The organism is Hungatella sp. SL.1.14 (genome assembly GCF_024460495.1).
Taxonomy (GTDB): domain Bacteria; phylum Bacillota; class Clostridia; order Lachnospirales; family Lachnospiraceae; genus Hungatella; species Hungatella hathewayi.
Genome location: NZ_JANFYJ010000006.1, coordinates 173,015 through 270,637, shown reverse-complemented (window position 1 = coordinate 270,637; position 97,623 = coordinate 173,015). Strand labels below are relative to the sequence as shown.

Below are 97,623 nucleotides of genomic sequence, written 5' to 3'. Positions count from 1 at the left end.
AAAAGGCTCCGAAAAAGCCAGGTCTTATGGTTATAAAGCTGTATTATTATCAGATAGTAAGGCTGGCTTATACCAATACATTCTTGTGTGGATAAAGCCAGCCTTTTTCAGCAGCCTCGTCTGAGCGCAGCGAGTTTGGGGATTTTCACTGGCTTTTAGAAAAATACTGCACATTTAGAACTGCTTATGCCCGAAACCGGAACTGGAAAGGTCCGGGAAACGAAAGCTCGGGCCGGACAGCGGCAGCCGGAAGTGAAGGCTGAACTGTTACGTACACAGCCTCATGTCCTGCGGTTCCAGTTGAAAAAAAATCCAACCTATATTATACTATTCGTGTTATTCTACATTTATTCGATCCATACAAGGGGAGGAACTACCATGATTTTGTCATGCAGCAACATAAGCAAGGCCTTTGGAAGCACGGAGATCATCCGCCATGCTTCCTTTCATATAGAGGATCATGAAAAGGCAGCCATCGTCGGCATCAACGGTGCCGGCAAATCCACACTGCTGAAAATTATCATCGGGGAACTGGCAGCCGATGAAGGTGACATCGTTATTTCCAGAGGAAAGACCCTGGGGTATCTGGCACAGCACCAGGAACTGAGCGGCGAAAGAACTGTCTTTGACGAGGTATTGGAGGTAAAGCGTCCGCTGATCGAGATGGAGGCCAGAATCCGTAAGCTGGAGCTGGACATGAAGCACGCTTCCGGGGAAGAGCTGGAGAACATGCTTTCCACCTACAGCCGCTTAAACCACGAATTTGAACTTCAGAACGGTTACGCCTATCAGAGCGAGGTAACCGGAGTATTAAAAGGCCTGGGCTTTACCGAAGAAGAATTTACGAAGCCGGTATCGGCTCTTTCCGGCGGACAGAAGACCCGGGTATCCTTAGGGAAGCTTCTCCTGACGAAGCCCGATATTATTCTGCTGGACGAGCCTACCAACCACCTGGACATGAACTCCATCGCCTGGCTGGAAGGCTATCTGACCAATTACGACGGAAGCGTCATCATCGTCGCCCATGACCGGTATTTCCTCGACCGTGTTGTCACAAAGATCATCGAAATCGACAATGGAACACTCGCCGTATACCAGGGCAATTACACCGCCTACAGCGAAAAACGCGCCATGATCCGGGACGCAAAGATGAAAGCCTATTTAAATCAGCAGCAGGAAATCCGCCACCAGGAAGAGGTCATCGCGAAGTTAAAGTCCTTCAACAGGGAAAAATCCATCAAACGGGCGGAGAGCCGGGAAAAGATGCTGGATAAGATTGAGATTCTGGAAAAGCCGGCGGAAGTAAATGATGAGATGCGGATCCGCCTGGAGCCCAATATCATCAGCGGAAACGACGTACTGACCGTCCGCGGGCTAAGCAAGGCCTTTGGTCCCAACCATTTGTTTGACCACGTTGATTTTGAGATCAAACGCGGAGAACGGGTTGCCATCATCGGAGGCAACGGAACCGGAAAAACCACAATTTTAAAGATATTAAACAATCTGCTGCCGGCGGATACCGGAGAGATCAGGCTCGGTTCCAAGGTGCACATCGGCTATTACGACCAGGAGCACCAGGTTCTGCACATGGAAAAGACTCTCTTTGATGAGCTTCAGGATACGTATCCCACCATGAACAACACACAGATCCGGAACATTCTTGCCGCATTTCTGTTCACCGGGGACGATGTGTTTAAGCGTGTCAGGGACTTAAGCGGCGGGGAGCGAGGGCGCGTCTCACTGGCGAAGCTAATGCTGTCCGAGGCCAATTTCCTGATTCTCGATGAGCCGACGAACCATTTAGACATCACCTCCAAGGAGATTCTGGAGGACGCGCTGAACAGCTATACCGGCACCGTTCTCTACGTGTCTCACGACCGTTACTTTATCAACAAAACGGCCACCCGCATTCTCGATCTGACAGGTCATACGCTGGTCAACTACATTGGTAATTACGACTACTATCTGGAAAAGAAAGAGCTGATGACAGAGCTCTATGCCTCAGAACCAGCGGGCAGTCAGACTTCGGGGACAGAGGGAGGCGCGTCACAGACCAGCGAGTCTTCCGAGGTCAAGCAGGACTGGAAGGCGTTCAAAGAAGAACAGGCCAGAATCCGCAAACGGCAGAATGATTTGAAGAAAACCGAGGATGAGATTCACCGGCTGGAGACAAGGGACAGCGACATCGACGGGCTTCTCACTCAGGAGGAAGTCTTCACCGATGTTTCCCGCCTCCTGGAACTGAATAAGGAAAAGGAAGAGATTCAGACAAGGCTGGAAGAGCTCTATGAGATATGGGAAACACTGGCTGAATAGTGCTGAATCCGGGCAGGGCCGCACTGCGGCAGTAAGGAATCATGACGTTAAAAAGTGCAGCCGCAGGCGAATCCCGCCTGCGACTGCTTTCTTATGGTCTCAATCCGCTTCCTCCCTGAAGCGTAATCGTTTCTCCCGTTACATAACCTGCATCATCCGATGCCAGGAATACGCAGACACGTCCGATATCCTTCTCCGGGTCTGCAAACCGTTTAAGAGGAATACTCTGAATCGTCTGATCATACAGTTTGGGATATTCGTCTTTCCATTTCTCCAGACCTGGTGTCATGGCCAGCGGGCATACTACATTCACATTGATGCCATATTCGCCCCATTCTGCAGCAGCTACACGGGACATTCCCCGAATCCCCTCTTTGGCAGCCGCGTAGGAAGACTGGCCCAGTTTTCCGAACAGACCGGCTCCGGATGCGAAGTTGATGACGCTTCCCTTCGTCTCCTTCAGATACGGGAAGGCCTCCCTCATATAGAAAAACGTCGCATACAGACCGGAGTACACCGCAAGGTCGAAATCCTCCTTGGTGTGATCCACCAGCATCGTACCGGACTTGGAAACCTGTGCGTTGTTAATCAGACAATCCAGCTTTCCAAAACGGTCAATCGCCTGCTTTACCACGTTCTTTACAGCCGTCTCGTCACCGCCATCCGCAACGACAAACAGGGCCTCAATGCCATAATCTGCTTCCAGATTCTCTCTTGCTTCAATCAGGGTACTCGCCGTACGCCCGGTGATAACAATATTGGCGCCCTCTTCTGCAAATGCTTTTGCAATCCCGTAACCAATTCCTCTCGCACCTCCGGTAATCAGTACAACTTTACCTTCCATCTTCTTCATGGATGCCGCCTCCTCATAGAATGAAATAATTAAAAATAAGCTTTGAACTGATGATATTTTCTTTTTGTTAAATTATTAACGTTCTATGTTCAGTATATACCTCTTATCCCATGGAGTCAAGAGTAAATAAGTATTTTTTTATCGATTACTTCACTGCCGCCGCAGTGCGGCTCTCACCGGAAACTTTTTTGTATCAGGAGAGGTCTCCCGTGATACAAAAAAAACAGGATTGCTCCTGTTTTTTCAGCACTTACCGTGCATACAAAACCTTTCTCAATATCTCACAGACCTGAGGTGAATCCGCCTCCATGGCTGTTCTCGTATCGCTGTCGCTTAAGTATGCTTCTACCAGCTTCCCGAAATAGAACTGCATGTTATTCGTGTAATAGTCGGGAACATCAACGAATTCATCCACATTTCCCTTATTCATGGCCAGATCCACAGCAAACTGACTGTCGCTGTCAAAGCAGTCGGCCGCGTATCCAATGTATTCTCCAAAGGCCTGGGTCAGTCCCTCCGGCCTGCAGAACTTAATCTTCCGGTAGCTCGTATCCAGCTTATGGTATACGTAATACGTTCCTCCGTCAGACTCGGGAGCTGAAAAATATTCCTTATCCGGATAGTAGAGAATCTCCCAGCCATGCTCCGCAAAATACTTGATCCACCCTCTCGGAATACGTTCGAGGGCGGCGGTTATCTCATCCTTAGTCTCGGATGCCACAGAGGATTCTTTGCTCTTTCCTTCTATCACAATATCATAGCGCTTATCCCGCTGGCCGTTCTCATCCATATAAAACAGCCCTACGTACTGATTGGCCGCCATCTGGCCGTCCTCGAAGAAATAATACCGTTTGCCGTCGATTGATTTGTATCCGGAAGAGGCCATCTCTCCTCTCGCGGAAAACCAGTACCAGCTCCCGTCTTCATCCTGAAACCAGCCCTTCTTCGCAGTGCCGTCTTTGTCGAAATAATACCATTTTTCTTCTTCATCGTTATAGCACCAGCCGATTGCCAGATCTCCCGTCTCCCGGAAGCAGTAGTAATATCCGCCAATCTTCTGCCAGCCTGCGGCCATAAGGCCATCCCTGCCAAAATGGTACCAGTAACCGCCAATCTGTTCCCAGCTGTTTTTTTTATAAGTCCCGTCTTCCCCGTAATATCTCCAGCCGCCGTCTTCCTGCTTCCATGTTCCCGTCTCTTCATTCCCGGGATCTGCCTCCGGCGTCTCTTTCGTCTGGCCGGCGGTGTTATCCGCAGTTCCATTCTCCGCGGTTTCTCTCTCTGAAGTTGTGTTCTCTGTTTGAACGGCCTCCGTCTCATCTGCCGCGGCTGCCATGACGCTTCCGAGGCTTAAGAGCATGCTCACCGCAACTGCCGCTGCCCATCTTTTCTTCAAGAATACACACTCCCTTCTCTGTCTTTTCACACGTGATCTCCCTCTGATTGTACTATAATCCGGTAAAAAAGTACAGGTTGCAAATCTGAAGTTTTTGTGAACAAATCCCAAATCGTTACAGGCCATTCCTGAATCCCTGTCTTGAGTTTCCGGAGTTTTCTGTTATAATATATTATGATATCGGAAACTGTCATCCCAAAGAAAGCGAGGTGTCCCCATGAAATGGAAACGCCCTCTGGCCATGGCCGGAGTCATTCTCATACTGGCCATGTACGTGATCGCCATCGTTTCGGCTTTCTCCAAAAGTCCGTCCGCCAAAAGCTGGCTGATGGCGGCTCTCTTCTCGACTGTCGTCATACCGGTTATTTTATATGCTTTTCAGCTGGTATACAGGCTCTTAAATCCTGAAGGAAAAGACAGAGAACAATGAATAGAAACAGGGCGGCCGCCTTCGGATAATCCGGATGCGGCCGCCCTGTTTTCCTGTAATCGGATACGGACAGTCTTATCTGTAAATAATCTCATCTCTTCCCGGTCCATTAGAAACCATGGTGATCGGAGTTTCAATCTCTTTTTCAATAAATTCAATATAATTCCGGCAATTTTCCGGCAGATCCTCATATTTCCGAATCCCGCGGATTTCACATTTCCAACCCGGAAGTACCTTGTAGACCGGTTTTGCCCGCTCCAGACGAACCGTGGTCGGGAAATCCTTTGTCACTTCGCCGTCAATCTCATAACCGACGCAGACAGGAAGCTCATCTAAATACCCCAGAACATCGAGAACGGTAAGAGCCACCTCTGTGGAACCCTGAATCCGGCATCCGTACCGGCTCGCAACCGCATCAAACCATCCCATACGTCTCGGGCGTCCTGTCGTAGCGCCGTACTCTCCGCCGTCGCCGCCGCGCCTTCTCAATTCGTCCGCTTCCTCACCGAAGATCTCACTGACGAATGCTCCTGCTCCAACCGCACTGGAATAGGCCTTCACAACGGTCGTAATATTCTTAATCTCATACGGTGCGATTCCGGCACCGATCGCACCGTACGCCGCAAGTGTGGAGGAGGAGGTAACCATCGGATAAATGCCGTGGTCCGGATCTTTTAAGGAACCAAGCTGACCTTCCAGCAGAATATTCTTTCCTTCTTTGATGGCATCATATAAGTATTTCGATACGTCGCAGACGTAAGGGGCTACCATGTCACGGTACTGAAGCAGCGTCTGATACAGCTCCTCCTGATCGAGAACCGGCTTGTGATACAGATACTCCAGCATGACATTCTTCGTCTCACATACACGCGTGACTTTTTCCTTTAAGGATTCACTGTCAAACAGTTCGCTGACCTGGAATCCGATCTTTGCATATTTATCTGAATAAAACGGGGCAATTCCCGACTTTGTCGAGCCAAAGGACTTCTTTCCGAGACGCTCCTCCTCATACTGATCAAACAGAATGTGGTACGGCATTAAAATCTGCGCACGGTCTGAAACGAGTATATGCGGCTTCGGAACACCCTTGCTTACCAGTTCTTCCACTTCTTTTATCAGGAACGGGATGTTTAACGCTACGCCGTTTCCTATCACGCTCGTCGTATGGCTGTAGAATACACCGGACGGCAGAAGGTGGAGTGCGAACTTGCCATAGTTGTTAATGATCGTATGTCCTGCGTTGCTGCCTCCCTGAAAGCGGATGATGATGTCGGATTCTTTCGCCAGCATATCCGTAATTTTTCCTTTTCCCTCGTCGCCCCAGTTGGCGCCTACTATTGCTCTTACCATTTGCTTATTTCCTCCTTTAACTCGTTGCGGTACAATCGCGGGGGTGCTTGTATTGGGCTGCTGCGGACCTCGATTTGGCTTCGGGTGAGTCCGCAGTGGACCTCGATTCCGCTCCGCTTCATCTCGGTCACGGGCTTCGCCCTATGGAATCCGGTAAGAGGCAATCCGCTTTCGTGCCAGCACGACGCGGATTGCCGCTTACCGGATTCCACACTGCTCATTGCCACCGCGTATATCATAGCTCAAAGCATTCCATAAGTAAAGTCAATATTAATTATATTTGTCATAAGTTTCAATTATATCACTCCCTGTTTTCCAGCATAAGTTCCAGAAGACGTCCCCCCGCAGGCGAAATGGGATTTTTTCGGTCTGTAATAATGCAGAAGCTTCGCTCCGGCATTCCGGCTTTAAAATTCAGTTCGAACAGGCGGCCGGACTCAATTTCCTTCTTTGCAAACTCCGACATGACACAGCCAATCCCAAGATTCCTCATGGCAAACTGGACAATCATATCGCTGGTGGCCAGTTCAAATTCCGGTTCCACGACAATTCCCAGCTGCTCCAGATAGTCGTCCATAAAACGACGGGTACTCGTATTCTTTTCCAGAAAAATACAGGGAAGTTCCTTTAATATCCCGTATTCCAGCGGTTTTCCCTTTAAATACCCGAACTGTTCGCCCGCCACAAAAACATTTCGGATCTTTTTCACCTCAGTGACGGAAATCTCCGGCCTTGCATCGACCGGGGAGCTGACCACACCGAAATCGATGGTTCCACGGCTTAAAAATCCCACCGTCTCCGGCGTGGGTCCGTTGGACACAGTGACCTTCACCTTCGGATATTTTTCATGAAAACGTTCCAGAAACGGCAGCAGATAGAACTGGAGTGTCATATCGCTGGCTCCGATTCTGACCTCCCCCGTATCCAGATCCTGCATACGCTTTAACATATTCTCTCCATACCAGATGTGATCTAAACCTGATTTCACATAAGAGTACAGAAGCTCGCCCTCTCTCGTCAGCCTGACGCCCTTGGAGGTTCTGATAAACAGCTTCGCATCGACGGAAAGTTCCAGCTGACGGATCGCCTGGCTGACAGCCGGCTGGGAAATGCACAGTTTTTCCGCCGCCAGCGTGATGCTGCCCAGCTCTCCCGCATAATAAAACACCTTGTAATACTCCAGATTGCTGCTCATATCGTGTCCTCCTGAAAAGAGCAGAGACTGACAACCGCCTCTGCTCTCCATTACATATATTATTTTCTTATACGTTAATCTCAGCCGTCATCCCAAGGTCGTCCCTGTTTGCCAAAAGCAGCGGCCGAATCACTTCTTCTAAATAAATCTCCACCTGGGCAGGCGCACATCCGACATACTTCTTCGGATCCATGTTCTTTTTAAGCTCTTCCAGGCTTAAGTTGAACGCAGGATCGGCGGCGATCAGCTCCAGAAGGTTATTGTCCATACCGTTTTCCTTCACGTTTTTGCCGGCCTCCATGGAGAGCTCGCGGATTCTCTCGTGAAGCTCCTGCCTGTCGCCTCCCGCTTTCACGGCGTCCATCATAATATTTTCAGTAGCCATGAACGGAAGCTCCGCCATCATGTGCTTCTCGATCACTTTAGGATAAACGACGAGGCCATCCACCACATTTAAATAAAGGTCCAGAATACCGTCGATCGCCAGAAATCCCTCCGGAATGCTGAGACGTTTGTTTGCAGAGTCATCCAGCGTCCGCTCGAACCACTGAGTCGATGCCACCATCATGGGGTTCATCACGTCAGACATGACGTAATTGGACAGGGAGGCAATTCTCTCGCTTCTCATCGGATTGCGCTTATAGGCCATGGCGGAAGAACCGATCTGGCTCTTTTCAAATGGCTCCTCGATCTCCTTCAAATGCTGGAGCAGACGGATATCGTTCGAGAACTTGTGCGCGCTCTGAGCGATTCCAGCCAGGATATTCAAGACGCGGCTGTCCACTTTTCTGGAATACGTCTGACCGGAAACCGGATAGCAGCCCGGATATCCCAGCTTCTCAGCAATCATCGGATCCAGCTTTCTCACCTTGTCCATATCTCCGTCAAACAGCTCTAAAAAGCTGGCCTGAGTGCCGGTGGTTCCCTTGGAGCCCAGCAAACGGATCGAACCTGCCACATAGTCTAAATCCTCCAGATCCATGGTCAGCTCGTGCATCCACAGCGTGGCCCGTTTTCCAACTGTCGTCGGCTGTGCAGGCTGAAAATGTGTAAAGGCCAGCGTCGGCTGATCTTTGTATTTGTCTGCAAACTTCGCCAGTTCTGCAATCACATTGACCAGTTTCTTTCTGACTAACGCCAGTGCCTCTGTCATCACAATAATATCCGTGTTGTCGCCTACATAGCAGGAGGTCGCTCCCAAATGGATGATTCCCCTGGCCTTCGGGCACTGTACACCGTAAGCGTAAACATGGGACATCACATCGTGCCGCACTTCTTTCTCCCGCTGCTTTGCCACATCGTAATTGATCTCGTCCTGATGGGCCTTCAGCTCATCGATCTGTTCCTTCGTAACCGGCAGTCCCAGTTCCATCTCTGTCTCAGCGAGAGCGATCCAGAGTTTTCTCCATGTACGGAATTTCTTGTCCGGTGAAAATATATACTGCATTTCCTTGCTGGCATAGCGCTCTGACAAGGGACTCTGATAACGGTCGTTCATAAAAATATACCAAGGAGACTGATGACCTGCGTCATGCACAGGAAGCGGCACAGGATCGATGCCGTTTCCGGGTCTCCACCCTTTCTTTTAATTTGTTTCAATCCACGCTCGGTATATTGTCGAAGTGCGACTGCATCCTACGTAGATGCGTGGTTGACCTCATGGCAGTAGGGGATACCGATTACTCTCCGCCCACCACTGCCGTTAAGTTTGTTTTTGGCAATTCATCTCACCACCTTAGAGGATGGGAGAATTCTTGCTAATATTTGTTGAAATGTATAGACTCCTGCTCATTATCATATCATAATCTGCCTGCGGTTAAAAGAAAAAAATACAAAAGGTGCCGAACCGGATATTCCTTCAATCCGGTGCAGCACCCATTTCGTCCGCAAACCGTCCGGATTACTGCACGTATTCTCCCCGGATATCCTCTTTTGGCGGCTGGATCGGATACTTTCCGGTAAAACATGCGGTACAGATCGGCAGTCCCTGCGCCATTTCCGTCAGCCGCTCCTGTCTTAAGAAGGAGAGGGAATCCGCCCCTATCATATCGCAGATTTCCTGTACCGTCCGGCCGTGAGCGATCAGCTGATCCTCGGATGGAATATCCGTTCCGAAATAACACGGATGGAGAAACGGCGGTGCGCTGATCCGGACATGGACTTCCTTCGCCCCTGCTTCCCTGAGCATCCCGACGATCAGAGCACTGGTGGTTCCCCGGACAATGGAGTCATCAATCATAATGACGCGTTTCCCCGCCACCGCCTCCTTTAAGACGTTCAGCTTAATCCGCACGGCTGATTCCCGGCTGCTCTGTTTCGGCTTGATAAAGGTTCTGCCCACATAGGAGTTTTTTACGAATGCGGTACCGTAAGGGATCTTTGATTCCATGGAATATCCAAGAGCCGCACCATTTCCGGATTCCGGAACACCGACCACAAGATCTGCCTCCACAGGCGAATCCATGGCCAGGGCGCGGCCGGCAAGAAGCCTGGCATGATAGACGCTCACTCCGTCAAACACACTGTCCGGTCTGGCAAAATAGATATATTCAAATACGCATCTGGCTTCTTCCGCCGGGTCTTTTAAGCAGAGTCTCGTATCCGATGCGATTCCGTCCTTCGTGATGGTAACGATCTCGCCCGGCCTGACATCCCGGACAAATTCCGCACCGATCGTATCGAGGGCGCAGCTTTCTGACACCAGAATATAGGCGTTGTCCCGTTTTCCGATGCAGAGGGGCTTGAATCCAAAGGGATCCCTGGCTCCTATCATTTTTCTGGGACTCATGACAACAAGGGAATATGCTCCCACAATCTTCTTCATGGCTCCGGCTACCGCCTCCTCCACAGAAGATGTCTTCACACGCTCCCTTGCGATGTGGTAGGCAATGACTTCAGAATCGATCGTAGTCTGAAAAATTGCCCCCGAATATTCCAGCTCCCGGCGGAGCTCCGGCGCATTGACAAGATTGCCGTTGTGCGCCAGAGCCAGGGTGCCTTTGATATAGTTTAAAACAAGCGGCTGGGCATTTTCCCTGGTGCTGCTGCCTGCCGTCGAATAACGAACATGACCGACTCCGATATTGCCGTGAAGACCTTCTAAGATCTCAGGAGTGAAAACTTCGTTACATAACCCCATCCCCTTATACGCGTTTACTTTCCCCTTGGGACCGGCCGTATCGCTGACTGCGATGCCGCAGCTCTCCTGTCCCCTGTGCTGCAATGCGAATAATCCATAATAAATGGTTGACGCCACGTCCCCGTGATCGAAATCATACATTCCGAAGACGCCGCACTCTTCATGTAACTCATCCCCCGCAGTAATAGTTAAGTCATGTCTCATGTAAGTACTGCCTTTCTGTGCTGTTTACTGGATACCAAGACGACGGAATACTTCCTCGTAAGCATCTTCTACATTGCCCAGATCGCGGCGGAAACGGTCCTTATCCAGTTTTTCATGTGTTTCCTTATCCCACAGTCTGCAGGTATCAGGAGAAACCTCATCGGCCAGAATAATCTGTCCATGATAACGGCCAAACTCGATCTTAAAGTCGATCAGCTCGATGCCGAGGCTGTCAAAATACTCTCTCATCACATCATTTACCTTAAAGGTATACTTTGTGATCGCATCGATCTCCTCCTGCGTCGCCAGGTTCAGTGCCAGTGCATAGTAGCTGTTGATGAACGGATCGCCCAGATCATCATTTTTATAGCTGAACTCCAGGGTAGGACATGCAAACTTGATTCCCTCTTCCATTCCCATCTTCTTTGCGAAGCTGCCTGCGGAGAAATTTCTTACAATTACTTCTAACGGAACGATCTCTACTTTCTTAACAGCGGTCTCACGGTCGCTTAACTCCTCAATGAAGTGAGTCGGTACGCCTTCTGCTTCCAGCTTCTTAAAAATATGGTTCGTCATACGGTTGTTGATCGCGCCTTTTCCTACGATGGTACCCTTCTTTAAACCGTTGAATGCCGTAGCGTCATCTTTATAATCTACAATTAATACGTCCGGATCCTCTGTCGTATAAACCTTTTTCGCTTTTCCTTCATACAGTAATTCTTTTTTCTCCATGGTATCCACCAGTCCTTTTCCTGATTTAATTTATAAGTTTTATGAATATAACCAAGGTGTTTCAGTAGAAATTATAATACAGTGAAAATGCGATTGCAACATTTTTATATATTATAAATTCTTATGGGCGATGGTAATTAACTCATATAAATGTTTTCATGCACTTATCCCGCAGCAAAAGTATTTCATCTTTTACGGGCCGGTGCTTTCCCCGCCTTCCCGCCGGACCTTTTCCTCCGTGCGCCAGAATTCCACCTTTCCCTCCTTTACATCAATCGTAACGCCGCTGTCTGTTCTGTCAGACGGATACGGAGAAACTTCCTCCTCGAAGCCGTTCTGCTCCACGGACCGTTCCGTCGACCAGTTTATATCAAACAGGTGTTTTGCCTCTGCAAAGATGGCTGGATCCGTGATGCCTATCACGATCAGTTCCGCCAGCGTCATGCAGCATAAGCAGCTTCTGAGCAGGCATCGCTTTCTCTCGGCAGATGTGCTGACGGGTAATCCGACATATCGTCTGACAGCCGCTCTCAGAAAACGGCGGCTTCTCCATGGTCTCTTGGTTCGGTTATATCGTTTGATCCGCCATTTTGGCATCAATGGAGTACTCTTCAAAAATCCATCCCCTTTTTCCTCTTTCCGTTTCGCTAATCATTGGTCACATTTCCATCACCATTAACCGGAATTGCCTCTCCAAGGTACGTTGGCTCCGGCTGGAAGATTCCTGTCATAAAATCCTTTCCCCGTGCCAGCAGCTCTCTCACATCACGCCGTTTCTGACCGGCGTACGTCCTCTGATCAGAGGCCACGCCGTACGCGTCAAGTCCCAGCTGTTTGGCGGCGTACAGCGCCCTGTAGAGATGGTACTGCTGTGTCACGATGATAATTTTCTCCGCCTCGAACACATCGCGGGCCCGATACATACTTTCATAAGTAGAAAAACCGGCGTGATCCATAAACACATCCTCCGAAGGCACGCCGCGGTCCACAGCAAACTGCTTCATCGCATTGACCTCATCATAATTTTTCCTCCCGTGATCGCCGCTCATAAGCAGCTTTTCAGAAGCTCCTGCTTCATACAGTTCAATGCCGCGAAGCAGACGGTCCTCCAGCATATTGCTGGGTTTTCCATCCGGGTGGACGCCTGCCCCAAGAACAAGGATACAGTCCGCCCCCAGCGAACTGGCCTCCTTCCACGTCAGAATCCGTTTTTCCGTGGATTTGATCATATATGTATTGACAGCCGCCAGGCAGACAATACCGGCAACTCCGAGAATGACCAGCACAACGAAAGCTCTTTTTATCAGTTTTTTCATCGGTTTGTCCTCATTTCTGTTATACGATTCATTATATAACATGGAAAAAATGGCTTCAAGCCTTTCCGGGCCTAAAGCCATTTTATTTTTCTGCTCTGTTTTTTATTATTCTGCTGCGGAGCTCATGTCAGCACTGTTTGTCGGATGGCCGTTGCTCTCGCCGGTGATATCATCCACGCCTTTTTCTACATCATTGATCATGCCGTCAATCACTCCGGTACTCTCTTCTGCATCTTCATCAGCGTTTCTCGTGTTCCCCATATCTGTAGAGGAAGACTCCGCCGCTGAGGAGGACTCCATCGCTGATGTCTGTGTAGCAGCTGCGCTGCTGCCTCCGGTGGTCTCATTCGTTGCGTTCTTATTGCTGCCGCATGCGGACAGACACATCACTGTCATAATGACAAGTACTGCAAATACATTGGGTTTTATTCTTTTCATAATACATTCTCCTTTCATTTTCTATGCTTAGTATGTGTTAGAGGAGAATAAATTATGGTGGGAAATTTTTCTAATTTTTTATGGCCTGTATAGCTAAATCAGACGGCAAAAAGCGGCAACTTGCCACTATTTAAGAACGGCTAACGTTCTGATTTTAGTAAAGCATAATAACAGGCATCACAAATTCCTTGATTGTTCCAATCAGAACTGCGCATAGTTCCCTCATACTTCATTCCACATTTAATCATAACCCTGCCTGAATTAGGATTGCGCGGATCATGTCTTGCTTCAATTCGGTTTACGTCCACTATATCAAAAAGGAAGTCCATAACAGCGCTTAATGCTTCTGAGGTAATCCCTTTGTGCCACCATGCCCTGCCGATACAATAACCAATGTGCGCCATTGAAATGTCTTCTTTCATATCTGCTACGGCAATATCGCCAATCGGCTCGTCTCCATTGTCTTTTAATATGACAGCCCAATGATAATAATTTTCGTTAGAATATTGACTAATCCACTCTTCTATTATGCTTTGACTAATTTCCTGGCTTGTGTGCGTGGGCCACATTAGATATTTTGTAACCTCAGCATCTGACGCCCAATTTTTATACATTGCCGCAGCATCTGCTCTTGTATATCTTCTTAAAACCAATCTGTCTGTTTCCAACCTTTGAGTGCCGCTATGCTTCATATGCAATATCCCTTCTTTTCAAAGTAGAAGTTATAGATTACATTGTAAAATCTATTTCATACTTTGTTCCATGAGAAAACACGAAACCCTGCGTAAGATTGATGCATAAAATTATTGAGACAATATCATCAAAATCATTATGCCTATTATCAATCTACTCCGCAAAAACCGTTTTCATTTTTAAAACAAAAAATTAAATTCTGTTAATCTATGTATTTTAAAATTTCATCAAAGCTGTTAATATGATAATCCGCATATTTATTAATCTTTTCTTTTTGGTTTACTGTTTTACAATCTAAATATTCGGTAAAAATTGTTTTCATACCAGCATTTTGAGCACCACACAACTCGTTTGATCCACCGTCACCTACAAATATACTTTCTTCCGGCTTAACATTTAACGTCTTCATAGCCAATTGATAAATTCCTGTTTCAGGCTTCAGCATTCCTACATCACATGAAAATATGACTGAATCGAAAAGTTCACACAGCGGGGATTCATTCCAATATTTTATATCAATTATATCAGCATTACTTATAAGACCTGTCTTGACACCCTTTACATGAATTCTTCCAAGAATCTCAATAATCTTATTATCCACTGTCAGTAATGCTCTCTTCATACGCTCTTCGCGTTTCTGTAATATACTCTGTTTTTGTTCATCCGTCAATATATATGGCATACTATTAACAATTTTATCTATTATCTCTCTTTCGGTTTTTATCTTTCCTTTCGCTCTCTCATTATATAGCATCCTGTTTTCAGCATATTTTTCCCATTCAGAGGATGATATGCCAATGATATTATATTCATTTTCATCTAAATAACAGGGATAAACTAAAGTAAAAAATAAATCGAAAAAGATTGCTTTTATCACGCTTAAACCTCCTATTGTAATTCCAGACCACAGAGAAGGTGTCTTCTCCACAAATACCAGACCGCCAAACAGTTCCTGAACGGTTGGTCTTTCTGAAGCGAGGTTAAATACGCCTCATCCATAAGCCCCCGGTAGGCTGCGCAGTAACTGGCCGTCTTCATCCATCCCCTCGCTTATCCAATCACATCCGCCATGGTATAAAGTCCCGGTTCCTTTCCCGCCAGGAACTTTGCTGCCGATACCGCGCCCTTTGCAAAAATCGCCTTGGAATAAGCGGTATGCTGGAAAGTAATCACCTCATCCTGACCGGCGAAGATTACGTCGTGTTCACCGACGATGGAGCCTCCGCGAACAGCCTGGATTCCGATCTCATCCTTCTGACGCTTCTCCCTCGTCTGGGAGCGGTCGTATTTATAGTGGTAGTGGTTGTCCATCGCCTCATTGATGGAGTCAGCCAGCGCCAGAGCAGTCCCACTGGGCGCGTCCACCTTTTTATTGTGGTGTTTTTCCAGAATCTCAATGTCGAAACCGGCTGCCGCCAGAACCTCAGCGGCCTCTTTCACCAGCTTTAACAGCAGATTGATCCCCAGCGACATATTAGCGGAACGAAGTACCGCAGTCTGGCGGGCTGTCTCTTCCACATGCTGAATCTGCTCTTCGGAAAGCCCTGTCGTACACACTACCACCGGCATCTTCTTCTCAGAACAGTACGTTAACAGCCCGTCCACCGCCTTTGCAGAGGCAAAGTCCACTATGACATCCGCGTCCACCGTACACGCCTCCAGAGAAGGAAATACCGGATATGAATGTTGTACTGTATCATTTAAATCAATTCCTGCAACAATTTTAATATTCTCATCTTCTTCAACAATTTTAGAAATAACCTGTCCCATGGCGCCATTGCAGCCGTGCATCACCATTTTTATCATTATGTTTTCCTCCATTTTATAATGGGCCGGACGCCCTGATACCGATGCGTCCGGCCCTGCATTCATTTGTTATATAAGTTTTTATAAGATTCCGTATTCTTCCATGGCCTTCTTTAAACGCTCCTGATTCGCAGGCTCCATCTCGGTAAGCGGCAGACGAAGCGGGCCAGCCTTCTTCCCCATTAAGTTCATGGCCGCCTTGACCGGAATCGGGTTTACTTCGCAGAACAGGGCGTTGATCAGCGGAATCGCCTCCAGCTGAAGTCTCGCGCTCTCTTTCACATCGCCGCGGAAATAGGACGCGCAGATCTCATGGGTCTGTGTCGGAGCTACGTTCGACAGCACCGAAATAACACCCTTTCCGCCGAGCGAAAGCAGCGGCACGATCTGATCATCATTGCCGGAATACACATCCACACAGCCGTCTGCCATCGCAAGCATGGTGGCGATATTGGATATATTTCCACTGGCCTCCTTGACACCGACAATATTCGGCACGTTCTTACAGAGTGTTACAATCGTCTGAGGAGCGATCGTCACGCCTGTACGTCCCGGTATATTGTAAAGAATAATCGGAATCTTCACAGCATCGGCTACCGCGGTAAAATGTGCAATCAGGCCGTTCTGAGTCGCTTTGTTATAATACGGGGATACGAGAAGCAATCCGTCCGCCCCGTATTTCTCCGCCTCCTTTGAAAGATAGACAGCGGTTTCCGTACAGTTGGAACCTGTTCCGGCCACAACGGGAATCCTCTTATTTACCACTTCACACGTATATTTGATTACATTTAAATGTTCCTCATGAGTCATGGTGGAGGCTTCACCTGTAGTTCCACAGATGACGATGCTGTCCGTACCGCCGGCGATCTGCTCCTCCAGCAGCTCTTCCAGCTTCTCGTAATTCACCTCTCCATTGTCCTTAAATGGTGTAATCAGCGCTACACCTGCTCCTTCAAAAAGTGCCATAGTCTTATCCTCCTGATTCAATCTGTTCCTGTTGACAACGTTTCTGCTACATAAAATCATGCGCCCGCCCCGCGCCATTCATGCTCTTACCATATGGTCCGCAGAGCGGCCATTCTTTACAGAGAAAAAGAGCTGACAGCGGGGTCAGCTCTTAAAGTTCAGAATCCGGTAAATACTTCTTATCTTCAAGCAGCGCCCCATCCATGCAGGATGACAGTCATATGATTCTTCATCATATGCCCAGAACAGATACGTCCCGGGCCGTACCGTCCTTCGGCGTCTCATCCTTTCCCCCACCCTCACCTGCACCCCGATGCATCAGGCAGAATACTCATAATCAACGCAACCTCTACTTTATTATGTATGTTACCATACTACCATTATTGCTTTGTATTGTCAACTTTAAGATGATCAATTTCTCTGATACCATCCACGAAGGGATCCAGCTCCTTCGGGAATACCTTTCCAGTCAGAATCAGGTCGATCTCCTCAACCCTGGACTGAAGCAGTGTCTTCATCTCATCCATCTCAATAATTCCCTGGTCCAACAGCCCCAGAACCTCATCGAGAATAACCAGGTCACATTCACCGGTCGAAAGTACTTTCCTTGCAAAATTCATGCCGTTGCGTATGTTCATACGCTCTTCCTTCTGCTGCTCTTCCGATAATGTCTCGAAGAACGCATCCGACTTCTCAAACCGGAATATCTTCAGTTCCGGTTCCAGCCGCTCTAAAATCTCACAGGAGGCCAGTTCCTGACAGCCCTTTAAAAACTGTATCATGATTACCGTCTGCCCATTCAGCAGAGCAGAGATTCCCATGCCAAGCGCCGCCGTCGTCTTTCCTTTTCCTTCGCCGCATATAACCTGTATTGTACCTTTACTCATCCTTTTGCACCTCATACCAGCAAAAAAGCAATATATTGATATACTACGTTAGAACCCGCTTATCGTATCACAAAATTTAAATTTTTGCAAGTTTTCTTACCGTTTTCTTAATATTGCCTTCTCTTCCGCTATTCCGCGCATTCCAGCTTGCTGACGGAAACCTCGTAAGCGATCCGCTTCTCACACTCGGTTTCGCTGAGTTTTTTCGTATACTCTCTGCTCTGCACGCGGCCCCAGACCTTTACCCGCGCACCGACTTCGAAGCCGGAGGCGTATCTGGCGTTTCTTCCCCACGCGATACATGGAATGTAGTCCGACTTTCCATAAGGCCGGTTTACGGCAAGCAGCAGATCCGCGATCTCTCTGCCGAGAGGAGTCTTCCTGTAAATAGGGGCCTTACATATATATCCATCCAGAAAAATCTGATTTGTTTTCGTATAATCCGTAAATTCCTCCAGGAAATGGATCTCACGCACGAAGATGGACAGAACCAGACGGTTTTTCGTCCCTTCATGGCGGTTATAGGACCGGAATTGTCCCAGGGCTTCAATAGTACAGCCTATGTAATTCGCTTCTACGTCGATGAGCCGCTCCGATATCATAAGAGGTATGATATCCGCCTGCTCGCTGAGGCGGTTTACCGCAACGTCCACCATATAGAATCCTTCTCCGAATACCTCATGGCTGAAGGTGAAGCCGGAGATGATCTCCCCGATTACGCTTACTTTGTTGTTCTCAATCATTTTTTCCGACATTGTATTTCTCCTCTTCTTTCACTAATTTGAAGTAACGGTTCAGCCGTGCTTATAAAAACCGGAACGATGCACGGATGAATGGTTACAATTTGCTTTGCAGCTAATATTAAGTGTATGATCAGCTGTTCCGTGAAATGATAAGAAGACATCCAAAAATATCGACAGAAAATCCCCGTCTGATCTCATAAAAAATCAGTTACCCCCTTATTTGCCCGAAAAACCGGAGAAAGGAGAACAGCCACCGCCCTTTTTCCGCATAGATCGACAGTTTCGGCATTAGAAAGCCAGCCTGAGAAAGAAGGAACGATCACGAAAACGGATTGGGATATGCTTCTATCATGCAAAAAATGCCCTGCAGGAGTATTCTCCCGCAGAGCACAGCTTCGTCGGTATGGCTGTTGTTGATCGTATCTTTCTACCTTCAATTAACCCAAAGATTTTTTATTCAGCGAGGATCTCTTTCTCATCGTCGGATCCAGGATCTTCTTTCTGATTCTTAAGGATACCGGTGTGATTTCAAGAAGCTCGTCGGTATCGATAAAGTCCAGGCACTGCTCCAGGCTCATCTCCTTCGGCGTCGTCAGTTTCAGGGCCTCGTCGGCGCTGGAGGAACGGGTGTTGGTCAGCTTCTTCGTCTTGCAGACGTTGATCTCGATATCCTCCGCCTTCGGGTTCTGTCCGATTACCATACCGGAGTAAACCTTCACGCCGGCTCCGATGAACAGGATGCCTCGCTCCTGCGCATTGAACAGACCGTAGGTAATGGATTCACCGGACTCATAAGCAATCAGGGAACCGGTCTTACGGTAGGATAAGTCTCCCTTGTAAGGAGCATAGCCGTCAAACGCCGTGTTCATGATACCGTTTCCCTTTGTGTCGGTCATGAACTCACCACGGTAGCCGATCAGGCCTCTGGACGGAATGGAGAATTCCAGTCTTGTATAGCCCCCGTTAGCCGGGCTCATTCCCTGCAGTTCTCCTTTTCTGCTGGTCAGCTTCTGGATAACCGCACCGGTAAATTCCTCCGGCACATCGATATAGGCGATCTCCATCGGCTCCAGTTTGCGGTTTCTTTCATCGTACTGGTAAAGGACCTCAGCCTTGCTGACTGCGAACTCAAAGTTCTCTCTTCTCATGTTTTCAATCAGAACGGAAAGGTGCAGCTCGCCGCGGCCGGATACCTTAAAACAGTCAGGAGAATCGGTCTCCTCCACGCGAAGGCTGACATCGGTGTTCAGTTCGCGGAACAGACGCTCTCTGATATGGCGGGAAGTGATAAATTTACCTTCCTGTCCTGCCAGCGGGCTGTCATTCACCATGAAATTCATGGCGATGGTCGGCTCGGATATCTTCTGGAACGGAATGGCTTCCGGATTATCCGGGGAGCAGAGCGTATCACCGATATGAATATCCGCGATACCGGAGATCGCAACGATGGCGCCGATTCCCGCTTCCGTCACTTCCACCTTGTTCAGTCCCTCGTACTCATATAACTTGCCGACCTTGACCTTGCGCATCTTCTCCGGGTCGTGGTGGTTTACGATGACACATTCCTGATTGACGCGGATCGAGCCGTTGTCCACCTTACCTACGCCGATACGGCCTACATACTCATTGTAATCGATGGTGCTGATCAGAAGCTGAGTCGGTGCTTCCGGGTCTCCCTCCGGAGCCGGGATATGATCGATGATCGTCTGGAATAAGGCGCTCATGTTCTCTTCCGGATCGTCTAAATTCTTCTTGGCAAAGCCGCCCTTGGCAGATGCATAAAGGAACGGGCAGTCTAACTGCTCTTCTGTCGCATCAAGATCCATGAGAAGCTCTAATACTTCCTCTTCCACCTCATCCGGTCTCGCCTCCGGACGGTCAATCTTATTGATACAGGCTACAACGGAGAGGCCCAGTTCCAGCGCCTTGCGCAGAACAAACTTCGTCTGCGGCATAACGCCCTCGTAGGCATCCACCACCAGAATAACTCCGTTTACCATCTTTAAGACACGCTCAACCTCGCCGCCAAAATCCGCATGGCCTGGCGTATCGATAATGTTGATCTTCGTACCGTTGTAGTTGACAGCGGTATTCTTGGAAAGGATGGTAATACCACGCTCTCTCTCGATATCATTGGAGTCCATAACCCGGTCAACAACTTCCTGATTCTCGCGGAAAATCCCGCTCTGTCTGAGCAGGGCATCCACCAGGGTGGTTTTACCGTGGTCAACGTGGGCGATGATGGCTACATTTCTGACGTCTTCTCGTTTCATCTTCATAATATGTGTACTCTTCTTTCCTTTGGATAAAAACTCAATAAAAAACTAAGGACTCTATACTGTCCTTAGTTTCATTTACACTCTTCACAATAAATTAGTATAGCACCCTATATACCAGATTGCAAGGTGTTTTTCAGTTTTTTGCCTTCTCCGCCCTTTCGGTCTACGATTCCGAATTTCTCCGCAGTCACTGTAATCGTTGTAAGCGGCAGGGGAATTTTATAGTGGTCCCATCGTTTTTTATGGAGAAGGCTCTGGAATAACCGGCCCGGTCCATTTCCGCCGGAAATTCGGTCTTCAGGCGCACCGTTTTGTCAAGCAATCGTAAATAGCCGTAGGAAAGTCGGCATAAACCGGCTTTGACCACTGGATTCCTCATCCGGACAGCCCCTCCTCCCGATCATTTTCCGGTACTGTTTTTCCGCTTCCTTCGCCACCGCCTCCTCTTTATATAAGGAAGCAGTTTCCACGGCTCCCGCCGATAATTTCCGGTACAGCTGCGGATCTGTCATAAGCCGTGCGGCGGCAGATGCCCACGCTTCTTCGTTCTCTTCTGTCATGAAGCCGTTCTTTTCCTGTCTGACAACGTCGACGACTCCGCTGGCGCGCACTGCGACTACGGGACAGCCCGCTGCCATGGCTTCCAAAAGGACAATTCCCTGTGTCTCCGATTTTGAGGCAAATAAAAAACCGTCGGCCGCATGGAGATAATGGGATACTTCGGTATTGGGAACCCGGCCGGCAAATACGATCTGACGTCCGATCCCCAGCTCCTCCGCCATATTTTTAAGCGACTCTTTCCTGGTTCCCTCCCCGATTACAAGAATTCGGAAGCTGTCCCCCACCATGTTCCTGAGACAGGCGGCTCCCCGCAGCAGGAAATCGAGATTTTTCTCCTTTTCCAGGCGTGCAGTCGTAGCAAACAGCCATTTTTCTCCGTCCAGATACCGGGAACGGATCTCTTTCTCGCGGTCAGGATCTCGTTTAAAAGCAGCTGTGCTGATTCCTGTGGGAAGGACTTCCATCGGAGCCGCGACTCCCTGCTCCACCAGACATTCCTTCATGGACGCGGTCGGTACAAATACCGTATCACACTGATCCGCAAATGCGGTCAGATACTTCGGTACGAGCACTTCCCTGCTAAAGCGCGCTGCGTTTCTCACAGGCTCCCGCCCCGCTGTCATCCGTTCATACAGTTTAAAATAATGAAGATATTCTTCGTAACGGGTATGATACGTATATGCCAGCGGAATTCCGTATTTTTTACTTAAATAGACGGCGGTAAATCCTATCACGACCGGGTGATGCACATGGATTACGTCAAACTGTCCGTCGCGGAACTCTTTCTCAATCCGCTTATCGATAAAGTTTCCGATCACCAGCCCTTTATCCCGCTGTTCATAGAGAACCCGGTATCTCACAACACCCGGTTCCTCCTTACAGCCTGCCCCTTCCGGTGCAAACACCGTCACCTGGTGCCCCAGATTCCGCAGCCCTTCTGCCAGGCGCTCGATGGAAATCGGAACGCCGCCGATGAATGGTTTGTAGTTATTCGTTAACATTGCAATCTTCATTTGTTCCTCCTTTTAAGAAAACAGACTGATGGCCCTGTCACCGAGCCAGTAACCGGCCCCTATCAGGAAAAAGTTCCATACAAAAATGCCAAGTGCCGAGCTTACGCTGTATTTGATAAAATTCATGCGGATCACACCAGCCGGAATAGATATTACAGTTCTGACCATGGGAATCAGCTTGCTGACAAAGATTCCGACAGCTCCGCGCCGTTCCAGCATGGCAAAATTCTTCTCTATGACCGGGCGCTGGGCGGGAAACTTCTTTAAATACTTCTCCAGCAGCATATGGCCGCCCAGCCTTCCCAGCCCGTACAAAATCCAGCTTCCCAGCATTCCCGCAGCCAGCGCTAAGAGCAGGGCCATGCCCAGTCCGATCTGCCCTTTTGCCGCCCAGATCCCTGCTAACGGCATGATAACCCCGGCCGGGAATCCCGGCAGATTCAAATATTCCAGCAAAACAATTACAAATATAAAAACTGCTCCATACTGCAGAAAATACTGTGTCAGTGCCTGTATATCCATAAAAAAGACCTCCTTGATGAGAGAATCATAAAGGAGGAATCTTAATGCCGGACGCAGATTTTGTCTAAAAAACAGGGAAGAAAAATAAATATTTTCTTAACCGGCTCACGCTCCGGTAAATAAAAAGCAGAGATTTCCAGCAATTCGGAAATCTCTGCGTGTAAAAATGGTAATGCTTACTTCCTTGCTCCGTTCTCATCAACGGAATATCCATCCGGCGTTGTGCAGCCGCTGTACATGGCACCGTGAGGACGGGAAACCGTCTCCGGTTTTTCATAAACCCAGCGGTTATTTATCTGCTTCCAGCCCGGACTCCCCTCCGTCTGAGGCGCAAAATAATACCAGTTGTCGTGAATCAGATTCCAGCCTTCTGCCATGGAACCATCCGCATTCAGATAGTACCAGAAGCCGTCAGTCTCGTTAAAGAGCCAGCCTGTCTTCATAGCGCCGTCGGCGGCCAGCCAGTACCATTTTCCATTGTCCAGAAGCCAGCCTGTCACCATGCTTCCGCCGGCATCATAATAGTACCACACCTCACCGGATTTCTTCCAGCCACTGCGGACCGCAGAAGACGATCCTGTACCGGAACCGGTGCTTCCGCCGCCGCTGATCCGTTTAAATACGCCTGTCAGATGTGTATCTTCCCGGAGCACAAAGGAACTGCGGCCTTCCCCGTCGGCGGTAAGTGTTTTTCCGTTGGCCGACAGGCTGACCAGCCGGAAGCCGCTGTCAGGAACTGCCTTCACGGTTACTCTTGTTCCCTTTTTACCGCTTAGGGGTGATGCGGTAATCACGCCGCCTGTTAATCCTTCCTCGATTGACACATGGAAAATTTCTTCTGCATCGGGAGTCTTATTACCGGTCAGATATACATCTGCACTTTCCGGGAGAATAAAAGATATCACGCCTTCGTCCCGGCTGAGCGGCAGCGGCTTAAGTTCTCCGCTTCCCGTTTTTAACAGTGCACGAATCGTATCGGTCTGCACCTGGTCTCCGCCAAATTTCATCCCTGCCTTCAAAGGCGCTCTCCAGACGGCCGGGCCGCTTCTCACTCCGTTTTCATCTTCCAGATAAAGCTGGAACTTACAGGACCGCTTCCAGTCTCCCTCCAGCCTTTCCGGATCTCCGCTTTCTGTTACCTTTATAATGACAGAGCGTATTTCGGCATGCTTTGCTGCCTCCGGACTCTCAGTCACCTGGTTCACATTTTCCCGTTTTGCCGTCTCCCGTTTCGCAGAAGATGGTGTCGCCGTGGAAGGGCTCGCCACAGAAGGCTTCACGGTTCCCGGCGCTTCGTAACCGGCATTGGAAGACGTTGCCTTCACCGCCTGGGACGGTGTAGCTGGAATCAGACTCTCCGGCCACGGGATATTGAGCAGAGCACCTGCCGCCGTCACCTCTGCATCCATCTGTCCCGGAGTTTCGATCCGGACTTCTGCGTGAATCCCGCCGGCAGACATAACGCCTCTGTACAGTTCTTCCAGAACCAGCAGTTCATCCATGCAGTACTCTGCCAGCTCTTCATTCGATACCTCCCAGACCGCGGCAAGCGCTTCCTTCACCGCTTTGATCACTTCTTCCTCTCCGTAATCACCTGCGGCTTCTGCAGCTTCTGCGGCCAGAGTAATCAGCTTCACCACCCGTTCTGCCGTGGGAGGCGTTACCGGAGAAGTCACTCTCACAGACGCACAGGAGCTGCCTCCATTGGTTCCCTTTGTATGAACCACCAGTCTCACTCCATTGTCCGTCAGCAGCACATCCACGTTCTCGTCGTGACTCACAACCTCTTCCGCCGGCCGTTCTATATCCACCGTTATGGATCCTGTATTCTTCATGGTCGGATCGGAAACAGCCACTGTCAGAATACCGTCATCACTCTCTTCTGTCATGACAGACGCCGCCCTGTTTACAGACAGCGCTCCCAGCTGTGCAGGTTGATCCGTCCAGAAGTTGGCCCCGGTCAAAAGGCCATCCGCCGTGGATACCGCCTGAACGAAAGGCGTGTTAGCCAGAACTGTGATCCCCGGCTCCTTTGAATAGCTTTCTGTCTCCCCGGCGCTAAGCCCCGGTAAAAGCACGTATTCATACGTATCATTTTTCGGGTTTGCCCCATGGTCAAACCACATCTCCAGGTAAGTTTCCGAAGCGGCGCCCTCCGACGTGCCGATCAGCGACCAGTCTCCCGCATTTTTTCCTTTTCTGACAGAAATGGTCTGATCTCCTCCCGGGAAATAGTAACCGATGTCACTGCCTTCCACGTTGCCTTCCAGGTGGGCCCAGGACACATTGGGAATGCTGGTTCCGGATACATCGGCGCTGCCTGATACGATGTCCTCCAGACCGGCCTCCTGAACCGGCAGTGCTTCTGCCTCACCGTTTACAGTCAGCACATTGTCCGCCTCCGCTCTGAGCCTGCGGTTTTCGATAATACTCTCCACCGGGCTGGACTCTCCGGAATTGGTGATTCCGGCACCCAGACACACGATCTGTCCGTCAAACATAAACCAGGACTTCCTGGCCGAAAATTCAGGGGAATACGGTACCGAAGGCGATCCCTCCCCTTCCTTGACCCGTACCTCGCCGGTCATGGACATGCCGTTGATTCCGTTATTGCCGATGACACTTCCGCCTACCCAGGATTCTCTCGACCGGAAATCTCCTCCCTGGGCAAATCCTGAGCTGTCAGGCTGTCCCGTGCCGATATCCTTGGAAACGACCGTCGTACCTGCCAGCCGCAGCGGATTCACCGTATTCCAGAAATTCTCCGTATACTGCAGGATGTCGCTGTTATACAAATAGGTCATACCGCTTCCCTGATGCCAGCCGTAACGGTTCTCGTGATTCATGATCTCCGTATTCTGAATACGCTCGGAGTACATGGACAGCGCCAGCTGGAAGTCTTCCGTTCTGTGAATCGCACGGTCCATAAGCGGAAAATTCTTATGAACCGGCTGTACGCCGCCTGCGATAGAATCATCGTCCCTGATTTCCATGGCCTTCTCTTTTACCGCCATATTTTCTGCACCGGTAAGAGAGTCCAGAAAGCCCGGATCAAGTTCAATCCATGCCTTTAAAGCACTCTTCAGCTCCTCTTCCACATCAGAAGAAACGGAATTCATAAGCTGTATCATCAGGGTCATGGCCTCCCTGCCTGAAGCCCGGTTGCCTGCTCCCGGTCTGGATACGGAACGTCCCTTCAGTCCGTCTAACATCAGCCCGTTATACATCCCGTTTAGAAAGCCTTCCTTCAGGTAAAACTCCAGATTTTCCTGTACCTCCCGCGGATAATCCCACGGTGTTTTCGCAAGCAGAGGCGGCAGTCCCACACCGCCCTTCAGGAACTCGATCCCGTAGGAACCGAGATACGGCACATGGGAATGATCGAGGTAGGAGCCGTCTGCGTAGAATCCGCTGGTGTAGCCCTGATCCGCAATCTTTGTGCTGTCTTCCACCGACTGGATAACAAACGTTTCCGCAGAGGCTTTTGACGCCAGGTAAACCAGTTCATTGTCCTCCCTTAATATCCCCAGTCCCAGAGCGGTCCTGGAGCAGTCGATGATATTGGCTCCCTGCGCCGTCCTGTATCCCTGTGCATGGGTGCTTCCGGTTCCGATGATCCCCTCGTGATAAGGATCCGGCTGAAAGAAATAGAGTGCCTCCGTATAGAGCGCAGTCTCTTCCGGCGTGAGATCGTCATATAAAAGCACCAGGGCCGGGATTAAGTCCTTCGGCAGACCAATTTCCCAGGTCCACCAGTTATCTGTCTGTGTCTTTGGCGTATAGCAGGTGGAACAGAGCCAGTCCAGAATATTCTTCATATCGCTCAGCATCACAGGATCCTGGTAATACCGGCTTCCCTTTGCCGCGTAAGCGCTGGCCATCGCCAGGAGCTTTTTAAATGCCGGCCGGAACTCCACTGCATCATCCTCATACGGTATCTCTGCATTTCCAGCCGCGCCTTCATCCGCCGGCCATGGAATGCCCGGGCAGGACTCCTGCCCCTTGTACGCATACGCTTCCCAGGCAGTTTCCGCCTGCTCATCAATCTTTTGAAGAATCTCCCTGCCGCCTTCCAGGACCGTTAAGTCGTCTCCAATCATAGATTCCTTCCAGCGCCTGCGGATTGCCGCAAAATCAGAAGCGTCCGCGGCAGGCAGCTGATCCGGGTCTTCATAGAGAACGGTAACAAGCCATGTCGCAGTCGTCCCGCTTTCATCTGCAGCTACGATGCTTACGGTTCCCTTTTCCCGCGCGGTTATGATCCCGTATCCATCTGCGGTTCCTTTTATCGATGCGATATGGCTGCCGTCGGTGTCACCGGCTTTTCTGGTTCCATCCGTTTCTCCGTCCTTTAATTCCCGCTTGATTTTACTGCTCCCCGCATTGCGGACGAAGCTCCCGTCAGGCTTTGGTATCTTCACTTCCCACCGAATCGGGCCGTGTAAGGAATCCGGCGCCTGAATCCGGCCATCCTGTCCCCGTACAAGAGTAATCTCGTCCCCGGTCAGAGCGTCCGGAACTTTTCCCTCAATCGCCACAGTAACCGGAGCACCTCCCATGGCGGCCGTATCAAACGTAAGGGCTACGCTCTCCCCCATGACTGCTTCCTGCAGTGCTTTCGGGTTTGAAACCGACAGAACCTGTTTGCCTGCCGCTTCAAGAACGAGTTTTACAGATCCCACGGTCTGAGACGGAATCTTGGCCACAGTAAGCTCGATATTTCCTGTAGAGGGATCTTTTTTCAATTCCAGAGCCCCCGGTGAATCCATGGTAACGGGAACCACCTGATTATCCAGCCGGAGAGTTCCCGGTTCCCACTTGGTGACAGCCAGTACCCCTTCTCCCACATCGGCTGCTGCCTGGACTGCAGTCGTATTTACAAGGAGTCTGGCATCTGTCTGGTACAGGCTGGTATTGGAATAATCATCCGTAGTCTTTCCGGCCACCATCGCGTACTGGTACGTCTCCTGCGGCGCCAGAAACAGCTCGGCAAGCTGAGCCGTATCTGTTCCTTTCGTATTCAGCCTGTAATAAACCGATTCTTTCGTAAGATAAGATCCGCTTTCTCCGTCGCCGAATATGTAGGACCAGTCCAGGTCCTTAGCCCCTCCGTTTCCTGAGGCGGCACTGAGCCAGTTTCTCTGGGTATGAACCCCCTGGGTCGCCGTATTGACCAGCGGCGCCCACACTCCGCCTTCCCCGCTGGCATTGCGCACATTCCTGAATCCGTTGCTGGGATTTGTCAGCGCCAGCTTTGTCTTTCCGGTAACCGGGATGGTATCCACAACGGTCACGAGTCTCTTGTTTTCTGAATCGTGCGCCTTTACCCCGGCTCCGGCACAGATGATCTCATCCTCAAACAGGAACCAGGATTTTACACCTTCCGCCTCATTGCCCAGCCGGATTCCCATTGCCGCACCGGTACTTAACCCTGTGCTCAGCACGGTCTCCGGTGTAATCTGCAGTTTCTCAAATCCGCTGCTGCCATCCCACAACATCGTTGTACCAGGAATCAGCGCTTCATCCATGGTGTTCCACGCCTGATCCGGGCTGCTGCCCTGAAACAGCGCAAGGCTTCCGCCGCCTGACGCCGGATCAAATACCGCCGCATACCGTCCCGTGTTGATCTTTGACCCCTGATCTCCCACAGGCAGTGTCACTCCTGCGGCCGGCGTTGTAACTGTCATCTGAAATGCCAGACACATGCTGAACGTCCGCTTCCATCTGTTTTTACTTTTTTGTTTCACACAAGCCCCTCCTTTATTTATCAGATAAGAAAATTATAGAAAGATCCTGTGCAAAACGAAATGTAACATTTTTATGTTTCTTATAACTTTTATGGATTACCCCTCTGAAATTCTATTATTATCTTCATATTTTTATATTATTTACTGAAAATACATATTTATATGGTAACTTATAATAGCATTTCTTGTGTTATCGAATTATTCCTATTTTTATTAGTCAATTAGTATGACCCGCTTATCCAGAATGCCGTAAGCCACCTCATCCTGTACCTCGATGCCGGCCCTTCCATTCGTTAAATCAGTTAATTCCTTAAGAAGCCGTTCTTTTCCCTCTTCCGGTATCAGCACGGTGAGAACCACCTGGTCTGAATACTGGCTGTCCAGGATGGTAATATTTCTCTGCCCCAGCAGATACTGGATCTTTCCGACTCCGTTATAATCCGTAGTCACCGCAGTCCGTACCGCAGGCATCACGGCCAGCACCGTACTGCTCTTAATCCCGGCCTGGACGGCGCCGGAATAAGCCCGGACCAGTCCTCCTGTGCCAAGCAGGGTCCCTCCGAAATAGCGTGTGACGATGGCACAGGCGTTACAGATGCCTTCTCCTTCCAGCACATCCAGCATGGGACGGCCCGCTGTCTGGGATGGCTCGCCGTCATCACTGCACCGTTTCTGCTCCCCGTTTTCCCCAATGATCCAGGCATAGCAGTTATGGCGCGCATCCCAGTATTTCTTTCTCGTCTCTTCCAGAAATAAAAGAGCCTCCTCCTCCGATTGAACCGGCCGCAGGGAGGCGATGAATCTGGACTTCTTCTCTGTGATCTCGGCGGTCCCGCCCTGGTATAATATCTTGTAAGGCTTTCTCATATGGTTCCTCGTTTCCTTTGCTGTTTCGCATGTTTATTAAGCATAATTATAGAAAAAATCCTTCACTTAATCAAGCATGTTTTCTCTGCTCTTTTTTCGCTTCCACGTATAATCTTTGCAATTTCTTCCAAAACTGGTAAGTGTTGAATCGATTTTCATTCTCTGGTACACTATGAACACTTAATGAGGTCTTTCACGAATTTAGTGTTTGTGGTATAATGATTCGGTAAAGGAGGTTTCCTATGAACTATGGCAAACATGAGACGGAAAAAAAGATCAAATCCGTCAATTCAAAAGCGAAGAAATACACCAGCCGGGTTTTTCTTGCCTTTTTAAAGAGTCTGTTCGTGCTGTGCCTGTTCTGCCTGGTAGTTGCCGGGAGTATCGGATTTGGCATGGTTAAAGGAATCATAGACAATGCTCCTGACGTCGATATCGCAACCATTGTTCCAAACGAATACGCCACTACGGTGTATGACAGTGCCGGCAATGTGACCGAGACTCTCGTCACCGCCGGTTCCAACCGTGAGGAGGCAAGCTACGACGAACTGCCGGGGAACTTAATCAATGCGTTCGTGGCCTACGAAGACGCAAGATTCTGGGAGCACAACGGTATCGATCTGCGCTCCATCATGCGTGCGGTAAAAGGCGTACTGACAGGCGACTCTTCTGCCGGCGGCGGAAGCACCATCACCCAGCAGCTGATTAAAAACAGCGTTTTTGGCGGAGGTATGGAAAAAAGCTTCGGGGAGCGGCTGGAACGAAAGATGCAGGAATGGTATCTGGCCGTCAAACTGGACAGTGCCATGTCAAAAGAGCAGATCATAACAAACTACTTAAACACAATCAACCTGGGAAAGAACTCCCTGGGCGTCAAGGTAGCGGCGAGACGATATTTTAATAAAGAGGTCTCCGACTTAACGCTGTCAGAATGCGCCGTACTTGCAGGCATCACCCAGAACCCGTCAAAGTTCAATCCGGTAACCGGACAGAAGGCCAACTCTGACAAGCAGAAGGTCATCCTGCAGTACATGGTCGATCAGGGGTACATCTCCAAGGACGAACAGGAGGAAGCGCTGGCGGACGACGTCTATTCCAGAATTCAGGACGTGGAGATCGTCACCAAGGAGACTTCCACCCCTTACAGCTATTTTACGGACGAGCTGGTAGAACAGGTACAGGATGCCATGAAGGAAAAGCTTGGCTACACCAATACCCAGGCTCACAACATGCTGTACTCCGGCGGACTCTCTATCTACACGACGCAGGATCCCACGATCCAGTCCATCGTAGACGAGGAGATCAACAATCCCGACAACTATTCGGCGGCCCGCTATTCCATCGAATACAGGCTCTCCGTCACCGGGGCAGACGGCTCTACCACCCACTACTCCGAAGAGAATTTAAAACGCTACCACCGAGACAACGGGGACAGCAGCTATGACGGTCTGTACGACAGTGAGGAAGAGATACAGGCCGACATCGAAAACTATAAGAACAGTCTTCTAAAGGAAGGCGACACCATCATCGGTGAATCCCTTCACAAGACGCTGCAGCCACAGGCCTCCTTCGTCATCATGGATCAGAAGACGGGACAGGTAAAGGCCATCGCCGGAGGGCGCGGAGAAAAGACCGCGAGTCTCACTCTAAACCGTGCCAGCAACACCCTGCGCCAGCCGGGTTCCACCTTCAAGGTGCTGACTGCGTTTGCTCCAGCCATGGATACGTGCGGAGCGACGCTTGGAACCGTCTATTACGACTCGGTTTACACGGTTGGCAAGAAGACCTTCTCCAACTGGTACAGCTCCGGCTACCAGGGTTATTCCAGTATCCGTGACGGTATTATCTATTCCATGAACATCGTTGCGGTCCGCTGTCTGATGGAGACCGTCACACCGCAGCTCGGTGTGGAATACGCGAAGAACTTCGGCATCACATCGCTGACCGATACAGACTACAACGCGGCTCTCGCCCTGGGCGGAATCACCGACGGTGTGTCCAACTTGGAGATGACGGCGGCCTACGCCACCATCGCCAACGGCGGCGTCTATACGAAGCCGGTCTTCTTTACAAAGATCATTGATCACAACGGCAAGGTGCTGATCGACAATACGCCGGAGACCCACCGCGTGCTCAAAGATTCCACGGCGTTCTTATTGACGGATGCCATGGCCGATTCCATGGAAAGCAGCCGGAAGTTTGCACGTCCGGGCGCCGGCCCCAGCTCCACCAGCTCGTCGGCCAATATTCCCGGCATGTCCAATGCCGGCAAGAGCGGAACGACGACCTCCAACAACGATATCTGGTTCGTCGGATACACTCCGTACTATACCGCAGGCATCTGGGGCGGCTGTGACAACAATCAGAAGCTGACCAAGAAAAACGGCGGAACCTCCTTCCACAAGGCTATCTGGAAAAAAATTATGACCCGTGTGCACGAGGGCATGTCCGATCCGGGCTTTACCGTGCCGGACAGTGTGGAGACCGCGCAGATCTGCCGGAAGTCCGGCAAACTCCCCGTCGCCGGTGTCTGCACCAACGACCCGAGAGGCAACGCCGTATATACGGAATATTTCGCCAAAGGAACCGTCCCCACGGATGTGTGCAACAACCACGTACGCGCCACGGTATGTGCGGAATCCCATTGTCTGCCAACCCCATTCTGTCCGGAACGGACGACCGCCGTATTCATGGCGCTGCCGGCCGGCGAAGAAGGGACCACGGATGATTCCGTATTTGCAATGCCGGGCTACTGCCCGATCCACACCGAGGCGTCTGTCATTATACCGCCTTCGGATGATACCGGAATGCCCGAGACAGTGGCTCCGGGAACACTGCCCTACGGCCCCGGCTATGTGTCGCCTAACACGCAGACCAGTCCGGCACCGACAGCCGGATCTCCGGTTCAGATGAGCCCGGGAGGACAGTAATCCGTTTTACCCCATAAAAAAGCACTGGAGATGATCAGTCCGGATACCGGCTGTTCTCCAGTGTTTTCTTTTTTCTGTCATTTCCTGCCGCTTATTTCATCTTCGGTTTAAAAATCACCGACCCCAGATATCCAAAGATCAGCGCTCCCGAGATCCCGACTGCACTGGCGGTAAATCCGCCTTCAAAGACACCCAGAAGTCCGTCCTCTCCCATGCTCTTCCACACGCCCTTCCAGAGCGTGTTTCCGAAGCCGAGCAGAGGTACTGTGGCTCCGGCGCCTGCCCAGTCTGCAAACGGCTGATAGAGGCCCAGAGCGCCGAGAATCGTGCCGCTCACTACGAGAAGTACCATAATGCGGCCCGGCATCAGCTTCGTGTTGTCCATGAGGATCTGAACCAGGGCGCAGATCACTCCGCCTACGATAAATGCTTTTACAAATTCCATTGTCATTCTCCTTTCTTTCCGGAAACAGCTTCCCAGAACCTGGCCCGGGGCCAAATACAGATTATCCGATATGCTCCAGCATCACCGCGTGCGCAATACCGGGAATCGGCTGTCCCTCGTTAAAGCTGACCGTGGAAAGCAGCGCTCCCGTGGGTACAAACAGCACCCGCTTCCAGGTTCCATCTTTAATCTTTGGAAGAATGTAGGAACACAGGGTAGCCGCCGAACAGCCGCAGCCGCTTCCGCCCGCATGGGTGTCCTGTGTCTCCTGGTCATAGATCTCGATCCCGCAGTCCGTATGGATTTCCTCCAGCTTGTGATCCTTGTTCTTCATGAAATCAAGGAGAATGGTGCGTCCGATCTCTCCTAAATCACCTGTGATGATCTTGTCATAGTACGATTCATCCACTCCAAAGTCTTCAAAGTTCTGCTCGATGGTATGGAACGCCGCCGGCGCCATGGCTGCCCCCATGTTCATGGAGTCCTTACTTCCCATATCTACCATACGGCCCGTGGTGATGCCTGTAATGGCTGCTATGCCCTCGTTCTTGTGCTTCGATACCACAACGGCTCCGCAGCCTGTCACCGTCCATGTAGCTGAAAACGGCCGCTGGTTCCCATAGGCCAGAGGAAAACGGAACTGCTTTTCCGCCGTCGCAAAGTGGCTGGAGGCCATTGCGATGATCTTGTCCGCATATCCGGCGGCCACAGTCATTGCGCCTAAGTTTAGGGCCTCCCCCATGGTAGAACACGCTCCGTAAAGCCCGAACAGGGGAATCTCCAAATCCACCGTTCCGAAGGAGGTGGCGATCAGCTGTCCCAGCAAATCCCCTGCAAACAGATACCGGATATCCTTTTTCCGGATATCCCCCTTTTCAATGGCCAAGTCTGCCGTCTGCTTCTGCAGCGCGCTCTCCGCCTGCTCCCAGGTGTCCGCGCCAAACATGTCGTCCTGCTCCACCACGTCGAACAGCTTTCCGAGGGGGCCTTCCCCCTCCTTCTTGCCGACGATGGAAGCCATACTTTCTATCACCGGCGGTTCCTCAAATTTAATACTCGCTTTTCCTACCTGCATTCTGTCACTCACTCCATTTCTCTGAACACCGTATTTTTCTCTCTACTATGCTACTTTCTCCATTTTCCGTTTTTTCTATTCATCTGCCTGCCATCCCTCCTGAATAAAAATGCCCCGGCGGGACCGCCGGGACAGAGAGTGCTGATCACGAATCATTATCGCTTCCTTACTTAAAATATACCGGCCCACCGGCCGATCCAATAGAGAATTCCGAGAATCCAGCTGCTCAGTATTCCGTACAGGATCACAGGGCCTGCAATGGTGAATATCTTGCAGCCAATACCGAATACCTGGCCTTCCGCTTTGAATTCCACAGCGGGAGCCACCACCGAGTTGGCAAATCCCGTGATCGGGACGAGGGCGCCGGCGCCGCCGAATTTTACGATCTTCGGGTAAATGTTCAGTCCTGTCAGTATAACGCTTCCTGCGATCAGGACCAGCAGCGTCCAGGAGGCCGCCGTATCCTTGTCCATCCCGCCGTTCATAAACCAGGTGCTCACCAGCTGCCCGATGGTGCAGATTACGCCTCCCACCAAAAATGCTTTCACGAGGCTCAGCCATTTGTTATGGGTCGGTGTCACCTCTTTTACATAGGCATCGTATGCCTGCTTGTTAATCTCCATATTTTACCTCCGATTCCTGTTTTCTGCTCTGTGACGGTTCTTATCCTATTTTCCAAAATTTCCGGAGAAATATACGAGGGAGCCGATCAGCTTCCCAAGGCCAATAGAAAGGATTAAGTACTGCAGACCTACGGCCAGATGAATCCGCCGGCTGATAACCGGCAGCGCTTTCAGTGTCTCCGCCAGGGACATGACGAGACAGCCAACGAAGATTCCCACCGCCAGACCGTATATCCCCAGCACCATATTTCCCCCCATCAGCAGCGGAAACTCATAGAGATCGGATACATTTCCCAGTACACCGCCTATAATAATCACTGTCTCATACAGAAAAATATGCCTGTTGGTGCGGGTCTTCCCGATCAGCCTCGGAAAGACGCCGATGATAGCCAAAAATGCAAATACGCCGGCCGCTATGATGCCGCCGGCACTGAGACCGAGAAACATGAGGAACAGTCCTTTAAGTAATGTCAATGTCCTGCTCCTTTCTTCCATCGTTCTGGATCAGAGTCTTGCTGATGCTGTCTTCGTAAAGGCGCATCTCCACCTCCAGCGGTGTCGGATCCGTATTAATTTTAATTTTAGCGAAATGATTGAAGAAACCGATGATCCCCAGCGCCAGTCCTGCGGAATAGCTCACCTCAAGGATCGTGAAGCCGCTTGATTCCTTCCCCATGACGATCTGGTAAATCTCGCCGAATACATCCTTCACCCCTCCATCATTGTTAAAGGTCATGATGGCAAAGGACGCACCGCAGAAACAGATAATACAGACAAATATGGTCTTGATCCATTCCCACACCCAGTTTGGAGACTTCGGCCGGTGGTAATCGATGATAAAATCCACCTCACCCACATTGTTGACGGTGATTGACGGATCCATCTCCGTGATCTTCTTAATCACATCCAGCGTGCTCTCCACATACCGTTTATTTCTGTCCAGATGAATCGTTTTAATGCGCAGGGCATTGCATTTGTTTGTTACGGCGGAATCATCGCAGTAGACCGTCGCCACATCCTTTAACTGAACCTCCTTGTGATGGACCTCAGTTATCTGGCTGATGTTTAAATAGACAGTCTTACTCATATTCTTATCTGCCCCGCTTTCCGGATGAGTTCTACCAGCGTTCCATCCATTTCGCCGCCATCCGGCACCGCGGCAATGAAGTACCATACAAAGGCAGCCACCGCGATCAGGCATACGACAAGGAGTGCAATTCCCAGCTTATGTTTCATGGATTCCATACGTGCTCACATCCTTTTCTTTCACTTTTCATGAGTAGTATGAGCCGTATGAAGTATTTTATTCTATAATTTTTCGCGCATCTGCTTTAAAATCTTTTTTTCGAGCCTGGAAACCTGGACCTGCGAAATTCCCAGATGGGAAGCGATCTGGCTCTGGGTTTCATTATAATAGTATCTTCGGATTATGATTTCCCGGTCTTTATCAGAGAGTCCGGTCAGCAGTTCCCGCAGCACCATCCGGTTTAGCAGTTCCTCCTGGGCGGAGCTTTCCTCCTCAATCTTGTCGATGAGCAGAATGCTGTTTTCATCATTTTTGTTGACCGTCCGGTAGAGGGATTCCACCTCCGCTCCGGCCTCGATGGAAGCCGCCACTTCCTCCTTGCTGGCTCCGAGCTCCCCGGCGATCTCCTCGATGGTCGGTTCCCGGCCAAGGGTGAAGCCGAGCGCCTCTCTGACACATTTTACACGCGTGCCCATCTCCTTGATCGAACGGCTGACCTTGATCATGCCGTCATCCCTCAGAAAGCGCTTGATTTCTCCTGTTATCATGGGGACCGCATAGGTGGAGAACTTGACGTCGAAAGACATGTCGAACTTGTCGATGGCTTTCATGAGGCCGATGCTTCCAATCTGAAATAAGTCCTCCGGGTCATATCCCCGGCCTGTAAATCTTCGCACAATGCTCCAGATCAGTCCCATATTCTCGGTAACCAGACGGTCGCGTGCTTCTTTATCTCCTTCGTGAGCCATTTCTATCAGTCTCATGGTCTCATCCATAGGACTCACCTGTTAATCTTCTTTTTCATGGTCACAACGGTACCCTTATCCGGTTCTGACTCCACGCTCACCTCATCCATAAACGCCTCCATGAAGGAGAATCCCATGCCGGACCTCTCTCCCTCCGGGTCGGTGGTGAACATCGGTTCCATCGCCTGCGGGATGTTGGGAATTCCGATACCCGTATCCTTCACGGTCACGGTCAGCTCCTGTCCCAGAATCTTCACCTCCAGATAGATGATTCCTCCATTTCCCTGATATCCGTGTATCACCGCATTGGTCACGGCCTCCGATACAGCGGTCTTTACATCGTCCAGTTCTTCCAGCGTCGGGTTCATCCGAGCCATGAACACGGATACCACAACCCTTGCAAACTCCTCGTTCCGGGACAGGCTCTCAATTTCCATTCTCAAAACTTCTGGTCTGTTTTCTTCTAACATGCTTTCCTCCTCAACCTGTGACTGCGTCTTCCTTTGAGTCATATAATTTCATTAATTTTAATATGCCGCCCATTTTCAGTATCCTGAGCACCTGGGCTCCCGCTCCGTAGATTGTTACCTTTCCTCCGCTCCGGGCCATCTGCTTGTATCGGTTCAACAGAACTCCAATCCCCGAGGAATCCATAAACCGTGTCCCCGAAAAATCAAACACAATGCGGTTGATATAATTTTCCGAAAGGATTAAATCCGTTTCATATTTTAAGCCGGTGCAGTTGTGGTGGTCCAGCTCCTCCGGCAGGTGGACGATCAGCACGTGACCATCCGCCTCATAAGTAAATAGTGGCTTGTTCATAGTTCTCCTTTCCAAAAAGAATCCCTCTCGCGGGACAAAAAAAGACACGGCAAAAGAGCTCTTTTCTCTTCTGTCGTGTCTTCCTTTTCTGCCCGCCTAGAATCCCCGTTCCGTTCTGGCCTGTGCAGTTAATGTTTCATCTTTGCTGTTATTTATGATGTCCGTAAACATCTCGTTTGCCTGTTCCTTCTGATTCATTCCCTTGTAAATGACGGCCGCCTTATACTTGGCTGCCCAGTAATCCGGTTTCACAGCCAGGCTCTTTAAGTAGTAATCCAGAGCCGTCTGACTGTCTCCCGCGCCCGAAGCCTCGTCTCCAAGGCTTTCCAGCACCTGATATCCCCGCTCCTCCATATCGGTCTTCACCTCTCCGACAATGGCCAGTACATCCGGCGACGCGATGAGTTCCGTTTTCAAATCGGCGTAAAGCTTGACCGCCGTGGTGAAATCATCCTTCTTATAGGCCTGCAGAATTCCGATCACGTTCTGGTATTGGGCCAGTACGCTGTCCGAGTCGTTGGTAAATGCAGACAGGGACTCTTCCGCCGTTTTTTTATCTTCCTCCAGGCCGGCGATCTGCGCGCTTAAGCTGTCCGCCTTCTGATTCGCCTGGCTTAAGCTCTCACTGTACTTAAGCATCTCCTGGTTGTGTTTTTCATTGATCGCCCTTGTATTCGCGGGCATGACCAGGAAAAAGATGACGGCCGCCCCGAGAAGCAGGCCCGCAAGAATATTAATGACCGCCATATCCTTCGTGTTCTCTCTGTAGCTGGGTGGTATGATGACATCGTCATCCTCCATCTGGCGGTGGGACAGGACGTTTTTCAGCTTTCTCTTTTCAGGCTCCCGTTCGCTGCGGCTGCCTGTGTTTGCCTTGACGATCGACTTATACCAGAGCGCCTTCGGGTGATTCCTGTCTATCTGCAGCACCTTATAGACTGCCTTTCCCGCTTTCTGGTAATCCTCCCTCGCAATACAGAGAATGGCCAGAAGCAGCTGCGCCTTCACATAATTCGGCTTCGCCTCCACCACCTTAACCAGCTGAAGGATCGCTAAGTCCTCACTGCCGTTCTGGGCGTAGACCAGAGCCTGGTTAAACCGCCGGATCATGTGGCGTTCCGTATCCAGACTTCCCTTTTTTCTCTGGATCTCACCCAGATAGTAGTCCGCCCGGTTCTCCTGGGGCTGCAAGTTCATGCTGATGACCCACTGAACCAGCGCATCCCCCACCTCCCCGACCTCATAATAAATGAGGCCCAGAAGGTTCCTGGCATCCGTCTGGTACTTGTTAAAATGAAGGCTCTTTTTTAAACATTCGGCCGCGCCGGACAAGTCCCGAAGCCGCGCCCGCTCCAATCCCATGTTATAATAGCTGTTGGCAATGACACGGGTTTTTCTTACATAATCCATATCTTACCTGCCTATTCCTTACCGACTTCCTTTATCAGTTCCATCATCAGATCGTTCATATCCGTCAGATCGCTTCTCACGATCGCGTCCTCTATGGCATCTACTTCCAGACTTGGTCTGTAATCGTTTATCTCGGTTTCAAAATCAATCATCGCTCATTCCTCCAAGAATTGTCTTTATCTCTCCCATCAGGTACAGGGATCCCACACAAAACAGCAGATGATCCTCATCCTGCCATGCGAGCAGTGCCATAAGCGCCTCTTTTGTCGTACCAAATCCATATATTCTGCATCCGGAAACGGCCTTAAATTCCGCCTCCAGCACTTCCGCCTCCAGCCCTCTGTCCGACTGGATATGAGCCACGGCGACTGCATCCAGCGGCAGGCCTGCCGCAATCTCACGGATCATGGTATCGTGCGCTTTGTCCGATACCGAGGAAAACAGAAGAAAGGCCCGCTTTCTGCCCGTTTCGCAGAGACGTGCGGCTGTCTTGATAAATGCTTCCATCCCGCCCGGATTATGTGCTCCATCCAGGTAAAGCCCCGGCGCTGCCTCTTCCATGCGCGCCGGCCATCTCATGGTCTCCAGTCCGCGCTTAAGCGTTTCCTCCGATAACTGGATATCACCATTCTGCTGCGCAAGGACTTCCACTGTCCTCAATGCAGCCAGCGCATTCATCACCTGATATTCCGCCTGGGATGGAATCAGCACAGGAAGGTAACTGCCGTCAAGCCGCTCAAGCCGCGCCCGGATTCCGTGTTCCTCCCAGCCATCTATCACATAGCCCTGCCTGTCCACCGGATAAACCGCGCTGTGGCTGGCAGCGGCTTCCTTTTCTATCACAGCGGCTGTCCGCGGGTCCTCTCTCTCATATATGACCGGAACGCCCGGCTTAATGATTCCTGCCTTCTGGTAAGCGATTTTTTCCACGGTATCGCCTAAATACTGCGTATGATCCAGACTGATGGAAGTGATAACCACGGCCAGCGGGTGCCGGATCACATTGGTCGTGTCCAGTCTTCCTCCAAGCCCCGTCTCCAAAACCGTAAAGCCGCTCTCCGCCTGGTCAAACAGCTTTATCCCCATATAAAACAGGAATTCAAAATAGGACGGATGGCAGTATCCCTCTCCCATCATACGCTCCGATAAATCCCGGATCTCACGGAAGCTGTTCTCGAACAGTTCCTTCCCGACCGGTTCGCCGTCGAACAGGAACCGTTCCCGCACATCGGTCAGATGAGGCGAGATAAATGCCCCCGTGTGGTATCCCCCTGCCATCAGCATGGAGGTTATATATGCACAGACCGAACCCTTTCCATTGGTCCCGGCCACATGAATGATCTTTCTCTTCTCGTCGGGGTTGTCCATCCGCTCCAGAAAAGCCCTGATATCCTCCAGGGAATTCTTTTTTCTGGTCCACATGGGGATATCGGCCAGATATTCATCTGCAGTTTTTTCCAAACTCATCATACTCCCCGGCTTTCGTTTTCTATGTAATCTTGCTGCTGATGCCATCTTCCCCGCGCGGCAGCCGCCGCCCGGCAATTCCGGCTTTCCTATTTATTATAATATAACTCGGCCATTATGCAACCTCTTTCTTTCGCAAATACAGACGGATTTCTACATTTTTGTTCCGCTGCCTGCGCAGAAACGGACCGCTTCCGCGACATGATTCCTTGCCGCCGGAGCGCGGTTGCTTAAACAGCCATGCTTCCTCAGTGCGGAGTGCGCCTCCTGCCCGGAGGGCTAAAAAACAGGAGCATTCCGAATCGTAAGTCCGGAACACCCCTGTTATCATCTGTCACTTATTCTCCGCAGTATGCGATCGCTTCGATCTCAACAAGCGCAGCCTTTGGAAGAGCGGCTACTTCAAATGCAGCTCTGGCCGGGCATGCGCCCTCAAAAAAGGTTGCATAGACATCATTCATAGCGCCAAAATCACCGATATTCTGCAGTAAAACAGTTGTTTTTACTACGTTCGCCATGGATAAGCCTTCGCTCTCTAAGATCGCCTTGATATTGCTTAAGGACTGCTTCGTCTGGGAAGCGATGTCCTCGCCTGCAAAAGCTCCTGTTGCCGGATCGATCGGAAGCTGGCCGGATACGTATACGTAATCTCCGCCTCTCACTGCCTGGGAATACGGTCCGATTGCTGCCGGTGCTTTTTCTGTAGCCAATACTTTTTTCATTCTATGTATCTCCTTTCGTTCTTCATGTTATATAACTAGATTATCACACATTCTGCAAAAGTCAAGAAAGTTTTTTAGGTTATCTCAAAAAAATTTAGCAAACCTGTTTTTCTTTTCGCTTATTTACCTCTTGTCATCTAGTATTGAATACTATATAATAGGATATGAGGTGAAACTATGAAGACGAATGACGAAAGAATACAGGATATCCTAAACCATCTGGATACCTTAAGCTATATCAGGCCGGAAGCGATTCCGGGCATTGATCTTTACATGGACCAGGTTACGACATTTATGGATGAACATCTGAAGGATACGAAACGCTATCCCGAAGATAAGGTGCTGACGAAAACCATGATCAACAACTATGCCAAGAACAACCTGCTGCCTGCGCCCAATAAAAAGAAGTATTCCAAAGAGCATATCCTGCTTCTGATTTTTATCTATTATTTTAAGAATATTCTTTCCATCAACGATATCGAGGAATTGTTCCGTCCCATTACCACGGGACATTTCGCCCGAAAGGATGACCTTCCGCTGGAGGACATCTACAGAGAGATCTTCTCCCTGGAATCGAAAGAGATGGAACATCTGCGGGAAGACGTGAAAGCAAAGTACGAGCGTGCAGGCGGCACCTTTACGGATGACAGCCTGGCTGAAGAAGACAGGGAATACTTACAGCTATTCTCCTTTATCTGCGAATTGTCCTTTGACGTCTATCTAAAAAAGCAGATGGTGGAACAGATGATTGATGAACTCAGAGAAACGAATCCGGCCAGAAAGAAAAAGTAACCCGTTCTTCCCGGCAGATAAAACGCTCCCTTTCGGGAAACAGTACCTTACGGAATCTGTTCCCACAAAAGGGAGCGTTTCTTTATTTCTCTTCTGTCTCTTCCAGACGTTTAAATACCATATCATATCCGTCGTTACCATAATTCAGCGAACGGTTCACCCGGCTGATCGTAGCTGTGGAAGCCCCGGTCTTCTCCGCAATCTCCAGATACGTGCGTCCCTCCCGAAGCATCTTTGCCACCTCATACCGCTGGGATAAGCTGAGCAGTTCATTAACCGTGCATACATCCTCAAAAAAGGTATAGCACTCTTCCGGTGTCTTCAGTGTCAGTATCGCCTGAAACAGATGGTCTACCGCATCTGTCTTGATTTTTTTGTTCATGGTTTCAATCAGTCCCCTTCATTTTTGCTGTATCTTCATCTATGGAGTATTTTAACATATTAAAGTCATAAAGTCCACCCCCGGACACTCATGACAGCATAAATTTTTCGATGACGTGAGCGACGCCGTCGTCGTTGTTGGAAAGAGTCACGTAATCCGCCGCATTTTTCACAGGCAGAACGGCATTTTCCATGGCCACACCCAGTCCGGCATACTGGATCATGGAGAGATCGTTATATCCGTCACCGCAGGCAATCATCTCATCCTTCGTCATATCGAGGCGTGTCAGCAGCCGCTCCAGCGATGCCGCCTTATCGATCCCTTTGGGCAGAACCTCCAGGAAATAGGGTTCTGAACGGTATACACTGTAATCACGGCCCAGCGCGGCTTTCACCTTCGGTTCCACCAGAGCCAGATAATCTCCGTCGTCGAGAAGCAGAAACTTCACCACCGGGAAATCCACATATTCGGCAAAATTCTCTACCTTGCGAACCTCCAGCTTATTGATATCGGATTCTTTTTTTACGTAGATATCCCCGGAGTCCGGTGTAATGATGCAGTCGCCTTCATAGGTAAGAATATTCACGCCGTGTTCCTTCGCCAGCGCAATGATCTTTTTATTAGAGGCCACAGGGAGTTCCTTAGCAAACACAGTCTCCCCCGATCTGCATTCTATAATCCTTCCCCCGTTAAAGGACAAAATATAACCGCCATCCTCTGTAAGCCCCAGCTCTCTTGCCAGCGGCATAATCCCGTAGGTAGGCCGTCCGGAGGCAAGCACGATGGTTCCTCCCTGGCTTTTCAGCTTCATCAGAGCTTCCTTCGTCCTCGGTGTGATCACCTTATCCCGGTTTGTCAGCGTGCCATCCAGATCCAGCACAATCATTCGATATGCCATAATTCCCTCTCCTGCTTTCGTAAAATTCTCCGTGAAAAGTATATCATACTTCGCTGTAAAATGCAAAAGTTTGGAACTGCAGCCTGTCACATTTCATACAATGTCACTATGAGAAACAACAAAAAGGAGAATACTATGAAAAAAATCGTGAGCATCGTTCTCGCCGTATCCATGCTTGCCGTCTGTGTGACCGGCTGTAAAACGACCACAAGGAAACAGCTTAAGCCGGTGGTCCTGAATGAAGTCGCTCATTCTATCTTCTACGCTCCCCAGTATGCCGCCATTGAACTGGGGTATTTTGAGGATGAAGGACTCGACCTTAAGCTGGTCAACGGGGCAGGCGCCGACAAGGTTATGACTGCCCTGATCTCCGGAGACGCCGATATCGGCTTTATGGGCTCCGAGGCCAGCATCTACGTCTACCAGCAGGGCTCCGACGATTACGCCGTCAACTTCGCCCAGCTGACCCAGCGGGCCGGCAACTTCCTGGTTGGCAGGGAAGCCGACAGCGATTTTACCTGGGCTGATTTGAAGGGTAAAAAAGTGCTTGGCGGAAGGGCTGGAGGCATGCCCGAAATGGTATTTGAATACATCCTGAAGAAGAACGGGATCGATCCTTCCACAGATTTAACCATCGACCAGAGCATCAACTTCGGTTTGACCGCCGCCGCCTTCACCAGCAGCGATGCCGATTACACGGTCGAGTTTGAACCGTTTGCCACAGGTCTGGAAAAAGAAGGAAACGGCCATGTCATCGCCTCCCTCGGCGTCGATTCCGGATATGTCCCCTATACCGCCTACAGCGTCAAAAAAAGCTATTTGGAAAAGAATCCCGACACCATTCAGAAATTCACCAACGCGATTCAGAAAGGCCTGGAATACGTCAACACCCACTCCGCCGAAGAAATCGCCAAAGTGATCCAGCCCCAGTTCAAGGAGACCGATGAGGATACCATCGCCACCATCGTCGGCCGCTACAAAGATCAGGATACCTGGAAGGACGACACCGTCTTCGAGCAGGACAGCTTCGAGCTTCTGGAAAACATCCTGGAGGAAGCCGGCGAACTTAACGAACGCGTTCCTTACGACAAACTGGTAACAACAGAGTTTTCGCAGGAAGCGGCAAAGTAAACAGGAATACCCACACATAACAGAGAGATCCCGTTTCCGCTTTTTACAGCAGAAACCGGGATCTCTTTTCTTTCACGCTTCTTCTGATCAGTCCGGGTCAGTCAAATACCACCATGCACTTTAAAGTCTCCTCTGTATCTATCACATAAACTACTTCCTGATCCCCTGCATACGCAGCTTTTATCTTCAGAATCTCACCTATCCGTTCCGGTGTATCCCCGCTAAGCCGCGCCTCTGCCGGCACTCTTAAAATCTCAGGTTCCTCCTGTACGAGGAAACCGCACTGCAGAGTCCCCGCCTCCGCGATGACAATCACCGGCTGATCACCGGCTGCGCTCTCTTCTTCCCCTGTCATTCGATTTAAGGAAGCCGCGGGAATAATCGTACCTTTCCAGTTGCACAGTCCTTCATAGTACTCCGGCACACACGGTACCGGAGTAATGCGGCTGTTCCATATGATCTCCCGGATACAGGCAAGTTCGAATCCATAGACTGCGTCAGGCATGCGGACACACAGAAACTCCAGTTCCTCTCCGCATTCCTTCTCTGCCGCCATCCTCAAGTCATTCATGGGTCTTTCCACCTCCCGTATTCCGCGCCAGGTCCTCTATATCCAGCTGAAGGCAGATGCTTCCATCCCCCAACAGGCTGCACCCGGAGATTCCCGTATACTTTTTAAAATGCTTTCCTAAAATGGCAGGGAGCGATTTCTCCACCAGACTGCCCTGATCCGCCACCCGGTCAGCCACGATACAGAGTTCTCTCGTGCTCCCTCTGACATACGCCATAATTTCCGTGCCGGTCCTGGGTGTCCCCGGAATATGATAGAACCTGCGCAGGGAAATGACGGGAATATACCGCCCCTCTCTGATCCAGAACTCTCTGCCCTCCTGGATCACCAGTCCCTGCCCCTGCGGCTGGTAATTGACAAACTGAACAACCTGGTGTGCCGGAACTGCAAAGAACCGGTCCCCCGTCTGAAAACGGATGCTCTCGATGATGGTAAGGGTCAAAGGCAGATGCATGATAAACCTGCTTCCTTCCCCTCTCGTGCTCTCCAGATGAAGGTGGCCGCCGAACGTCTCCACCATCTGACGCACCACGTCGAGCCCCACGCCTCTTCCCGAGTACTCGTTGGCTGCATCCCGCGTCGAAAAACCAGGCAGAAGACAGAATTCCAGAATCTCCGAATCGGAATAGGTGGACTCCGGACGCACGAACAGGTTCTTTTCCCTGCCCTTTTTACGTACCTGTTCCAGATCGATTCCGCATCCGTCGTCGCTGACGCTGACTACAATCTCTCCTCCAACATTTGCAAACAGAAGTGTAACTGTACCGGTCCGCGGTTTTCCTGCCTTCTCACGTTCTTCCGGCCGCTCGATTCCATGGTCAATCGCGTTGCGGATCAGATGGAGAAGCGGATCCAGTATGCCATCCGCGATCTTTTTATCCACCTCCACATTCTGCCCCTGGACGCAGAAAGAAACCTCTTTCTTTTCCTTCCTGCAGATATCGCGGACAATCCTTCCCAGCTGCGGAACCACATTGGAAAACGGCACCATCCGAATGGATATAACCAGTTCCTCCAGCTCCTTCAGGAAACGGCTTACCTGATAGTTTTTTCCATCCTCTGTATTTCCTTTCGAAGCTTCCATCCAGGAAGACGCCGCAATAATCAGTTCGCCCGTCAGATTCTGCAGCTCATCCAGCTTTTCCACCCGGACGTTGATGAAATCGGTGCCGTTCTGCGCAGGTGCCTCGGCTTCGTTCTCCGGCTCCTTGACAGTCTGCCCTTCCGTCAGCTGGCCTTCCGGCACCTTCGGCAGTCCCGCCGCCTCTGTGCAGGATTCCACGAACAGCGCGCTCTGAAGCGTCTTTAAGACAGCGGCCGGGTCATCCGATGCAAAGCTGATATAGAAACCATTATCATGGATATATTCCGCTGTAGACGGGTCTGTCTCCACATGTTCGGGATACGTCTTCACATCCGTACACAAATCATGGATCTGGCGGAGCGCCATGTAGGCCCGCACATGTTCCATCCGGCAGTCCTTCTCAAACTTCAGGCGGACCGTAATCTTCTTTTCCTTTACCTTCCGGACGAGAGCCTCTATCTTATCCCAGAACCGGTCCACCGGCTCCGGCTCGAAGCTTTCAGATTTCATTCGTTTCAGTTCTTCCCGGATAAAATCAGTGGCTTCAAAGATCAGGTCAAACGTCTCCTGCTCATAGCCGGTAAGCCTGGAAGGTTCTTCCCGAAACACCACAAATAAGTCTTCCAGGCGGTGGGCCAAAACTGACAGTCCGGTCAGCCCCATCATGGCGGAAGAGCTCTTTATGGTGTGCATCACACGAAAGATGCCGTTGATGCTCTCTCTGGAAAATACCATCTCCTGCTCTGCCGAGAGCAGAATGGCATCCGACTGGTCCAGAAGCTGATTGGTTTCCAGTAAATAGATCTCAAGCATCTCGCCCGTGTCCTCGTCAAAAAATCCCATACCAATCACACTCCCGACTCTTCCTCATAACCATACCAGATCGTACGGTTTTTTCCCGTTTTCTTTCCGCGGTACAGCGCCATATCCGCGTGCGTCATATTCATCTTAAAGCTCTGTTCTTTATCGTAAAGGGAGATTCCCAGCGTTACAGTACAGTAAAACGTGGTACTTCCATGAAGGAAAGGAAATCCCTGGATCTCTTTTCTGATCTCCTCACAGACATCGTAGCATTCCTGCTTCGTTACCGCCATCAGGATAATCAGGAACTCCTCACCGCCCCAGCGGATCACCTTATGCCTGCGGCAGACGCTCTCCATGATATTGGAAATACAGACAAGAACCATATCTCCGGCATCGTGTCCGTAACAGTCATTCACATGTTTAAAATCGTCCACATCGATCATGACCAGCGCGTCCTGACGATCCGGCTCCATTAAATCCTGAGACAGCTTCTCCACGACGAACCGCCGGTTGTAAAGCCCGGTCAGTTCGTCCCGGTAGGCGACGCGGTTTAAAATCTGCATGTTAGCCTTCAGCGTCTCATTTAAAGTCTTCAGTTCATCCCGTTCCCGCTTATCCTCAAGGTGCGCTTTCACCCTCGATTTCAGTTCTTCCGGCCGGAATGGTTTCTTAATATAGTCGCAGGCTCCCAGTTCGAACCCCCTGATTACATCCTGTTCACTGTCCTTGGAGGTGATAAAGATCACCGGAGCGTGATTTTCGTCTTTTTCTTTTATCTTTTCAAACAGTTCATACCCTTCCATATCAGGTAAAACCACATCAAGAAGGATCAGATCGGGATTCACCTTCTCCAGTAATTCCAGTGTCTCCTTCGCTGAGTGAGATTGATAAACCGTATACTCCTCATTTTTTAAAACCTTTTCAATCTGCTGGCATATCAGCAGGCTGTCATCGACCGCCAATATCTTCTGTCCGCCTGTCATGCTTTTTCTCCTTCCAACCTCCATGTTCTGCTTAAATAACCTTTATGCCTGCGCTCATAGACTTGACTGTCAGGCTTCCATCCGCCGAATCAAATGTGATCGTTCTGCCGTAGTTCTTCCCGGTATCCTCCGCCGTCATCCTCACATTCAACTCCCTTAAGACGGCTTTGACCGCTTTTACGTTGCGTTCCCCTATACTTCCAAGAGCTTCATACCTGGAAAACATCGCTGCTCCTCCGGCCAGCTTCGCCGTGATAAAACAGCGGCTGGCTCCCAGACGCTCCATCTCCTTCAGAAGCTGTCGGCAGCCTTTATCTGCGAATTTATACGGGTTTTCCTGTGACAGGCTGAGACCTGCATCGGGAAGCATAATATGTGCCATTCCCGCAATCTTGTACTTTTCATCGTATAAACATACTCCTACACAGGAACCAAGTGCATAAGTAATGAGTTTTTCAGGCAGGGTGACTGCTTTTCCCTGCGCAATGCCCACCACCACAGGATTATCCCTCATATTCCTCACCCAGAGCCTCAAAAATCCGCTCCAGAGACTGTATCTCCGGAAGGAACAGGATGTGGCTGACCACCTCCTGATCGTCAAAATGGTATTTGTCCTCAATCAAAAGCAGTTCATCACTCAGCCTCGCAAAATGAATCATCGGAACACTCAATATGGCTCCTGTCATATCGATACAGAGGTCAGGGACGGAAACGTGAACCCTCAAATCCATCATCACAGTCATGGCATTAATATAAGAGCAGCACATGATATTGCCGATCTCACATACCGCGGAAAGGCTCATATCATCCAGATTTTTGATATCTTCGATCTCCGTCCCCAGCAGTTTTTCAAGCATGGTCTGTGCGAATTTGGTACTGATCAGAAACATGAACATACCATTTAAATCTCCTGAGAGTTCTAAAAGCACACCCAGCTTGATTTCCTCCGGACCGCCCAGCATGGCCGGGACTTCTTCGAATTTCATAATTTTAACATTGGGACGCTCGATTTCGATTCTGTGGTTAATCATGCTGGAGAGCGCAGTGACCGCGTTTCCTGTTCCAATATTGCCGATTTCCATTAAAACGTCTTTTGCATTCTCACTGATATCCGAATATTTATTCATCTCATACCTCCGCAGACGATGGAAATGCCCGGTTAAGAGCCTGAACGATCTGCTCTGCTTTAAACGGTTTCACAATAAAATCCCTGGCTCCGCAGTCTACGGCTTCCTTCATCATGGAATCCTGGCCTATCGCTGAACACATAATTACAAAGGCGTTCTCATCGATCTCTCTCATCCGTTTTAATGCCTCTATCCCGTTCATTCCCGGCATGGAAATATCCAGGAGCACCAGGCCCGGCCTTATTTTTTCATACAGCACAACCGCCTCTTCACCGTCGCCCGCCTCATATACCTCGTAATCTCCGGATCCGGATATAATACGTTTCTGCATGGAACGCATAAACACGGCATCATCTACAATCAGCACTTTCTTCTCACTCATGACAGTTCAAATTCCTCCACTAATTTTTTCAATACCTGTGCCTGCGCCGACAGTTCTTCGCTGGAAGCGGCGCTTTCCTCCGCCGTAGCGGAATTCCCCTGTACAATCTCAGACACCATCTCCATACTCTGTCTGATCTGGATAATGGATTCGGCCTGACGCACGGAAGACCTGGAGATCCGATCTACCATAGCGCCGATCTCTTCCGTACCTTTAACCACTTTATCCAGCGCTCTGGCCGTCTTATCCGCGGCACTGGTGCCGCCGTCAACCTTTTCAGTGGTCTGTGCCGCCAGCCGGGCCATCATCCCGGAAGCTTCCCTCGTCTTTGCCGCAAGGTGACGCACTTCAGACGCCACTACAGAAAATCCCCGGCCCGCCTCTCCGGCCCTTGCCGCCTCCACGGAGGCATTCAATGCCAGGATATTCGTCTGGAACGCAATGTCCTCAATCTCCTTTACGATACTCCCGATTGCACTGGAGTTCTCCCGGATTTCCAGAATGGCATGAACCATTGCCTTCATCTCGTCACTGCTTCTGGTAACCAGACCGCTCACCTCATCTACCTTTTTACTGGTCATCACAGAGTCATTGGCATTGCTCTTTACGCTGTCCGATATCTCATTGATATTGGCCGCCAGTTCTTCCATGGATCCGGCCTGCTCAGTCGCTCCCTGAGAAAGGACCTGTGCACCGCCCGCAACCTGTTCGGAACCTCCGGCCACCTGATCTGCCGTACAGGCAATCTGCATGATGGCGCGGTTTAACAGACTGGTAATCTGTTCCATCGCCTTCCCCAGCGCAACGAAATCGCCTTTGAACGCCGTCTCGGGATGGTAGTTCAGTTTTCCATTTCCAACCGCCAGAAGGCCCTCTTCCACTGCGGATACGTAATCGTTCAGAGCACTGATGGTTTCCCGGAAGCTGTCTGCCAGCTCTCCAAGTTCGTCCCCTGACCTGTATTTCAGCTGAATACTTAGATTCCCTTCCGCCAGATTCCTTGCTGCTTCCCGAACTTCACGAACCGGCTCCGTAATCCCTTTTGTAATAAAAAAGCAGAAAACAACCGTTATGATTAAAAGAAGAAACGACAGCACCAGGATCACAGCCGTCATCCGCTGCCTGACTTCATGCCCTCTTTCAAGGTATATTTCCGCATTCGTTTTGGAGTATGCGGTAATCGCTTCCAGACATTCCCTCGTCTTCTCCGCATTGGGCTCGTAATCCTTCCCGTATAACAGGAGCGCTTTCTCGTCATCCCCTTCTTTCAGCGCCTCTATGACAGGCTCTCTGTACTGCTTCTGGTTTTTCAGGGATTCCCGCAGCTGATTCACCAGTTCATTATCCGGCATCTGTTCTTTCAGTATGGTTAAGTTCGTGTCCATCTCGCTGAGAATCGCGTCGATCTCTGCCAGCTGCTCCTGTCGGTCCACATTCACCCCTTCCGTGGCTATGCTCAGGATCGTGCGTCCGATATTCTGTACGGAGGCCCTTAAGTTCCCTGCGGTATAAGACGCCGTAAACGCCTTATTATAAAAGACATCCAGTGATTTTGCTACATTGTATACTCCAAACAGAGAGACGATCACGGTTACGATGTAAAAAATGATAATAATGCCATAAGAAACCATGAGCTTCTTTCCAATTTTCAAGTTCTTTATTTTCTTCATCAGCTCTTTCCTTCCACCTGTCATTCTATATCCAGTATCTGGAACGGTTTACCGTTTCTATCTCCAGTCTTCCGCTGCCCGCAAGGAAATGAACGCTCCGTCCATAATTTTCACCCGTATCCTCCGATACAATCACCGCCTCCAGTTCCTGAAGCGTTTTTCTTGCACAGATCACATTCTCCCTGCCGATATCCGGCTGTCCGGCCTGTCCGGCAAAACAGAAGATTTTCGCGCCTCCGACCAGCTTTACACGGATCCGTTCCGGTGCCGCTCCAGCCTCCTTCATGGCCTCATACAGCGCCAGAGCCGCCGTGTCCACATACCGCAGGCCGTTTTTTCCCGCGTTGTCCCGCCGAATCCCTGGAAGCAGGGTATGTACCATCCCTCCGATCCCGGCTTCCTCGTCATACATACAGATGGCGAGACTCGACCCCAGCGCCATGGTGACGAGAACCGTTTCCCCCTTCACCACCGCCATCTGGTCAGGCTTTATCACGATTTCGCTCATCCGTTCACCTCCACCGCTTTCATAATCTCTGAAACGGAGTCCTCACGAAGGACCATAAGCATACAGCACTCCTGCAGCGATGCCTCCGTCGAAAAATTATTGCCGATACAGATCCCGCCTGGAAATGATCCCGCAGCTGTTCCGATCAGAGACGTAATAATGGCCCCTGTCATGTCCATGGATACGGCCGAATCCGCCAGTATGATTCTCAATCCGGCACAGGCGGAAAGCCCCGTTAAATAGGAGGACGCCATAATATTGGCCGTCTCCCTGAGCAGATCCAGCATCTGCCCATCCATCTCGTCAGGGACCTGCTCCGTTCCCAGCAGCTTTCTAAGAATGACATCCTTCATCTCTTCTTTATATATCTGAAGAAGCATGCCGTTAATGTCGCCTGCAAATGGGATCAGAACTGCCACCACATTTTCCTCCGCATAACCAATCCACTCCGCCAGCCCGTCATAGTCGACCCTCTTCATGACCGGAGGCGCATAACACACCTTTTCTCCTATGATATGGGATAAAGAAGCCATGCTGCTTCCGGTTCCGATATTCCCCATTTCCAGCAGCGTTTCTGCCGCCGTTCCATACGGCAGTTCTCTTTCGTCCTTCATTTCTCCCTCCTGTTACAAATACGCTGTTACAATTTTTAAGATCTCCTCGTCTTTAAACGGCTTGATAATGAAATCGGATGCACCGCAGCGAATCGCTTCCGCAATCACCTGCTCCTGCCCCACTGCAGAACACATGATGACCTTTGCGTTCCTGTTAAACGCCAATACCTCATTCAGTACCTCCAGCCCGGACCGTTCCGGCATCGTAATATCCAAAAGCATCAGATCCGGCTGATACTCCTTATATTTCTCCACTGCTTCCACACCGTCTCCCGCTTCCACAAAGTTATCGTATCCCCCCTGGGACAGCGCGCGTTTAATGACTTTTCTCATAAACATCGCATCATCTGCTATCAAGATCAATGGCTTTTCCATGCCTTACCTCCCGGTTTTCTTATTCATATTCATGCAGAACCTGGTAATCTCTCCGTTTATTCGTCCAAGTTCCATCTGTCTTTCCGCTCCGCCGTTTCGGTAAGCCGATTCCGGCATGGAGTAAATATCACTCGTCTTTTTATCCTGAGCGATGGTGCAGGCTCCTGCCTGACGCATGGCCAGCAGCCCGTCGGAGCCATCTCCTCCCATACCCGTGAGGATAATCCCCATGGCATTCTCTTTCACCGTCTCCGCGACGGAATGCATGGTGACGCTGATGGAAGGACAGAAGCCGCCGGACCGTTCCCCCGGAATACAGCGGATTATAAAGCCATCCTCCAGCTTTCCCAGCGTCAACTGGCATCCGTCCGGGGCAATATAAACCGTACCGTCGCAGACTGCCTCTCCGGACCGTGCCTCTTTTACCTGCATCCGGCACTGAGGATTCAAAAAGTCCGCAAATTTCCCGGAAAACCCGTGGCTTAAATGCTGGACCACCAGAATTCCGCAGGTGGTCACAGGCAGATCCTTCAGAACCGTCAGCACGGCTTTAGGACCGCCTGCCGAAGCACCGATCACCACCAGATATCTGCTTTTCTTTTCTGCCTGACCTCCCACTGACTCTTCCCCCCTTCGACGTAAAGCGGGCGGCTCCTTACTTTCTGTAAACAGCCGGGCACACATACTCAAACAGTTCATGGTTTCTGGGCAGTAATTCCGTATGCCCCACAAACAGATAGCCGCCGGGTTTTAATGCCCGGTACAGCTTATCGATCAGTTTCTTTCTTGACTCCTCGTTAAAGTAAATCATCACATTGCGGCACAGGACCAGATCGTACTGCCCCAGCCCCACACTGGGCTTCAGCAGATTCATGTGCTGAAACCGGACTTTTTCTCTTATGGCATGGCCGATCTCAAACGAGTTTCCCGACTCGTCCATGGCCAGATACTTCTGCTGCCACAGAACCGGAACATTCTCCAGTTCCCTGGCCGGATATCTGCCATTCCGGGCCACAGCCAGGGCCTGCTCCGATATATCCGTACCCACGATGGAAAAGGGCGGAAGCCATCTGCCCTGATCCTTATAATCCTGCAAAATCATAGCCAGAGAATAACACTCTTCACCGCTGGAGCATCCGGCACACCAGATCTGATACGAAAGCCGTCCCCATTCCGGCGTAAGATTGGAAAGTATGTTTTCCCGCAGGAAATCGAAGTGCTTCGGCTCTCTCATAAAGTATGTATAGTTAGTAGTCAGACGGTTTAGCAGGATGGCCTCAAGCTGCTTTGTCCTGTCCTCTGCCATCTGTCTCATGTATTCTCCCATGGAGATATTACCGCGTTTTTCCAGTTCCCCGTTCATTCTGCATTCCGCCAGAATCTTCTTCTTTGACAGATCAATTCCATACTGGCTGGACATATAGGTCGTTAACTGTGTAAACTCCTCATTCGTAAACCGTATCAATCGCGTCCCCTCCGGTAACCTCATCGGCCGCCATTCCATATAAGCTTCCGTCCTCTTTTCTGATCAGTACGACACACGCCGGCGCTTTCTTCGGCACCGTTTTCATGCCTTTTTCCGGCCTGAATACAGGAATCAGGCCGCCCGCATGATAAATCATACCCACAATCTTCTCGGGAGCCCCCGGCACTTCGATCATATCAGGGCACGGAAGAATCACTTCCACCTGTTCTAAAGCCATCAGTTCCCATTGGCCTTCATAATTCAGATACAGACTCTCTCTGTCAAGCGTCTCCTGTTCCACGTGTGCCCCTCCTTTTCTTCATTCATCCGTCAGATCCTTGTATTCCTCAATGGGCGCAGGTCTCCCGTACCGGTAGCCCTGAGCCAGATTACAGCCGATCTCCGTCAGAAACGCCTCGTGCTCTGCCGTCTCTATTCCCTCCGAAATCACCTGAATATCCAGTTCATGGGCCAGATGAATCACGTTGGCAATGATGATCTTTTCCCGGTCGCTCAGAAGCTTCTGGAAAAATTCCTTATCCAGCTTGATAATATCAACCGGAAGATCCTTGAGCAGACTCAGCGATGAGTAACCCGTACCAAAATCGTCCATGGACAGGACAAATCCTCTCTCCTTGATTCGTCTTGCCACCTCAAGGATTTCCCCGGGATTATTTAAAAATGCATTCTCCGTTATCTCCAGCTCCAGATACCGGCTTTCCACACCGTATTTTCCGGCAATCTGCTCCAGCTCCTCTAAAAAATCAGGCTTCGTCAAGTGAATTCTGGAGATGTTCACCGCAATGGGATACGGTGTTCTGCCCCTGTCCTTCCAGCTTTTAATCAGCCTGCAGACTCTCTCAAACACGTATAAATCCAGTTCCGTAATAAAGCCGTTTTTCTCAAACAGCGGGATAAACTCGTCGGGTGGAATCATCTGGCCTTCCGGCAGCTTCCATCGTACCAGCGCCTCAAACCCGATACAGCGCTTTCGGGGCAGATCCACCTTGGGCTGGTAATAAACCACGAATTCCTCATTATCCGCCGCACTCTTCATACGAAATGCAAGCTCCCGTTCCTTTGCGAACTTGCGTTCCGCCTCCCTGTTATAAAAACTGTATATACTTTTATGGTAATCCTTTAACGCCTTTCTGGCCATATTGGCATGGTCTACCAGGATCGACATATCCGTGTCTCCAGGCTCCACCAGGCACACGCCCATGATACAGCTGATCGAAAAATCCTTTTTCTCTTCCCGCGGGATCTGTTCCACCCGCCGCAGCAGCTGGTCCAGACGGTGCTGCAGGCCATTAACCGTCTGATATTCCAGAAGCAGTGCGAATTTATCAGCTTCAATTCTGGCAAAGCACTCCCCGCCGCCGGTAAAATGATTGAGCAGAGAACTGATGCCCACCAGAATATCATTCCCCGTCTCGTAGCTGTAATTGGCATTAATCACCTTGAAATTTTTGATATCCATGGTAACAACCGCCTGTAAAAGCGGCGCTCTCTTCAGGCGCTTTCGCCCCTCGCTTAAGAACCGGTTGTAATTCCATGCCTCTGTCAGCCGGTCATGGTCTATCAGAATCTGTGCGAAACGCTGAAAACGGCATTCCAGAATACGGGCTGCCAGGACCCGCCCGGCCAGCGCAAAGGTCATGGTCTCCTCCAGCGTCCAGAGCCGCTCCTTTTTGCTGTCGTTCACACTGATATATCCGATATAATCCCCGTTTTCCATAATCGGGAACTGCATCAGGGCTCTCGTTTTTCTCAGTTTCTGGCGCTCCGCAATGACGGGATCCAGAATCTCCAGTTCACAGATCCGGTTGCAGGCCAGCACTTCCCGGTTCCGGAACAAATCCAGATACCGGTCTACGATAAGTCCTGGAGCTGTCTTCAAATGGTCGTTGCGGACCATCGGCTTCTCTTCCCTCCAGGAAAAGGATATCTCATAGTCCTTTCCCCCTGATTTGCGCTCCAGAATATAGGCTTCGCCGCATCCGTAATATGCACAGATCCGTTCCAGTCCCTTTTCAATGGAGCACTCCTTTTTTCCGGGCAGAAGCTGATCCATCATGATGCGGACAAACTCCATATCGGCTTTTCCGCTGTCTTCTATGTATTCAGGAACAGGACGGATCAAACAGCCTTTTGCCGCATGCATTTCTGCCGCTGTCTCCTCTCCATCCCCGCATTCACACTCCTCAGCAAAACAGAAAGGCCTTTTCTCCCGTTTCGCATGCGCCAGAGCCGCCAGCGCCCTCTCACGAAGCAGCTCGTAAGTCTCCTCCCGGCCGTCTGTCAGTACACCTCCAGCGGTTACAGAAAGGCCTGCGAAACGCTCCAGGCACTCCCTGACACTGTTCATGGAAGTAAGCGCGTCTTCCCGGCTGCGGCATCCCAGAAGAAAGATGAGAAAACAGTCTTCTCCCACTCTCGCCACAAGATCTGTCCGCCTCAGGGTACACTGCAGCAGAAAGGCCGCCTGCTTTACAGAAGCTTCCGAAAGTTTTGTCCCTCCATTTGCCGCCTCCAGAAAAAAAAGGCCATCGCCTCCCCAGTGTTCCGTATCTTTTAAGTATTCGCTAATCATCACTTCAGCCGAAGCCTCTGTCCACGTATTGGTCAGACGGTCCAGCCGTTCTTCTCTGTTTGAAACCATGACCCGTTTAATCCCTCTCTTTATTCAAAAACCGCTCTATATCCATCACGAAGGCCCAGCATCCGGAGGAATCAAGATACACTGCCTGCGTCAAAAAATCGTTTTTCTCTCCGGTCACATCCTCCGGAAGCTTAAATATTCTTGTGTCAGGAACCTCAAACACACCAGCCACGCGGTCTGCCAGAATGGCCGGAAGAGAGTCCTCCGCATCTAAAAGGACCGCATACTCCTGTTCCCTGCTGTCGCCCCAGAAGGCTCCAACGGAATAAATCTCAGCCTCGCACCCCTCAAAAACAATCGTCTTCTCCTGTCCCGCATTTCCCTGAACAATATGGCGTACCAGCTTCAGCGGAATCAAAAAAAAAGCGCCCTTTGACTCAAAACATAAAAATGTCTCCATCATAAGGCACCTCCTTCGCATTTTTCTCACTTGAGTATACTATTTATTATATTATCGTATCCTGCTTGAAAAAGCAAGGTAATTACACCTCTTTTGCTTCCAGCAGCCAGCCTTCCAGACTGAGTTTAAAGCGCCTCATAAAAAGGTGTGAAATCCACAGAACCGAAATAACGGCAACTGCCGCCATCACCAGGATAAATGATCCAAATCCCATCCATCTGTCATATGATGTCACAAGTACCAGGGAAGCCAGAATTGTCAATATACTGACCGCCGCGATCTTTCGGTCTGCACGCATCTTCTCCCACCGGTTTCTGACCAGACGTTCCTTTCGTATCTCCTCCGGTTCCGGGCCGGACAGTTCATCCTTCACTCTTTCGAGGGTTTCCTCATAAATCTTCCTGGCATCTTTTTCACAGTATTCAGAACAATTCTTCTTAATTTCCTTTAATCCGTTCCATATAATCTTCATGATATCCTTTGCCGACGTAAACATGTCTACCCTCCTTTTGTTCTATCATACAACAAATTACCATAAAAAGGAATCACAAACAGACCAACTGGTAAATAATTCCATAATGTCCCAATCATACTGCATATTTCCATTTTGAAGACCATATGAATATAGAAATCCTGTTTTATGGAGCCATTATGCAGATCATTACCCAACGAGTACTGTCGGATACCGTATACAGCAAAGGGACTGCCGTACTCACTTATACGATCCGTTATCCTTACTTCACAACTACCTGCTCCGAGTCAGCCGCCTTAAGTATCAATGCGTTCTATTCTGCTGCCGCGAAAAAGACGGAGGAGTACTGCCATACAGTTCTGGCTTCCCAGGCCTCCGTTCAGGCAGAATACGCCCAAAAAGACAACTATCCTTTTTTCGGATATGAGTTCATAAGCGCTTATACCGTCACCTGGAATTCCGGCTGCATGACAAGCCTTTACACTGACCAGTATACGTATACCGGAGGCGCTCACGGAAGTACGATCCGGACCTCGGACACCTGGGATTTCAGCAGCGGCCGATACTTAACGCTGGCCGATTTCTATCCTCACAATCCTTCTTACCGGGAGGGCATCTACAGAAATCTGGAACAACAGGTAAAGGAACGGGAGAAGGAATCATCCTCCACCTATTTCGACGATTATTCTTCTCTGATTCGCTCCACCTTTAAACCGGAAAATTTCTTTGTAACTCCCAATGGAATTGTCATCTATTTCCAGCAGTACGACATTGCCCCCTACTCAACCGGAATCCCCGAATTTTTGATTCCATTTAAAAGGAACCGGTGATGGCCGGAATCCCCGGCAAATGGTGCGTTTTCCAGGTGCCTCTCCTCCGGCCGGATTCATTTTTTTATTTTTCTTTCATTTTCTGCTTGCAAATTCTGCCAAAAAGTGTTATCATATGATTCGTTCGCTTCTAAGCGTATCATATCGAGGCGTGGCTCAGTTTGGTAGAGCGCTGCGTTCGGGACGCAGAGGCCGCAAGTTCGAATCTTGTCGCCTCGATGATAAAAAGTGCGGGATATCTCTATGAGAATCCTGCACTTTTTTATGTTTGCTGTACTTATTATGAAACTCAGTTCATCATGCTCATATCAGTTCTATTGCAGGCTAAAATTTCAAAAAACAGAAAAATCAGAAAAAAAGTGCAAATTAGTGATTGCAAATTTTTTATCTTTTTGCTATAATAGCGGACATGGGGGTATAGCTCAGCTGGGAGAGCGCTTGAATGGCATTCAAGAGGTCATGGGTTCGAATCCCACTATCTCCATGAGTCTTATGCTGGAAGTCCTGTTCTTACAAGATTTCCAGCATATTTTTTTGTTTAAACCAGTACTTATCCAGCTTTATCCTGCCTTAGCAAAGATGATCCACACGCAGTTCTATCTTCCGCCATCTCCGTAATACCGTTCTGCTTCCTCCCAGATCTTCCGCCATTCCTCTGATTCCGGTTCCCCCAGATTATACGTTTCCAGATCTTCACTCAGCGGATACGCATTCCGGAATGCCTGGATAATGGCTTCATCCCTGCTGATCAGCAGTGTAAGCGTACTGTCCCACGCCACGATCTCAAGTTCTGCCAGCGGATGCTGAATCGAGACCGGATTCTTCCAGAAACCATCGTAACCATCCGCATACGGCAGTCCATAACTCAGTACCTCCTGCAATGGTATCTCTCTCTTAAATCCCGACAGGACCCCCCAGTACCACGGAAAATTCTGCTGATGGACAATCTCATCAAGCCGTTCCCCCGGCACCCAGAAGAAAGCCTCCCTGCCTTGATTCCCGCTATACGGTTCCAGAAGTTCCGGAACATTTTCATAATCCGTTATCAGCCAGTTATGCTCCGTAACTGCCGGTTGAATCGCAGAAAACGCCCCGGAAAGACAGGAATAAGCCGTCTCCCCCTTTCGCAGAATGACGCCTTTCATTGCACCCTCCTTCCATCACTTCAAAAGTCTTCGGTAAATTGCCATATCTTTGTCGGTATAGACATCAAAAATAACCTGCCGGACCGACTCATTCTGCTCTAAGAAACCGGCAACCGTCTCCACCGCAATTTCAGCCGCCCTCTCCTGCGGGAAACGGAACACGCCTGTTGAGATACAGCAAAAAGCAACTGAGGTTATATGATTTTCCGAAGCCAGCTCCAGACAGGATCTGTAACAGTCCGCTAACATCCGGCAGTCCGTTCTTTGCAGAGGACCGGTGATGACCGGGCCGACGGTATGCAGAATAAAATCACACGGCAGATTAAAGCCAGGTGTCAGCTTTGCACTCCCGGCCGGCTCCTCGCAGCCCTGAGCTTCCATGATCTCATTGCAGGCAAGCCGCAGCTGAATTCCCGCACAGGTATGGATGATGTTGTCGATACAGGAGTGGCAGGGCCGGAAACAGCCCAGCAGCGCGCGGTTGGCTGCATTGACAATCGCACCTGTCTTAAGCCGTGTGATATCCCCCTGCCAGAGGCAGATACGGCTGTTCCCCTTCACAGGAGCCAGATCCGCCCCATCCAGTATGCCGCGTGCGGCATTCTCCTCAGACAGATACATATCCTGAACCGCTAAAAAATCCGAAGAAGCCGGCATCGGAGGCCTTACATTCATCAGGGAACGCAGGAGCCGTTTCTGTTCCGCCCCCTCCTCCGGTATCACAATGCCGCGGTACTGAGGCATCTCTTTCTGCATGGTCCGGATCAGATATATGCAGCGCTCTTCCTGGGTCATATCGTTCTTATCTTTCAAATCACAGCCCTCCTCTGACCGCTTCGAGCGCTTTTGCAAGGTCCATATCGACATAGATGGATTTCTCTCTGATCTCTTCCGGTCCCCAGGCTTCTCCCTGGTTGATACAGATGTAGGAACCGTTCTTCTCCCTGTCTGTCATCTGCCAGAACGGATATTTAATGATTCCCGGAGTATTCATACCGACTCCCAGTTCCAGAAATACAATCTTCTTATTCCGGCTGTTTCTTATAAAGCTGCTGTATCCGGCACATGCACGCTCCCAGGCCTCATCCTCCACAAAGAATCTGTCGCACCGCAGATTGACTTCCATCTCTCCGCCGCAGACCGGGCATTTCGGTACCAGCTCTGTTGGTATTCTTAAATTTTCCTGCCGGGACACCATGGCCCTGACGTCTTTTTCATTATCGTACAGCTGTCTGTGACAGGCCCTTTTGCACTGAAACAGGCCGTAATCACCCTGAGTTGCAAAGATCCTCTCCTCCGGGAATCCTGCCATCTGAAACTGATGATCCACATTCGTCGTCAGAATAAAGTAATTCCTGTCCTTTACCAGCTGAAGCAAATCCAGATAGGGCTTTCCGATCCGGACATCATAGCGGTTATAATAGATATGTCTGCTCCAGTACGCCCACTTCTCTTCCTGTGTGGAAAACGGATAAAAACCGGCGGAATACATATCTGTCATTCCGTAGTGCTCAATAAAATCTCCGAATTTCTCCTGAAACCGGCGGCCTGCATACGTGAGACCGGCGGCGGCAGACATACCGGAACCGGCTCCGACAACCACCGCCTCTGCTTCCCTTAGAAGTGTTCTCACGGCGGTCAGCGTTTCATTCATGGTACCCCCTCCTTTTGCCTTCTCACAGGAAATCTTTGATACAAACTCCTGTGCTCCTGTCTGAATTATAAACCGCTGCAGTCTCCAGGACAAGAACGCACAAAAAAGTGGGATAAGCACCTGTCAGTTACTTAGTATCAAACAGATACCATCATAGCTGTCATCAATATCCAGATTGCCAGCCTCCTTATCGGTACAGCACATAATCCTGCATCTCGCGGATGAAACCGGCTTTTTTCAGCAGTTCACCTGCATGTTCCGGGTACTCCTTTAAGATCAGCCGTTTCTGGTCAGGAAATAAAAGTTTTCTCTGAAAACAGCGGACAAATTCAGAAAGCACCGCCTCTATTCCTTCCTCCTCAAAAATCCTGAGAACCTTCCCCTGACGCTCCATCACCGCTGCTGCCCTTCCCTTCCGGAGAGCGGCGGCCGTTCCCGGTATATTCATAAAGCTGCTGCCCTCCGGCTGCTCCAGCACTTTTCCCCAGATCTGGGCCGGATCTGATGCGTTCAGCCAGATGATCTCGTCTTCCGGCTGTTTTAAAGCAGCCGTCACGCTCTCATACTCCTCTTTCCTGATAAACTGTGCTCCCGACATACCGGATACGAAGTAGCCGCGCCTCACATTCCCTGTGTACTCCCAGATCCGAAGGACATCCAGGGCCTTTCTCCAGGCCAGTTCCCCTGCCTCTTCCCTGTCTCCGGCTGAAGCGCCTGCAGATATCATATAGGCAGATCCGGCACAGGAATCGCAGGATCTGCGGAAGGTTTCCTTACACAGAACGGCTGATTCCTTTAAGAACAGATCCAGCCACTCCTCCAGGCTCCTCTTCCTGACCGGCCGCACGATATCCCAACGGCCGGCTGACAGCGCCATCACCCGGACGTTCACCCGCTGTCTCGCAGTCGCCTTCTTTACTTTTTCCCGGTTCTGCCACTGTCTCACCGGCACAAAACTGTCTGCACATACAAGGCCTTTTTCCGCCAGCCTAAGAAGCACGTCCTGAGCGCTGTCCTGCTTCGGAACCTCCGTAAGGAACTTAAGGAAACTGGCTCCCCGCCGCATTAGCTCCTGGTACATCAGTTTCTCGTCACCCTCCAGTTCCTCCGAAAGCCCGGTGGGAGGCGCCTCCCAGTCGATGTCTTCATAGCGGTAAAAAGCCAGTGTCCCATCGGACTTCATCTGCCAGAAATAATCCCCCTGCGCCAGGAGCCTGTCAAGCATGGCCTCCGTATAATTCTTTACACGGCGGGCAAAAAAGACGGATTCCCAGAATTTAACCGGATACGGCCTTCCGCAGAGCTGCTCCACCGCCCGCCTCAGTTGTTCCTCACCAGGTGCGCTTAGAAAGGCTCTCCCTGCCATCAGGGCCGCATAATGTGACGCAGGCTGTGTCACAGCCTCCAGGCGCATGTCCTTTATTGATGCACGCCTGGCCCTGTCATAGATCTTCGCATGGTAAAAGATCCCCTCGTCCTCCACCACCAGGAATTCTCCGGCCAGCTTTTCCAGGATATGTTCTGCCAATCCCTCCGGGAAAAAGTAACGCTCCCTCACTGCCTCCGCATTCTGGCCTCCGCGGTAATAGAGCATCCGGCGCACAATGTGCATGGCTGCCTCCTCGTTCCCGTCCAGAAGCGCTTGTTCGTACTCTTCCCGTTGCTCCGCCGCAATCCATATGCCAGGTTCCATATAGGCAACCAGTTCTCTCTCAGCCAGATTCTCAAGCCACTCCACCGGCACAGGCAGTTCTCCGGCTATCAAATCGCCCTCCATCATCAAGAGGGAGTGAAGCTGTTCTTCGTCCTCCGGAAGTTTCTTCCGTTCCTGAAGCCTGGCAAGTTCCTCCGCCTGCGGTTTTATCATGTCTGCTGTCTTCAGTTCCTCGTAAACCGCTTCGCGGATTCCCTGTGTAACCGGCGAATACTCATACATCTCTGCCGCTTCCGCCTGCCATTGGAACGGAAGCGACATGGGAGAGGGCACATCCACGCAGACCTCCCGGACGGTAATGAGCCCGGCCCTGATATCACCCAAAATCCGGAGCACTCCGTCAATATCCCACTGATCCTCCAGGCACTCCCGCTTCGTTTCACGTATCAGGGGATGACCCGGCTCGTGTATCAGGGAGGACAGCATCTCTGTACTCTTCAGCCTCTGCATCCAGAGAGGCTGGCGTCCATTCCGCTTCATTCCCATCATAAGCGCCCGGGACGCGTTGTACCGGAATGTCATATTAAACAGAGGGGTCAGGGGAAGCGCTGCTTCCAAAATGCTCCGGGCCTGTTTCTCATCAATCTGAAACAACAGCCCTTCCGGAAGAACGTCATCCCCATAAGGATACAGAAGGACTCCCTCCTCCTCATCAACACTGCCGATATCAATTCCGCATAATTGCCTGGCCGTATGCTGAAGAAGAAGCGACAGCGGCGCATTGACCCGTCTTCCAAACAGCGCATGCACCATAACCTGATTACTCCCCGTATGGTCTGTGAACCGTTCCACAACAATCGTCCTGTCGTCCGGAAGTCCTCCGGTTGCATCGATCTGCCTTCTCAGAAACGAAGCTGCGCTGCAGGCCGCCGCATCGTCCAGCCCCAAACGGTTCAATGCATCTGTCAAGGCATCCGGACCGTTCTCCGCGGCCTTCCCCAGCTCCCGGAACAGCCTGCCGAAGGCCAGACTGGTACGAAGAGTCCTGCCTCTCATCTCTCCCTTCCAGAATGGTAATCTGGCTCCTTCCGCCGGCACCTGTGTCACTACCACGGTATCCCGGTCCTGGCTGACGATCTTCCATGCAAATGACCCCAGCACAAACTTATCTCCAATCTGGGATTCATATACAAACTCCTCATCCAGTTCCCCCAGTTTCACCCCTTCTTCCGTTTTCGCCGCATAGAGTCCCTTATCCGGGATCGTGCCGCCTGCAGCAACCGCCAGCATCCGGCTGTAGGCGTCTCCGTTTACACGCTCATGAATTCTGTCATAGAGAACCCGCGGACGTACCGGAATCTCTCGCCCGTGTTCGTAATCCCCCGCCAGCATCCGGAGCACACTCTTCACCTCCTCCCTTGTCACGTCCCGGAAAGAGTAAGCCCTGCTCAGAATGTCCATCACCTCATCCACACGGTACCCGTCGCCTGCCGCCATGGACACCAGATGCTGGGCAAGCACATCGAGGCACATTCTTGGCGGCTTCGTATGCTCGACTCCGCCAAGTCTGGCGGTCTCAGCCGTCATGCCGCAGTAGACACTCTCCAGTGCCGTCCGCGGATACATGTACATCACGCTGACAGACCCCGGATTATGACCTGCCCGGCCCAGACGCTGCATCGTGCTGGACACTGTACGGGGACAGCCAATCTGAAGAACCTGGTCAATGTCTCCCACATCGATCCCGAGCTCCATGGAAGATGTCGCGCAAAGAAGCCGGAGCCGTCCTTCCCGCAGTTCCTGCTCCACCTCCGCCCGCTGTTCCTTGGAAAGACTTCCATGATGAACTCTGGCGAACCCGTCGCCGCCCAGCAGATTGACGTAATAGGCCAGCTTTTCCGCATACCGCCGCCCTTCCGAAAATGCAATCACACTTTTACAGTCCAGACACTTCTGATAAACCGCCATCCCCAGTTCTTCCCAGACCGGATCCTTTCTTCTCCCATTTGCCGGAGTCGTTCCCACCACCTCAATGAAGACCTTCTTTTCCATGGCCGGAGCACAAATCACTGCCGGCTCCGGGGACAGATATTCCGCAGACAGTTCCAGCGGCTCAATCGTGGCCGACAAACCGATGCGCTGAAGATTACGGCCGCAAAGCCTGTCCAGCCTGGCGACGGAGAGCATCAGGTGAGCCCCCCGCTTCGTATCGATCAGTGCGTGAAGCTCGTCAATAATCACTGCCTCAGCCGTTTTCACAACACTCTGGCCCGACCGTGAAGTCAGCATCAGGTAAAGGGATTCCGGTGTGATTATCAAAATATGGGGCGGGTGCTTCACCATACGCTGGCGTTCCTTCTGAGGTGTATCTCCGGTACGGATCCCGACCGTAATCTCCTGCTGTCCTTCTTCCCTTCCGATCCCATCGAGAGGCCTCCTTAAGTTCTCCCGTATATCCCCCGCCAGGGACTTTAAAGGCGAAACATAGATCAGATAGAGTTTCTCTTCCAGTCTGCCTTCCCTGGCCAGCGTACTTAGCCGGTCAATAAAAACCAGAAATGCGGACAGCGTTTTACCGGTACCCGTGGGGGCGCTGACCAGCACCGGCTTCCCAGCCGCGATCGCCGGCCACGCCTCTTCCTGCACCTTTGTCGCTTTCCCGAACGTCTCCGCGAACCAGCCGGCTGTGGGCTCCGAAAAAATTTTAAGAACATCCTCTGTCATCGTAACCTCCATGCAAACCCACCTAAAGACCGGCCGGTTCCAGTTTTCTTTCCCGCTATTTCACTGCATAAAAATAGTTTTTCTTATCATAACACAAATTACTCCGGATTAACAGGCGCCTTTTTCCAGCGCTTTAACTCCGGAAAAAACTGTCTCATCATATTCCGCGCCTCTTCCTCACTCATCCCACTGTTCGCTCCCGCCATCATGGGAACACAGCCTTCTATCATCTCTTCCATGGTACAATCCGTCGTAAACGCTCCATCTTGAAAGCAGTAATTACAGTAATCCCCGTTCCTGCTTCCGTCTTCATTCGTTCCGTACAGTTCATCCGTCTCTCCCATCGGCATACCACAGCTCTGACAATACTTTTCTTCCATCTTTTCTTCCTCACTCTTCGTTTATCTCAGACTCTTTCGTCCGGATCTTAATCCTACCACACCAAACACGACAGCTGTCTGTCATGATCACGAAGAACATACGGTTTTAAAGTGCGTTGGAAATCGTGGAATAGCAGTCCGATTTCAGGAATTCATCCAAATACTCCCGTGCAGCTTTTGTCGTCCGATAAGCAGGAAGGGAAGAAAAGACCATAGACAGGTCATCGATCTCTTCCATCGCTGTCTTACATTCCAGAAGAAACTCCGTATTTTCTTTCAGGCTGGTATACTCCGGCTTCTCAGGATTCACTCTGTGAGACGCAATCGCATAGGAAACCCGTTTTCCGCAGGAACAGACCCCTTTACCGCTTAAACCGCAGTATTCTTCAAGAAATCCTGCCATCTTTTTCCTGATTCTGGACAGCCTCTGCCGGTAGGCCTCCGGAGAAAGATCCAGGATTTCGGCCGCCAGACGGCTGTCCACCCGAAACATGGTTCCCAGTATATAGATACAGCGGCTGTCAGCGTCCAGGCACTGAAGCATCACATTGGTACAGGAAAGCTTTAATTCCTGCTCCAGCAGGTTTCTGTCCACTCCCATCGTTAAATCCGGTATATCCTTTTCTTTTCCGCTTACAATATCCTCGCCATAGTATTCAAAGCTCAGCGGCTGCCGGGCAAACATACTCTTTCTATAATTTTTCAGATGATTCACCGCAATGCGGAATACCCATGTGGAAAACGCGCTCTCCCCACGGAAGGAGGCCAATTTGGTCATCACCCGGATCAGTATTTCCTGTGACGCATCCTCCGCGTCCTGAATGGTTCCCAGCATACGGAGGGAGAGATTAAAAACTAAATCCTGTACTTCGGTAAGCAGCTGCTCCAAAGCCTCTTGATCCCCCTCCACAGCCCTGCTTACCAGCATTTCTGTATCCTCTCGTTTCTTCTCGTCCATGTTTTTTCCTCTCTTTCATTTTACATGTAATCGCGCTCCCATACAACGGCGCCCCTATTCTATTAGACAACGCAATTTCGAATTTGTGACAGAAAAGTTCTAAAAATAAAAACAGAAAGTTCTTGAAAGCGCTGTATTTCTGTGCTATCATACAGATACAAATAAATATAAGTTCTTCGGGGCGGGGTGTAATTCCCCACCGGCGGTATAGTCCGCGACCCACTGTCACAGTGGCTGATCTGGTGTAATTCCGGAACCGACAGTATAGTCTGGATGAGAGAAGAAATTGTGTGACAGGCAGCAGTGCCTGACACGGTTTGATGTAAATCATGACGCCCCAGATTATAAATCTGGGGCTTTTTATTCTTTAATTTTATATCAGCCAGTCATCCACACTGCAGAAAGCCGCATGATTCCTCTTAAAGATGAACTTACAAAACCAAACTTCAGGAGGATCCAACAATGAAAGAAAACAAACTGATGTCAACAAAAAACGTGGTATTAATGGGCATGTTCGGTGCTCTCGCCGGCGTCCTGATGATCTTTGAAATACCGCTGCCATTCATCGCGCCCAGCTTCTACGGACTGGATTTAAGCGAAGTTCCGATCCTGGTCGGGACCTTTGCTCTGGGACCGGTTGCCGGTGCTGTGATGGAGATCGTCAAGATCCTGGTAAAATTAGTATTAAAACCAACCAGTACCGGATTTGTAGGCGAATTTGCCAATCTGGCAGTGGGCTGCTCCCTGATACTGCCGGCAGGAATCCTTTACCGTTTCAACAAGACAAAGAAGGGAGCCGTACTGGGCATGGCCGCAGGTACTGTCATGATGGCAGTGGTTGGCGTTGTGATCAATGCACTTATCATGATACCGTTTTACTCCAATTTAATGCCGCTGGAGACAATTATCCAGGCTGGCGCAGCCATTAATCCTGCCATCAGCAATGTGTGGACATTTGCCATCATCTGTGTCGGACCGTTCAATATTATAAAGGGAGTCACTGTATCCCTGATCACGGCACTTGTATACAAAAGAATCAGCGTCATCATCCATAGTGCCGGAAGGTCTGAGCGCAGGACTCAGGCACGAACGTAACTCTAAAACCTTTTACCGTTAAGCCAAACACCCGGAGGGAGTCAAAAGGACCGCATCCGATATACAATTCAGATGCGGCCCTTATTATTCCCGGGGCTCCACTATGAAATCCGCATAGAGCTCTCTTCTGCTTCCGCCAAGGGGACGCACCCCCTTGATGATCCGGTATCTGCCGGACTCCAGTTCATCATACAGACGTTCCAGATCTACCGGAAGAGCCTTATAGGAACCGGAACTCACCTGATAGGTAATGCTGTTCCAGATCACCTCCGGATTCACCGGCACTTCCGTCATCTCCACTCCGTCAATTCTCATAAGCTTCATCTCATCCCCAAACAAAACCGGGGATCCGGACTGATTATTAATCTCCAGAATCAGCTTCTTCTCAAACGGCTCATCCTCTGACCGTTTCAAATCCAGGAATAAAGCACTTTCCGGCTTAAACACCGGGTCTGCCTCCACAGCCGCAGGATCTTCTCCAACAAAAGAAGCATCCGTGGACAGGATAAAGCCGTATTCCGCCCGGCTTCCGTCATCCCATACGAGCTCCAGCTTAAAACCTCTCAGAATACCGCCCGTCATATAAGCTGACATGTCCGAGCTCAGCATCGCATTTACATTAGTCGGGAGACAGAACTTCATCTCATGGTTATCATACTCCAGTTCCGTTGTGATAACCGTCTTCTCATCATAACGCGGACTTCCATCTTCCTTCAGGATATAATCGGAAAGAATCGCCTCATCGGGCTGCTTATCCCCGGTCAGCTCTATGGTAATCCAGCGCCCGAGCGGCACATAGGGAATCTCCCTTTCATCTTTCGCAAGGACTGTAAATGGTTCCGGGCCGCAGGCCGCCGTACTGACTGTATCGCCGTCATCTCCCGGCTCATTCCACAGGATTACCCCCGAGGCACTGGGAATCTCCCGGCTCTTCCTCTCATGGCTTACTCTGATCTGAGGAAGCGGATCGCCCTTCACTACCTTAAAGAAATACTGGTAATGGGAGTAATTCTTCTCATCTCCCTGTGAAAATTCCAGCTGCACATAATAGTCTTTTCCGTTCACAGGAATCAGAATATCGGAAGGATTCATCACCTTTCCGCTGTCCACCGTGTCGAACCCCATACTGTAAATGATGTAATCAATGGGATTATCCCCATTCCCCTTCACCTTAATCTTAAAGTCATCTGCATAGAAAACCTCCGGCATATGGTACTCCCCAACCGATTCCTTCACGATCTTCTCCGGGGTGAGCCAGAGGCCGCAGGCTGCTGTCTCCTGTTCATTTCCATCTTTATCTGTCTCTGTTATCAAATCATTCGTCCAGTTCTCCAAAGGCACATAACTGATGCCGTTGGATACCACCGTCACTTCCCGTTCCTCTAATGGCTGTTCCTCAAGCTTCTCAGCGGTCTCCTTCGTACATCCGGCCAGCATAACGGCCAGAACCAGTATTGTAAAAATCTTTCGGAAATATCCTGTCATCCGTATTCCCCCTGCCGCAATCTGATTTCCCCATTCTCCTTTTATCATACCATAAGAAAAGAGGAATTTCTTTGCGATAACCTGACGATTTCATTAATATACAAATCCATACCAGCGTTTCAGACTTCCCTCGTCAAATACATACTCAGGCGTCACAAGAGGATATTCCAATTCCGAAGCATAGTACCACGGGTCACTCTCGTGAAGGGGATTTTTTATGATCTGAAACTCCTGGGCAGGCATATATCCCTGGGCCAGAAGGAAACAGCGGCTGCCGTCTCTGTTCTGGGCCACATCGGCTACCATGACACAGTGGCCCGGACTGCCGCCCTTGATAAACATGTCTCCCGCCTGAATATCGCTTACATTTACCGGAACCGTCTCCCCGTCTAAGGAGAGTGTGCCGGCATAGATCATCACTGTTCTTAAGTATTTTAAAAACGTCTCATAGGAATCATCAGCAGCGGCTTTTGCAACCCAGGACGTCTCATTTCCGTCTACCATCAGCCGCTTTCCTGCTTTCCAGGCCGGATAATCCATTAAAAATCCGTTGGTCAAATGAAACGCAATTTTATCGTAATCCCCCATCTTCCAGAAATATTCCGAGTAGATACGAATCACGCTGTCGGCGCACTGCTGTAAGTCACCGTCAATTAAAGGCATGGAAAACACAGCCGCGTGAGCGCTCTGGTTTCGCTTCCCGCTGCCATCGTACAGAAGAACAGGACTCTGATCCGGCTTCATTACGTACCGTCTTAAGTACCCCTGAAAACTCCCCATTTCCCTGGGAATTCTCGTATACCCTTCCGGTGTATAAAAACGTTCCTCCAGAGTTTTGCCTTCCGGGTTAATCAGAGAGTCCCTCTTTTCAGATGGTTTATCCGGCACCTCATCATCACCGGTCAGATAGATGATCTCCTCCTCTGCCTGCGGCGCCGACGCAGCCGGAACCATTTCACCAGCGTAGGTGATGTTCCCGCCTCCCGTTCTGCATCCCGCCGACAGAACCGCCAATATTAAACTGCCGCATAATACCGTATATCTGATGGTTCCTCTCATACTATTCCTTTCCATCGTGCACCCTGAACTGTCCGTTCCTTCAGGGATCCCCGCTTCGTTTTTATTGTAACATAAGTCGTCTGCGATTACTACATGGTTTCACTCCGAGTTCACCCGCCGCTGCCTTTTAGTTACAATTCCCCCGGGGGACCTTAATCCTGTTTTTCGAATACGAACCGGACTTCACCGGACTTTTTCTGCCCTGCATGAACCGCCTGAAGCCCTGACTCACGGACATACCCCTTTGCAAAGAGGTTAAAACAGTCGGTTGAACAGGACTGGTTTTCCACGCAGAAAAACGGCGCATCCGGCGTAAATACAACAATATGGCCAAATTCTTCCGTTGCTTCCAGTTTTACTTTACAATCTTTATAGAAAATCTCCGCATACGCTCCAGCCGGGCAGTCTGTATACACATGATCCAGGGAAAGGCCGTCCACCAGCACAGGCGTACGTAAATCCGGTACCGTTTCCCCTGCCGGAATCAGCTTTCCGGTAGGAATTTTCTCCTCTGTCATCTCCATGACGGAAGCGGCCGGAACGGAAATCTTTACTTCCTGTTCCCGCTTAGAGAAATAGGGATGAATCGCAATGCCATAGGAAAGCTCTCCCTCTCCCCGGTTGTCCACCTGATAGCTCCAGACCACCTCATCCGGCAGTGCCTTCACCGTAATACTTAACGTACTTGGGAACGGAAACATCGCAAAGTCCGGCTGTTCCTCATTCCATTCCAGGACACCGGTTACCAGGGCCGCCTGTCCATCTGTTTCCGCCGTCTTCACCTGGAATGGAAGATTTTTCACCAGTCCGTGCATCCTGGCGTCATACTGTTTTCCATACGCCTGAATCTTTAAATTCTCCGAGCGGTTAGGCGTCGGATAGAGAACAGGCACACCGTACGTTGCCTTCCTCTGGTACCGCGCCTCTTCCCAGTCGATCATGTGCCGTCCTTCCCAGTCGATCTGATAGATATTCATGCCATCCGCCGGATTCACAAATACTTCCATGGATTCATTCTGAAGAAGGTATCCTTCTTTTCCGTTCCAAACTGTTTTCCTGACTTTCATCTAAGCTTCCTCCTGTCTCAACTGAACTTGTTTCAGTATAACACAAACCCTTCTGTTTTTCCACCGCAGAGATCCTCTCTGATGATAAAACAGAGAATCTGACAGGCCCGGACTCATACAGACGCACGGTTTTCGGACGCCTGGTTCTATTACATATAAAGACAGCAGAAGGATCACGCTTACAACTGCGCAGTCCTCCTGCTGTCTTCCTTTACTCACCTTAACCGGTAAGATCCATTATGCAAATGGATTCTCAGACGGATAAAGCATGCCCTTCGGCTGGTTGAATCCGATATCTTCCACGCCAAGGTATTTAAACACTTCAAATAATGCCTTTCCAAAATGGCCGAACGCCACTGCTCCGTGGTGCGGATAATTCTTCTCGATCAGAACATGGCGGTAGAATCTGCCCATCTCCGGAATTGCAAAGACGCCGATGGAACCGAAGGAACGTGTGGCAACCGGAAGAACCTCCCCCTGTGCAACATAGGCGCGAAGCTGACAATCCGCAGTACTCTGTAAGCGGAAGAAGGTGATGTCTCCAGGAAGGATATCTCCCTCTAACGTCCCCTGTGTTACCTCCTCAGGAAGCGCTCTCGCCATGATCATCTGATACTTCATGGAACATGCGGAAAGCTTTCTGGAGCATGTATTGCCGCAGTGGAATCCCATAAAAGTATCCTTGTGCGTATAGTTGAATTTGCCCTTGATGTCGCCGTCGTACATATCATCCGGTACTGTATTGTTAATATCTAAAAGTGTTACCGCATCCTGGCTTACGCAGGTTCCGATAAACTCACTCAGTGCGCCGTAAATATCCACTTCACAGGATACAGGAATTCCCATGCCGGTCAGACGGCTGTTGACATAGCAGGGAACGAAGCCGAACTGTGTCTGGAATGCCGGCCAGCATTTGCCTGCAATCGCAACGTACTTGCGGTAGCCCCTGTGTTCCTCGACCCAGTCAAGAAGTGTGAGCTCATACTGAGCCAGTTTTGGTAAAATCTCCGGCTTTAAGTTGCCTTCGCCCAGTTCCTTCTCCATGTCCTTCATCACATCGGCGATTCTCGGATCATCTGCATGTTTATTGAACGCTTCAAATAAATCCAGCTCGGAGTTCTCCTCAATCTCCACACCCAGATTGTAAAGCTGTTTGATCGGGGCGTTGCAGGCCAGGAAATTAAGAGGACGCGGCCCAAAGCTTATGATCTTTAAGCTGGATAATCCAACCAGGGTTCTGGCAATCGGAAGGAATTCTTCGATCATATCCGCGCATTCCTCTGCCGTTCCTACCGGGTATTCCGGAATGTATGCCTTAATATTCCGCAGCCTTAAGTTATAGCTTGCATTTAACATACCGCAGTAGGCATCACCGCGTCCCTGTGTTAAGTTGTCGCCGCTCTCCTCTGCTGCCGCGATGAACATGCTCGGTCCATCAAAATGCTTTGCAAGCAGCGTCTCGGAAATTTCCGGTCCAAAGTTGCCAAGGTAAACGACCAGTGCATTACAGCCTGCCGCCTTAACGTCCTCCAATGCCTGTACCATGTGAATCTCGCTCTCCACGATGCAGACCGGACATTCATAGATATTTTTCACATCGTATTTGGCTGCATAAGCCTCTACGAGCGCCTTTCTTCTGTTAACGGATAAGGATTCCGGGAAACAGTCCCTGCTGACCGCTACAATTCCTACTTTTACTTCTGGTATGTTGTTCATATGTATCTTCCTCCTGATTCTTTCTATTTATTTTTTCCTCTGTCTGCCTGTGCAGCCATCTCAAATGCTGAGGTTTTCGCCCTTCAGGCCGATATACGCATTCTCAGGGAGTCCGCCCTCTTCATGCCCGATCAGCCACTTGTTTCTTGCAAAGAGCAGCTCATCCTCTTTGTTTTTGATCTCCAGCGGCTCCATATCCGTGTTGGTTCCCTTTGGCAGGACAACCACACACCGGAAGCCTCCGTCTTCCACGTGACAGGGTGCGTAGTGAAGCGTGGTTCCGTAGACTTCAATTACAGTTCCCGCCGGCACCAGAAAAGCTTCCATCAGAGAAGTATCGTACGTGTAATCTGCCTCAATATCCTGTTGCTTTCCGATGATCAGGATTAAATCCGTCACCGCAATATTAATCTCGGAGTTTCTGTGGTATTCCACGGCGTTTAATTTCTTGTTGTGTCCGTTGCAGTAACCGATCTGAATCGGAAGTTCCCCATACACATTATTTTTGATGATCTCCGCCTCGGGAAGTGCTTCCAGTTCCGGAACTGACGGTACGTAGATCACATCGTCCGGGAGGGGAGTCCTCTCCATCTCTTTTAAAATCCCCTCTGTGTCTACACCGGTAATCACCTTTCCATAAGCCGAAAATGCTTTGTCTGAAATGTCCTTGATCTGCATTCCCATTTCACGCGTCCTCCTCTTCTTATAATGCCGCAAGCTTTTTATAGCTGTCCTTCAAGTCCCCGTAAAGCTCTTTGTAAAGTTCGTGGTATTTCTTGTATTTGCCGGCTGCATCCTGATCAGCATCTGTGCTCTGCGCCTCAGTAATCAGTTCATCACAGGCCGCCTCCACGCTTTCATAGATCCCGCATCCGACTCCCGCCAGAATCGCTACACCGAGCGCCGGTCCCTCCGTCTGTCTCACCGTATTCACGCCGCAGTCATACAGATCTGCCAGCATCTGTCTCCAGACAGGACTCTTACCGCCGCCGCCGCAGGCCATCATGCTGTCAACGTCGATGCCCATCTCCTTTAAGATGTCATTGCAGTCAGACAGCGAATAGGAGACCCCCTCCATCACGGCGCGCAGCATATGTGCCTTCGTATGAATCGCAGAGAGTCCGAAGAACACGCCGCGGCAGTCCGGATCCAGATGGGGTGTCCTCTCTCCCATCAGATAGGGAAGATAAATCAGCTTATCACTGCCGACCGGTATCTGTGCAATATCACGGTTGATCAGGTCATAGACATCCACGCCCTCTCTCTCAGCCTCTTCCACATAATCCTGGCAGAAATTATCTTTAAACCACTTTAAGGAGAGACCGGCTGCCTGCGTAACGCCCATAACATGCCACGTCCCCGGAACTGCTGCGCAGCACGTGTGAACACGTCCCAGGGGATCGATCGTCACCTGACTGCTGTGAGCAAACACGACTCCTGACGTTCCAATCGTAGTAAATGCCGTCCCATCCTTTACCACTCCGGTACCGACAGCCGCAGCCGCATTATCACCCGCGCCTCCCACTACCTTTGTCCCGGTGGAAAGTCCCGTTTTCTCCGCAATATCCGGCAGAACCGTTCCCGTAACCTCACAGGACTCATAGACTTTGCCGAGAAGGCTCTTATCAATATTCAGCTTTTCCAGCACCTCGTCTGACCAGCAGCGATTCGGCACATCGAGGAGCTGCATGCCGCTGGCATCCGACACCTCCGTTGCAAACACACCGGTCAGTATGTAACGGATATAATCCTTGGGAAGCAGGATGTGTTTACAACGCTCATAATTTTCCGGCTCGTGATTTCTCACCCATAAGATCTTTGCCGCCGTCCAGCCAGTCAGAGGCGGATTGGCCGTAATCTCAATCCAGCGCTCCCGCGGCATGATTTTAAGCATTTCTTCCACTTCTTCCCCGGTCCTCTGGTCACACCAGATAATGGAGGGGCGGATCACTTCCCCATCTTCATCAAGCATGACGAGTCCGTGCATCTGACCCGAGATACCGACACCCTTTACCTCGTCCTTCTCAGCGCCGGCTCTTTTCACTACTTCTTCCACGGTGGCAATCACCGCATCCCGCCAGTCCTCCGGCTTCTGCTCCGCCCAGCCGTTATGAGGCTGATACAGCGGATACTCCCTCGAAGCCGACGCTATAATATTGCCTTTTTTATCGAACAGCACGGTCTTCGTTGCCGACGTCCCCACATCAATACCTATCAAATATTCCATTCGCTGCCTCCTTACCTGTTTCACGCAATTTGCCATAGCTTCATTATACCGTTTTTCACCGGATTACGTGAGCAGGAACTTGACCACATAATAGCACTTTCTTGCTCTTTTTTCAAATCTCCCTATCGTTTTCCCTCAGAACTCTCCCCGCGCTCCTCCTTCAGTTTTTTTCTGTATTCACTGGGCAGACAGCCATATCTTTTTGCAAATGCCTTCGCAAACGCCCTGCTGTCTGCAAACCCGTGATTCACCGCAATATCCCCCAGCTCGTGGTCCGTATGCACCATCTCCTTCACCGCATATTCCACCCTTAAATCCTGCAGATAATCGCGGTAGCTGATATTGGCATACCGTTTAAAAATTCTGGACAGATACGTGGGAGAAAAACCGAAGCGGTCCGCCACCTTCTCCAGAGAGAGAGGTTCGTCGTAATGATTTTTCATGTACTCTGTGATCTCCGACAGCTTCTCCAAATGGATCTTCTGCCGGATAATATCCGGCGCCTGCGCCTGATCCTTAAACTCCGTCAGAAGCAGATACTTTACAAATTCAAACAGCCCGCTCACCTTCAGCTCCCATGCATACGCCTTGTTCTCATATGTCCGGTACATCTCCATCACAAGCCCCATCAGCTTTTCATTCTGCTCTCCCGATCTTCTGGAAAATGAGAGGTACGGCTGTTCCTGCAAATATACTTCAAACGTCTGCACCGGAATTTGAAGAACCAGCGTCCGGTTGGGAAGCGGGGCGTCAATCGAATGGACTTCGTTGGAATTTACAATAATAAAATTCTTTTCACCGATCGAAAAATGCCTCTCCCCGAGATAAAAATCGATTTCTCCCTTCATAACAAGAAAAATCTCGATCGACCGGTGCCAGTGGCTGGCCCTCTTATACTTTCCCTCTCCGCCCTCAAAGAGAAACAGCTTAAACGGCAGATTATCATTCGGTATAATCATCTCATGGCTGGAATCCATCTCTTCTCCTTTATCACTTTCCCCGGACAGTCCTCAACTGAATTCGACAGAAAAAGCAGACCATGCACTGCATCCGTTGGCCTGCCTTTCCGGGTACTCTCTTATCTTTGTTCCAAAAGCTTTTTTAAACGTTCAATTTCCTGTTTTTGTTCCTCGATCTCCCGTTTTCGTTCCTCTATCTCTTGTTTCTGCTCTTTAATCTCCTGCTTCTGTGCCTCAATCTCCTGCTTCTGTCCCTCAATCTCCTGTTTCCGTTTCTCGATCTCCTGCTTCCGATCCTCGATCTCCTGCTTCCGTTTCTCGATCTCCTGCTTCTGTCCCTCAATTTCCTGCTTCTGTTCCTCGATCTCCTGCTTCTGTCCTTCAATTTCCTGTTTCTGTTCCTCAATCATATACTGCACCGTATTTCTGTCCAAAATCTCCAATGCTTTTGAATACATGCCCACCAACTCCTCTGGTTTTACCTGAAATTGAGCCATCTCTTCGTAAATTTCACGGAAATCCGGGTATCGCTCTATGATCCGCATAATATCCTCCGGCCTGTCGGAACTTAAAAAGAGAAGCCAGGCTTCTATTTCTTCACCTAAATTGTAAGTGATTTCCCTGAAAACATCAAGAGCTACAAAGATATATTTTTGCAGTAAATTAAGCTCCAGTCCCGTATCAAACACCTGACTGGAACAGTGGATATACTGCCCGGGGATTTTGTGAAATTCTGCGCCGCTGTTTTCAATCAAAACAATGGTATACACATTCCAAAGTTTTTTATAAGTAGATCCCCTTTCTTTTCTGCTTTTTATCCGGCTGTACTGCCGAAGCATCAGGTCCGAGGAATAACAGGCGGCACGCTCTCCCGGAAAAGCGTAGCCAATGCGCTGAATTTCAATATTTACTAATTCTCCGCTCTCAAGTTCAGCCAGAACATCCATAATCAGCAGAGAACCTTCCGCAGAAATCCGGTTGGATTCCGGGGATAAGACCTGCTTCACTGTCACTCTCTGCTTCATAATGCAGGAAAGCATGGCAGATAAACGATCACTGTGTACATCCGGATTAAAAATCAGTTTGAAGAAGGGATCATAGCTGATCTTCAACCCCCGGCTTCCCATGGAAAAGCCGATTAGCTCTTCCCGGAATTCCCTCGTCAGGAGTTGAAATTCACCCCATATTTCCGGATTGCTCTTCAGCATACTTAACACCTGTTCTCTGCTTCTTTCCTCCAGCGGAAATGGCATTATTCCGGTCGGTATGTTTAATGTCTCCCGCTCCTTCCCTCCTTTTCTTTCCTGCTTTTTCTGGCTTGTCAGCATCTTATTTGATTTTACCTGTGCCATATGCATTCCCTCCCTGGATTTCTGCCTTTCAGCTATGAATGAATGGCCGATACGGCCATGACTGGTTTCGCAGCGCACTGTTCTGAGAACAGTTTGCCACCAATAAATAAACCGGTTAGAATTACACAGATGTGTATCCCCAATGAAGCAGAAGATATCTGCCTGAATATGTTTAGTATACTCTGATTTCATCTTATTTTCAAGTATTTTTTACCATTGTTTTATGTATTAATTTCAGCTTACAGCAAAGGGAAAACAAAATAACGCCGCCCTCACACAGGACTGTATAACGTTCCTGTGCGGGGCGGCGTAACTTTGTATTATATAATCGCGTTTCTTATTCCTCGTCAGAATAAACCGGTGCATCCTCATCCACCTGGGCCATATCCTGCATCTGAAGAGCCTTCATGCTCAGGCTGATCTTTCTGTCATCTTCATTAAAGTCAACAACCTTAGCCTCGATCTCCTGGCCGATGGATAATACATCAGACGGCTTATCTACATGATCTCTGGAAATCTGAGATACATGAAGCAGTGCATCTACGCCTGGCTCCAGCTCAACGAAAGCGCCGAAATCAGTCATACGTGCCACTCTGCCAACAACTACATTGCCTGCCGCATACTTCACAGCGGCATCCTTCCACGGATTGGTCTCCGGGAACTTTAAGCTTAATGCGATCTTATCGCCGTTAATATCCTTGATTAAGACTCTCATCTTCTCGCCGGCTTTGAAAACCTTCTTCGGGCTTTCTACTCTTCCCCAGCTCATCTCGGAAATATGAAGTAAACCATCGGCGCCGCCAAGGTCGATGAATGCACCGAAATCGGTTACGTTCTTAATCGTTCCTTCTACGACATCTCCCGGATGGATTCTCTCAAATAATTCTTTCTGCATCTCGGCTCTTCTGGCAACCATAAGCTGCTTTCTGTCACCGATAATTCTTCTTCTCTTAGGATTGAACTCGGTAATTACGAATTCGATCTCCTGGTCTGCATACTTGGATAAATCCTTCTCGTATGTGTCGGATACCAGGCTTGCCGGAATGAAGACTCTGGCGCCTTCCACTACCACGCTTAAACCGCCGTCAAGAACAGCAGCAACTTTTGCGGTAAGAACTTCATGGTTCTCAAACGCTTCTTCCAGTCTCTTGTTTCCTCTGTCAGCTGCCAGTCTCTTGTAAGATAACGCAACCTGGCCCTCGCCATCGTTTACCTTAATGACTTTTGCTTCCATCTCATTGCCAACAGATACAACAGTCGTGAGATCTAAATTCTGGTCATCCGTGTACTCATTACGCGGGATGATGCCGTCGGACTTGTAACCTATATTCAAGACGATTTCATCTTCTTTGACGTCGATGACTTTACCTGTGACGATCTCTCCTGTACGTATTGTTTTTAATGATTCCTCTAACATTTGTTCAAAACTTAACTCTGACATTAGTATGAACCTCCTCGATAATATGATTCGGGGTTGAAGCCCCGGCTGTAATACCTACGCTGCGCACAGAACTTACACATTCAGGATCTAAATCACCTAGTGTCTGGATATAGTAAGTGTTCTTACATTCCTTTTGGCATATCTCGTACAGCTTCTGGGTATTGGAACTCGTCTTCCCACCAACCACGATCATGGCGTCCACTTCTGAAGCTATCCGTCTTGCTTCCACCTGTCTCTCCTGTGTTGCATTGCAAATCGTATTTAAAACAAGTATATCATAACGCGTTTTAGAAAATTTTTCAACTAAATCTTGAAATTTCTTGTAATTAAATGTCGTCTGGGACACGATACACAGCTTTTCACCCTCTGAAAGCGGCAAATTGTCCACTTGGTCGGGTGTTTCCACCACTAAAGTATGATCATTTCCCCAGCCTTTAATACCCTGCACCTCCGGATGCGATTCATTTCCAATGATGATCAGACGGCTTCCCGCCTGATTCTGTTCCTGTGCGATCTTATGAATCTTCTTCACAAACGGGCAGGTGGCGTCCACAATCTCGATTCCGTTTGCTTCCAGAATATCGTATACATGCTTTCCCACACCATGGGAACGGATGATGACGATTCCCTCGCGGAGTTCTTTCAGCTCCTCCTCGGATTCGATGACCCGTACGCCCTTTTCCTCCAAATCCTTTACCACCTCTTCGTTGTGGATGATCGGCCCGTAGGTATAAATCGGTTTCCCCGCGTGCCTGATCTGTTCATAAACCTTATCCACGGCGCGTTTAACGCCGAAACAGAAGCCCGCGGTCTTAGCAACAATCACTTCCATAACGTTTTGTCTCCTTAATTCTTCTGGCCGATCCCTTTTTCTGCCGCCAGCTTAAGTATCTCGCCGATTACCTCGTCAATCGTTAAATCGGAGGTATCAACTAAAACCGCATCCTCCGCCTGCTTAAGCGGGGAGTTTTCTCTGTGCATATCGCGGTAATCTCTCTCCTCGATCTCCTTTTCGATCTCCTCTAAACTGCAGGGCTCGCCCTTTTCAGTCAGCTCGTCATAGCGGCGTTTTGCCCGCACCGCCGTACTTGCCGTCAGATAGATCTTTAGATCCGCCTCCGGAAGCACGCACGTTCCGATATCCCTGCCGTCCATGATCACATTCTCATTTCTGGCCAGTTCCTTCTGCAACTCCACCAGCTTCTCGCGGACCGGTAAATAGACAGACGATGCGGAGGCCATCTGGCTGACCGCCTCTGTCCGGATCAGGCCGGACACATTTTCTCCGTTTAATATCACCTGCTGGGCTCCGTCCTCGTAGGAAATGGTGACGCCCACCTCTTTTACAGCCTCCGAGACCGTTTCTTCCTCATCCGGCCGGATTCCTCTTCGTATGAAATACAGCGCCATAGCCCGGTACATGGCACCGGTATCCACATAGACAAACCCCAGCTTTGCGGAAACTGCTCTGGCAATGGTACTCTTTCCTGCTCCCGCCGGGCCGTCGATCGCGATGTTGTAACTCTTCGACATAGTTGCCTCTCCTTTCATCTTAAGGGGTGTGCCCCGTTATCTCTTTTCCCCTGCCGCGGCCTCGCTCCCGGCCGTCCAGGCAGTGGACCATGCGATCTGGAGGTTGAAGCCTCCTGTCACCGCATCCAAATCAAGCACCTCCCCGGCAAAGTAAAGCCCGGGAACCAGCTTTGACTCCATGGTCGAGGGATTCACCTCTTTCACGGAAATGCCGCCCTGCGTAATGATGGCCTCGTTGTAATCGCGAAGCCCTGTAATCGTCAGTGTAAACGACTTTGTGGCGCTTATGATCTGCTTCCGTTCCTCCCTGGTGATTTCATTCACCTTCTTTTCCGGCAGGATTCCGCTCCGTTCTACCATAACCGGAACCAGCCTGGATGGGAAAAGGTTCACCAGCGAGTTCTTAAACTGCTTGTTGATCATCCCCTCAAATTCACGGAGCAGCCGCGCATCCAGCTGTTCCTCCGACAGTGCGGGTTTCAAGTCGATGACGAGAGAAAGCGGCCCTTTCTTCAGTTCCTTCACCGCATGGCTGCTGGCGCTTAAGAGCACCGGGCCGCTGACTCCGTAATGGGTGAAAAGCATCTCTCCGAACTCCCGGTAGATCACCTTTTTTCCGCGCATCACCGCCGCCTCGATATTCTTAAGGGAAAGCCCCTGCAGTTCCTTCACCACAGGTTCCTTCACCACAAACGGCACCAGGGCCGGCGACAGCTCCGTCACCGTGTGGCCAGCCTCTCTGGCGAACCGGTATCCGTCCCCGGTAGATCCCGTAGACGGATACGACAGACCTCCGCAGGCCACAATCACCGCATCCCCGTACACCTTAGTCTCTGCGCCGCCCTTTTTCAACAGAATCCCGCGGCACCGGCCTTCTTCCATCAGCAGATCCCTGACCTCGGAATGCAGATGGACCTCTGCGCCCAGTCTCTCCAGCGTTTTGGACAGCGCCTTAATCACATCCGAGGACTTGTCCGACACGGGAAACACCCGATTGCCCCTCTCTGTCTTCAGCGGGCAGCCCGCCTCTTCCAGGAGTGCCATCATATCAAAATTATTAAATCCATAAAAGCTGCTGTAAAGGAATTTGGAATTAGTCACCACATTCCGGAACAGATCCTCTGTGTCACAGGCATTGGTCACATTGCAGCGCCCCTTGCCCGTGATAAAGACCTTTTTCCCCAGCTTTTCATTTTTTTCAAAAATATGGACGGTGCCGCCATTCCTGGCTGCTGCAATTCCTGCCAGCATCCCCGCAGCGCCGCCGCCCACAATGATTACTGTTTTCATCTTCTGCCTCCTGCTCTCTATTAATTTACACTAAAAGGCAGGAAAACACAAGTGTTCCCTTTTATTTCACAGGATTATGACTGCTGACAGTTACAGTTCACTCCCCGCCAGGGGCGCCGCAGTCCGGATCGGCCGGGCCGGTCTCCTCAGTCTTTCCTGTGACTTTGCAGGGGATTAGAAGTTCTTAATGCGCAAAATTTTTCGTTCAGGGGAAATGTCCACCTGTTTGAGCGACAGCGAGTTTGGGCATTTCCCCTGGCTTTTAGAAAAATTCTGCACATTTAGAACTTCTTATGCCCGAAACCGGAACTGGAAAGACTGAGGAGACCGGCCCGGCCGATCCGGACTGCGGCACCCCTGGCGGGGAGTGAACTGTAACTGCTGACGTTATAGTATACGCCCTGTAATCTGCGGCTATTTCCTGCCGCACTGTTTAACCCGTTCCTCCAGGGCGTCAACCACCGTCCTTAAAACCTTCACCCGGGCATAATACTTGCTGTTGCCTTCCACCACGACCCACGGTGCGTACGTTGTGGAGGTACGCACCAGCATCTCGTTGACAGCGGTCTCGTACTCATCCCACTTTTCCCGGTTTCTCCAGTCCTCATCCGTAATCTTCCACTGCTTCGCCGGATTCTCCTGGCGTTCCTTAAAACGGCGTTCCTGCTCGTCCTTGTCGATATGGAGCCAGAACTTTATGACTACGGCTCCGGCATTTGCCATGTGGGCCTCCATCTCATTGATCTCCTGATAAGCCCTCTTCCAGTCCGCCTCCGAGCAGAACCCCTCGATCCGTTCCACCATAACGCGTCCGTACCACGTCCGGTCAAAGATGGCGATATGGCCCGCCTTCGGAACGTTGTTCCAGAACCGCCAGAGATAATGGTGCACCTTCTCGATATCATTCGGGGAGGCGGTCGGATTTACACGGTATCCCCGGGGATCCAAATGGCTGGTGAGCCGTTTGATGGCACCGCCCTTTCCGCCTGCATCCCAGCCCTCAAATCCCAGGACCACCGGAATTCTCAGGCGGTAAATCTCGCTGTGCAGAAACTCCAGACGCTTCTGAAGGCGGTCGATCTCCTTTTTATACTCTTCTTTTGTCAGAGTCTTTGTCAGATCCACACCCGAAAGCACACCGTTTAAATACTTGTCTTCCTTCACCAAAGGATTTTTAGGTGTTTCCGGCTTCGGAGCCTCTTTTTCTCTCAAAGCCGCCTCGAAACGGTCCGCCACAAGCGTCATGATCTTAGCCGCGGCGTAATCCTTGTCTGTCGCCTCAATGATAGACCAAGGCGCGCGCTCCGTGTCGGTCTTTTGAAGCATCTCCTCGTTGATCTCCAGATAACGGCTGTATTCCTTATTTCTCCTCCAGTCATCCTTTGTCACACGCCAGGACGTCTCCTTAGAATCCTCCAGCTTTTTGAAGCGTTTCTTCTGCTCTTCCTGGGAAATATAGAGGAACAGCTTGATAATTACCATTCCGCCGTCATCCAGCTGGCGCTCGAACGACAGGATATCCTGAAACGCCTCCGGCAGATTCTTCTCCCTGATCTGACCGTCAAACCGCTCAATCGTCACCTGACGGTACCAGCTGCGGTCAAAGATGGCGATCCGGCCGTCGGCCGGCGTCTTGGTCCAGAATCTCCACAGGAACGGGCGCAGCTGTTCTTCCTCGGTAGCCTTGCTGTTGGCAAAGACCTCGAATCCTCTGGGATCCAGCGCCTGGATCAGCCGGTTGATCTGCGTTCCTTTTCCGGCTGCACCCATGCCTTCGAACACAATCATGACGGGAATTCCCGCCGTTCTCAGTTCCCGCTGTAAAAGGCCCAGTCTTTCGCTCTGCTCTCCGATGACCTGCTTATACGTATCTTTATCCATTTTCTTTGATAAATCAATTTTTTCCAGCATAACCCGTTCCTCCTTCAATCCATCTTATCCAGCCGCCGGAGACTTCACCTCTTAAGCTTCTGTTTTCTTAAATACCCCGGATGCTTCTTTTACGGCCTCACTTAAGCTTCCGTCTTTTCGAATACCTTTGCAATATCCTTCATAACCTCACTCACCTTTATCATCTGCGGACATTCCTTCTCACAGTGATGGCAGGAGCGGCAGTCACCGGCCTTCTTTTCCAGCGCAGCGTACGCCTCCTTTGCCTCTTCTTCCCGATGGGCGGCCGTCATGTTGTACAGGGAGAATATCTGCGGAATATCCAGTCCAAAAGGACACGGCATACAGTATCTGCAGCCGGTACAGCCCACTAAAGCCATGGAATCAAAGACGCGTTTTGCTTCCTTCACCACTTCTTTGTCCCGCTCCGCAGCCATACCCACGCTGCTTCTTTTCGCATACTCCAGATTCTCCTCCACCTGCTTTTCATCGCTCATTCCGCTGAGCAGCAGACTGACCTCCGGCTGGTCCCAAAGGAAATCCAGCGCATATTCCACAGGAGACTTATCCTCCGGAAATACCTTTTTCAGATGGGGCGCCGGATTGGCCAGCCTGCCGCCCAGTAAAGGCTCCATGATCACAACTCCAAGACCTTTGGAAGCGGCGTACTTTAATCCTTTTCTTCCTGCCTGATGATCAATGTCAACGTAATTATACTGAATCTGGCAGAAATCCCATCCATCATAATAATCTATGATATCCTGAAACACCTCATATGAATCATGGAAGGAAAATCCAAGATAACGGATTTTTCCAGCCTCTCTTGCTTTTTCCATCCGTTTCACCAGTTCGAATGGTTTTACCTTATCCTCCATGCGTTCACCGCTCAGTGCGTGAAGCAGATAAAAATCGATATGATCCGTATTCAGCTTCTCCAGCTGCTCGTCCAGCAGGGTCTCAAAATCCTCCGCCTTTTCCAGCTTCCATACAGGACATTTGGTTGCAAGATACGTTTTCTCCCTGTAGCCGTCAGCCAGCGCTTTTCCCACGATCTTCTCGCTCTCTCCCTGGTGGTATGGATAAGCGGTGTCGATATAATTCACGCCCTCATCGATGGCATGACGGATCATGGCAATGGCGCGTTCCTCATCCACCGTCTCGTCATGAAGAATGGGCAATCTCATCGTTCCAAACCCCAGTGCCGACACTTGAATTCCTGTCTTTCCAAACTTACGATACTGCATCTTAGTCCTCCCTGATGTATAATATTTTTGTTCTATTTTACCACATATTTCCTGCATTCTAAAGTATTTTCTGAATGTAACCGGATATTTCCCCGTACCGGTTGTAAAATAGTTACATTTCTGGTAAAATAGGGTATCCACAAAAGAAAGAGGTGACTGTTATGAAAAAATACGTTTGTGAGCCATGCGGATACATATATGATCCGGCGGCAGGAGATCCGGATAACGGAATCGATCCAGGCACAGCTTTTGAAGATCTTCCGGAGGATTGGGTATGTCCGCTCTGCGGTATGGGAAAAGATGTATTTGTCCCGGAAGATTAAATATTCCATGTAAGACGACAGAAAACCGGTCCGCACAGGCGCTTAAGCCATCGTGCGGACCGGTTTTTCTGTCCGGATATTCCGGATATATGAATACTTAAATTTCGGTTGAGATGAAGATATCGTAGATTGCCCTGATGGCCGCTTCAAAGTCTGCATTCTTAACGCCGATGATGATGTTTAACTCGCTGGAGCCCTGGTCGATCATCTTCACGTTGACGCGGGCGTGGGCCAGCGCGGAGAAGATTCTTCCCGCCGTACCTCTCGTAGCCTTCATGCCGCGTCCCACGACGGCGATTAATGCCAGATCGGATTCCAGTTCCACATAATCCGGCTCGACTGCACGGTGGATCCCCGCAATCACGGACTGTTCGTATTCCTCAAATTCAGACTGATGGACAAATACGGTCATGGTATCGATTCCCGACGGCATATGCTCGAAGGAGATGCCGTATTTTTCAAATACCTCCAGAACCTTGCGGCCAAACCCTACCTCGGCGTTCATCATGGCTTTCTCAATGTTGATGGAGCAGAAGCCCTTCTTGCCGGCAACTCCCGTTATGGTATAGCGCGGCTTACGGCAGGTGCTCTCCACGATCAGAGTGCCCTTCTCCTCCGGCCTGTTGGTGTTGCGGATATTAATCGGAATTCCCTCTTTTCTGACCGGGAAGATGGCGTCCTCGTGCAGGACACTGGCTCCCATATAGGCCAGCTCGCGAAGCTCCCTGTATGTAATCGTCTCAATAACCTCGGGATCAGCGATGATGCGGGGATCAGCTACGAGGAAACCGGAGACATCGGTCCAGTTTTCATACATGTCGGCATGAATGGCTTTTGCCACAATGGAACCGGTGACATCGGATCCGCCTCTGGAGAAAGTACGGATACTGCCGTCGTGAGTGGCTCCGTAGAATCCCGGAATCACCGCGCGTTCCACGTGTTCTAAGCGTTCTCCCAGCTCACGGTTGGTAGTTTCCGCCTCGAAGCTGCCGTCTTCGTCGAAAAAGATGACCTCAGCCGCATCAATGAACTCGTAGCCTAAATAGCTGGCCATGACAATGCCGTTTAAGTACTCTCCTCTGGATGCCGCGTAATCACGGCCGGCCTTCTTTAAGAAATTTTCCTCAATGGTCTCGAATTCATGATCCAGATTTAAATTTAAATCCAGCCCGTCGATAATCTCTACGTAGCGGCTCTTAATCTTCTCCAGAATCTTTTTGTAGCTTTTTCCCTCTGCCGCCGCATCGTAGCACTGATACAGCATATCCGTAACCTTTTCGTCCTTGTCGTTTCTCTTGCCCGGCGCTGACGGTACCACATAGCGTCTGCTCTTATCGGATCGTATGATGTCCCCAACCTTCTTAAACTGTCTTGCACTGGCCAGAGAACTGCCGCCGAATTTCACAACCTTTTTCATGTCTTCTTTCTCCTCTGTCACATATCCATAAAATCAATTTTATTTAACGGAAATAATATCGTACTTGCAGGAAGCTGTCAAGTATTTTGTAAAACGGCTTTTTCCTCCTCCTGACGGGCCGCCAGCCGTTTATGCTGCTTCAGCCAGCCGCCTGACGCCATGCGCCCGGCGTAGACAACGCCCCTCACAGCCCAGTCCAGAACCATGGCAATCCAGACTCCGATCAGCCCCATGCCGAGGTACCGGCCCAGAACGAAGCTCATGGCGATCCTGCACAGAAGCATGGACATAATGGTGATGCACATGGCAAATGTTACATCATCTGCCGCACGCAGCGCATTGGGCAGTGCAAAGGAAGGCGCCCAGATCAGCACACAGCATAACCCATGAAGCGTGCAGATGATTCTCGCCAGCTCTGCCGTCTGCTCCGATACGTGATAGAGGCCGATGATATGCGGCAGAAATACCAGCATCGGAAAACAGATGAGAAAATGGGCTCCCATAATGAGAAAAATAAAGTTCTTCGCATACCGTTTCGCCTCCCGGTACCGCTTTGCACCCACGGCCTGCCCTACCACCGTGATCATGGCCAGAGAAATGGCGCTGCCGGGAATCACCTGAAAGGAGCAGATGGTACCCGCCACCGCATTGGCGGCAATGGATGTCGTACCAAAGCTGGAGACCAGCCCCGCCACGAGAAGCTTACCGCCCTGAAAGAGACCGTTTTCCACTCCCATGGGAACCCCGATCCCCATGATCCGCCGGATAACAGCCGGATGAAAGCCCAGATGAAAGTTCTTATCGATGTGAAGCGGAAGCTTCGGATTGCGGATCACCCACACCAGAATGACCGCCGCAGTGATCCGTGACAGCAGCGTGGAGATTCCGGCCCCTGCCACCTCCAGATGAAAGCCATAGATCAGAATTGCATTCCCCGCAATGTTAATGGCGTTCATCAGCATGGAGACCTTCATGGATATCCCGGAATTCCCCATGGAACGGCAGATGGCCGCCGACCCGTTATATACCGCCAGAAACGGGAAAGACAGTGCCGTCAGATAGTAGTATGTCCTGGCGTAATTCATAACGGACGGTTCGATCGTTCCGTATATCGTCCGCAGAATCTGGTAGTTGAACAGTAAGGACAACACCATTAAAACCGATGAAAATATCAGAACCACAAAAATCAGCTGATTGGAGGCCTTCAGCGCCTCGTCCCGGTTTTCATCCCCCAGCTCCTGTGCCGCTATGACAGCGCCTCCGGTAGCCATGGCTGTAAACACGTTAATCAGCAGAATATTGAGTGTATCCACAAGGGAAATCCCCGAAACTGCAGTCTCTCCCACTCCGGCCACCATGATCGTATCCGCCATTCCCACTAAAACGGCGAGAAACTGTTCAATGATCAGCGGCAGGATCAGCCGCCTGATGGCCGTCTTCGAAAATATCGGTGCTTCTTCCATCTCTCTCTCCCTTTTGTATCCTTCCAGCCGGCTTCTTCTGATCGGTCAGAAGCATCCGGAGAATTCGTCTGTTAGCCGCGTCATTTTGTTCGTCTGACACGGACATTTGTCCTGAAAAAAATTCGTCCCGATCCGCTTCTCCACAGATATCCACCCCCAGAATCCGGCGGCTGTCCAGGATGCGGTACGCCCTCTCCAGCTGCTCCAGCGTCATGGTGCCCTGATCCCAGTCTGTCACCACTTCTTCCCGCCCGAACGCGTCCTTGTCGATGGACAGGTACACGGCCTCCGATGCCTCCGCTTCAAGGATTCCCAGCCATGTGTCGTCTTCCTCCGCCATGCTTTCCGAAATGATCCGCACACGGCCGGCATAGTCCGGTTCTGCGGTATCTGCCAGTGAATCCGCGACACCGATCAGAACCACATTTTTGAGGAACGGCAGGGCGTCCAGAGCCTCTTTGATCCAGCAGCCGCAGGACAGAAGTCCGGCGAACATGGACGGCTTCATATCCGTATGATGATCGAACACCACCAGAGTAAACGGCTCCCGGATATGTTTCATCAGCAGATAGCTTAAGTAGTGGAAATTGCCTCCGTCTATAAAATGAATCCAGCCTTCCAGCCCGCTGATCCGCGCATCAATCTCCTCCATGGAAGTCTCATCACAGAATCCGTTGACCCCGGACAAATCCGAACAGTCAATCCATTCACAGTCCCTGTCTTTATAGAAGCTTTGCCTTTCATACACTCCTGAAAAATTCAGCACTGAAACTGATTTCATCGCTCTTTTCTCCTGGTTTTTCTCTTCTTTCAGGCGCTACTGAGCGCCCAGTTTTTCCATCTCATCGTTGACAGAAGCCTCGCAGGAGCGCATGGCCCCGATCGTCTTTTCAAACAGCTCCTCCAGCGTCCAGCCGAGCCTCTCGGCCCCCTGTGCAATCACATCACGGGAACAGCCGGCCGCGAACCGTTTATCCTTATATTTCTTCTTTAAACTGGAGACCTCCATATCCATCACGCTCTTTGACGGACGCATTCTGGCGGCGGCTCCGATCAGGCCTGTGAGTTCGTCTGACGCGAACAGTACCTTCTCCATCTCATGCTCCGGTTCCACATCGGAGACGAGTCCGTAACCGTGGCTCACAACCGCGTGAACAAGCTCCGGTTCTGCCTGGACCTCTGCCAGAAGTTCCGGCGCCTTTCTGCAGTGCTCCTCCGGGTAGTTTTCAAAATCCACATCGTGAAGGAGTCCGGCAATTCCCCAGAAATCCTCATCTTCCCCGTATCCCAGTTCCCTGGCGTACCAGCGCATGGTGCCTTCCACCGTAAGTCCGTGAAGGATATGGAAGGACTCCTTATTGTATTTCATAAGAAGGGAAAGCGCCTGGTCTCTCGTTACATTAGTTTTCATATTTCTGTCACTCCTCTGTCATTTGATTACGATTCAGCTGTGTAATATTGATGCTGCCATCCATCATATCACTGCTGATTTCCGATATCAAGCTTGAAATACCGCTTTCTCCCGCTACTTTAATCCCATGCTTCTTAAGAAGCCGCGCCGTCACCCCGTCTCCGGCAGTCTTTACGCCGGAAAAGGTGCCATCGTAGATCACCCCGCTGCCGCAGGAGGGGCTGCGTTCCTTTAAAATGGCGTACCGGCAGCCATACAGCTTCGCGATCTTAAGGGCTTCCTCCCCTCCTTGTTCGAAATATTCCGTGACATCGCAGCCCTTCCGGTTCATCACGCGGACCTGCCCGCCGTCCCGCCGGCATTCGGCTGGTTCCCTGGGGGTCCCCAGCCCTCCCATCTGCTCCGGACAAACCGGAATCAGCTCATACTCTTTTAACAGCTCCAGCACCTCATCACGCCGGCCGTTCTTTCCGTCATAACGGCAGTTTACGCCCAGCAGACAGGCGCTGACCAGAATTCTTATATTTTTCTTATCCATCAAAAAGCCTCCGTTCCTTATCCTCACCGGTTCCCTGCATCACTTTTTGGAGGCAGTAATAACCGGTTTTCATCATGTCCCGCATCTTCCATCATGGAATCCATATAGCTGCCGAAAAAGAGCTCTGCTCCCTTTTCTTTCCAAAGCTTCCAGCCGGGTGTATCTGCAATTTCCTTTTCCGGCTTTGTCATACCGGCAAAGTAATTCCGGTTCATCTCCACGGCCAGTTCCGTCATCTGCGCCCGCTCTTCCTCTGATACACTCAGTGCTTCCAGCTCCTTCTTCATCTTTTTTCGCGTGCACTCGTCAAAATACGCCTGGGACAGTTCTTCGAAATTCTCAAAATCCCCGGCAATACCGGTTTTTTCCCGATCCCATCGCCCGACATGCACCTTCCGGGTTTCATACGATGTGCTTCCATCTGAACCAACGGTTAAAACACCATACCGGTTCGGGGCCACGGTAAGGGAGCCGGTTGCAATGTCATAGAGCCCTCCGTTCTCCGCAATATGCTGGATATGGACATGGCCGCTTACGTTTAGAACCACCCCATGGCCTTTCAGAAGGCGCTCCAGCTCCTCGTGATTGTCCAACAGGAATCCCCGAGACAAAAGCTTATTCTGTGCCAGAACATTCTGATGGGTCACCGTGATCACGGCTGCACCTGCCTCCTCCGCGCGTTCCATCTGCCGCTCTGCCCACTGAAGCGTAGAATCCTTTATATGCCCGGGTGCATCCTCCGTATTGGCATCAAGCAGCAGAATCCAGACCCGTTCCGACAGCTGATACAGAAAGCTGAGGGAATCTCCATCCGTTTCCGCCGCATCCCGGTAACCAAGCTGTTTATAAAGATCGCGGAATTCCACGCCGTTCACCCGCTCCGTCCTTGTTACCGTCTCTGCCTCAAAACTGGCGGCAAAGGGATAGCTGATATCATGATTTCCCGGCAGCACAAGGACCGGGATCCCCTGTTCCTGAAGACAGGACAGTTTTTCTGCCAGTTCCTCATGGCTCGCCTTCTCTCCGTTAAAGCTGAGATCACCGCTTAAGATTACCGCATCCGGGCGAAGCTTTGCCATATCCGTCACAAAGGCGTCTACGATCTCCGGAGCATACTGGACCAGCTTTCCGTCTCCGTTGGCAGCCATTCTCATAAAACCGGTTCCGTAGTCGGTAAGCTCCGGCGATAAATAATGCAGATCTGTGGCAGTTACGATTGTGAAAGAAGAAGTCTCTTTCTCCGCCGACGGCCTGCTGCTTCCACAGCCTGCAAGCGCGGCACAGAGAAAGGACAGAACTACAATCTGTGTTTTTTTAATCATAGGCATACCCACCAGTCTATCATAATTTTGCTTTTCAAACAGCTTTATTATATCAAACCTGTATTCACGGCACAAGCTTGTAAAAGCTGCAGCGCTGCCTTATAATGAAATCTGCAGCTTCATACAACCGTCTCAGAGGATATGTAAAATCATGAAAAAGAAACACAGCCCGTTTTTTACTAAATCTAAAATGAAACATCTGATTTCTGATGCCGGACACAGTCTGCCAGGAATATTTCTTTGTGCCCTTTTTCTGTGCATCATGACTGCCGTCACCGGAAAAGTATGCCCTGCCCGGCTTTTACTGGGAATTCCATGCCCCGGATGCGGCCTTACACGAGCCGCAGTTCTGCTGTTAAAAGGGGATTTCCGCGGCAGCCTTCTGTCCAACCCATTTCTCCTGCCGCTGCTGGCCGGAGGACTTTTATTTTTGTATGAACATTACATCCTTGAAAGAAAAGCGCGCCTGTTTTCCGCCTGCATAGCCGTCTGCATCTTCCTTATGGTGGTTTTTTACCTCATCCGCATGAAATATTGGTTTCCCAACCGCCCGCCCATGATCTATGAGCCCCAGAACCTGCTGCACCTGCTTTTTACAGCCCTGAAATCCCGTATCTGCCCACGTTCCGCATGAAGCGCCGTTTCCCTCCCCCGGTCTGTCGAATAAAAGGAATAGACAAATTTCGGCATTATATGATATAATTTTAACGATAGCTGTCATAAATTACAGGAGGTACTGAGTATGGAAAACAACACAATGATGACAGACCCTAATAAGGCTGTCATGACCATGGGGGAATGGCTGATCACGTTAATCGTTCTGGCTATCCCATGTGTCAATGTAATCATGTATTTTGTCTGGGCATTTGGCAATGGAAATGAGAACAGGAAGAATTTCTGCCGCGCCGGACTGATCGTTATGGCAATAGGTATCGTGCTGTCACTTGTCTTATACGCTGTAGTCGGCGCAGGCCTGGCTGCTGCACTGAGTGCAGGCTATTAAGTTTCATCAGACCGCATCACCAAATAAGGGGCTGCCGCACCAATGATTGTTCAATCATCCGGGCGGCAGCCCCTTTTGTTTTATCCTCTCTATTGCGTCAGCCTCTCTTTTGCATCACCGTATCAATGATTCCATACGCCTTTGCCTCTTCTGCACTCATGAAGTGATCCCGCTCCGTATCCCGCCATATCTCCTCCTCTGTTCTCCCCGTATTTTCCGCCAGAATCCGGTTCAGCCTTCTCTTATCCCGTTGAAGCTTCTCGGAATAGATCTGGATGTCCGTCGCTTTTCCTCCGATCTTCTCCACGGCCGGCTGGTGTATCATAATCTCAGCATTGGGAAGCGCAAACCGTTTTCCCTTCGTACCTCCGGCCAGCAAAAATGCGCCGAAACTGGCTGCCAGCCCGATACAGATTGTCGATACGTCACACCGGATATAACGCATCGTATCATATATTGCCAGACCGGCCGTTATGGAACCGCCGGGACTGTTAATATAGAAAGAAATGTCCTTCGATGGATCCTCGGCCTCCAGAAACAGCATCTGTGCCACCGCCAGCCTGGCCGTCTCATCGTTTACTTCTTCGCCCAAAAAGATAATTCTGTCTTTCAGCAGGCGTGAAAAGAGGTCGTAACTGCGTTCCCCTTTTGACGTCGTCTCGATCACATTCGGTACCAGACTCATGCCGCGCACCTCCAGAGATCCGTTCTCGTACAGCAGGCGGTACTTCCTGTCTTCTTCTGTTTTGTCTGTTCACGCAGCGGCGTAAAATGCTTTCGCTCCCGATAGGCCATCGGCGTACAGCCGTAAACCCGCCGAAACGCCAGGGTAAACGCCTGCTGGGACTGATAATCCGCCTCACAGGATATTTCAACGATTGTCTTATCCGTTTCCACCAGCTTTCTGGCTGCTTCCGTCAGCCTCCGTTCCATGATATAGCGGTGAATGGTACAGCCTGTTACCTCTGAAAATATCCGGTTCAAATAAAAACGGGAATATCCCGTATGCGCTTCCATTGCCTCCAGACTCAGACTTTCCCCGGATTCCATCTTTTTCTCAACAGAATCCAGAATTTCTTTTACAATTCTGTTTTTTCCATCCATATGTGAATGCACCTCCTGATTTGATCCAATACAAAACCAGTTTTCCAATGGAAAAACAGTTCTGTTTTCTCCCATTATAGCAGGCAGTTTTCCCCCTGTCTTAATAAAAAATGATGTTTTCGCTAAAAATTCATTCATCCGGTTATACTATAATACAATCGACCACGTTACAGTTCACGGGCTGTGAGGCGCCGGGCGGGCCGTGAACTGTAACTCGACCGCTTAATTCATACTAAGTTCGTATAAAAATACAATGACATTTTGCCGATTTTGTAGTATACTTCTTACGAAATTATAAGTGTGAGATTATGACGAAAGGATGGCTTCATTATGTACTGTGTAAAAAATATTAAAGATGACCTGTTTTGGGTCGGCGGAAGCGACCGAAGGCTCGCCCTGTTTGAAAACGCATACCCCATACCAAACGGGATCTCCTATAATTCTTATCTTCTGTTAGATGAAAAAACCGTTCTCTTCGACACGGTCGACCGGGCAATCACCGGGCAGTTTTTGGAAAATGTGGAATCCGTTCTGGCAGGAAGAACGCTGGACTATGTGATTGTCAATCACATGGAACCGGACCACTGCGCCACACTGGGTGAGCTGATCAGACGATACCCTGACATCTCCGTGGTCTGCAACGCGAAGACGATTCCGATCATCAAACAGTTCTATGAATTTGATATCGATACCAGAGCCGTGATCGTGAAAGAAAACGACACCTTCTGTTCCGGCAGACATACCTTCACCTTCCTGATGGCCCCTATGGTACACTGGCCGGAGGTCATGGTGACGTATGACACCACGGACAAGATCCTTTTCTCCGCAGATGCCTTCGGTACCTTCGGCGCCATGAACGGCAACTTATTTGCGGATGAACTCTATTTCGAGCGTGACTGGCTGGCAGACGCCAGAAGATACTATACCAACATCGTCGGCAAATACGGCGCATCGGTTCAGACGCTGCTTAAGAAGGCGGCCGCACTGGACATCGAGGTCCTCTGCCCGCTTCATGGTCCCGTCTGGAGATCCGACATCGCATGGTACGTGGACAAGTATTTAACCTGGAGCAGCTATGAGCCGGAAGAGAAAGCCGTCATGATCGCATACGGTTCCATCTACGGCAACACGGAAAATGCAGCGAATATTCTGGCCTGCCGGCTGGCAGACCGCGGTGTGAAGAACATCGTCATGTACGACGTCTCCTCCACGCATCCATCCGTCATCATCTCCGAGGCCTTCCGCTGCAGCCACCTCATATTCGCTTCCGCAACGTATAATGGCGGCATCTTCAGCTGTATGGAGCACCTGCTCCTCGATTTAAAGGCTCACAATCTTCAGAACCGCACCGTGGCACTCCTGGAAAATGGTTCCTGGGGCGTAACAGCCGGACGTAAGATGGGAGAGATCATCTCCGAGATGAAGAACATGACCATACTCGATGAAACCATCACGATCAAATCCTCCTTAAAGGAAGACCAGATGGCGGAACTCGGCGCTCTGGCAAATATAATTGTAGATTCCATGAACTAGCGGGTCCGGTTTGACGGACTCTCCTGACAATACTTTTAAAGCCCTGTCCGGAACTGCGTGGTCTGACACGCCTTCCCGGACAGGGCTTTAAAAGTATAAAAGTAAATTCACCAGCCAGATCACCTCAGTAAAAAACATCCTTCCATCCCGATCCGTCAGCACGGCCTTTGCACCGCGGAACCGGTAATGATGCGGCCGTCTATCGGTTATCAGCCGCTTATCATTCGCGTATGTCTGCACTTATAAGCCTTCACAGCCTCTTCCAGCTTCTCTAAAAAGGCTTCCTCTCCGAACGTATTGAGCTTAAAGAACATGGCCTGGCTTCCCCCGGATGTGATGGCGGTCAGCCTGAGTTCCCCTTCATATTCCAGGATCGTCACATTCAGGCTGACGCGGTTGCCTCCCATATAGCTGTACCTCTCATATACCATCGTACAGCACCGCACGCCGTTGATCTCCTCCTCATGTTCGTCCTCGAACGATGCAGATACACTGCCGTATAAAATTTCATTTTTTAAATATTTTTTGAAATGATCCAGATTCCCTGTTAAGTCAGCTTCAAATTTTGCCATGTATCTCACTCCCTTCTGCCGCAGCCGGCGTATCATCATAGACCGCGAACGGTATCCACTCCACCGGCTCTCCTCTGTTCTGAATGGCGTCTGCAAAAGCTTCCACTTCTTCTTTCGAATTCTTTAAGAGTCCAAATTCTTCCGGTTTCAGTTTGAACTGTTTCATCAGTTCCTTCTGAAGGGAATTGCACAGGTATGTATGAAAACCTGAGATATCCCATCCAAGAATATCAAAGCCGAGAAAATGACGTTCTGCGGTCCGAGACGCTACATTTTTAGGGATTATCCTGTCCTCCATGGAAGGCAGATGTGCCTCTTCCAGCGCAATCCCGATCAGACGGTATCCCCGGTCCACTCCCTTTTGTTTAGAAAAATAACGCCTGTATATTTCGTCTGCATCCTGTTTGGACACGAACCGGCTGTCCGTATCCAGCCGGTCCTCCCCAAGCAGCCGCAGGGTTTCTTCTGAAAAATCTATAAATTCCCTTTTCTCCAGTCCCAGCCGCTTCCGGTATTCCTCTTTTTGCCTTTCATCATTGGTCATGCAGGAAAATGGCTGCGGCTCCACATCACAGATGCAGCTGCTGGCAGTCAGAATCCATTGGGAAAAATCCTTTAGAAATTCCGGACACCGGCAGGGACGTATAATATAATAGCCGTAATCTACATACATTTTTTGTGTCCTTCCTTTTTGGCTCTATTCTACCAGATATCATTTTTCCATGTCTTTCATTTTCCTTAATATTTACGCTATAACATTTGTCATATAAGTGAAGGAAATCTTTCTTTTTCCGGCTGGCATTTATGACTATGGGGAAGAAGAGAGGTGGCGGGATTGGGTCTCTGATGATGAAAAAGGGGTTGTCCAGAAAATGTAATTCAGCAGCAGTCCACAAATAAGTATTTTAAAAGGGTGTCGCAAAATCATCAAAACAGATGATTGAGCGGCACCCTCAATTTTAATGAACAGATTACTCCTGCCATGGCTGCGTCAAGTCAATAATACCCTTTCCTCCATTTCAAATACCACTCAGGGATATTCTTTGACAGTCTGACAATCTCCCCGCATTTATAGACAGCAAACCAGCGAAATTCATTTGTGTTATCATATAGTGCGGCCAAGTCACACAGACCAATAACTTCGTGAAGATTTCTAAAGCTTTCTCCGAATCTTTTCTCAACATCCTTGTCTGGTATCCCATGACCACCCATTTTCACTCGCTCAGCAATTCTCTGCTTCGCGATCTCTGGAGAATCCACTCCAACATAGTGTAATTCTATCCCATATCCCAATTGCTTTGCCCTGTGTATTGTTCGCAGTATAGTCCGCACAGAGTAGTCTCCTGATTAAATGTAATCCCTTCCTGTAAGTAAGAATTCAATCGTTCAATTGCAATTCTGCCTGCCTTCATTAAATCCGCAGTATTTCTCCAATCTCCAAATTCTCTTAATATTTCATCGGTATTGATCCGCGGCATCGTACCCTGATAATGTGTTGTCCTGTATAAAGTTGATTTTCCTGCCTGTGTCAAGTAAGAACCAAAAAAAATCATAAACTATCTAAAAAAGCACAGCTAATAAGCAAGTTCTGTTGCTGATTAGTTCTACTTTTTTAATGGTACACCGCACCATAAATTAGTGCGGTTGTATATTATCTCCCCCCTTGTACCATGGGAGCATGTAGATTAGGTATAACCACAACCTTCCTGACACTTTACAGCGCCTTTACTTGCTGCTCATGCCTCCAGCGCTACCTGGACCGCGATTCAATTATTACGGAGGTATCATTATCATCTTGGGTTTTAGACCATTGGTTATATGATCCATGAGAAAGTGCCGCTCATACCTTTTACTTCTTCTATTACGATTCCTGGTGTTTACCTTATACTTGCATTTAAGGCAGGTAGCTCGTGGCGTAGCTAATTACTTTCTCTTCATGCTTAAAAGCATGTCCAAAACGTTTAGTATCTCAAAA

At 50.1% G+C, this 97,623-nt stretch carries 94 protein-coding genes, 2 tRNA genes and 2 riboswitches; of the genes, 13 read left to right on the top strand and 83 right to left on the bottom strand.

The genetic code is table 11. The features are described from left to right. The first annotated feature begins 378 nt into the window (after window positions 1-378). Window positions 379-2,316 (top strand): ABC-F family ATP-binding cassette domain-containing protein, encoded by a 1,938-nt coding sequence (locus NE473_RS09260; RefSeq protein ID WP_055651308.1) that lies wholly within the window; start codon window positions 379-381, stop codon window positions 2,314-2,316. Window positions 2,317-2,407: 91 nt separating this feature from the next. Here NE473_RS09260 and NE473_RS09255 read toward each other — a convergent pair whose 3' ends face one another. Continuing rightward, window positions 2,408-3,169 carry an SDR family NAD(P)-dependent oxidoreductase gene (locus NE473_RS09255; protein ID WP_006772084.1) on the bottom strand — a complete coding sequence of 254 codons (762 nt, stop codon included), beginning with the start codon at window positions 3,167-3,169 and terminating at the stop codon, window positions 2,408-2,410. 250 nt (window positions 3,170-3,419) lie between these two features. After that, window positions 3,420-4,565 carry a cell wall-binding protein gene (locus NE473_RS09250; RefSeq protein ID WP_055651350.1) on the bottom strand — a complete coding sequence of 382 codons (1,146 nt, stop codon included), beginning with the start codon at window positions 4,563-4,565 and terminating at the stop codon, window positions 3,420-3,422. Window positions 4,566-4,782: 217 nt separating this feature from the next. Between NE473_RS09250 and NE473_RS09245 the strand changes: the two genes are divergently transcribed. Further along, a complete protein-coding gene (locus tag NE473_RS09245) occupies window positions 4,783-4,995 on the top strand; it encodes a hypothetical protein (protein ID WP_055651309.1) in 213 nt (70 codons plus the stop codon). A 75-nt stretch (window positions 4,996-5,070) separates the two neighbouring features. Here the strand turns inward: NE473_RS09245 and NE473_RS09240 are convergent, their stop codons facing one another. The 19 genes from NE473_RS09240 to NE473_RS09150 all read right to left on the bottom strand — a co-directional run bounded on the left by NE473_RS09240 (window position 5,071) and on the right by NE473_RS09150 (window position 29,453). Then, window positions 5,071-6,345: an adenylosuccinate synthase gene (locus NE473_RS09240; RefSeq protein WP_022033291.1), complete on the bottom strand. Its 1,275-nt coding sequence runs from the start codon at window positions 6,343-6,345 to the stop codon at window positions 5,071-5,073. Between the two features lie 301 nt (window positions 6,346-6,646). Then, on the bottom strand, window positions 6,647-7,540 hold the full coding sequence (locus tag NE473_RS09235) for a LysR family transcriptional regulator (RefSeq protein ID WP_055651310.1): 894 nt from the start codon (window positions 7,538-7,540) through the stop codon (window positions 6,647-6,649). A 67-nt stretch (window positions 7,541-7,607) separates the two neighbouring features. Then, entirely contained in the window at window positions 7,608-9,038 is a 1,431-nt protein-coding gene (purB, locus tag NE473_RS09230) for an adenylosuccinate lyase (protein WP_006772092.1), read from the bottom strand. Between the two features lie 402 nt (window positions 9,039-9,440). Then, window positions 9,441-10,883, bottom strand: a complete 1,443-nt coding sequence (purF, locus tag NE473_RS09225) for an amidophosphoribosyltransferase (RefSeq protein WP_006772093.1) — start codon at window positions 10,881-10,883, stop codon at window positions 9,441-9,443. A 24-nt stretch (window positions 10,884-10,907) separates the two neighbouring features. Further along, window positions 10,908-11,615: a phosphoribosylaminoimidazolesuccinocarboxamide synthase gene (gene purC, locus NE473_RS09220; RefSeq protein ID WP_006772094.1), complete on the bottom strand. Its 708-nt coding sequence runs from the start codon at window positions 11,613-11,615 to the stop codon at window positions 10,908-10,910. A gap of 192 nt (window positions 11,616-11,807) precedes the next feature. Further along, window positions 11,808-12,230 (bottom strand): hypothetical protein, encoded by a 423-nt coding sequence (locus NE473_RS09215; protein WP_155521606.1) that lies wholly within the window; start codon window positions 12,228-12,230, stop codon window positions 11,808-11,810. Window positions 12,231-12,262: 32 nt separating this feature from the next. Further along, window positions 12,263-12,931 (bottom strand): SanA/YdcF family protein, encoded by a 669-nt coding sequence (locus NE473_RS09210; RefSeq protein WP_039891020.1) that lies wholly within the window; start codon window positions 12,929-12,931, stop codon window positions 12,263-12,265. Between the two features lie 105 nt (window positions 12,932-13,036). Next, a complete protein-coding gene (locus NE473_RS09205; RefSeq protein WP_055651312.1) occupies window positions 13,037-13,369 on the bottom strand; it encodes a hypothetical protein in 333 nt (110 codons plus the stop codon). Between the two features lie 140 nt (window positions 13,370-13,509). Further along, a complete protein-coding gene (locus tag NE473_RS09200; RefSeq protein WP_055651313.1) occupies window positions 13,510-14,061 on the bottom strand; it encodes a GNAT family N-acetyltransferase in 552 nt (183 codons plus the stop codon). Window positions 14,062-14,264: 203 nt separating this feature from the next. Further along, window positions 14,265-14,939 carry an HAD family hydrolase gene (locus NE473_RS09195; protein ID WP_081034969.1) on the bottom strand — a complete coding sequence of 225 codons (675 nt, stop codon included), beginning with the start codon at window positions 14,937-14,939 and terminating at the stop codon, window positions 14,265-14,267. 173 nt (window positions 14,940-15,112) lie between these two features. Further along, entirely contained in the window at window positions 15,113-15,868 is a 756-nt protein-coding gene (gene dapB / locus NE473_RS09190; RefSeq protein ID WP_055651352.1) for a 4-hydroxy-tetrahydrodipicolinate reductase, read from the bottom strand. Between the two features lie 81 nt (window positions 15,869-15,949). Continuing rightward, a complete protein-coding gene (gene dapA, locus NE473_RS09185; RefSeq protein ID WP_055651314.1) occupies window positions 15,950-16,834 on the bottom strand; it encodes a 4-hydroxy-tetrahydrodipicolinate synthase in 885 nt (294 codons plus the stop codon). A 182-nt stretch (window positions 16,835-17,016) separates the two neighbouring features. Continuing rightward, window positions 17,017-17,194: riboswitch (Lysine riboswitch) on the bottom strand. Between the two features lie 20 nt (window positions 17,195-17,214). Next, complete coding sequence (locus tag NE473_RS09180) at window positions 17,215-17,721, bottom strand: cob(I)yrinic acid a,c-diamide adenosyltransferase (protein ID WP_006772104.1); 507 nt, start codon at window positions 17,719-17,721, stop codon at window positions 17,215-17,217. Window positions 17,722-17,849: 128 nt separating this feature from the next. Further along, window positions 17,850-18,476 carry a single-stranded DNA-binding protein gene (locus NE473_RS09175; protein ID WP_006772105.1) on the bottom strand — a complete coding sequence of 209 codons (627 nt, stop codon included), beginning with the start codon at window positions 18,474-18,476 and terminating at the stop codon, window positions 17,850-17,852. 425 nt (window positions 18,477-18,901) lie between these two features. Beyond that, a complete protein-coding gene (typA, locus tag NE473_RS09170; RefSeq protein ID WP_022033279.1) occupies window positions 18,902-20,743 on the bottom strand; it encodes a translational GTPase TypA in 1,842 nt (613 codons plus the stop codon). Window positions 20,744-21,057: 314 nt separating this feature from the next. Next, the gene (locus NE473_RS09165; RefSeq protein WP_055651316.1) at window positions 21,058-22,317 is read right to left on the bottom strand and encodes a glycosyltransferase; all 1,260 of its coding nucleotides are present in this window, start codon (window positions 22,315-22,317) and stop codon (window positions 21,058-21,060) included. A gap of 12 nt (window positions 22,318-22,329) precedes the next feature. After that, window positions 22,330-22,839, bottom strand: coding sequence for a DedA family protein (locus NE473_RS09160; protein WP_022033277.1), 510 nt, complete (start codon window positions 22,837-22,839; stop codon window positions 22,330-22,332). A 176-nt stretch (window positions 22,840-23,015) separates the two neighbouring features. Beyond that, window positions 23,016-28,586, bottom strand: coding sequence for a polysaccharide lyase family 8 super-sandwich domain-containing protein (locus tag NE473_RS09155; RefSeq protein WP_242866198.1), 5,571 nt, complete (start codon window positions 28,584-28,586; stop codon window positions 23,016-23,018). 213 nt (window positions 28,587-28,799) lie between these two features. After that, the gene (locus NE473_RS09150; protein WP_006772117.1) at window positions 28,800-29,453 is read right to left on the bottom strand and encodes a YigZ family protein; all 654 of its coding nucleotides are present in this window, start codon (window positions 29,451-29,453) and stop codon (window positions 28,800-28,802) included. Between the two features lie 242 nt (window positions 29,454-29,695). Here NE473_RS09150 and NE473_RS09145 point away from each other — a divergent pair, with 242 nt between their 5' ends. Further along, a complete protein-coding gene (locus NE473_RS09145; protein ID WP_055651317.1) occupies window positions 29,696-32,383 on the top strand; it encodes a transglycosylase domain-containing protein in 2,688 nt (895 codons plus the stop codon). 91 nt (window positions 32,384-32,474) lie between these two features. Here the strand turns inward: NE473_RS09145 and spoVAE are convergent, their stop codons facing one another. From spoVAE to NE473_RS09080, 13 genes are all read right to left on the bottom strand, one after another. Next, complete coding sequence (gene spoVAE, locus NE473_RS09140; protein WP_022033273.1) at window positions 32,475-32,828, bottom strand: stage V sporulation protein AE; 354 nt, start codon at window positions 32,826-32,828, stop codon at window positions 32,475-32,477. A 61-nt stretch (window positions 32,829-32,889) separates the two neighbouring features. Then, window positions 32,890-33,903: a stage V sporulation protein AD gene (gene spoVAD, locus NE473_RS09135; RefSeq protein ID WP_006772121.1), complete on the bottom strand. Its 1,014-nt coding sequence runs from the start codon at window positions 33,901-33,903 to the stop codon at window positions 32,890-32,892. Between the two features lie 170 nt (window positions 33,904-34,073). Beyond that, window positions 34,074-34,526: a SpoVA/SpoVAEb family sporulation membrane protein gene (locus tag NE473_RS09130; protein WP_055651318.1), complete on the bottom strand. Its 453-nt coding sequence runs from the start codon at window positions 34,524-34,526 to the stop codon at window positions 34,074-34,076. A 45-nt stretch (window positions 34,527-34,571) separates the two neighbouring features. Beyond that, window positions 34,572-35,000 carry a stage V sporulation protein AB gene (locus NE473_RS09125; RefSeq protein ID WP_039891008.1) on the bottom strand — a complete coding sequence of 143 codons (429 nt, stop codon included), beginning with the start codon at window positions 34,998-35,000 and terminating at the stop codon, window positions 34,572-34,574. Continuing rightward, window positions 34,987-35,613 (bottom strand): stage V sporulation protein AA, encoded by a 627-nt coding sequence (locus NE473_RS09120; protein ID WP_055651319.1) that lies wholly within the window; start codon window positions 35,611-35,613, stop codon window positions 34,987-34,989. The genes NE473_RS09125 and NE473_RS09120 overlap by 14 nt, the downstream gene beginning before the upstream one ends. Continuing rightward, window positions 35,610-35,771: a hypothetical protein gene (locus NE473_RS09115; protein ID WP_006772126.1), complete on the bottom strand. Its 162-nt coding sequence runs from the start codon at window positions 35,769-35,771 to the stop codon at window positions 35,610-35,612. The genes NE473_RS09120 and NE473_RS09115 overlap by 4 nt, the downstream gene beginning before the upstream one ends. 63 nt (window positions 35,772-35,834) lie before the next feature. Then, complete coding sequence (gene sigF / locus NE473_RS09110) at window positions 35,835-36,548, bottom strand: RNA polymerase sporulation sigma factor SigF (protein WP_006772127.1); 714 nt, start codon at window positions 36,546-36,548, stop codon at window positions 35,835-35,837. Window positions 36,549-36,553: 5 nt separating this feature from the next. Continuing rightward, window positions 36,554-36,988, bottom strand: coding sequence for an anti-sigma F factor (gene spoIIAB / locus NE473_RS09105; protein WP_022033271.1), 435 nt, complete (start codon window positions 36,986-36,988; stop codon window positions 36,554-36,556). Window positions 36,989-36,998: 10 nt separating this feature from the next. After that, window positions 36,999-37,340 (bottom strand): STAS domain-containing protein, encoded by a 342-nt coding sequence (locus NE473_RS09100; protein ID WP_006772129.1) that lies wholly within the window; start codon window positions 37,338-37,340, stop codon window positions 36,999-37,001. A 96-nt stretch (window positions 37,341-37,436) separates the two neighbouring features. Beyond that, window positions 37,437-38,750 (bottom strand): tetratricopeptide repeat protein, encoded by a 1,314-nt coding sequence (locus NE473_RS09095; protein WP_006772130.1) that lies wholly within the window; start codon window positions 38,748-38,750, stop codon window positions 37,437-37,439. Between the two features lie 11 nt (window positions 38,751-38,761). Beyond that, window positions 38,762-38,902: a hypothetical protein gene (locus NE473_RS09090; protein ID WP_002600329.1), complete on the bottom strand. Its 141-nt coding sequence runs from the start codon at window positions 38,900-38,902 to the stop codon at window positions 38,762-38,764. Next, window positions 38,895-40,217: a bifunctional folylpolyglutamate synthase/dihydrofolate synthase gene (locus tag NE473_RS09085; protein WP_055651354.1), complete on the bottom strand. Its 1,323-nt coding sequence runs from the start codon at window positions 40,215-40,217 to the stop codon at window positions 38,895-38,897. The genes NE473_RS09090 and NE473_RS09085 overlap by 8 nt, the downstream gene beginning before the upstream one ends. Before the next feature lie 338 nt (window positions 40,218-40,555). Next, on the bottom strand, window positions 40,556-40,939 hold the full coding sequence (locus NE473_RS09080) for a RidA family protein (RefSeq protein WP_006772133.1): 384 nt from the start codon (window positions 40,937-40,939) through the stop codon (window positions 40,556-40,558). A 177-nt stretch (window positions 40,940-41,116) separates the two neighbouring features. Between NE473_RS09080 and NE473_RS09075 the strand changes: the two genes are divergently transcribed. After that, window positions 41,117-41,731: a DUF1836 domain-containing protein gene (locus tag NE473_RS09075; protein ID WP_055651321.1), complete on the top strand. Its 615-nt coding sequence runs from the start codon at window positions 41,117-41,119 to the stop codon at window positions 41,729-41,731. An 82-nt stretch (window positions 41,732-41,813) separates the two neighbouring features. Here the strand turns inward: NE473_RS09075 and NE473_RS09070 are convergent, their stop codons facing one another. Together NE473_RS09070 and NE473_RS09065 are read right to left on the bottom strand one after the other, a co-directional pair. After that, complete coding sequence (locus NE473_RS09070) at window positions 41,814-42,113, bottom strand: YerC/YecD family TrpR-related protein (protein WP_006772135.1); 300 nt, start codon at window positions 42,111-42,113, stop codon at window positions 41,814-41,816. Window positions 42,114-42,201: 88 nt separating this feature from the next. Then, complete coding sequence (locus NE473_RS09065) at window positions 42,202-43,011, bottom strand: Cof-type HAD-IIB family hydrolase (protein ID WP_039891011.1); 810 nt, start codon at window positions 43,009-43,011, stop codon at window positions 42,202-42,204. Window positions 43,012-43,146: 135 nt separating this feature from the next. Between NE473_RS09065 and NE473_RS09060 the strand changes: the two genes are divergently transcribed. Beyond that, window positions 43,147-44,142, top strand: coding sequence for an ABC transporter substrate-binding protein (locus NE473_RS09060; RefSeq protein ID WP_022033266.1), 996 nt, complete (start codon window positions 43,147-43,149; stop codon window positions 44,140-44,142). Window positions 44,143-44,239: 97 nt separating this feature from the next. Here NE473_RS09060 and NE473_RS09055 read toward each other — a convergent pair whose 3' ends face one another. The 16 genes from NE473_RS09055 to NE473_RS08980 form a co-directional block, all read right to left on the bottom strand. Continuing rightward, on the bottom strand, window positions 44,240-44,713 hold the full coding sequence (locus NE473_RS09055) for a chemotaxis protein CheW (protein WP_055651322.1): 474 nt from the start codon (window positions 44,711-44,713) through the stop codon (window positions 44,240-44,242). Beyond that, on the bottom strand, window positions 44,706-46,640 hold the full coding sequence (locus NE473_RS09050; RefSeq protein WP_055651355.1) for a chemotaxis protein CheA: 1,935 nt from the start codon (window positions 46,638-46,640) through the stop codon (window positions 44,706-44,708). The genes NE473_RS09055 and NE473_RS09050 overlap by 8 nt, the downstream gene beginning before the upstream one ends. 5 nt (window positions 46,641-46,645) lie before the next feature. Next, a complete protein-coding gene (locus NE473_RS09045; RefSeq protein ID WP_070102824.1) occupies window positions 46,646-47,584 on the bottom strand; it encodes a GGDEF domain-containing response regulator in 939 nt (312 codons plus the stop codon). A gap of 31 nt (window positions 47,585-47,615) precedes the next feature. Next, complete coding sequence (locus NE473_RS09040) at window positions 47,616-48,098, bottom strand: chemotaxis protein CheD (RefSeq protein WP_055651324.1); 483 nt, start codon at window positions 48,096-48,098, stop codon at window positions 47,616-47,618. Further along, window positions 48,088-48,711 (bottom strand): chemotaxis protein CheC, encoded by a 624-nt coding sequence (locus NE473_RS09035; RefSeq protein WP_055651325.1) that lies wholly within the window; start codon window positions 48,709-48,711, stop codon window positions 48,088-48,090. The genes NE473_RS09040 and NE473_RS09035 overlap by 11 nt, the downstream gene beginning before the upstream one ends. A gap of 1 nt (window position 48,712) precedes the next feature. Beyond that, window positions 48,713-49,093: a response regulator gene (locus tag NE473_RS09030; RefSeq protein ID WP_055651326.1), complete on the bottom strand. Its 381-nt coding sequence runs from the start codon at window positions 49,091-49,093 to the stop codon at window positions 48,713-48,715. After that, a complete protein-coding gene (locus NE473_RS09025; protein WP_070102826.1) occupies window positions 49,090-50,763 on the bottom strand; it encodes a methyl-accepting chemotaxis protein in 1,674 nt (557 codons plus the stop codon). The genes NE473_RS09030 and NE473_RS09025 overlap by 4 nt, the downstream gene beginning before the upstream one ends. Window positions 50,764-50,788: 25 nt before the next feature. Continuing rightward, window positions 50,789-51,271, bottom strand: coding sequence for a chemotaxis protein CheD (locus tag NE473_RS09020; protein ID WP_055651328.1), 483 nt, complete (start codon window positions 51,269-51,271; stop codon window positions 50,789-50,791). Beyond that, on the bottom strand, window positions 51,268-51,885 hold the full coding sequence (locus NE473_RS09015) for a chemotaxis protein CheC (RefSeq protein ID WP_055651329.1): 618 nt from the start codon (window positions 51,883-51,885) through the stop codon (window positions 51,268-51,270). Before NE473_RS09015 ends, NE473_RS09020 begins: the two co-directional genes overlap by 4 nt. 12 nt (window positions 51,886-51,897) lie before the next feature. Next, entirely contained in the window at window positions 51,898-52,260 is a 363-nt protein-coding gene (locus NE473_RS09010) for a response regulator (RefSeq protein ID WP_055651330.1), read from the bottom strand. 3 nt (window positions 52,261-52,263) lie between these two features. Further along, on the bottom strand, window positions 52,264-52,878 hold the full coding sequence (locus NE473_RS09005; protein ID WP_022033255.1) for a CheB methylesterase domain-containing protein: 615 nt from the start codon (window positions 52,876-52,878) through the stop codon (window positions 52,264-52,266). 37 nt (window positions 52,879-52,915) lie between these two features. After that, a complete protein-coding gene (locus NE473_RS09000) occupies window positions 52,916-53,725 on the bottom strand; it encodes a CheR family methyltransferase (protein WP_070102825.1) in 810 nt (269 codons plus the stop codon). After that, window positions 53,706-54,026, bottom strand: a complete 321-nt coding sequence (locus tag NE473_RS08995; RefSeq protein WP_055651332.1) for a chemotaxis protein CheW — start codon at window positions 54,024-54,026, stop codon at window positions 53,706-53,708. The genes NE473_RS09000 and NE473_RS08995 overlap by 20 nt, the downstream gene beginning before the upstream one ends. An 18-nt stretch (window positions 54,027-54,044) precedes the next feature. After that, the gene (locus NE473_RS08990; RefSeq protein WP_055651333.1) at window positions 54,045-56,387 is read right to left on the bottom strand and encodes a bifunctional diguanylate cyclase/phosphodiesterase; all 2,343 of its coding nucleotides are present in this window, start codon (window positions 56,385-56,387) and stop codon (window positions 54,045-54,047) included. A 7-nt stretch (window positions 56,388-56,394) separates the two neighbouring features. Next, a complete protein-coding gene (locus NE473_RS08985) occupies window positions 56,395-56,790 on the bottom strand; it encodes a hypothetical protein (protein WP_006777352.1) in 396 nt (131 codons plus the stop codon). Between the two features lie 79 nt (window positions 56,791-56,869). Further along, complete coding sequence (locus NE473_RS08980) at window positions 56,870-57,283, bottom strand: hypothetical protein (RefSeq protein WP_006777351.1); 414 nt, start codon at window positions 57,281-57,283, stop codon at window positions 56,870-56,872. A 155-nt stretch (window positions 57,284-57,438) separates the two neighbouring features. Between NE473_RS08980 and NE473_RS08975 the strand changes: the two genes are divergently transcribed. The 3 genes from NE473_RS08975 to NE473_RS08965 all read left to right on the top strand — a co-directional run bounded on the left by NE473_RS08975 (window position 57,439) and on the right by NE473_RS08965 (window position 58,573). Next, the gene (locus NE473_RS08975; RefSeq protein WP_022033250.1) at window positions 57,439-58,089 is read left to right on the top strand and encodes a DUF3298 and DUF4163 domain-containing protein; all 651 of its coding nucleotides are present in this window, start codon (window positions 57,439-57,441) and stop codon (window positions 58,087-58,089) included. 145 nt (window positions 58,090-58,234) lie between these two features. After that, window positions 58,235-58,308, top strand: a tRNA-Pro gene (locus NE473_RS08970). A gap of 192 nt (window positions 58,309-58,500) precedes the next feature. Beyond that, a tRNA-Ala gene (locus tag NE473_RS08965) sits at window positions 58,501-58,573 on the top strand. 112 nt (window positions 58,574-58,685) lie between these two features. Here NE473_RS08965 and NE473_RS08960 read toward each other — a convergent pair. The 6 genes from NE473_RS08960 to NE473_RS08935 form a co-directional block, all read right to left on the bottom strand. After that, complete coding sequence (locus NE473_RS08960; RefSeq protein ID WP_055651335.1) at window positions 58,686-59,234, bottom strand: hypothetical protein; 549 nt, start codon at window positions 59,232-59,234, stop codon at window positions 58,686-58,688. Window positions 59,235-59,249: 15 nt separating this feature from the next. Continuing rightward, window positions 59,250-60,029 carry a protein-ADP-ribose hydrolase gene (locus NE473_RS08955; RefSeq protein ID WP_055651356.1) on the bottom strand — a complete coding sequence of 260 codons (780 nt, stop codon included), beginning with the start codon at window positions 60,027-60,029 and terminating at the stop codon, window positions 59,250-59,252. Between the two features lie 19 nt (window positions 60,030-60,048). Further along, on the bottom strand, window positions 60,049-60,888 hold the full coding sequence (locus NE473_RS08950) for an SIR2 family NAD-dependent protein deacylase (RefSeq protein ID WP_055651336.1): 840 nt from the start codon (window positions 60,886-60,888) through the stop codon (window positions 60,049-60,051). Window positions 60,889-61,075: 187 nt separating this feature from the next. Next, on the bottom strand, window positions 61,076-65,266 hold the full coding sequence (locus NE473_RS08945; protein ID WP_055651357.1) for a DEAD/DEAH box helicase: 4,191 nt from the start codon (window positions 65,264-65,266) through the stop codon (window positions 61,076-61,078). Window positions 65,267-65,364: 98 nt separating this feature from the next. Further along, the gene (locus NE473_RS08940) at window positions 65,365-65,646 is read right to left on the bottom strand and encodes a zinc ribbon domain-containing protein (protein WP_006775599.1); all 282 of its coding nucleotides are present in this window, start codon (window positions 65,644-65,646) and stop codon (window positions 65,365-65,367) included. Between the two features lie 106 nt (window positions 65,647-65,752). After that, window positions 65,753-66,604, bottom strand: coding sequence for an RNA polymerase sigma factor (locus NE473_RS08935; protein ID WP_055651337.1), 852 nt, complete (start codon window positions 66,602-66,604; stop codon window positions 65,753-65,755). 168 nt (window positions 66,605-66,772) lie between these two features. Beyond that, a riboswitch (FMN riboswitch) is annotated at window positions 66,773-66,893 on the top strand. A 173-nt stretch (window positions 66,894-67,066) separates the two neighbouring features. Between NE473_RS08935 and NE473_RS08930 the strand changes: the two genes are divergently transcribed. Continuing rightward, window positions 67,067-67,699, top strand: coding sequence for an ECF transporter S component (locus tag NE473_RS08930; protein WP_006775602.1), 633 nt, complete (start codon window positions 67,067-67,069; stop codon window positions 67,697-67,699). An 84-nt stretch (window positions 67,700-67,783) separates the two neighbouring features. On the opposite strand, the gene NE473_RS08925 is transcribed toward NE473_RS08930, so the two are convergent. The 14 genes from NE473_RS08925 to NE473_RS08860 all read right to left on the bottom strand — a co-directional run bounded on the left by NE473_RS08925 (window position 67,784) and on the right by NE473_RS08860 (window position 84,962). Then, window positions 67,784-69,184: an immunoglobulin-like domain-containing protein gene (locus NE473_RS08925; RefSeq protein ID WP_242866200.1), complete on the bottom strand. Its 1,401-nt coding sequence runs from the start codon at window positions 69,182-69,184 to the stop codon at window positions 67,784-67,786. Window positions 69,185-69,277: 93 nt separating this feature from the next. Then, window positions 69,278-70,243 carry a DUF4846 domain-containing protein gene (locus tag NE473_RS08920; protein WP_039892508.1) on the bottom strand — a complete coding sequence of 322 codons (966 nt, stop codon included), beginning with the start codon at window positions 70,241-70,243 and terminating at the stop codon, window positions 69,278-69,280. A gap of 152 nt (window positions 70,244-70,395) precedes the next feature. Then, window positions 70,396-71,310, bottom strand: coding sequence for an aldose 1-epimerase (locus NE473_RS08915; protein WP_055651339.1), 915 nt, complete (start codon window positions 71,308-71,310; stop codon window positions 70,396-70,398). Between the two features lie 237 nt (window positions 71,311-71,547). Further along, the gene (locus NE473_RS08910; RefSeq protein ID WP_006775606.1) at window positions 71,548-73,026 is read right to left on the bottom strand and encodes an L-fucose/L-arabinose isomerase family protein; all 1,479 of its coding nucleotides are present in this window, start codon (window positions 73,024-73,026) and stop codon (window positions 71,548-71,550) included. Between the two features lie 60 nt (window positions 73,027-73,086). Continuing rightward, window positions 73,087-73,710, bottom strand: a complete 624-nt coding sequence (locus NE473_RS08905) for a DUF4867 family protein (protein WP_022031516.1) — start codon at window positions 73,708-73,710, stop codon at window positions 73,087-73,089. 19 nt (window positions 73,711-73,729) lie between these two features. Then, window positions 73,730-75,253 (bottom strand): xylulokinase, encoded by a 1,524-nt coding sequence (gene xylB, locus NE473_RS08900; RefSeq protein WP_055651340.1) that lies wholly within the window; start codon window positions 75,251-75,253, stop codon window positions 73,730-73,732. A 122-nt stretch (window positions 75,254-75,375) separates the two neighbouring features. Next, window positions 75,376-76,230: an AraC family transcriptional regulator gene (locus NE473_RS08895; protein ID WP_006775609.1), complete on the bottom strand. Its 855-nt coding sequence runs from the start codon at window positions 76,228-76,230 to the stop codon at window positions 75,376-75,378. 101 nt (window positions 76,231-76,331) lie between these two features. After that, the gene (locus tag NE473_RS08890) at window positions 76,332-77,564 is read right to left on the bottom strand and encodes a PD-(D/E)XK nuclease family transposase (RefSeq protein ID WP_242866201.1); all 1,233 of its coding nucleotides are present in this window, start codon (window positions 77,562-77,564) and stop codon (window positions 76,332-76,334) included. 337 nt (window positions 77,565-77,901) lie between these two features. Further along, window positions 77,902-79,005: a 30S ribosomal protein S1 gene (rpsA, locus tag NE473_RS08885; protein WP_055651342.1), complete on the bottom strand. Its 1,104-nt coding sequence runs from the start codon at window positions 79,003-79,005 to the stop codon at window positions 77,902-77,904. Further along, window positions 78,986-79,837, bottom strand: a complete 852-nt coding sequence (gene ispH, locus NE473_RS08880; RefSeq protein ID WP_055651343.1) for a 4-hydroxy-3-methylbut-2-enyl diphosphate reductase — start codon at window positions 79,835-79,837, stop codon at window positions 78,986-78,988. Before ispH ends, rpsA begins: the two co-directional genes overlap by 20 nt. Window positions 79,838-79,851: 14 nt before the next feature. Next, window positions 79,852-80,538 (bottom strand): (d)CMP kinase, encoded by a 687-nt coding sequence (cmk, locus tag NE473_RS08875; RefSeq protein WP_022031513.1) that lies wholly within the window; start codon window positions 80,536-80,538, stop codon window positions 79,852-79,854. A 36-nt stretch (window positions 80,539-80,574) separates the two neighbouring features. Beyond that, complete coding sequence (locus NE473_RS08870; RefSeq protein WP_022031512.1) at window positions 80,575-81,828, bottom strand: BaiN/RdsA family NAD(P)/FAD-dependent oxidoreductase; 1,254 nt, start codon at window positions 81,826-81,828, stop codon at window positions 80,575-80,577. Between the two features lie 414 nt (window positions 81,829-82,242). Continuing rightward, a complete protein-coding gene (gene pap, locus NE473_RS08865) occupies window positions 82,243-83,739 on the bottom strand; it encodes a polyphosphate:AMP phosphotransferase (RefSeq protein WP_055651344.1) in 1,497 nt (498 codons plus the stop codon). Window positions 83,740-83,840: 101 nt separating this feature from the next. Next, window positions 83,841-84,962 (bottom strand): aldo/keto reductase, encoded by a 1,122-nt coding sequence (locus tag NE473_RS08860; protein ID WP_022031511.1) that lies wholly within the window; start codon window positions 84,960-84,962, stop codon window positions 83,841-83,843. A 161-nt stretch (window positions 84,963-85,123) separates the two neighbouring features. Between NE473_RS08860 and rd the strand changes: the two genes are divergently transcribed. Further along, window positions 85,124-85,285, top strand: coding sequence for a rubredoxin (gene rd / locus NE473_RS08855; protein ID WP_006775302.1), 162 nt, complete (start codon window positions 85,124-85,126; stop codon window positions 85,283-85,285). 97 nt (window positions 85,286-85,382) lie between these two features. Here the strand turns inward: rd and NE473_RS08850 are convergent, their stop codons facing one another. From NE473_RS08850 to NE473_RS08825, 6 genes are all read right to left on the bottom strand, one after another. After that, entirely contained in the window at window positions 85,383-86,702 is a 1,320-nt protein-coding gene (locus NE473_RS08850) for an aspartate kinase (protein ID WP_022031510.1), read from the bottom strand. Between the two features lie 77 nt (window positions 86,703-86,779). After that, on the bottom strand, window positions 86,780-88,165 hold the full coding sequence (locus NE473_RS08845) for an MATE family efflux transporter (protein WP_155560740.1): 1,386 nt from the start codon (window positions 88,163-88,165) through the stop codon (window positions 86,780-86,782). Further along, the gene (locus NE473_RS08840; RefSeq protein ID WP_055651346.1) at window positions 88,101-88,946 is read right to left on the bottom strand and encodes an arginase family protein; all 846 of its coding nucleotides are present in this window, start codon (window positions 88,944-88,946) and stop codon (window positions 88,101-88,103) included. Before NE473_RS08840 ends, NE473_RS08845 begins: the two co-directional genes overlap by 65 nt. 36 nt (window positions 88,947-88,982) lie before the next feature. After that, the gene (locus NE473_RS08835; RefSeq protein WP_022031507.1) at window positions 88,983-89,576 is read right to left on the bottom strand and encodes an hDIG domain protein; all 594 of its coding nucleotides are present in this window, start codon (window positions 89,574-89,576) and stop codon (window positions 88,983-88,985) included. A gap of 7 nt (window positions 89,577-89,583) precedes the next feature. Continuing rightward, a complete protein-coding gene (locus NE473_RS08830) occupies window positions 89,584-90,099 on the bottom strand; it encodes a 2-thiouracil desulfurase family protein (protein WP_242866205.1) in 516 nt (171 codons plus the stop codon). 38 nt (window positions 90,100-90,137) lie between these two features. Then, window positions 90,138-91,436: a metallophosphoesterase gene (locus NE473_RS08825; protein WP_242866203.1), complete on the bottom strand. Its 1,299-nt coding sequence runs from the start codon at window positions 91,434-91,436 to the stop codon at window positions 90,138-90,140. Window positions 91,437-91,587: 151 nt separating this feature from the next. Between NE473_RS08825 and NE473_RS08820 the strand changes: the two genes are divergently transcribed. After that, complete coding sequence (locus NE473_RS08820; RefSeq protein ID WP_022031504.1) at window positions 91,588-92,070, top strand: DUF2752 domain-containing protein; 483 nt, start codon at window positions 91,588-91,590, stop codon at window positions 92,068-92,070. Between the two features lie 108 nt (window positions 92,071-92,178). Continuing rightward, the gene (locus tag NE473_RS08815) at window positions 92,179-92,439 is read left to right on the top strand and encodes a hypothetical protein (protein ID WP_006775312.1); all 261 of its coding nucleotides are present in this window, start codon (window positions 92,179-92,181) and stop codon (window positions 92,437-92,439) included. Window positions 92,440-92,536: 97 nt separating this feature from the next. On the opposite strand, the gene NE473_RS08810 is transcribed toward NE473_RS08815, so the two are convergent. Together NE473_RS08810 and NE473_RS08805 are read right to left on the bottom strand one after the other, a co-directional pair. Next, on the bottom strand, window positions 92,537-93,124 hold the full coding sequence (locus NE473_RS08810) for an ATP-dependent Clp protease proteolytic subunit (protein WP_006775313.1): 588 nt from the start codon (window positions 93,122-93,124) through the stop codon (window positions 92,537-92,539). Beyond that, window positions 93,121-93,543, bottom strand: coding sequence for a helix-turn-helix domain-containing protein (locus tag NE473_RS08805; RefSeq protein WP_055651348.1), 423 nt, complete (start codon window positions 93,541-93,543; stop codon window positions 93,121-93,123). The genes NE473_RS08810 and NE473_RS08805 overlap by 4 nt, the downstream gene beginning before the upstream one ends. 330 nt (window positions 93,544-93,873) lie before the next feature. Between NE473_RS08805 and NE473_RS08800 the strand changes: the two genes are divergently transcribed. Then, entirely contained in the window at window positions 93,874-95,076 is a 1,203-nt protein-coding gene (locus NE473_RS08800; RefSeq protein ID WP_022031501.1) for an FprA family A-type flavoprotein, read from the top strand. Window positions 95,077-95,285: 209 nt separating this feature from the next. On the opposite strand, the gene NE473_RS08795 is transcribed toward NE473_RS08800, so the two are convergent. From NE473_RS08795 to NE473_RS32810, 3 genes are all read right to left on the bottom strand, one after another. After that, window positions 95,286-95,648, bottom strand: a complete 363-nt coding sequence (locus tag NE473_RS08795) for a DUF6054 family protein (protein WP_055651349.1) — start codon at window positions 95,646-95,648, stop codon at window positions 95,286-95,288. Then, window positions 95,635-96,321 carry a hypothetical protein gene (locus NE473_RS08790; RefSeq protein WP_242866204.1) on the bottom strand — a complete coding sequence of 229 codons (687 nt, stop codon included), beginning with the start codon at window positions 96,319-96,321 and terminating at the stop codon, window positions 95,635-95,637. The genes NE473_RS08795 and NE473_RS08790 overlap by 14 nt, the downstream gene beginning before the upstream one ends. Before the next feature lie 323 nt (window positions 96,322-96,644). Then, window positions 96,645-96,980, bottom strand: a complete 336-nt coding sequence (locus tag NE473_RS32810; RefSeq protein ID WP_341465622.1) for a hypothetical protein — start codon at window positions 96,978-96,980, stop codon at window positions 96,645-96,647. Between the last annotated feature and the right edge of the window lie 643 nt (window positions 96,981-97,623).

What these genes read in the sequence shown, in the direction of transcription:
- NE473_RS09260 (WP_055651308.1), top strand. Translation starts at nt 379, where the DNA reads ATGATTTTGTCATGCAGCAACATAAGCAAGGCCTTTGGAAGCACGGAG.
- NE473_RS09255 (WP_006772084.1), bottom strand. Translation starts at nt 3,169, where the DNA reads ATGAAGAAGATGGAAGGTAAAGTTGTACTGATTACCGGAGGTGCGAGA.
- NE473_RS09245 (WP_055651309.1), top strand. Translation starts at nt 4,783, where the DNA reads ATGAAATGGAAACGCCCTCTGGCCATGGCCGGAGTCATTCTCATACTG.
- NE473_RS09240 (WP_022033291.1), bottom strand. Translation starts at nt 6,345, where the DNA reads ATGGTAAGAGCAATAGTAGGCGCCAACTGGGGCGACGAGGGAAAAGGA.
- NE473_RS09235 (WP_055651310.1), bottom strand. Translation starts at nt 7,540, where the DNA reads ATGAGCAGCAATCTGGAGTATTACAAGGTGTTTTATTATGCGGGAGAG.
- purB (WP_006772092.1), bottom strand. Translation starts at nt 9,038, where the DNA reads ATGAACGACCGTTATCAGAGTCCCTTGTCAGAGCGCTATGCCAGCAAG.
- purF (WP_006772093.1), bottom strand. Translation starts at nt 10,883, where the DNA reads ATGAGACATGACTTAACTATTACTGCGGGGGATGAGTTACATGAAGAG.
- purC (WP_006772094.1), bottom strand. Translation starts at nt 11,615, where the DNA reads ATGGAGAAAAAAGAATTACTGTATGAAGGAAAAGCGAAAAAGGTTTAT.
- NE473_RS09210 (WP_039891020.1), bottom strand. Translation starts at nt 12,931, where the DNA reads ATGAAAAAACTGATAAAAAGAGCTTTCGTTGTGCTGGTCATTCTCGGA.
- NE473_RS09205 (WP_055651312.1), bottom strand. Translation starts at nt 13,369, where the DNA reads ATGAAAAGAATAAAACCCAATGTATTTGCAGTACTTGTCATTATGACA.
- NE473_RS09200 (WP_055651313.1), bottom strand. Translation starts at nt 14,061, where the DNA reads ATGAAGCATAGCGGCACTCAAAGGTTGGAAACAGACAGATTGGTTTTA.
- dapB (WP_055651352.1), bottom strand. Translation starts at nt 15,868, where the DNA reads ATGATAAAAATGGTGATGCACGGCTGCAATGGCGCCATGGGACAGGTT.
- dapA (WP_055651314.1), bottom strand. Translation starts at nt 16,834, where the DNA reads ATGGCACTTTTTGAAGGAGCAGGTGTAGCGCTGATTACACCATTTAAG.
- NE473_RS09180 (WP_006772104.1), bottom strand. Translation starts at nt 17,721, where the DNA reads ATGAGTAAAGGTACAATACAGGTTATATGCGGCGAAGGAAAAGGAAAG.
- NE473_RS09175 (WP_006772105.1), bottom strand. Translation starts at nt 18,476, where the DNA reads ATGTCGGAAAAAATGATTGAGAACAACAAAGTAAGCGTAATCGGGGAG.
- typA (WP_022033279.1), bottom strand. Translation starts at nt 20,743, where the DNA reads ATGAAGATGAAACGAGAAGACGTCAGAAATGTAGCCATCATCGCCCAC.
- NE473_RS09165 (WP_055651316.1), bottom strand. Translation starts at nt 22,317, where the DNA reads ATGAAGATTGCAATGTTAACGAATAACTACAAACCATTCATCGGCGGC.
- NE473_RS09160 (WP_022033277.1), bottom strand. Translation starts at nt 22,839, where the DNA reads ATGGATATACAGGCACTGACACAGTATTTTCTGCAGTATGGAGCAGTT.
- NE473_RS09150 (WP_006772117.1), bottom strand. Translation starts at nt 29,453, where the DNA reads ATGAGAAAGCCTTACAAGATATTATACCAGGGCGGGACCGCCGAGATC.
- NE473_RS09145 (WP_055651317.1), top strand. Translation starts at nt 29,696, where the DNA reads ATGAACTATGGCAAACATGAGACGGAAAAAAAGATCAAATCCGTCAAT.
- spoVAE (WP_022033273.1), bottom strand. Translation starts at nt 32,828, where the DNA reads ATGGAATTTGTAAAAGCATTTATCGTAGGCGGAGTGATCTGCGCCCTG.
- spoVAD (WP_006772121.1), bottom strand. Translation starts at nt 33,903, where the DNA reads ATGCAGGTAGGAAAAGCGAGTATTAAATTTGAGGAACCGCCGGTGATA.
- NE473_RS09130 (WP_055651318.1), bottom strand. Translation starts at nt 34,526, where the DNA reads ATGGAGATTAACAAGCAGGCATACGATGCCTATGTAAAAGAGGTGACA.
- NE473_RS09120 (WP_055651319.1), bottom strand. Translation starts at nt 35,613, where the DNA reads ATGAGTAAGACTGTCTATTTAAACATCAGCCAGATAACTGAGGTCCAT.
- NE473_RS09115 (WP_006772126.1), bottom strand. Translation starts at nt 35,771, where the DNA reads ATGGAATCCATGAAACATAAGCTGGGAATTGCACTCCTTGTCGTATGC.
- sigF (WP_006772127.1), bottom strand. Translation starts at nt 36,548, where the DNA reads ATGGATGAGACCATGAGACTGATAGAAATGGCTCACGAAGGAGATAAA.
- spoIIAB (WP_022033271.1), bottom strand. Translation starts at nt 36,988, where the DNA reads ATGTTAGAAGAAAACAGACCAGAAGTTTTGAGAATGGAAATTGAGAGC.
- NE473_RS09100 (WP_006772129.1), bottom strand. Translation starts at nt 37,340, where the DNA reads ATGAACAAGCCACTATTTACTTATGAGGCGGATGGTCACGTGCTGATC.
- NE473_RS09095 (WP_006772130.1), bottom strand. Translation starts at nt 38,750, where the DNA reads ATGGATTATGTAAGAAAAACCCGTGTCATTGCCAACAGCTATTATAAC.
- NE473_RS09090 (WP_002600329.1), bottom strand. Translation starts at nt 38,902, where the DNA reads ATGATTGATTTTGAAACCGAGATAAACGATTACAGACCAAGTCTGGAA.
- NE473_RS09085 (WP_055651354.1), bottom strand. Translation starts at nt 40,217, where the DNA reads ATGAGTTTGGAAAAAACTGCAGATGAATATCTGGCCGATATCCCCATG.
- NE473_RS09080 (WP_006772133.1), bottom strand. Translation starts at nt 40,939, where the DNA reads ATGAAAAAAGTATTGGCTACAGAAAAAGCACCGGCAGCAATCGGACCG.
- NE473_RS09075 (WP_055651321.1), top strand. Translation starts at nt 41,117, where the DNA reads ATGAAGACGAATGACGAAAGAATACAGGATATCCTAAACCATCTGGAT.
- NE473_RS09070 (WP_006772135.1), bottom strand. Translation starts at nt 42,113, where the DNA reads ATGAACAAAAAAATCAAGACAGATGCGGTAGACCATCTGTTTCAGGCG.
- NE473_RS09065 (WP_039891011.1), bottom strand. Translation starts at nt 43,011, where the DNA reads ATGGCATATCGAATGATTGTGCTGGATCTGGATGGCACGCTGACAAAC.
- NE473_RS09060 (WP_022033266.1), top strand. Translation starts at nt 43,147, where the DNA reads ATGAAAAAAATCGTGAGCATCGTTCTCGCCGTATCCATGCTTGCCGTC.
- NE473_RS09055 (WP_055651322.1), bottom strand. Translation starts at nt 44,713, where the DNA reads ATGAATGACTTGAGGATGGCGGCAGAGAAGGAATGCGGAGAGGAACTG.
- NE473_RS09050 (WP_055651355.1), bottom strand. Translation starts at nt 46,640, where the DNA reads ATGGGATTTTTTGACGAGGACACGGGCGAGATGCTTGAGATCTATTTA.
- NE473_RS09045 (WP_070102824.1), bottom strand. Translation starts at nt 47,584, where the DNA reads ATGACAGGCGGACAGAAGATATTGGCGGTCGATGACAGCCTGCTGATA.
- NE473_RS09040 (WP_055651324.1), bottom strand. Translation starts at nt 48,098, where the DNA reads ATGAGGGATAATCCTGTGGTGGTGGGCATTGCGCAGGGAAAAGCAGTC.
- NE473_RS09035 (WP_055651325.1), bottom strand. Translation starts at nt 48,711, where the DNA reads ATGAATAAATATTCGGATATCAGTGAGAATGCAAAAGACGTTTTAATG.
- NE473_RS09030 (WP_055651326.1), bottom strand. Translation starts at nt 49,093, where the DNA reads ATGAGTGAGAAGAAAGTGCTGATTGTAGATGATGCCGTGTTTATGCGT.
- NE473_RS09025 (WP_070102826.1), bottom strand. Translation starts at nt 50,763, where the DNA reads ATGAAGAAAATAAAGAACTTGAAAATTGGAAAGAAGCTCATGGTTTCT.
- NE473_RS09020 (WP_055651328.1), bottom strand. Translation starts at nt 51,271, where the DNA reads ATGAGCGAAATCGTGATAAAGCCTGACCAGATGGCGGTGGTGAAGGGG.
- NE473_RS09015 (WP_055651329.1), bottom strand. Translation starts at nt 51,885, where the DNA reads ATGAAGGACGAAAGAGAACTGCCGTATGGAACGGCGGCAGAAACGCTG.
- NE473_RS09010 (WP_055651330.1), bottom strand. Translation starts at nt 52,260, where the DNA reads ATGGAAAAGCCATTGATCTTGATAGCAGATGATGCGATGTTTATGAGA.
- NE473_RS08990 (WP_055651333.1), bottom strand. Translation starts at nt 56,387, where the DNA reads ATGGTTTCAAACAGAGAAGAACGGCTGGACCGTCTGACCAATACGTGG.
- NE473_RS08985 (WP_006777352.1), bottom strand. Translation starts at nt 56,790, where the DNA reads ATGATGGAGACATTTTTATGTTTTGAGTCAAAGGGCGCTTTTTTTTTG.
- NE473_RS08980 (WP_006777351.1), bottom strand. Translation starts at nt 57,283, where the DNA reads ATGTTTACGTCGGCAAAGGATATCATGAAGATTATATGGAACGGATTA.
- NE473_RS08975 (WP_022033250.1), top strand. Translation starts at nt 57,439, where the DNA reads ATGCAGATCATTACCCAACGAGTACTGTCGGATACCGTATACAGCAAA.
- NE473_RS08960 (WP_055651335.1), bottom strand. Translation starts at nt 59,234, where the DNA reads ATGAAAGGCGTCATTCTGCGAAAGGGGGAGACGGCTTATTCCTGTCTT.
- NE473_RS08955 (WP_055651356.1), bottom strand. Translation starts at nt 60,029, where the DNA reads ATGACCCAGGAAGAGCGCTGCATATATCTGATCCGGACCATGCAGAAA.
- NE473_RS08950 (WP_055651336.1), bottom strand. Translation starts at nt 60,888, where the DNA reads ATGAATGAAACGCTGACCGCCGTGAGAACACTTCTAAGGGAAGCAGAG.
- NE473_RS08945 (WP_055651357.1), bottom strand. Translation starts at nt 65,266, where the DNA reads ATGACAGAGGATGTTCTTAAAATTTTTTCGGAGCCCACAGCCGGCTGG.
- NE473_RS08940 (WP_006775599.1), bottom strand. Translation starts at nt 65,646, where the DNA reads ATGGAAGAAAAGTATTGTCAGAGCTGTGGTATGCCGATGGGAGAGACG.
- NE473_RS08935 (WP_055651337.1), bottom strand. Translation starts at nt 66,604, where the DNA reads ATGGACGAGAAGAAACGAGAGGATACAGAAATGCTGGTAAGCAGGGCT.
- NE473_RS08930 (WP_006775602.1), top strand. Translation starts at nt 67,067, where the DNA reads ATGAAAGAAAACAAACTGATGTCAACAAAAAACGTGGTATTAATGGGC.
- NE473_RS08925 (WP_242866200.1), bottom strand. Translation starts at nt 69,184, where the DNA reads ATGACAGGATATTTCCGAAAGATTTTTACAATACTGGTTCTGGCCGTT.
- NE473_RS08920 (WP_039892508.1), bottom strand. Translation starts at nt 70,243, where the DNA reads ATGAGAGGAACCATCAGATATACGGTATTATGCGGCAGTTTAATATTG.
- NE473_RS08915 (WP_055651339.1), bottom strand. Translation starts at nt 71,310, where the DNA reads ATGAAAGTCAGGAAAACAGTTTGGAACGGAAAAGAAGGATACCTTCTT.
- NE473_RS08910 (WP_006775606.1), bottom strand. Translation starts at nt 73,026, where the DNA reads ATGAACAACATACCAGAAGTAAAAGTAGGAATTGTAGCGGTCAGCAGG.
- NE473_RS08905 (WP_022031516.1), bottom strand. Translation starts at nt 73,710, where the DNA reads ATGGGAATGCAGATCAAGGACATTTCAGACAAAGCATTTTCGGCTTAT.
- xylB (WP_055651340.1), bottom strand. Translation starts at nt 75,253, where the DNA reads ATGGAATATTTGATAGGTATTGATGTGGGGACGTCGGCAACGAAGACC.
- NE473_RS08895 (WP_006775609.1), bottom strand. Translation starts at nt 76,230, where the DNA reads ATGGATTCCAGCCATGAGATGATTATACCGAATGATAATCTGCCGTTT.
- NE473_RS08890 (WP_242866201.1), bottom strand. Translation starts at nt 77,564, where the DNA reads ATGGCACAGGTAAAATCAAATAAGATGCTGACAAGCCAGAAAAAGCAG.
- rpsA (WP_055651342.1), bottom strand. Translation starts at nt 79,005, where the DNA reads ATGTCAGAGTTAAGTTTTGAACAAATGTTAGAGGAATCATTAAAAACA.
- ispH (WP_055651343.1), bottom strand. Translation starts at nt 79,837, where the DNA reads ATGGAAGTGATTGTTGCTAAGACCGCGGGCTTCTGTTTCGGCGTTAAA.
- cmk (WP_022031513.1), bottom strand. Translation starts at nt 80,538, where the DNA reads ATGTCGAAGAGTTACAACATCGCGATCGACGGCCCGGCGGGAGCAGGA.
- NE473_RS08870 (WP_022031512.1), bottom strand. Translation starts at nt 81,828, where the DNA reads ATGAAAACAGTAATCATTGTGGGCGGCGGCGCTGCGGGGATGCTGGCA.
- pap (WP_055651344.1), bottom strand. Translation starts at nt 83,739, where the DNA reads ATGCTGGAAAAAATTGATTTATCAAAGAAAATGGATAAAGATACGTAT.
- NE473_RS08860 (WP_022031511.1), bottom strand. Translation starts at nt 84,962, where the DNA reads ATGCAGTATCGTAAGTTTGGAAAGACAGGAATTCAAGTGTCGGCACTG.
- rd (WP_006775302.1), top strand. Translation starts at nt 85,124, where the DNA reads ATGAAAAAATACGTTTGTGAGCCATGCGGATACATATATGATCCGGCG.
- NE473_RS08850 (WP_022031510.1), bottom strand. Translation starts at nt 86,702, where the DNA reads ATGAAAAAGGTTGTGAAATTCGGCGGCAGTTCTCTGGCCAGTGCAAGA.
- NE473_RS08845 (WP_155560740.1), bottom strand. Translation starts at nt 88,165, where the DNA reads ATGGAAGAAGCACCGATATTTTCGAAGACGGCCATCAGGCGGCTGATC.
- NE473_RS08840 (WP_055651346.1), bottom strand. Translation starts at nt 88,946, where the DNA reads ATGAAATCAGTTTCAGTGCTGAATTTTTCAGGAGTGTATGAAAGGCAA.
- NE473_RS08835 (WP_022031507.1), bottom strand. Translation starts at nt 89,576, where the DNA reads ATGAAAACTAATGTAACGAGAGACCAGGCGCTTTCCCTTCTTATGAAA.
- NE473_RS08825 (WP_242866203.1), bottom strand. Translation starts at nt 91,436, where the DNA reads ATGATTAAAAAAACACAGATTGTAGTTCTGTCCTTTCTCTGTGCCGCG.
- NE473_RS08820 (WP_022031504.1), top strand. Translation starts at nt 91,588, where the DNA reads ATGAAAAAGAAACACAGCCCGTTTTTTACTAAATCTAAAATGAAACAT.
- NE473_RS08815 (WP_006775312.1), top strand. Translation starts at nt 92,179, where the DNA reads ATGGAAAACAACACAATGATGACAGACCCTAATAAGGCTGTCATGACC.
- NE473_RS08810 (WP_006775313.1), bottom strand. Translation starts at nt 93,124, where the DNA reads ATGAGTCTGGTACCGAATGTGATCGAGACGACGTCAAAAGGGGAACGC.
- NE473_RS08805 (WP_055651348.1), bottom strand. Translation starts at nt 93,543, where the DNA reads ATGGATGGAAAAAACAGAATTGTAAAAGAAATTCTGGATTCTGTTGAG.
- NE473_RS08800 (WP_022031501.1), top strand. Translation starts at nt 93,874, where the DNA reads ATGTACTGTGTAAAAAATATTAAAGATGACCTGTTTTGGGTCGGCGGA.
- NE473_RS08795 (WP_055651349.1), bottom strand. Translation starts at nt 95,648, where the DNA reads ATGGCAAAATTTGAAGCTGACTTAACAGGGAATCTGGATCATTTCAAA.
- NE473_RS08790 (WP_242866204.1), bottom strand. Translation starts at nt 96,321, where the DNA reads ATGTATGTAGATTACGGCTATTATATTATACGTCCCTGCCGGTGTCCG.